Source organism: Methylocella sp. (genome assembly GCA_037200525.1).
Classification (GTDB): Bacteria; Pseudomonadota; Alphaproteobacteria; order Rhizobiales; family Beijerinckiaceae; genus Methylocapsa.
In genome coordinates this window covers 3,092,501-3,206,418 of record JBBCGG010000001.1, presented here as the reverse complement: position 1 = coordinate 3,206,418, position 113,918 = coordinate 3,092,501, and the positions used below count along the sequence as shown (strand labels likewise).

Below are 113,918 nucleotides of genomic sequence, written 5' to 3'. Positions count from 1 at the left end.
TCGACGACGAGGTCCGGATTGGCGCAGATGAAATCGAGTCCGCGCTCGTAAATTCGCGCAAGTCTCTCGTCGTAGTCCTTGGGGGTCTCCTGCCAGAAGTCGATGAATCCCGTGCAGAGGACAAAGTCCGCAGTTTCGATCGGAGCCTGAATGAGTTCTTTTCCGCGCGCGGCCAAAACCTCTTCAAAGATCGCGGTGTCCTCCTTCGCGCCGATAAAAAACAAGGTTTGGTCAGCGCGCTCGAGGAGCAGGGAGACGGTGACGTCGCCTGACGAGACAATTGCGTCATAAGCCTCGCGAGAAACGCCAAGACCATCAAGGAGAGCGACGACGACTCGGCTTGGAGCAGGCGAATTGGTCAGCAGCACGACCCGGCCGCCCTTGGCGCGAAAGCGGCTCAGCGCCTCTACGGCGGGCCCGAAAGCAACCGAACCATTATGCAGCACGCCCCAGACGTCGCACAAGACGACATCATAGCCGTCGGCGATTTCGGCCAGTCCAGCAATAAGTTGAGGCAATCTCGCCACCGTTCTGTTGAGCGTCTAACTGCGGGCTAGGCCTGCGGCCGGCCACTGTCAAGCCCTCGGCAAGCGAAGGGAGCGTCAGAGCGAAAAGATAACTTTTAACGAGAGTTAGTTGCCTAGGGCATTTTCAGCTGGCTCTATGCAGTAAAAATGTGGCGTAATCGCTGATAATATGTTTCAATCATAAGGAGACGATCGCTATCGCCTCAGCGGAGCGTTTGGGGGCGTTTCGTTGCGTATCCCGCGTCTTTCCCGAGTATCCGTTTCCGGCTCATTGCTCACTGCCGGCTTGTCAGCATTTGCCGGATGCGCCCTTGCCAGCGCATGGCTTGAGCCGCCTGGCTCGGGTCAAGTCATTGCAAACGCAACTTTCTCTGGCTCCTGCCGCGCATTCAACGCAAACGGACGGATTATCCCGGTTTCGTCCTATGATAAGTTCGAACTCGGCGCCTATATCGAATATGGGCTGACCGACTGGATGACGCTTGTCGCATCGCCCGCATACGATAGCATTCGGCGGGGGGAGCAGCCCAATCCTACGACGGAAGCGGCGAGAGTGAAATCGGCGCAAGGTTTGGACTCTACCGCTCCGATGCCAGCGTCGCGTCGTTCGAGGTAGATTTGCAATCTCCCGGCGTGTCTTTAAACGATGGCTTTGGACGATTTAAGCCGCGCCGAGCTGGCGCAATCGGTGTGGGCCTGATGGCCGGCGAAAATATCTTTATCGCGGGAATTGCGGAGGCGGGCTACCGTTTTTATGGCCAAAACCAGCCCGGCGAGTGGCATGTCGATCTGACGCTTGGCCTTCGCCCTACGCCGCGGTTGCTTGCTCTCCTGCAAAGCTTTAGCACCATATCGAGCGGCGAGGGGAGGGGCTTTATCCAAAGCTCATGGCACAAACTGCAGACGAGCCTGGTCTATGAGCTATCGCCAGCCTGGTCGGCGCAACTTGGCGCCTTCCTGACCGTTGTGGGCGTCAACGCCGGACGTGAGTTCGGGCCCCTCGGCGCGCTCTGGTATCGGTTCTGAACCTTTGGATCTATGGCGGCGCTTGCATCAAGCTCGACGAGGCGCCAGCCCTAAACTATGACGGAATTCGAAGCGTCGGATCGCAACGGGAAGGCGCGAGCGGAGGCAAGGCTCGGGGATGACTGAGAGCTGTTTTGGCATTCTGCTTGCGGGAGGTCGCGCGCAGCGCATGGGGGGCGGCGACAAATCCTTGCGGCTGATCGGGGGGGCCTCCATTCTGGAGCGCGTAATCGCGAAAATGGCCTTGCAATGCGCCGGGCTCGTCTTGAACGCAAATGGCGATCCGGCAAAATTTGAGGCCTTTCATCTGCCAATCGTCGCCGATGATCTGCCCGGCTTCAAAGGCCCGCTCGCCGGGATTCTCGCCGGCCTCGATTGGGTCGCGGAGCGCCGGTCGGACCTTGCTTTTGCGGTGAGCGCGCCAACCGATACGCCGTTTTTACCAGACGATCTCGTCGCTCGCCTACAGGCGGCGCGCGAGGAAAATAGTGCCGATATCGCGTGCGCTGCTTCCGGCGGCGGAACGCATCCGGTGGTTGCGCTCTGGCCGGTATCGATCAGGACGGATCTTCGCCGCGCCCTCGTGGATGAGGATCTGCGCAAGGTCGATCGGTTCGCGCAACGCTACAAGATCGCCTATGCGGAATGGCCGACGGAGCCGTTCGATCCATTTTTCAACGCCAATGCGCCAGCCGACCTAGCTGCGGCGGAGACCATTGTCGCTGGCCAAGAAAAAACCCGGCATATAGGATTGTGAAATAACAGGAAACTACAGACTGCGACCGCATATCTTTTGCATCGCTCAGAATCCAGCCGGAAAAGACCAGGAGAAATTATGTCCGCCACGCTGAATAAAGTCGAAAACGTTGCGATCGACGAACTGAAACAAGGATTGGCCGATGGATCAATCCGGCTCATTGATGTGCGCGAGCCGCACGAATTTGCGGACGGCCACATTCCCGGCGCCGCGCTGAACCCCTTGCAGAGTTTCGACCCCAAAGCTTTGCCGGAGAGCGAGCCGGGCAAACGAATCGTTCTGGCGTGCCGCACCGGCCGACGATCCCTCGCGGCCTTGGCTCTCGCCCAGCAAGCCGGCCGCACCGATATTCAGGCCCACTATCCTGGCGGCTTTGTCGAATGGTCGAACCTTGGCGAAAAGGTCGAATATTAGGGCCACACGTTAGTGCGTCGCAATAGATGACCCCGGTACGCCGCGGAAATCGCAGCGCATTCTGGGCACAGAGAATTCAATTTCTTCGGGTCGGCGGCATTAAGCGCTTCGAGCTAGTGCGGCTTTCGGCCAGTTCGTCGCCCGGGGCGCGGGTTGATTCGTCGCGCCTCGGTTGCGCTGCCCCCTTGCCGCAACGCCTGCCGCTTGCTAGATAAGCGGGTCAACCCTGCTTCTTTCCGCCGTCCCAGCGCCGGCCCGCTTTCAAGCGGTGGTCTCTCACTTACCCGATGGACGCCGGCGGCAAGAAGCGCAACCAACTTAAACCACCGGCGCGGCCCGAATTCGGGCAACCAGGAGACCAAATGGCATCTACCTCCACCTACGCGCCCTCGCGCGAGGATTTTGCGGCGCTTCTCGATGAAAGCTATGGCCAGAACGAGGCTTTCGAGGGTTCCGTCATCAAGGGCATCGTCGTCGCGATTGAAAAAGACGTCGCGGTTATCGATCTCGGTCTGAAGACCGAGGGCCGCGTGCCCCTCAAAGAATTTCAAGGACCCGGCCGCGAAGGTCCCCTCAGCGTAGGCGACGAGGTCGAAGTCTATCTCGAGCGCATCGAGAACGCGCTCGGCGAAGCGGTGATTTCGCGCGACAAGGCCCGCCGCGAAGAGAGCTGGGTCAAGCTCGAAAAGGCGTTCGAGAAGCAGGAAAAGGTCGAAGGCGTGATCTTCAACCAGGTCAAGGGCGGCTTTACGGTCGATCTTGACGGCGCCGTCGCCTTCCTGCCGCGCAGCCAGGTCGATATTCGCCCGATCCGGGACGTCACCCCGCTGATGCAGGTGCCGCAGCCGTTCCAGATCCTCAAAATGGATCGCCGCCGTGGCAATATCGTCGTGTCGCGCCGCACCGTGCTCGAAGAATCCCGCGCCGAGCAGCGCCATGAAATCGTCGCCAACCTCGAAGAAGGTCAGGTGATTGAAGGCATGGTGAAGAACATCACTGATTACGGCGCCTTCGTCGATCTCGGCGGCATTGACGGCCTGTTGCATGTGACCGACATCGCCTGGCGCCGGGTCAATCACCCGACCGAGGTCCTGACCATCGGTCAGACGGTCCGCATCAAGATCATCAAGATCAACCACGAGACCCACCGCATTTCGCTCGGCATGAAACAATTGCTTGAGGACCCGTGGCAGGGCATCGAGGCCAAGTACCCCGTCGATGCGCGGTTCCAGGGCAGGGTGACGAACATCACCGATTATGGCGCTTTCGTCGAGCTAGAGCCCGGCATCGAAGGTCTGATCCACGTCTCGGAAATGTCTTGGACCAAAAAGAACGTGCATCCTGGCAAGATCGTCGCGACGAGCCAGGAGGTCGAAGTTCAGGTTCTCGAGGTCGATCCGGTCAAGCGCCGCATTTCGCTCGGCCTCAAGCAGACCCTCGCCAATCCGTGGCAGTCGTTCGCCGAGAAATTCCCGGTCGGTTCGGAAGTCGAGGGCGAGGTCAAGAACAAGACCGAATTTGGTCTTTTCATCGGACTCGACGGCGATGTCGACGGGATGGTTCATCTCTCCGACCTCGATTGGAACAAGCCCGGCGAACAGGTCATCGAGGATTACAAGAAGGGCGATATCGTCAAAGCCAAGGTGCTTGACGTCGATATCGAGAAAGAGCGCATTTCGCTCGGCGTGAAACAGCTTGCGACCGATCCGTTCGCGGCTAAGTCGAGCGACGCGGCGGCGAAGTCCGGCGAAGATCCGACCGAGCTGAAGAAGGGCTCCGTGGTCACCTGCGAAGTCCTCGAAGTGAAGGATGGCGGGCTGGACGTGAAAATCGTCGGCACCGATTTCACCGCCTTCATCAAGCGCAATGAACTTGCGCGGGATCGGGCGGATCAGCGGCCGGAGCGTTTCGCTATTGGCGAAAAGGTCGACGCCCGCATTACCTTGTTCGATCGCCGCGCGAGAAAAGTGTCGGTCTCGATCAAGGCGCTGGAAGTGGCTGAAGAGAAGGAAGCCATCGCGCAATACGGCTCCGCCGATTCGGGCGCCTCGCTGGGCGATATTCTCGGCGCTGCGCTGAAAGCTCGCGAAGAGGTGCCGAAGAAAGGCTCCAAGACCGCGGCTGACGAATAGACTGCAACGTCCGGCCGCGTTGCCGCGCGGCCTCTCTAAAAATAAGCCCGTGCGGAGATGTCCGTGCGGGCTTTTTTTCGGCATGGCTTCTTCATCACATGTAAGGATTTCTCGATGCGCGACAAGAATGCAGGCGCTCCGATCGGCGTTGGCGTCGATTTCGGCACGACCAATAGCGTCGTTGCGTTGGCTTTCGCCGGCGGCCATGTCGAAAGCCTGACTTGGCCTTCCGCCTTTGGCGCGACCGATACGTTCCGCACCGCGCTGATGTTCTGGCGCGACGGTCGCAGAATCGCCCATGCCGCCGGCCCGCAGGCGATCGCCCGCGCCATTGCGGAAGACGGCGAGCAGCGATTCATCCAGTCGATCAAGACCCATCTCGCCAGCCGCTTGTTTACGGAAACGCGGCTTTACGGCGAGCGCTTCACCATCGAGCGCCTCATCGCAACATTTCTTGGCTCTCTGTTTGACCAGGATGCGCTGCGTAATTCAAAGTCCGCTGTGCGGTCTTTGCCCGTCATGGCCGGGCGCCCGGTGGTTTTCGCAGGCGAACGGCCCGACGAGGAACTCGCCGTCCAGCGGCTCAAGAGCGCTTACGCCCTTGCGGGAATGGATCAGATCGAGCTCGTCTTCGAGCCGTTGGGGGCCGCCTATTGGTATGCGCGAAAGCTCGAACGCAATGAGACCGTTCTCGTCGCCGACTTCGGCGGCGGCACGAGCGATTTCTCGGTTCTGCGCTTTTCCCGTAAAGGCGCGACCTTGGAGGCGCAACCGCTCGCCCATAGCGGCGTCGGCGTCGCCGGCGACACTTTTGACTATCGCATCATCGACAATGTGGTGGCCCCAAGGCTGGGCAAGGGGAGTTTCTATCGCTCCTTCGGGAAGCGGCTGCCGATCCCGGCCTATTTCCATGCGGCCTTCGCCCAGTGGCATCAATTGTCCTGGCTAAAGACAACGCAAACCCTCAATGAATTGCGCAAGCTGATTTTGAGCGCGGAAGAACCTCGGATGCTGGAGGATCTTCTGACCGTGATCGAGCATGATCTTGGCTTCGAGCTTTATCGCGCAATCGGAGACGTGAAGGCGAAATTATCGGCTGAGGAGGAGGCGCGCTTCACCTTCGCCCGCGAGGGGATCAAGATCGACGCGCTGGTCCGACGCAAGGATTTTGAGAGCTGGATTGAGGACGACCTTGCAAGAATCAGCGACGCCATGGACGAAGCTATCACTGGGGCGGAGCTAGACGCCGCCGAGATCGACGCCGTGTTCTTGACGGGCGGAACCTCGTTTGTGCCGGCGGTGCGCAAGATGTTCGTCGAGCGCTTTGGCGACGCGCGCGTGCATATCGGCGACGCGTTCCAGTCGGTGGCGTCGGGGCTGGCGCTGATTGCTGCGGATCGGGCGCGGGCGGCTTAAAAGAGTTCTGGCCCCCTCCTATCGGCGGCAATTATCCTCCCCCGCACCCAATCCCCAATAAGCGCGATCGCGGCGTCGGCCTCGGGAAAAACCCCGGCCCAGATCGGGTAGACGTGTTGCATTCCGGCGGTGATGACCGCGGTCGCATCGACGCCTTCTATTGCGGCCTTGCGTACGAGACGCAGCGCATCGTCGAGCAAAATTTCGTCGGCGCCGGCGATGCATAGGATCGGCGGCAGACCCGCAAGATCTGCGAACAGCGGCGAGGCGAGCGGATGGCGGGGATCGGCGCCGCCCATGTACAAGCGCGCCGTCTCAAGCAGCGACGCGCGGGTGAATTCGATGTCGACCGCCGCCCGGCTTGCATAACTCTCGCCGCTGCAGGTGAGATCGGTCCAGGGCGAGATTGCGACGATACCGGCGCACATCGGCAAGTCGCGATCCCGCGCGGCGAGGAGCGTCGCGAAGGCGAGGCCCCCTCCCGCCGAATCGCCTGCGACCACTGTCTTTGTCGGGTCCGCGCCTTGCGTCAGCAGCCATTCATAAGCGTTGACTGCGTCATCGACCCCGGCGGGGAAGGGGTTTTCCGGCGCAAGGCGATAGGCTGGGATCAACACGCGGGTTTTTGCCGCGATTGCAATGTGCCCGGCTGTCTTGCGGCGAGATTTTGGCGAGCCGAGCACATGGCCGCCGCCATAAAGATAGAGGATCGCAGCGCCGGGTTGCGGCTCGGGCGGCTCGGCCCAAAGGCCTGCGACCTCGGGGGCGGGGGAGAACGCAATCCCCCGCGGTTCGGCGGTCAGACCCTCGGCGCGCTCGCCGGATCTCCGCCGCAGATCGAGCGGCATCTCGCTCAGTTTGGGGCTATTGGCGGCGAACGTCCAGAATTGCTGCGCTTGCCGGCTGATCACGCGGCGCTCCCGCGTGGCGCTTTGCTACTCGGCGCGCGAGCCGAGCGCGAAAATAGCGTGCTCATCTTAGCTCTCTGGAGAGGGGACGGAGCCGATTGGCGAGCGCGCCGACGCCGCGTTGGTTATCAACGCCGGCTTATCTTGGAGCACGTTATATTGATCGTCGACCGCCCGCCGGGCTTCGTCAATGGCGAGCCGCAGCGCGGCCAACCCCGCTTCGTCGAAGTTATGGTCCCGCGCAAAGCGCAGGCCTTTTGTCGAAAGATCTTCGATCCCGCTCTCCAATTCGGAAAGACGCGCCGGCGAAGTCGTTGTATGGGCCATCTGCTTCAGATCAATCAATTGATCGATCAGCGCCAAGGCCGATCTGCGCGCCCGGGCGCGAGTTACGCTGAACATCGCCGCGAGTCCCGACCCGAGCCCGCTGAAACCCATCGCGGCGATATAGATCCAGTCGCCATAGAGGTCCATAAAGCTCTTTTCATTATCGCCGTAATAGGCCGCTGCGCCGGGATGCACTGCATCTTGCGACCCCTTATCGGTATCGGGCTTGTCGATGGCGATGGCGATCGGCGCTTCCTGCTGCAAGGAGCGCCGCATGGCAAAGAGCCGTTTGGTCAGATTAGTGACGACCTCTTCCGAAAGACTTTGCCGCGCTTCGAGGCGGTATGCGACCGCGAGCGTCGCAAGATCGTCCTTTGGAAGCGGAGGCGAACCGGGAAAGAAGCCTTGCGGCACATCGACCTTTTGATAAGCGGGGCTTCTCGCCGCCATGCCCGCGGCGGCGTCGATTGCGATCAAGACCGGATCATGCTTTCGCGATACGAGGGCGGCTATTGCGGCTTCAATCGGCGGGCTCCGCATCGCCCCGACGGCGAATATCGCGTCGGCTCGCTTGTCAGAAATGAGGGTTGGCAAATCTTCCGCCGATAGCATGACATGCTGCACCGTCGCCGGGACTATGTCGTATTCGGCGAGAAGAGCGTCAAGGAGCGCAGCGTTTGCGGCTGTGGCTGGAAAAATGCCGACCCGCTTGCCGCTTAGTTCGCCCACCTTGGCGAGGGCGGACGTTCGCGGCGCAGCGAGCGCCACAATGTCGGTATGCAGGACGACGACGGTTGCGCCATTGGGCGGAATGGCGACGTCGGTGCGAATCACGGCGAGATCCGCGCTCGCGTCTTCGAGCGCTTTCGCGCTTTCCTCCGGGCCAGCGACAGCGCGAATGGAAAATCTCACTTTAGCGCCGTCGCGCTCGAGGCGCCGCGAAATGGCCGCAATCAGCTGCGCGTCCTCGCCATCGGCGGGCCCAACGGCGATGGCGAGCATTTGCGGCTTCTCGGCGAAGCGCAACATCAGGATGACGATGGCGACCAAGGCCAGCACTACCGCCAGAATAGGGAACGCCGACCCAAACACCACCTGGGAGAAAGCCATCGAACGGCGCAGCATCATGGCTTTTCCGTCTCCGCCTAGTCAGCGTTTTTGTCTCCTCGCCAGCCGAGGCAAGAAGCCGTTATGTGTGACATCAAATGCGCGGGACTTGAAGCGCATCTTGCAACAAGCGAAATCTTGAGGCGAAATCTTGAGGCGGAACTTGGCCGATAGCCCGGCTGACCTTGCCGAAAATAATCTCGTTTGCAATCGACAGAAATCTACGCCATCTTCACCATGCGGCCGGTCGTTCGACCGGCGCCCAAAGAGGATCGAACACTGATACCCACGACTTCAGGACGGGCGGCGACACAGCCGCTTCATCCGGTTCACGGTCTTTCAGGACCGCAGGCCGGCGCACTCGTGCGGACCATCTTGACGAGTCTCGATGATTTGAAGGCCGAGGATCTCGTCTCCATCGATCTGCACGGCAAAACCACTCTCGCTGACGTCATGATTATCGCGACAGGCCGCTCCAACGTTCACGTCGGGGCGCTGGCTGATCGCGTCATCAAGGCGTTCAAAGAATTCTACCATGCGGCGCCGCGCGCCGAGGGGTTGCAGACCTGCGATTGGGTTCTGATCGATGCGGGCGATGTTATCGTCCATGTCTTCCGGCCCGAGGTGAGGCAGTTTTACAATCTCGAAAAAATGTGGGGCGTCGACAGGCCGGGCGAATTGCGCGTCGGTTGAGTTCAGCGCCATGCGTCTTCTCTTGGCTTGCGTTGGCCGTTCAAAGGCCGGCGCCGAGCGCGAACTTGCTGACCGCTACATCGAGCGCGCCCGCGCGGCAGGGCGACCCATCGGCTTTACGAACGTAGAGCTGCGCGAGCTTGAGGAGAGCCGCGCGCGCCGGGCGGACGATCGCAAAGTCGAGGAGGCCAAGGCGCTGACGGCGGCGCTGATCTCAGGGACCGAGGCGATTGCGCTCGATGAGGGCGGCAAATCCTTGTCCAGCCGCGAATTCGCTCTTCAGCTTGGCAGACGGCGCGATCAAGGCGTTCCTGCGCTGGCGCTGGTAGTCGGCGGCCCCGACGGTCTTGACCCTCGTTTTCGGGATTCGGCCTCGCTAGTTCTATCCTTCGGAGCCATGACTTTTCCGCATCAATTGGCGAGAATCATGGCGGCCGAACAGATCTATCGGGCCGTGACGATTCTTTCAGGCCACCCCTATCACCGCGATTGATCAATATCTTCGTCGCGCTTCGGCCATGTTCGACTGTTTTCATGGAATTCTTCAAGGTTAGAACGAGTGGCGGCGATTCCGGCTGAATCTGGCGACCTAGGCGCAACAAAAGCGACAAGCCTTACGCTTGCGCTGACTGTGCTTTTCGCGCTGTGTTCGCCGCAGTTAGCCGCAGTTGCGCAGACTGGACCGCAAAAGAGCGCCGACAAGACCGAGCTGCTGAGCGGCCACAAGCTCGAACTGCGCGGCATGCAGGATACGCTCGAGGCCTCGCAAGAACAGCGAGCCAAGATCGAAGCCGAAGTCGCTTCAATCCGCACGGATCGGGCCAAGCTCTCCGCCGCCCTCGTCGATCTCGTCCAAACTATCGATGAGCGCGAGCGCAAGATCAGCGAGGCGGAGAGCCGGCTGGATACGCTGACAGGAAGCGAGGAGGCGATCCGGCGTTCGCTGGCCAGCCGGCGCGCGGTGATCGCCGAGGTTCTCGCCGCATTGCAGAGAATGGGCCGCAAGCCGCCGCCAGCTCTGCTGGTCGCGCCGGAAGATATGCTGGCCGCAATTCGCACATCGATGATGCTGGGAGCTGTGTTGCCGGAAATGCGCGCGGAAACTGAAGCGCTCGCCTCCGATCTGTCTGACCTTCTGCGATTGCGCCGCTCAATCGCCGCCGAACGCGACTCTCTTGCCGACGACGTAACGAGGCTTGACGTCGATCGTCAGCGCCTGGCCGCTCTCATAGACGCCCGCCAATCAGCGCTCGCCTCAGCCGAACAAGCGCTTGGGGCCGAGCGCGATCGCGCCGCCGATCTCGCCAAACAGGCGGCCAATCTCAAAGATCTCGTCACCCGAATGGAATCGGAGGTCGCCGCATCGGCCCACGGCGCGGAGGCCGCTCGCCTGGCCGATGCGGCGCAAAAGGCCGCCGCAGCCGCAAGCCCGCCCGAAGCGAGACGCAAACTGGCTATGGCCCCGTTTCAGGATCCGGCGCGATTAGCGCCGGCGACCGCTTTCGTCGATACCAAAGGCCTGTTGCCGATGCCGGTCGCCGGTTCGCTTCAGCGCGGCTTTGGCGCGTCAGACGGCTTCGGCGGCGCCGAAAAAGGCATGCTAGTCGCCACCCGGACCGGCGCTATCGTCTCCTCTCCCTGCGATGGCTGGGCGGCTTATGCTGGGCCATATCGCACCTATGGCCAACTTTTGATCATCAATGCGGGGCAAGGCTATTATATTGTCCTTGCGGGGATGGATCGGATCAACGTAAACCTAGGGCAGTTCATTCTGGCCGGGGAGCCGGTGGCCGTCATGGGCGACGGTTCGGCTAAGACGGCTGCGGCCATCGCGATTGGCGCGGCGCAGCCCATCCTCTATATAGAGTTTCGGAAAGACGGGGCGGCGATCGATCCGGGCCCATGGTGGGCGAAGCCGGAGTTGCAAAAGGTTCGCGGATGATGCGCAGGGTCTCATTTGTATTGCTTGGCGCCGTGTTGGGCGCCTCAGTTGTTACGCTCGGAACTCAAACCCGGGTGTTTTCGGGTGGAATGGCGCGCGCCGCCGCCTCCGATACCTATCGCAACCTCAATCTGTTCGGCGATGTCTTTGAGAAGATACGTTCGGACTACGTCGAGAAGCCGGACGAGCAAAAACTCGTCGAAGCGGCGATAAACGGCATGCTGAGTTCGCTCGATCCGCATTCAAGCTATATGGACGCCAAGAGCTTCCGCGACATGCAGGTCCAGACCCGCGGCGAATTCGGCGGCCTCGGCATAGAGGTGACGCAAGAAGACGGCATCATCAAGGTCGTAACTCCGATCGACGACACTCCTGCTTCCCGCGCGGGCATTCTGTCGGGCGATATCATCGCAGCGATCGACGATGAAAATGTGCAGGGGCTGACCCTCAACCAAGCCGTCGACAAGATGCGCGGCGCTCCCAATACCACCGTCACCCTGAAAATTCTGCGCGGACCCGACAAAACGGCGCAGGACGTCAAGCTCACTCGCGCCGTGATTCAGATCAAATCCGTCCGCGAGCACCAGGAAGGCGACGATATCGGCTATATCCGCATCACCCAGTTCAACGAACAGACGGGTGAAGGCGTCCAGGAAGCGATCCAGAAGTTCCAGGCCGACATACCGGCCGATAAGTTCAAGGGCTATATTCTGGACCTGCGCAACAACCCCGGCGGTCTGCTCGACCAGTCGATCGCGGTCTCCAACGCTTTCCTCGATCGGGGCGAGATCGTCTCGACGCGCGGCCGCAACGCCGATGAATCGATGCGATACAACGCTCATCCCGGAGATATTTCAAAGGGCAAGCCACTCGTGGTTCTGATCAATGGCGGCTCTGCGTCGGCCTCGGAAATCGTCGCTGGAGCCCTGCAGGATCACAAGCGCGCGACAATCCTTGGCACCCGCTCCTTCGGCAAAGGGTCGGTGCAAACGATTATCCCGCTCGGCCAGAATAATGGAGCCGTGCGGCTGACGACGGCGCGCTATTACACGCCTTCCGGACGTTCGATCCAGGCCAAGGGCATCGATCCAGATATTGTCGTGTTGCAGGACGTGCCGGATGACCTTAAGGGCAAGGACGACACCAAAGGCGAAGCTGCGCTCAAGGGTCATCTGAAGAATGGCGACGACGAAAAGGGCGGATCGCAGGCCTATGTCCCGCCGAATCCGAAAGATGACAAGCAACTGATTGCCGCGGAAGACCTCCTGCGAGGCATCACCAAGACGTCGAACAACAAGGCCCCGGCTTCGACGCCGGACGGAGAACCGGTCAAAGTTCCGAATTAAGGATGATGGCCGGTCGATAGAATCTCCCCCGGAGCGCGCGGTTCCTCTGGAAAATCGCGCTCTGGAGGTGTCTGTTAGATAATTTATGAGCCCTTGTCGCAGGCCTAATGCCTCGAGGCGACATGGAGCTTCGCGGATGGCTGGGCTGCATCTCGCGACGGCCAAATCAAATCAGCGGGGCGCGGGGCTGTAGTCGCTCCGGTCGTCGGTCAGGGCAAGCGGCGGGGTTGTGAGGTGATGCAAGCCGGAAATTATCGTCCGTGCGTCGGCATTATGCTGCTCAATCGCGATGGGCTGGTATTTGTCGGGCGCAGGCGCAAAAAAAATCTACCGGAGCATTTGCGCCAGGGACATGAATGGCAAATGCCTCAAGGCGGAATCGACGTCGGCGAAGATCCCTTGCAGGCGGCATTGCGCGAGTTGAGGGAGGAAACCAACGTCCTGTCCGCAACGCTCCTCGCCGAATCCCCCGGTTGGTATACCTACGATCTGCCCGACGAGTTTTCCAGAAAGTCGTGGAAAGGGCGGTTCCAGGGCCAGCGTCAGAAATGGTTCGCGCTGCGTTTCGACGGCGACGAAAGCGAGATCAACATCGAGACGCCCGCCGGCGGACAAAAACCGGAATTCGACGCATGGCGGTGGGAGCCGATCGACCATCTCGTCGACCTGATCATTCCCTTCAAACGCGCGGTCTATGAGAAGGTGGTACAAACCTTCGGCCATCTCACCGCGCCCGCTGTGAGAAACCGATAGGGCAGGGCGGACGCCTGGGGAGAAAAGCGACCAAGTTGAAGGCCGCCTCCTCAGTCCGTCTGGCGTGCCCGCAGCGCAGACCTCTAGGGTCGTCGCGGCTAGCGGTTATTTCGGGGCCAGAACCATCACCATCTGACGCCCTTCCATTGAGGGCTCAGCTTCGACTTTGGCGATCGTCGTCGTCTCGGTCTTAACCCGCTCGAGCAAGCGATAGCCGAGATCCTGGTGCGCCATTTCGCGACCGCGAAACCGCAAGGTGACCTTCACCTTGTCGCCCTCTTCAAAAAACCGGCGCACGGCCTTCATCTTGGTATCGTAGTCATGTTCGTCGATACCGGGGCGGAGCTTGATCTCCTTGATTTCAACGATCTTCTGTTTCTTCCGCGCTTCAGCGGATTTCTTCTGCTCAAGGAAGCGAAACTTGCCGTAATCCAAAATCTTGCAGACCGGCGGGTTGGCGGTCGGAACGATCTCGACGAGATCAAGTCCCGCGTCGTCGGCGATTTGCTGCGCTTCAAGGGTGTCTATAACGCCGCGGTTCTGGCCTTCTGCATCGATTAACTGGATTTCGCGAGCGCGGATATCTCGGTTGATGCGTGGCCCGTCCTTCTGCGGAACCGGGGGAGCTTTCATCGGACGGCGAATGGCATTGTCTCCTTTACATTGGTTGATCAAATCCGGCAGGGCGACGAATCGCGCAATTTAGGATCGCAATCCATACCGGACTCAGATAAAACATCGGTTTATTATCCTCCGAAGTCAATGAGATTGACTTCCAGGAGCGCTCTTGCTTTTCCAAATTAGCCCAACTGGGTGAAAGCAGCGGTCATTGTCCGCCGCCGCGCGCGGCGAGATAGACCTCGAGCGTCTGCGCCCAAATCTGCTCGATCGAAAAATTCGCCTCGACATGCGCCCGCGCTCGCAACGAAAACCGATCTCCTGCGGCGGCCCCGAGGCTGAGAACATCCATCAAGGCGTTAGCGAGAGCCTCCGCTTCGCCCGCCGGGACGGCCCAGCCGGTGCGCGAGGACGGATCTACGTCGGGCGGCGCGAGAATGGTTTCGCGCGCGGCCCCAGCATCGGCGACGATCACCGGCGTGCCCAGCGCCTGCGCTTCGAGGGCTAATCCAGCGAAACTCTCTGACCGCATCGAAAGAGCGACGACGACCGAGGCTGCGAGAAGCGCCGCCGGCCGATCCGCGCCAAGGCCGCCTCGGCGCATGACGTCATGCAGCCCGACCCTGGCGATCGCGGCGTCAATCTCTTTGGCGAACGCGAGGCCGCCATGCTCATCGCTGCCGAGGATGAATTTCAATCCGCCGAGGCCTGCGTCCTGCGCTGTCAGCAGGCGCACGGCCTCAATGAGGACCTTGTGGCCGCTCGACGCGCGCGCTCCCGCCGCAAGGAAGACGACCCGTTCGTCCGGGGCCGAGCCCCAAGCCCGCCGCAGAGCCTGGACCCGCGCCGGCGCCACCGCTTTGGGCGCGAATAGCCTGCAATCGACGCCGCCGCGAATGATGTGGATTTTCTCTTTTGTTGCGGGGTAAAATTTGGCCACAAACGCGGCCGCGAAGGCCGAATCGACGATAATGGCGTCTCCCCGCGCCATGATCGAATTATAGCGCGCCGCGAGCGCGCCCCCGCCCGCATAGGCTCCTTGAAAATTGGTCACGAAAGGCGTCTTGGTCAGACGCGTCGCGCCGTAGGCGACCCAGGCCGGGGCGCGCGAGCGGGCATGCACGACGTCGACCCGCTCGCTCTTGATCAATTGCGCCAGCCGGCGCGCATTCAAAACCATCGCGAAAGGGTTTTTGGTTTTGGCGGGAAACGGCGTAAAGACGCCTCCCTTGGCTTGCAGTTCGCTCACCATGCGACCGCCTTGACAGGCGACAAGAGCCGTGGCTCCGATGCGGCTCAAGGCCGCCGCCATGTCAATCGTCGCGCGCGCCGCCGAGCTTGGCTGCAAATCCGGAATGATCTGAAGCACGGTGACGCCAGCGAGAGGATGCGCGGCTCTGTCGCGGAAAGGCGCGCCGGACGCTGGCGACATCAGGCGAGGCTGCGTTCAAAGAACGAGGGCTGCAAGGCGGAACCACATTCTCGAGAAAACCCAGGATCGAGCGAGCATAGACGCGCGTACGGAACGGTGGAAGAGCAGCCTCTACAAATCGATGGCGCCTTAGCGGACGGCCCACCAAAATTCCTCACGGTGGGGGAGGCCGCGCTGGCGCGCAGCATCGCCTATTTGCGTCGCGTTTCGCATGGAGATGGCGCAGCGCTGCCGGGCATCGTCTGGCTTGGCGGATTCAACTCAACTATGCGCGGGGAAAAGGCGAGCCATCTTGATTGCGCGGCGGCGGCAAACGGGCGGGCATATCTGCGCTTCGATTATTCCGGGCACGGCGAATCGGAGGGTCGATTTGAGGCGGGCGCGATCGGCATATGGCTTGAGGAAGCTCTTGCTGGCCTTCGAGCGCTGACCAAGGGCCCGCAAATCCTTGTTGGGTCGTCTATGGGCGGATGGCTGGCGCTGCTCGCCGCGCGGGCGTTATTCGCCAGCGGTGAAGCGGGGAGATTGCGCGGCCTTGTGCTGATCGCGCCGGCCGTCGACTTCACCGAGGCGCTGCTCTGGGCATCCATGACTGATGAGGCTCGCGTCAAAATTGAAAATGAAGGACTTTGGTTGCGGCCATCGCGTTATGGCATTGCCTCATATCCGATCACGCGCAATTTGATCGAGGAGGGCCGCTCCCATCTCCTGTTCGAGTCGACGATCCGCAGCCATTGCCCCGTCCACATTCTGCAAGGGATGCAAGACGAAGATGTACCCTGGCGTCATGCTTTGACCTTGATTGAGCATCTGCACGGCGATCCGGCGACGCTAACGCTTATCAAGGATGGCGATCACCGCCTGTCGCGGCAGGAAGATCTGGCGAGAATATGGGCTGCCGTTGAGGGGATCGGATAAGATCCTGAGATCGAGGCGCGTTATCGTTCCAAGGCGGCGGCAAAGCCTGCGTCACGAGGGCAAGCACATGTCAAAACGGCTTCTCGGCAGCCTCGACAAGCTCAATTGTCTCGTGTAGATACTTTCTTTCCAATTGAAAACAGCGTGTCGAAACGCTCGCCGGAAAAATCTGGCGGAACGACAAGGTTTGAACTTATGGACATTATCGCTCAACTCGAGGCCGAGCAGATCGCTAAGATTTCGGCCGGAAAAACGATCCCGGACTTTCAAGCGGGCGACACAGTGATCGTCAACGTTAAGGTGAAGGAAGGCGACCGCACGCGCGTGCAGGCCTATGAGGGCGTCTGCATCGCCCGCACCGGCGGCGGCCTCAACGAGAGCTTCACGGTTCGCAAAATTTCCTACGGCGAAGGCGTCGAGCGCGTATTCCCGATTTTCTCGCCCAATATCGATTCGATCAAAGTGATCCGCCGCGGCAAGGTTCGTCGCGCAAAGCTGTATTATCTGCGCGATCGTCGCGGCAAGTCGGCCCGCATCGCCGAGAAGATGGAGGCCCCCGCCGCCAAGGCTGCGCGCGAGGCCGTCAAGAAAGAGGCCAAGGCTGCGGCAAGGCTCGCCAAGGAAACTCCGCCTGCGGCAGAATAGACGCCGGCTCGCGGGTTGCCTTTCAACTAACGCGAATTATATCGCCTGTATGCGTTGACCGGCTCGCTTAATTCATTTCAGCGGGCCGTTTAATATCCAGCGGTGGCCGAACGGATCGCGAAAGGTCGCGACCCTGGTTCCCCAAAACGATTGGGTTGGGCTCGTTTCGCCCTTGGCGCCTAACCCTGTCGCCTTGGCGAAGACGTCATCGACGTCTTTGGCCTTTGGATATTCGAGACTGACGGAAGTGGTCACAAGTTCGCCTGGGACGGACATCCGCGTCTGGCCGAACTCTGGGAAGGCGTCGGCCAACATGATCGAGCCGCCATTGATCGACAGCTCGCAATGCATGATTCGCAACCCGTCGAAAGACGGCATGATGGTTTTCTGTGTGGCGCCGAAGACAGTTGTGTAATAGGCGATTGCCGCCAGGGCGGGGGAGACAGTCAGGTAGGGCGCAACCGGCGGGCGCATGGGTTTCTCCGAACTTAGAACTTATATGTCCTGCAGCAGATCAGCGAAGGTACTTCTCCGCATGAAATGTTGCGAGTAAGAACTGTCGCTTCCATCTTTTTTTAGAAAACGCGCGTCCGGCGCATCATAGGTTCGTCAAATGGCAACTTTCCGCACGCTCTATGACAAGATTTGGGACGATCACCTGGTTCATCAGTCGCCGGATGGCGCGTGCCTCATTTACGTCGATCGCCATCTCGTTCATGAAGTGACGAGCCCGCAGGCGTTTGAGGGGTTGCGTGTTGCCGGCCGTTCCGTTCGCGCTCCGGAAAAGACGCTCGCCGTAGTCGATCACAATGTTCCGACGACCGATCGGTCGCAAGGCATCCACGACCCCGAAAGCCGCATTCAGGTCGAGCAGCTGGCGACCAATGCAAAAGACTTCGGCATCGAATATTTCAACGAACTCGACCAGCGTCAGGGCGTCGTTCATATCATTGGTCCGGAACAGGGCTTTACGCTGCCAGGCGCAACCATCGTGTGCGGCGATAGCCATACATCGACGCATGGGGCCTTCGGCGCGCTGGCGCATGGCATCGGCACGTCCGAGGTAGAGCATGTGCTGGCTACCCAGACCTTGATCCAATCCAAGGCCAAAAATATGCGCGTCACCGTCGATGGCGTTCTGCCCGATGGCGTGAGCGCCAAGGATATCGTGCTGGCGATCATCGGCGAGATCGGCACGGCGGGCGGCACCGGCCATGTCATCGAATATGCCGGCGAGGCGATCCGCGCGCTGTCCATGGAAGGCCGGATGACGATCTGCAATATGTCGATCGAGGGCGGCGCTCGAGCCGGGATGATCGCGCCCGACGCCAAAACCTTTGCTTATCTCGAGGGTCGGCCCAAGGCGCCGAAGGGCAAAGCCTGGGACGATGCCGTGGCTCATTGGGAGACTTTGCATTCCGATGAGGGCGCGCATTTCGATAAGGAAATCCGCCTCGACGCCACAAGCCTGCCGCCGCTCGTCACTTGGGGCACCAGCCCGGAAGATGTTGCGACGATCAACGGCGTGGTGCCAAAACCAGACGCTTGCGATAGCGAGAGCAAACGCGCCTCCATTGCTCGCTCGCTCGCCTATATGGGACTGAAGGGCGGCGAGAAGATCACCGATATCGCAATCGATCGCGTGTTCATCGGCTCATGCACCAACGGCAGGCTCGAGGATTTGCGCGCCGCCGCCAAAATGGTCGAGGGCAAGCATATCTCGGCCCGTGTCAACGGCATGGTCGTGCCGGGCTCTGGCCTCGTCAAGCATCTGGCTGAAGCCGAAGGTCTCGACGTCATCTTCAAGGCCGCTGGTTTCGAGTGGCGCGAGCCTGGCTGCTCGATGTGTCTTGCGATGAACCCGGACCGTCTCGCGCCGGGCGAACGCTGCGCTTCGACTTCGAATCGCAACTTCGAGGGGCGGCAGGGTTTTCGCGGCAGGACCCATCTCGTCTCCCCGGCGATGGCGGCGGCGGCGGCGATCGCCGGTCACTTTGTCGATATCCGGGACTGGCGCTAAGCGGTTGCGCGGCCAGGCGCAGTCGCAAAAATTGCGCTCGATCTAGCGCGCCAGGTTGCGGGGCGGATCACAATCCGATAACGGAAGAGCGTGCGAAACGCGTTGAACCTTTTTGAGTCGATCGAAAAGGTTTAGCGAGCGGGCGTGGTGGAACTGGTAGACGCGCCGGACTCAAAATCCGGTTCTGGAGACAGAGTGTCGGTTCGATTCCGACCGCCCGCACCACCTTGGACATTGCAATGCAAACGCCTGACGCGATTCGCTCGAAGGCCTCAGCCAAGCCCTGGGCCGTCGCGCCAAAGGCGGGCGCCTCCGACTCCAACCAATAAAATGCCCATGCCCTCGATCAAAGCAGCGCCCGAGCCGGCGGGATCGATCGGGCCTGGCCCCATCGTCATTTCGATCCAAAGCCAGGTTGTCCACGGCCATGTCGGCAATAGCGCCGCGGCGCCGCCGATGCAGATGCTCGGGCTAACCGTCGCCGCCGTTCCGACGACATTGCTGTCGAATCAGCCGGGTTATCCCACCATGCGCGGTCGCGTGCTCGATGCCGATCTCGTGGCTGACCTGCTGCTCGGCGTCGAGGAGCGCGGCCTGGTCGAGGCGGCTCAAGTTTTGGTGACCGGCTATCTCGGCTCTCATGAGATTGGGGTCGCTGTGGCTGAATTCGTCGACCGCGCGCGGGTCCGAAATCCTGATCTTATTTACGTCTGCGATCCCGTCATCGGCGATGACGATCTTGGCGTCTTCGTTTCAGCCGGACTGCCAGACTTGTTCCGCGACCGACTTGTCCCGGAAGCTTCGATCATCACCCCAAATCAATTCGAGCTGGAGCTTTTGGCTGGAATGCCCGCACGAGATGTGGGCGCGTTGCAGATGGCCGTAGCGCTGCTGCGCCGCCGAACTGGGCGGGCGGTTGTGACGGGATGCGCGCTCAACGACACGCCAGCGGGGCACGTCGAGACCATCGTCTGTGATGGGGCCCTCGTTCACCGCATTGCGACGCCGCGTCTCCCTATCAGACCGTCGGGCACCGGCGATCTTTTCACTGGCCTGCTCGTCGCGCATCTTTGTAATGGAGGCGATTTGATCAGCGCTAGCGACAAAGCCGTGGCGGGAGTCTTCGCGGTTTTGCAAAGGACCGAAGCCGATCGTTCCTATGAGATGCGGATTCTGAGCTCTGATCTTAAGATAAGCGGCTGAGAGGGCGTCCCGCCGATTGCGGATCATCGCCGCCCCGATCAAGGTCAGGAACATTCGCCCCATGGTAGGCGCTGGAACAAATCATACAAAAACTAATCTCGAAGGCGGCCCAACGATCATCTTGGTGCGGCCGCAACTCGCCGTGAACATCGGAATGTGCGCCCGGGCCATGGCCAATTTCGGCCTGTCCGATTTTCGTCTCGTGTCGCCGCGCGAGGGCTGGCCCCGGACCGGAGCCTTGAAGAAGGGAGCCAACGCCGCCGCGGCCGGAGCTGTGCATCTCCTCGAGGCTGCCAAGCTTTTTGACACGCTGGAAGAGGCGGTCGCGGACCTCAATTTCGTCTATGCGACGACGGCGCGCGAACGCGGCCAGCATAAGCCAATTCTGACCCCCGTGGAGGCCATGCCGGAAACGGCGCGCGGGATCGCGCGGGGAGAAAAACACGGCGTTCTGTTCGGCCCCGAGCGCACCGGCCTCTCCAACGACGAAGTGGCGGTTGCGGATGCGATCATCACCTTTCCCGTCAATCCGGCCTATGCTTCGCTCAATCTGGCGCAGGCGGTGCTGTTGACGGGCTATGAATGGATGCGAGCCTCGACGGCGGCGGAGGCCCCTTTCAAGATGGACGAGCGCTCTCCCGCCGCGCCGCGCGAAATGGTGCTTTCGTTTTTTCAATATCTCGAAGACGAACTCGATCGCGCAGACTTCTTTCGGCCGGCGGGAAAGGGGCCGGTCATGCGGCGAAATCTACGCAATATTTTCCATCGCTTCAGCCTCAGCGAGCAAGACGTGCGCACCTTGCGCGGCATGATCGTGCGGCTGGTGGAAGGACCGCGCGTTAAGGGCAAGCGCGGCACGCGGGACATAACCGAAGCCGCGGATCGCTTAGTCGCCGATGAGGAAGGCTGAGTAGCAGCCTCCAGCAGCCCCGATCGAACCTCAGCGCGTTGTTTTGGCGACATTCGCCATCTTTGCGTCTTGTTTCATTCCGATCAAAGGTCCTTTAACCATTCGTGCGCTTGCATGTTCAGCTCGCGGTTGGCCCTGCGAGTCGATCCTGTCGCCGGAACAGGTTAAGGAAAGCGCTGAAAAATGGATTCGGTTGCCGGCATGGCTCACTCGCCCAAAATTCTCGTGTTCGATTCCGGCCTTGGCGGCCTGACCGTGTTCGCTGAAATCGCGCTGTTGCGGCCTGATGCGAAATTCATCTACGCCGCCGACGATGCCGGCTTCCCCTATGGCGCCTTGCCGGAAGCGGCTTTGGCGCCGCGGGTTATAGCGGTGATGCAGAGGTTGATTGCGAACTATGCGCCCGATGTCGCGGTCATCGCCTGCAACACGGCCTCGACCCTCGTGCTGCCGCATTTGCGGGCGCGCTTTCCGCAATTGCCCTTTATCGGCACGGTGCCCGCAATTAAGCCGGCGGCGATCCAATCGCGCTCAAAGCTGATTTCGGTTCTGGCGACGCCCGGCACCGTCGCGCGCGACTACACTCGCGACCTCGTGCGCAGCTATGCCGCCGATTGCAGCGTGACGCTGGTCGGCTCTTCCGCCCTCGCCAGCCTCGCGGAGGCATTTATGCAGGGAGACGCGCCTTCGGACGCAGCGATCTTGAGGGAAATCGTCCCGGCCTTTGTCGAGGCCGAAGGACGCCGAACCGACGCCATCGCGCTCGCCTGCACCCATTATCCCCTATTAATCGGGCAGTTGGAGCGGCTGGCTCCCTGGCCCGTGACCTGGATCGACCCGGCGCCGGCAATCGCCCGCCGCACCGACCATGTCCTTTCCGAGGACCTCGGCCTTCGTTCAAATTCCGCCCGTTCGCCGACGGAGGCGCCTAATTGCGCCCTTTTCACCGGCGAGACGCCGCCGGGACCGCAACTCGTCGAGGCGCTGCGCCGTCGCGGGATCGGGAAGATCCACATGGAGCCGATGCCGCTGGTTTTTGCGTAACGCACGCGCAAGGCTAACGGCCGCATAATTGAGGAGTTTGCAAGATATGGCTGCAGCCGCCAAGAACATCGTCTGCGTCCACTGTCAAAGCGTCAATCGCGTTCCAGCGGATCGGGATGCGAAGCAGGCCATTTGCGGCCATTTTCGACAAACAAATTAACCGCAGCGACATCCCTGTGGTGGTGGATTTCTGGGCGGATTGGTGCGGACCCTGCAAAATGATGGCCCCGGCCTACGAGCAAGTCGCCGCAGAGCTTGAGCCGAGCTTTCGTTTCCTGAAGGTTGACACGGAGGCGGAACAGCATCTCGCCGCGCGCTACAACATCCGCAGCATTCCGACACTGATGGTATTTCGCCACGGATCCATCGTCGCTCAGCGCGCGGGCGCGGTCGACCGAAATTCCCTGCGCGCTTGGCTTAAGCAGATTCCATCGGCGTAACAATGCGGATTGCCGCGGCGCAACGCCTAAAACAACGATCCTTGCTCACGTTTTTTCGTCTCGGTTCCGCCATTCGAGACTTTGCCTCTACCGCGTCCCGGCGCGCCTGCCGCTGGCCCGGCGACCGCCGCCTTGTGACCATCTGAGAACTCAATATCGAGAACCGCGCCGTCGGCTATTTCGGCGGCCATCCGCAAAGGCCGCTGATCCGCGTCTCGAACTAGAGCAAACCCCCGCGCGAGAACCTGTCGATAGCCGAGGCTGCCAAGCAATTGATCGAGAGTTCTGATTTCAGCCCGCCGCGCCGCAATCTGCGTGCGAAAACTATGCGCCAGGCGCTGCGCCAGGCCATTCAGACGATGGCGCGCCGCTGCGATTCTTTCGCGCGCGATTTTGGCTCCTGCAAAACGCGCATTGGCCAGTCTCAATCCGGTTTGCCGTACAGCCTGCGCTCGCCGGTCGTTGCCGATTTCGAGACAGCGGCGCATTCTTTGTTCGAGCGCGATGAGCCGTTCGCTGGCGCGGCCCATTTTGGCTTGCGGCGACTGTTGGGCGAGGCGATGCGAGAGTCGCGCGAGGCCAATGCGCTGGCGATCATGCCCGCGCAGAATCGCGCCTGAAAAGCGATTGGCCGTATTGTCGAGACGTTGGCGGGGCAGGGCGAGAATAGCCTCGCTTTGCGGCAGCGCGCGCACGAGAGCGCGGAATTCGCCGCGGCGGCGATCGAGGAGACGGAACGTCGCCCCATTATGGCGGCGGCTGAGATCTGCGAGCGCCGCCGCCAACTCCATGCGCACGGGAACGGCCTTTTCCGCCGCTCCCGTCGGCGTCGGCGCGCGCAGATCGGCGGCGTGATCAATCAAGGTCCAATCCGTCTCGTGTCCAATCGCCGAAATGATTGGAAGAAGGCTTTGCGCAACCGCGCGCACCACAATTTCCTCGTTGAAGCTCCAGAGGTCCTCCAGCGAGCCGCCGCCCCGCGCGACGATGATAACATCGGGCCGCGCCAACGGGCCGTGGTCCGGCAGCGCATTGAAGCCTTCAATCGCCGCCGTGACTTCGGCAGCCGACGTCTCGCCCTGAACGCGCACAGGCCAGACCAGAACCGGACGCGGAAAGCGATCCGCGATCCGGTGCAGAATGTCGCGGATGACGGAGCCCGTCGGCGAAGTCACGACGCCGATCCGCCGGGGCAGAAACGGCAGCAATTGCTTGCGCGCTTCATCGAAGAGACCTTCGGCGGCGAGTTTGCGGCGACGCTCCTCGAAAAGCGCCATAAGAGCGCCGATGCCAGCCGGTTCAATCGCCTCGATTACGATCTGGTACGTCGACTTACCGGGAAAGGTCGTGATTTTTCCGGTGGCGATAACCTCGAGGCCCTCTTGCGGCTTCACGCGCAATCGACCGAGGACGCCCTTCCAGACCACGGCGTCGATACGTGCGGTCTGATCCTTGAGGCAGAAATATGCGTGACCGGAGGAATGCGGCCCGCGATAGTTGGAGATCTCGCCGCGCACCCGCACGAAGCCAAAACGATCCTCGATGGTTCGCTTCAGGGCGTTGGATAATTCGCTGACGGTCAGTTCCGGCGCATTGGTCGCCGCAGGTTCAGGCATGGCGCGACGATGCAGGATTTTTGCGGCGGAGAAAAGCCTTCGCCTGATGTCAAAATTCGATCCCGATCGTGAGCTCCGCCTTGTTCCGCGAGAAATTAGTGAGATCGAGATGATTTGGATCGCCCGCGGCGTTGCCTGCGATCTGCGTCGAGATGGCCGCCCCGACGAAAACTGTTTTATTAACCCGAACATATAAGGTCGGGCCGAAATAAAGGGCATTGCCGGCGAAAGTCCCGAACGTCAATCCATTATAGGCGCGGAAATATTCGAGTTCGGCGCCAAGCAGGACGTTGGTTTCGAGAGCGTAGGCCAAAGCGCCGCTGACGCCAAGATCGGCGCTTCTCGTCCAGCCCGGCGCGCCGAAATCGTGTGAGATTTGCGGCGCGTAGATGAGGTTGAGCGCCGCGAACAGTCGATCCGGGACGAGTTCGGTATCGAGAATAATCCGCGTCTCGGCCGAAAAACCCTTATTCAGTTTGCCGGCGTCATCGATGCGCGTCCAGGCTGGCTCGATCCAAACTGTTAGACCTATGGGAGAGCTTGGGCTGCGTTGAACGAAAACATAATTGAATTTCGTCGCCAAGCCGTCGAAATTGGCCTCGGTGCGATTAGCTAGTCCATCGACGCGGGAGATCTGATCATAGGCGCCAAGAAGCGTGGCGTCGATTTCGAACGCGTCGCTAGGACTGAACTCGAAGATGACGTTCTGCTCGACGGCGTTATACGACCCGGCGCGTTTTTGGAACGCTAAATCGGTCTCTAATTCGAGCTCACGTTCGCCCGCGAGCCCCACATCCGTGCCAGATGTGAACCCGAACATGTTTTTGGTGTCGATGCCCCTCTCGGACTGGCTTTCCGGCTCCTGCGCTTTGGCCCCGGCGGACGAAACGATCACGAGAACTGCGGCGATGCTCGCGGCAATCAACCGGCGAGATAGGTCGGCGAGGCGGCTCGTTTGACGATCGGCGATGACAGGGTTTGCAAGGCATGGCTTTTCAATGCTGTGCAAAACGACTTTCCTCCCCCTGCGCATTGCGCATATTGAGGGAAAAAATCTAACAAGAAAGGGATTTTGTTCCAGATAAAGCGCAAACAATCACGCTATGTGATGAATTTATCTAGGCAATAGAGGGGGTAAATCGCGAGGGGGCGTGACGCGCCTTATCGGCCGTAAGCAAACCTCGCCAAAACACGATTCAAGACAAGCGGGGAGGAATGGGCATTTGCCGTGTGAACCGCCGGTCAGACGGCTCACTCTTTGATGAGCTGTCCGGAATAAATGACTGGGCCCGTCGGATCGCCCGTGGGGGAGCCGCCTTCGGGCTCAACTGTCACGGCGAACGTCGCCTTCTCCAGCGACAGTCCGGCAGGCAACGGCATTTTGATCGCGTCGCCGGCCACGACGCCCATTGATTTTGGTGCCTTGCCTTGGTCGATATACCAAAGCTCCAGGCTTTTGCCGGACGGGGCTTCGACAGCAACAGGGCGCACGAACACATTGCCGGAGCCAAGATCTACGCGAACGATAAGCGCTGGGTGATCGCCGCCGCGATTGACCACCGCCACGTATGAAGGCAACACGCTTTTGTGGTGGAATAATTCACGGTCGGCGACGAAAATCGCCAGCAAGGCCGCCACCGCGCCGACGCTCAGCGCCGCTCCGCGCCACCGATTGAGCGAGCGGCGCAGCGCCGCCATTGTCGGACGCTCGGTCAGGCCGCCTTCGATCGCGGCAAAAGACGGCGCGAGGAACGCGCGGCTTTGCGAAGGCGGAAGGGCATTTTCGATCCGCTCCCAGATCACTGGCGGCGGCGCTACGTCGGCAATAGCGACGCTGAGCGGCGCAAGGCGCTTTTCCCATTCGGCGACGGCCGCGCGCGCCGCTTCATCATGCGCGAGCACGCTTGCAAAAAGCGTTCGCTCATCCACGTGCAAGGTGCCGAGCACATATTCCGCCGCCAGAATTTCGCGTTCCTCGCTCATTGGGCCGTTTGCAGGCATGCTTTCAAAGCAATAAGGCTTCGATGCAGCCATGTCTTGACCGTATTCACGGGCTTATCGAAGCGGACGGCAAGTTCATCCCGAGAATAACCTTCGTAATAAGCCAACAGAACGCAGCTTCGGGCCGGCTCTTCTATTTCTCCGAGACAATGGCGCAAAGCCGCGATGTCCATGATGTCCGCCTCGCGATCGCGCGGCTCGGCGATTTTGTCGCCCCAGTCGCCATCTTCCAAGTGATCGGGGAGAGATGTCAGATTCTTCTGGCGCAGCACATCGATTGTACGATTGCGGGTAATGGAGTTGAGCCAGGCTTGGGGCGGCCCCGCCTCAATAGAAAAAGCGCCAGCGTTGCGCCAAATTCTAAGAAAAACATCTTGGAGAATATCTTCCGCCAGAGATCTGTTGCGAATGATACGTAATATTATCGCGAAAAGTTTCGGCGATGTTTGATCGTAGAGCTGGCGGAAAGCAGCGCGATCCCCGCTCCCCACAGCGACGAGGAGCTTTGCGAGGCCGGCTTGTTGCTCAACGCTTTGCAAAAATGCTTCCCCCGGCCCATCTCGGACTATCGCAACCTTAAATTCAGGGGACTCTAGCAAAAAAAGCCCCCTCACGTCAGGAAAACCGCAAGACTCTCGGCATTTAGTGAAGTTATCTAAACCTTAGCGCGACCTAGGCGCTCAAGGACATGGCGCGCCATGCCGACGGCGAGTTCGCGCTCGCCCAGAAATACAGTCCCCGCGTTCTCTTGCTCCAGCAGGGCCGCCTCGTCTTCATTATGGCTGCGGACAACCGTCTCAATGCCCGGATTGACCCTGCGGGCTGTGCTGATCATCTGACGGGCGTTCAAGGTATCCGGCGTCGCGACGACGAGCATGCTCGCTTTGGCGATATGAGCCTGGATCAAGACAGGCATATCGGCCGCATCGCCCCATACTGCCGGGATCCCTTTTTGCCTGCATTTTTCGACGATTTCGCGATTTTGGTCGACGACCACATAAGGGATGTTTTTTTTCGCTCAAGGCCGCGCCGATGCGCCGCCCAACCCGGCCATAGCCCACGAGCACGATCTGTTTGGCCAGGTATTTGTCTTCGGTCGACATCGGAAGCTCAGCCAATGGATCATCGGTACGCTCGGCCATCCGCGCCAGCGCCGATCCCGATTTGATCCAATCCTGGAGCGGCTCCAATGCGCTGAAAACCAGCGAGTTCAGGGTTATGGAGATCAAGGCGCCCGCCAGGATCAGGTTCTGACCCTCGCGGGATAGCAGTCCGAGGCTGACGCCCAGTCCCGCTAAAATGAACGAAAATTCGCCGATCTGCGCAAGGCTCGCCGAAACAGTAAGAGCGGTATTCCAGGGATAGCGGAATGCCGCGACCAAAAGTGCGGCTGCGAGCGATTTGCCGACTATGATGATTAGGAGGACGCCCAGCACGCGCCAAGGATGCTCGACAATAATGCTGGGATCGAACAACATGCCGACCGAGACGAAGAACAGCACGGCGAAGGCGTCGCGCAGCGGCAGAGATTCTTCGGCGGCGCGGTGGCTGAATTCGGATTCCCGGATCACCATGCCCGCGAAAAATGCGCCGAGGGCGAAAGACACTCCAAATAGCTCGGCGGCGCCATAGGCCAGACTGACGGCGGCCGCCACCACGCAAAGGGTAAAAAGCTCGCGCGAGCCCGTGCCGGCGATCTGCCAAAGCAGCCAGGGAAACACCCGGCGCCCAACCACGAACATGACCGCGACAAAACCCGCGATCTTCACGAATGTGAGGCCGAGCGTCCACCAAAGGTTAGCCTCGGCCCCTTCGGGAGCCCTGCCGCCGAGGGCTCCCGCCAGAGGCGGCAGCAGCACCAGCACCAGCACCATGGCGAGGTCCTCGACGATCAGCCAGCCGACGGCGATCCGCCCATTCGTCGTATCAAGCAAATTGCGCGTCTCGAGAGCCTTGAGCAACACGACGGTGCTGGCGACCGACAGAGCCAAACCAAACACCAGGGCGGCGCCAAGTCCCCAGCCCCAGGCAGAGGCAAGACCAGCGCCGAGGGCGGTTGCGACAGAGATCTGCAAAATCGCGCCCGGCAAGGCGACTTTCCGAACCTCCCAGAGATCTTCGAGCGAGAAGTGCAGGCCGACGCCGAACATCAGCAGCATGACGCCGATTTCGGCGAGTTCGGCCGCGATCTCGCCATTGGCGACAAAACCGGGAGAGAAAGGTCCGATCAAGATTCCCGCGAGAAGGTAACCGACCAAAGCCGGAATCTTCACCTTCGCTGCGAAGAAGCCCAACACAAGCGCAAAGCCGAAAGCTGCGGCGATGGTGGTAATCAGCGGGACGGCGTGATGCATCGACGCTTCCTCTTCGATTTCCGCCCGAATCGCGCGCGATTCATAGGTACCGGCCGGGGACGCTTATCAATATCCCGGTTTCCGCAAAGCGGCCCGCCCGAAATTAGGGCAACTCGATGCAATCGAAAAAGACCTTACGCCGTCTCAGGCAACGCATCCGAAAAGCCTATGGTTTTTCGCGATGATGCTCTAGCCGGGCGCGACAAAACTCAGCACGCGGTCTTGCGGAAAGTCATACAGCTTGCCGGTCTGCGTCCAGTTTGGCCCGCAAAGGGCGACGATTTTGGGCGCAAGATCTTCCGGCGTCCGCAAGCTCATCGGATCTTCGCCTGGCATCGCCGAGGCGCGCATGCGCGTGCGTAGCGGACCGGGATTGACGGCCATCACTCTGACCGCCGTGATGTTCTTCGTCTCCGCCGCATAGGTGCGCACCAAAGCGTCGAGCGCCGCCTTCGATGCCACGTAAGGTCCCCAGTAAGGGGCGAAATCAGCCGCATAGCCTGCGCCGGCTGAGATGAATACCGCGCGCCCCGCCTCAGAAGCGCGGAGGAGGGGATCGAGAGAACGAATGAGGCGCCAATTGGCGGTGACATTCACCGCGAATGTATCCTCCCATTGGCGCGGCTCGACATGGCCGAGCGGCGTGACTGGCCCTAAAACGCCGGCGTTGCCAATGAGGATGTCGAGCTTTCCCCAACGCTCATAAATGGCCCTACCGAGACGATCGAGCGCGTCGAAATCCTTAATATCGCAGGGCGTTAGAGTGGCTTCCCCGCCCAAGGCGCGGATCGCGTCATCGAGTTCCTCGAGCGCGCCCTGAGTGCGGGCGAGAGCGATAATATGCGCGCCAGCCCTCGCGAGCTCCAGAGCAACGGCGCGGCCAATGCCGCGTGAAGCGCCGGTCACAAGAGCGATGCGGCCGCCAAGAGAATCAGACATGAAAAGGATTGCTCAAAAGGAACGCGACGGATGGCGAATCTTATCCGCTTCGAAGAAAAGCGGAAGCGGGCGCGCCGCGACTTTGGAGCTGGAACAGGCCTAGCTTGCCTCGGCTAGGAGCGAAAGCTGGCTTTTCGTTTCACCGCTAACATCGGTCAGATGGGTTGGATAATCGCCGGTGAAACAGTGATCGGTGAACTGCGGACGCATCGGATCCCGGCCGTTCTCGCCCATTGCGCGATAGGTGCCGTCAACCGACAGAAACGCCAGCGAATCGCAGCCAATATATTCGCGCATTTCCTCGAGCGTATGCGTTGCGGCGAGCAGATTTTCGCGCACCGGCGTATCGATGCCGTAATAATCTGGATGAGTGATCGGCGGCGAAGAAATCCTGAAATGCACTTCGCGCGCGCCTGCGTCGCGCATCATCTGGACGATTTTGACCGAGGTCGTGCCGCGTACGATGGAATCATCAATCAGCACGATGCGTTTGCCGGCGACTACGGCGCGATTGGCGCTGTGCTTCAGACGAACGCCCAGTTCGCGGACGGATTGGGTCGGCTGAATGAAGGTGCGGCCGATGTAGTGATTACGGATGATGCCAAGTTCAAACGGAATGCCAGATTGCTGCGCATAGCCGATAGCGGCAGGCACGCCCGAGTCCGGCACGGGCACCACGACATCCGCCTCAACGCCCGACTCGCGCGCAAGCTGCGCGCCCATCGCCTTCCGCACATCATAGACAGGGCGTCCATGGACAACGGAATCCGGCCGCGCGAAATAAATATATTCGAAAATGCATGAGCGCATTTGTCGCGGCGGAAATGGGTGCAGGCTCTCGATGCCGCTTTCAGAAATGACGACGATTTCGCCGTTTTCGATATCGCGTACGAAACGCGCGCCAATTATGTCGAGCGCGCAGGTTTCAGAGGCAAGAATGTAATGTCCGTCGAGTTCGCCAAGCACAAGCGGCCGGATGCCGAGAGGATCGCGGGCGCCGATCAGTTTCTTGTTCGAGAGCGCGACGAGCGCATATGCCCCTTCGATGGCGCGCAAGGCCTCAATGAAGCGCTCGACCACGCGCGGGCGCCGGCTCCGCGCCATGAGATGAAGGATCACTTCGGTATCGGAGGTCGACTGATAGATCGCGCCGCTCTGCACAAGTTCGCGTCGAAGCGAAAGCCCATTGGTGAGATTGCCGTTATGAGCGACCGCAAAACCGCCGGAGTTCAATTCCGCGAACAGCGGCTGCACATTGCGCAGAATGGTTTCGCCCATCGTCGAATAGCGCACGTGGCCGATCGCCGATTCGCCGGGAAGCCGCTGTATGGTTGAAGCTTTGGAAAAATGATCGCCGACAAGACCCAGCCGGCGCTCCGAATTGTATCGCCGACCATCGAAAGAGACGATGCCCGCCGCCTCCTGACCGCGATGCTGCAAGGCGTGCAGACCAAGCGCTGTAATCGCTGCGGCGTCCGGGTGGCCGAATATGCCGAACACCCCGCACTCTTCGCGCAATCGATCGCCGTCGAGATCGAAATCCATCGAATCCTGGTCGGAATTCCCAGCATCGGCCATGAACTGTCTCCCGAAAATGCCCGATCGAACGACGCAGCGCCGAAAACATTTCGCCCGAAGGTAGAAACCCAGCGTCGGCGGTTATCTAAATCAGAAAGCCATTGGCTTTAGCGGGCGCCACAAAACCTACATAGTCTACCCTGGACGATTCGTCGACCCGGCCTTGGTAGGATTTTTTGCGACTTTAGGTCGCCATCGCGGTGCGGATGGTCAGGTCTTTTTGCCGCCGCCGGTCTTGTCCGCCGGAGCCGGCGACGCCGGCTTCTGCTCGATATCGCTGTCCGGCGCAGGCTCTTCGCTGGGCCCCGCTTTGGGTTTCTTGAGCTTGGCGAGAAGGCCTTCCGGATCATCGGGAAGAAAGGCCATGAGCTGGTCGCCGGTCGCTCGCAAAAGCGGCCGCATGCGCGCCGACTTCACCCATTCGGGCTGGGTTTTTTCGGGAACGAGCCAGCTGAAAAAGACGAAGGCGATAACGCAGAGGAGCAGGCCTCGCGCCGCGCCGAAGACAAATCCGAGAGAGCGATCGAGCGCGCCAACCTTGGAATCGAGAATTGCATCAGACAATTTGATGGTGATCAGCGAGACGATGATCAGGGTCGCGAAAAACACGGCGGCGGCTGAAACGGCGAGCGCGACCGGCTCCTTGCTGATGTAGGGTTTGACGTAAGGAAGAAGCAGCGGATGAAGATAAATCGCCGCGACCGCCGCCGCGCCCCAGGAGGCGATGGCGAGAACCTCGCGGGTCAACCCGCGCAGCATTGCGAGAAAAGCTGAAATCAATACGACGACGATCAAGCCTAGATCGAGATAGGATGGCATTATCTTCCGGCCCCTCGCTCGCAAATCCACGTTTCATGCTGGCCGGCGCGCCCCAAAGCCGCGATGATCGCCTGGGCCGCCGGAGGCGGGCCGCAAGTTGCGGATTTTGCTGCCCGACTCTGCAAAGCCTTATAGCGAGGCGGCAAGCTACAGTCACCCCGCAAAGAGAAAGCTTGCGAAGCGCCGCGCCACATCTTCTTGAGAGGCGCGCAGCTCACGCGTTCAACCCCGCTTTTGCCGTGCGTCCGACCTCGGCTTGTTTGCGCCGATTTCCGCGACCAAACCTGAAATATGCTTGCAGCTGCTCACAATGAGATCTTTGGAAGACCCGTTTCCGCGCTCCGGCGGCCCTTGAGGTATCGTCGCGCGGCAAAATCCGAGCTTGGTCGCCTCCTTGAGCCGCGCGAGGCCATGCGCCACCGGACGGATCGCGCCCGATAGCGCGATTTCGCCAAAGAATACCGAATCGGCGGCAAGGCTGATGCCGCTCAAAGACGAGACCAGAGCCGCCGCGGCGGCAAGGTCAGCCGCCGGCTCGCCAACTCGCAAGCCGCCCGCGACGCTGAGATAAATGTCATATTGACCGAGCTTCAGCCCTGCGTGCGCTTCGAGAACGGCGACGACCATCGCGAGGCGCGAGGCGTCCCACCCAACCACGGCGCGGCGCGGCGTCCCGAGCGAGCTTTGCGCGACAAGGACCTGAAACTCCACAAGAAGCGGACGTGAGCCTTCCATCCCGGCGAAGACTGCGGCTCCGGGGGCCACGGCGTCTCGCGCCGATAGAAAGAGCGCTGACGGATTGGCGACTTCGGCAAGCCCGCGGCCGGTCATCTCGAAGACGCCAATTTCATCGGTCGGGCCGAAGCGGTTTTTGACCGCGCGGAGTAACCGAAGATCGCGGCCGCCTTCGCCTTCGAAAGAAATCACTGCATCGACCATATGTTCGACTACGCGCGGTCCGGCGATCTGACCGTCTTTCGTGACGTGGCCGACGAGAATTACCGCTGCGCCCGTCGTCTTCGCAAAACGAATCAGGGCCTGCGCCGCGCCGCGTACCTGACTGACAGTGCCGGGCGTCGATTCGATGAGGCTCGTCCACATGGTCTGGATCGAATCGATCACCACGAGGGTCGGGCGCTTGCCGTGGCTGAGCGTTGCTATGATGTCTTCGACGCTGGTCTCGGCGGCGAGCTCTACGGGACTTGCACCGAGGCCAAGGCGCTGGGCGCGGAGGCGAACCTGATCCACCGCCTCCTCGCCTGAAATATAGACAACGCGTTTGTCCGTTCCGGCGAGAGTGGCGCATGCCTGAATGAGTAAGGTTGACTTGCCGATGCCCGGTTCTCCGCCGAGCAGCAGCACGGAGCCGGGGACGAAGCCGCCGCCGGTCACGCGATCAAGCTCGCCTATGCCCGTCATGATGCGCGGCGGCGCCGGACGGTCGGTCTCGATCAGGTTAGAGAGGTTGAAAATCCGGCCTTTGCGGGAACCGAGCGCCGCCTGCGCGCCGATCCCCGACGCAGCGTTCTCCTCAATAATGGTGTTCCATTCGCCGCAGGCCTCGCAGCGTCCTTGCCAGCGATTGGTGACCGCTCCGCAATTCTGGCAGACGAATGAGGGGCGCTGCTTAACCATCGGTCGGCTGGCCTGCGTCGTAAATCCAATATTCTATATAGGTATCATATAGATGAGAGATTTTCCTCAGATAACTCATCATCTCGTCGCTCCGCGGCGACAATGACGCCGCCCCTTGTTGAGGACCGAGCCTCGCGCGGAGACTTTGGAGAGAAGAGCGTGATTCATCGATGCTCCGGCAGGGCTTCCTCGCGAGCGAGGTTGGAAAATCGCGTCACTTCCGCCTCGAAAGCGAGTTCGACGGAGCCAGTCGGGCCGTGGCGCTGCTTGCCGATGATGACTTCGGCTCGACCATAGGCGCGCTCCATTTCGGTCTGCCACGCGACAAATTCTTCGGTCCCTTCGCGCGGCTGCTTGTTCTTTAAATAATATTCCTCGCGATAAACGAACATGACGACGTCGGCGTCCTGTTCGATCGAACCCGACTCGCGCAAATCCGACAATTGCGGGCGCTTATCGTCGCGGCTTTCGACCTGCCGCGACAATTGCGAGAGGGCGATTACCGGAACATTCATCTCTTTCGCCAAAGCTTTCAGCCCGGTCGTGATTTCCGTCACTTCCTGGACGCGGCTGTCGCCCCGGCTTTTTGAACCGCCGAGCAATTGCAAATAATCGACGACGAGCAAATCAAGTCCGCGCTGGCGCTTGAGGCGGCGCGCGCGTGCGGTCAATTGCGCAATAGAGAGACCGCCGGTCTGATCGATATAAAACGGGATGGACTGCATTTCCCGCGCGGCCTCGGCGATGCGATGAAATTCGATCTCCGTTATATCGCCCCGGCGGATTTTATAGGACGCGACGCCTGATTGTTCGGCGATGACGCGGGTCGCCAATTGTTCGGCGGACATTTCGAGCGAGAAGAACCCGACGATCCCGCCATTGGTGGTTTCGGGAACGCCATCGGGACGCATCCTGAACTCATAGGCCTTGGCGATATTGAAGGCGATATTGGTGGCGAGCGCGGTCTTGCCCATGCCCGGTCGGCCAGCCACGATGACAAGATCGGAGGCCTGCAATCCGCCCATGTAGCGATCGAGATCAGTAAGGCCGGTGGCGATGCCCGAAAGGCGTCCGTCGCGCTCAAAAGCCTTCGCCGCCATGTCGACCGCTATGGTCAGCGCGTCGGAAAAGCGCTGGAACCCTCCCTCATAGCGGCCAAGTTCGGCGATCGAGTAGAGCTTGCGCTCAGCTTCCTCGATTTGCTCGCGCGGCGAATCGGCGACCGGCGCATCATAGGCCGCGTTGACGATATCCTCGCCAATTAGGATCAGATCGCGGCGCACCGCGAGATCATGGATGGTGCGGCCATATTGCTCCGCGTTGATAACGGTCGTCGCCTCAGCGGCGAGGCGGGCGAGATATTGCGGCACGGTGACGCCGCCAAGGTCGTGCTCGCCGAGAAACGTCTTTAACGTGATTGGCGAGGCGAGCTTGCCGGCGCGGATCAATTGCGCCGCAATATCAAAGATGCGCCGGTGCACATCTTCGGAAAAATGCTCGTGTTTCAGAAAATCCGAGACGCGATCGAAGGCGTCATTATTGACAAGGATCGCGCCAAGAAGGGCCTGCTCGGCCTCGATATTATGCGGGGCGAGGCGAAAGGCCGGCTCCGCCGTCGTTTGGCGCATGAGCCTTTGAGCGAGATTTTCGGTTGGCGGCATAGGGCTATCTCACTGCGTCGCGCCGCTGCGACGGCGGCACCGAATCAGGATTTTAAGCGAACTGCCCTTGTTGCACGCCGGAGGAAAGAATCGGAAAGAATCTTTGCTGGGGCCGCCCAGGGTCCCACTATTCACATAGGGTAGCCAATGAGACGCTTGTTTGCGCCGGCGCCGTCGAATAGAGCTTGACAGCTGGGAGAGCGGCTCCCCTGGCCGAGCCAGCGCCTTTGCTTATGGCGGCCCCATGATCGATCTTCTCGGTTGCAACGCGGTTAACCCGAGGACCGTCCGCACTCAATGGGCTTACTCGCGCCCGATGACGGACGGGATTTCCGAACTCGGCATTTTGCGCGGGCGCGGCTGCGGGCTCGCCATGCATTTCCACGAAGAATTTCAGATCACCTTCGTTCTTGCCGGCCGCCGCGCGCTGCAATTGGGGGACGACGTCATCGAACTGACGTCCCGTCAGTGCGCCTGCATCCCCGCCTGGACGCCGCATCGCTCCCTCGAGGGATCTTCCGATCTTGTCAGCGTCAACGCCTATCTTCCAGCCGGCCACTATGCTGCGACGGCAATGCTGGCCGAGATCGAACGCGAATGGCGCATGGTCGAAGGATTTGAGTGGCGCGAGCTTGCAGCTCTCATCCGCGCCCACCGCGCGGACGAGAGCGCCGCCGACCGATCGATCGCGGTCCTTTCTCGCGGCTGCGAATCCGTAAGCCGCCGCGCCTCGCGGACAGGACAGAGCCGCGAAGGGTTTTCGCGCGCCTTCGCCAAGCGCTACGGCATGCCGCCGCACGCTTTCGAAATTGTCTGCCGGCTCAATCGCGCGCGGGACTTGCTGCGGGCCGGAGAAGCAGTTGCGGCCACGGCGGCGGAGACCGGCTTCGCCGATCAAAGTCATCTTGGCCGATGGTTTCGGCGCGCTTTCGGCGTAACTCCGGGCCGCTATCGCCTCGGCTGAGGCACGATCACAAATGTTCCAGACCTGCCCTGTCCGGCTCTGCTTAAATGCTAGTGGATGGGAGAACAGGCATGGATTTCGGACTTTATTTGCTGGTTGTCGGGGCCGGGGTGAGCCTTGTCCTGCAGCAGGCGCTCAACTCCAATTTGCGCCTCGAGCTGGGGTCGCCGTGGTGGGCTGGATTGGTCAGCTATCTTGGCGGCGGTTTGGCCATGCTGGCGATGGTCATCGCGCGGGGCGAACCGTTATCGGCGAGCGCAGCGGCGCAAACATCCTGGCATTCATGGACCGGCGGCCTGTTTGGGGCGATCTTCATCGGCGTCGCGATATTCATGGTTCCACGGCTTGGCGCCGCGACTGTCGTCGCTCTGATCGTCGTCGGCCAGATGCTCGGATCGCTGACTTTCGATCATCTCGGTTTACTTGGCGTGCCACAGCATGACGCCAACCCCATCCGGCTAGCCGGCGCGGCCTTTTTGATTCTCGGCGTGGTATTGATCCGCTATTGATTGGGGCGCCGCAGGCATTGTCGCGCGCGAGCGCAGCCTACCATTCCTCATCCTGCTTGCCGCCGCACGCCTTTCTTTCGAGACATTGGCAGCGGCCGGTGTTTTGCTGGCAATAGGGTTTACGGGTCGGCGCGCAGCCATAGCTGGCGCGGTCCTGACCAGCGTAAGAGCCGCCGCACGCGCCTTCGGAATCCTGCGCCCTAGCGACGTCAAGCACAGCGAGGCTCAGAAGAGCGCAAGCGAAAATGAAAAAAACTCTGTAGATCATTCCGGGTCCTGCCGTCGTATTTTCTAAATATTTCGCGCCTTGAGGAGGGCTTGGCGCTGGTCGGCCCTCACCCGTTCTGCAAAAGCCGCGCCGCGCGCGGCGCGAAATAGGTCAGCACGGCGTCGGCGCCGGCACGCTTAAAGGCCATCAGGCTTTCGAGCATCGCTTTGTCGCCGTCGAGCCAACCATTATTCACGGCGGCCATGATCATCGCGTATTCCCCGGACACCTGATAGGCGAAGGTCGGAAGGCCGAAGCCATCCTTCACCCGGAAAATAATGTCGAGATAGGGTAGGCCGGGCTTCACCATCACGATATCGGCGCCTTCGCTGATGTCTTGCGCGACTTCGCGCATCGCCTCATTCGAATTGGCCGGGTCCATTTGATAGGTGCGCTTATCGCCAATGAGCGTCGCCCCGGTTCCGACGGCATCGCGAAACGGGCCATAGAACGCCGAGGCATATTTCGCCGCATAGGCCAGGATCTGCACCGATTGAAAACCTTCCGCGTCAAGCGCGGCGCGGATCGCTTTGACGCGCCCGTCCATCATGTCCGAAGGCGCAATCATGTCGGCCCCGGCGCGGGCCTGATTGAGAGCTTGTTTGACCAGAACCGCGACGGTCTCGTCGTTCAGGATTTCGTCGCCGCGCAGAAGGCCATCATGGCCGTGGCTCGTATAGGGATCCAGCGCCACATCGGTGATGACGCCGAGCTGCGGCGCTTTCTCTTTGATTGCAGTCACTGCGCGGCAAATCAGATTATCGGGATTGAGCGCCTCGCTGCCGGTTTCATCGCGCAGAGTTGGGTCGACATAAGGAAACAGCGCGATCGCCGGAATGCCGAGTTCGATCGCCTCACGCGCGGCGTCGACGACCCCGTCGATCGAAAGCCGCTCGACCAGCGGCATGGAGGCGATCGGCTCGCGCAGATTAGCGCCCTCGATCACGAAGATCGGCCAGATCAGGTCAGCGGAGGTCAGCGTATTTTCGCGCACAAGGCGGCGCGTCCAATCCGATTTCCGATTGCGGCGCAGGCGCAAGGTCACGCTAGGCGGTTGCGCGGGCGATCGCTGCTCGGCGGGGGACGCCTCCAGCGTCGATGGCCTTGCGAGGGCTAGAACCTCCCGCAGGGGGGGGCGCTTTGGTTTTGGCTTGAGTGGCCAAATCATGCAAAACTCTTTCGCGTCAATATGCCTTAAGACCAGCCCGATCTGTAAGCCGCGCCATGATTCCAAGCAAGTTGGAGACCCTGCGGCAAAGCCGACTTTCGCGCTAAATTAAGTAAAACAGAGGTGAAGAATGGGATTGCTCGTCGATGGCGTATGGCGCGACCAATGGTATGATACCGACGCCGCGGGCGGCCGCTTCGAACGCGACGCCGCCAGATTCCGTAATTGGGTGACGCCCGACGGCGCGCCGGGGCCGACAGGGCAGGGCGGCTTCAAGGCGGAGCCTGGGCGCTATCACCTTTATGCGGCCTATTTCTGCCCTTGGGCGCATAGAACTTTAATCTTTCGCGAACTCAAAGGCCTTGCGCCTCTTATCGGCGTTTCAATCACGCATTGGCTGATGCGGGAGAATGGCCTCACCTTCGCGCCGGGCGATGGCGTCATCAAAGACCCTATTCATCACGCGCGTTTTCTCTACGAGATCTATCGCGCCGCCGCGCCGGACTATTCCGGCCGGGTCACCGTGCCGGTCCTGTGGGACAAAGAGCGCGGAACGATCGTCTCGAACGAATCCTCCGAAATCATTCGCATGTTCAATTCCGCTTTTGGCGACGTCGGGGCCAACTCCATTGACCTCTATCCGGAAGATCTGCGCCCGGAAATCGACCCCCTCAATGCGCGCGTCTACGCCACCCTCAACAATGGGGTTTACCGGGCCGGTTTCGCCACGACGCAAACGGCCTATGAAGAGGCTATCGGCCCGCTGTTCGCGACCTTGGATTTCCTCGAGGAGCGGCTGGCGGACCGCCGCTATCTCTGCGGCGATCGCGTGACCGAAGCCGATATCCGGCTGCTGACGACCCTGCTACGGTTCGACATTGTTTATGTCGGCCATTTCAAGTGCAATATCAAACGCATAGCCGACTATCCAAATCTATCCGGCTATGTCCGCGATCTCTATCAAATCGACGCCGTCGCGGCCACGTTCCGCCCCGATCATATCAAAAATCATTATTATCAGAGCCATTTGAACATCAATCCGACTGGCGTGACGCCGGTTGGGCCGCAGATCGATTTCTCGGCGCCTCACGAGCGGAGCCGGATCGGCTCTTTGACGGGATAGACGCGCTCAGAACGTCGGTTCCGGCGGCTCCAGACTTTGCCTCGCCTTCACGACGACTGAGGGATCGCGTCCAGCATTTGCCGCGAACGCGAGCAAGAGCGCTTCATCGGAAGCGATAAAATCAAGGACGCCCGAGAAAAACCCGGGCTCCGCCGCGGCGGCGCGCAAATCATCGACCGACAGACCGGACAGCGCCATGAACCGTTCGAGTTGAACCGGATCGGCGGCGATAAAGGTCAGTGCGTCGATCGCGAGACCTTCTGCCATTTCCGTCGATTGGGCGGATTTGCCCCGAAATGGCCGATTCTCCCCGCTTTGCATATTGGCGGTTTCCCTTTCGTCAATTTCTATCCGTTAAAGCTTACGCGTATGATTAGGCGGCTCCGGGGGTGAGAGTCGTCCACCGCCCGCGACGGCGGGACAGGTCTTCAATGAAAAAAACGATTCTGATCGTAGAGGACAATGAGTTGAACATGAAGCTGTTCAACGACCTTCTCGAGGCGCATGGCTTCAAAACCGTGCAGACCCGCAATGGATTCGATGTCGTCGAGCTGGCGCGGTCGCACAGGCCCGATCTCATATTAATGGATATCCAATTGCCCGAGGTCTCGGGACTCGACGTCACCAAATGGCTCAAAAGCGATGAGGACCTGCGCCATATTCCAGTGATCGCGATTACCGCTTTTGCGATGAAGGGCGACGAGGAAAAGATCAGGCAGGGAGGCTGCGAAGCCTATCTGTCAAAACCGATCTCGATCGTAAAGTTTCTGGAAACCGTGCGCAATTATTTACATGAACAATGAACCACGCACGAACAATGAATTCCGCATGACGCAAGGCCCCTGCGCCAGTGGTGCGCGTCAATCTTCCGGAAGGGGGCGAGCATGACCGCTCGGATTCTGGTCGTCGATGACATCCTCCCCAACGTCAAGCTGCTCGAAGCGCGGCTGACCGCCGAATATTTTGAAGTCATCACCGCCACCAATGGACCCGACGCATTGAAAATCTGCGGCAAGGGCGATTGCGATATCGTTTTGCTCGATGTGATGATGCCGGGAATGAATGGATTTGAAGTCTGCCGCCGGCTGAAACTTGATCCGACGACAGCCCACATTCCAGTCGTCATGGTGACGGCGCTCGATCAAGCCGCCGATCGTCTGAGGGGCCTTGAGGCGGGGGCGGATGATTTCCTCACCAAGCCGATCGACGAAATTGCGCTTCTTGCGCGGGTGCGTTCGCTGTCTCGAATGAGGCTTACCCTCGACGAACTCAGAACAAGAGCCAAACGCACGGCAAAACTCGGGATCATCGATCCGCTCCCCGACGCGATGGCGGAAAGCGGCGCAAACGGCCGCGTCATGGTCATTGACGACCGTCGCTCCTCTGTCGAGAGGATCGCGCAAGCATTGAGCGCGATCCATGACGTCGAACTCCAAACGGACGCAAAAGAGGCGCTGGCGAGGAGCTCCAACGAAAACTACGACCTATTCATCGTGAGCCTCAGCCTGACAGGCTATGACGGTCTGCGCCTTTGCGGCCAGATCCGTTCGTTCGAGGCGACCCGTCAAATCCCGGTGCTCGCCGTCGCGGAGCCGGAGGATCGCGATAGAATCCTCCACTGTCTCGAGCTCGGCGCGAACGATTATCTTTTGCGGCCAATTGATCGCAATGAACTTCTCGCACGGGTGCGCACGCAAGTGCGCCGCAAACGCTATGCTGATTGTCTGCGTCAGAATGTAGAAGCTTCCATCGAAATGGCTGTCGTGGACCCACTGACAGGGTTGAACAATCGCCGCTATCTGGATGCCGCTCTCGCCACGCTCGTCGATCAGGCGGGGCGCAGAGCCAGGCCGCTTTCGCTGATGATGCTCGACATCGACCGCTTCAAGACGGTGAATGATATTTACGGCCATGAGGCCGGCGACCATATCCTGCAAGCGTTTGCGGCCCGGGTCAAACAGCTGATAAGGAGCGCCGATATTTTTTGCCGGCTCAGCGGCGACGAATTCGTCGTCGCAATGCCAGGCGCCGATCTTGATATCGCCATCAAAATCGCCGAGCGCGTCCGCGCCGGAGTGGCCAGCGACGGTTTCGCCGTTTCAGCCGATAAACGGGCGCTTTCCGTTACGGTCTCAATCGGGCTCGCCGAAAGCGCCAGTGACGCTTCCGAGCTTCTGCGCCGGGCGGACAAGGCCCTCTACCGCTCCAAACAAGCCGGTCGGAATCGCGTTTTTGTCGACGCTGGGCCGGTCCGCGCTCAAAGCTTCGCCGGACCGCAAGCCAGCAAAGCGATCTGAGCATCCAAACCGTTAACGAAAGACTCGAACGCTCCCAACAAGTCATTGCATTCTGGCGCCAGCGCGCGGTAACGTTCCATCGCCGAGCCTTTAGATCTGGCGCGGCGCGGGGACGGGTTCGTTTAAGAAAGACCTAGCCGCGCCTCTGCGCATATGATGCGCATTCGGCGACTTGACTGATAGTTACCCTACGGAGTGCTCAGGTCCGCCGCATCTCCTGGGTCCGTAGGGTCGGCCGGCGCGCAAGTAGATTTGGAGTGGCCTCCTCGAAACGGCTACTTGCCGCCGGCCACCTTCGCTGGGAAGGCGTCTCTTGTGCGGAGCCGCGCCTTGCGGCGCCGCCTAGACCACGACAAGTTCGGATGCGTTGGCGAAGGCTGCCCTCTCCTGAATGAAGGCGAAGCGAGCTTCAGGCCGGTTGCCCATCAGCCGCTCGACTGAGTCCGAGGTATCTTCCTTGTCTTCCGCGAGCACCACCACCCGCAGCAGGTTGCGCTTCTTCGGGTCCATAGTAGTCTCTTTGAGCTGGGCCGGAAGCATTTCCCCTAAGCCTTTGAAACGGCTTATTTCTATCTTACCCTGTCCAGTCAAAGTACTGGCGATTAATTCGTCGCGATGCGCCTCGTCGCGGGCATAGACTTGGCGCGACCCCTGAGTCAGCCGGTACAAGGGCGGGACCGCCAGATAGAGATGCCCGGCCTCGATCAGTTTTGGCGTTTGCCGGTAAAAGAAGGTGATTAGCAGCGACGCGATATGAGCTCCATCGACGTCGGCGTCGGTCATGATGATGACCTTCTCGTATCGAAGCTCCTCCTCCTTGTAGTGCGAACTGACGCCGCAACCCAGAGCCTGAACGAGATCGCTCAACTGCTGATTGGCGGCGAGCTTGTCCCGCGTGGCGTTGGCGACATTCAAGATTTTGCCGCGCAACGGTAGAATTGCCTGATTGGCGCGATCCCGCGCCTGCTTCGCGGAGCCGCCTGCGGAATCGCCCTCAACGATAAAGATTTCAGATCCTTGGGCTGAATTGTTCGAGCAGTCAGCGAGCTTTCCGGGCAGCCGCAACTTTCGGCTTGCGGTCTTGCGGGCCACATCTTTTTCGGCGCGGCGACGGAGTCTTTCCTCGGACCGTTCGACGGTCCAATCAAGGAGTTTCAAGGCGTGCGAGGGCGCGGCTGCAAGCCAATGATCGAACGCATCCCGCAAAGTGGCTTCGACGATGCGCGAGGCTTCCGTCGTCATCAGGCGCCCTTTATTTTGGCCCTGAAATTCCGGCTCGCGAATGAAAACGGAGACGAGAGCGGCGCAAGACGTCATAATGTCTTCGCTGCTGATCGCTGCGGCGCGTTTGGCTTGGCCGATCCGCTCTGCGTGATCCTTAAGGCCGCGCAGCAAAGCCGCCCTCAGGCCGGCCTCGTGAGTCCCGCCGTCCGGAGTTGGAATGGTATTGCAATAAGAATGAACGAAACCATCGTCGAGACTGAGCCACGCCAGCGCCCATTCGAGCGATCCGTGACCGCCGGGCTTCTCCACCTTGCCAGCAAAAATGGGCTCTATGACAAGGTTTTTGCCTTCTATATCTTGGATCAAATAGTCTTTGAGCCCGCCGGGAAAACGAAAAACCGCTTCCGAAGGGATATTTGAATTCGGTTCAAGCAATTCGGGCGCGCAATGCCATCTTATTTCGACGCCGCCAAACAAATAGGCTTTGGCGCGCGCCATCTTGAAAAGCCGCGCCGGCTTGAAATGCGCGCTCTTACCGAAAATCAGCTCATCGGGTTTGAAGCGCACGCGCGTGCCGCGCCGATTCGGCGCTTTGCCAACCTGTTCGAGCTTGCTAACCGGCTTGCCGCATTGAAATGCCTGCCGGTAGAGCAGCTGTCCCCGCGCGACCTCGACCTCAAGGTCGGCTGAAAGCGCGTTGACGACAGAGACGCCGACGCCGTGCAAGCCGCCCGATGTCTGATAGGCGCCCGAGTCGAATTTTCCGCCCGAGTGCAGCGTGGTCATGATGACTTCGAGGGCGGATATCTTCGGAAATTTGGGATGCGGATCAACCGGGATCCCGCGCCCGTTGTCGGCGACGGCGAGAAAGCCCGAGGCCTCGTAATTGACGTCGATGAAAGTGGCGTGGCCCGCCACCGCCTCGTCCATGGCGTTATCGATGACTTCCGCAAAAAGATGGTGCAGCGCCGCCTCATCCGTGCCGCCTATGTACATGCCGGGGCGACGCCGGACCGGCTCCAGCCCTTCCAGAACTTCGATCGAGGCTGCGGTATAGCCGGATTCGCCAGGCGTTCCGAAGCTTGGCGTCCGGAGCGAGGCCGACGCCCCGTCCTTCGAGGCAACCGCAGTAGCGCGGCGCGCCGGAGGCTGCTTGCGCGCAGCGCCGCCGAAAAGATCACCATTATTGGTCATGAATCCGACAATCCTCTCATTAGCCCCTTATGCCACGATCAAGGCGGGAACGGAACAGAACGGAAACATTTTCAGGGGATAAGTCAAGAGATCAAAAAGCCGCTCGTTCAAATGCAAAGGGGGCAGCCGATGGCCGCCCCCGTTTCCTCCTGAACGGTAAGGTTCAGTAAGAGTAATACATATCGAATTCGACCGGATGGGGGGTCATCTCGAAACGCATCACGTCGATCATTTTCAGCTCGATATAGCTGTCGATGAAATCATCATCAAACACGCCGCCAGACTTCAGGAAACTACGATCCTTGTCGAGATTGGCGAGCGCTTCGCGGAGAGAGCCGCAAACAGTCGGAATCTTCTTCAGTTCTTTCGGCGGCAGATCATAGAGATCCTTGTCCATCGCCGGACCTGGATCGATCTTGTTGATAATGCCGTCAAGGCCAGCCATCAGCATCGCCGCGAAGGCGAGATAGGGATTGGCCATCGGATCCGGGAAGCGGACTTCGACGCGCTTGGCTTTCGGGTTCGAAGCCGTGGGAATCCGGCACGAGGCGGAGCGATTGCGCGCCGAATACGCGAGCAGAACCGGAGCCTCATAACCAGGCACCAGGCGCTTGTAGGAATTTGTAGAAGGATTGGTGAAGGCGTTCAGCGCGCGGGCGTGCCGGATGATGCCCCCGATGTAATACAAACATTCCTGGCTGAGATCGGCGTATTTATTGCCGGCGAACAGCGGCTTGCCGCCCTTCCATATCGATTGATGGACGTGCATGCCCGAGCCATTGTCGCCAAAAATCGGCTTCGGCATGAAGGTCGCGGTCTTGCCATAGCTCTGCGCAACCTGATGGATGCAATATTTGTAGACCTGCAAGTCGTCCGCCATCTTCGTCAGCGGTCCGAACTTAAGGCCGAGCTCATGCTGCGCCGAGGCCACTTCGTGATGGTGCTTCTCGACCTTGGCCCCCATGGCCGCCATGGCGGCGAGCATTTCGCCGCGCATATCCTGCGCCGAATCCTGTGGCGGCACGGGAAAATAGCCGCCTTTGGTGCGGATACGGTGACCAAGATTGCCGCCTTCATAGGGCGTGTCGGAGTTCGACGGCAATTCGGATGAATCGATAACGAATCCGGTGTTGTAAGGGTCGGCCCTGAAGCGGATGTCGTCGAACACGAAAAACTCGGCTTCGGGACCGACGAACACGGCGTCGCCGACTCCGGAGGAGGTGACGAAGGCTTCCGCCTTCTTGGCGATGCCTCGCGGGTCGCGGCTATAGGGCTCGTTGCTGTTGGGCTCCAGCACGTCGCAAATGATCACCATCGTCGGCGCGGCGAAAAAAGGATCGATGACCGCCGTCGCCGGATCGGGCATCAGCAGCATGTCGGATTCGTTGATCGCCTTCCAACCGGCGATCGACGATCCGTCGAACATGGTTCCTTCGGAAAAGATGTCCTCATCGATCATCGTGATGTCGAAAGTGACATGCTGCCACTTGCCGCGCGGATCCGTGAAACGGAAATCGACGTATTTTACGTCTTGGTCCTTGATCGCCTTGAGCACGTCATGGGCCGTCTTCATTTCTAACCCTCTATGATTATTGATTGAAAGCGTAGTGGATGCGGGGATTCGCCGAAGCCGCGAACCATTATCCCGCATTTGCGAAGTCAGATAGCGTCCGGCCCGGTTTCTCCGGTGCGGATGCGTATCGCGCCCTCTATATCCGAGATGAAAATCTTGCCGTCGCCAATGCGTCCGGTCTGCGCGGCCTTGCGAATAGCCTCGACAGCGCTGTCGACTATGCCATCGGGAACGACGACTTCAATCTTAACCTTGGGGAGAAAATCAACGATATATTCGGCTCCCCGATAGAGTTCGGTATGGCCTTTCTGCCGCCCGAAGCCTTTGGCTTCGGTCACGGTGATGCCGGCTACCCCAGCCTCGTGAAGCGCTTCTTTTACTTCATCGAGTTTGAAAGGCTTGATGATGGCCTCGATTTTTTTCATTGCGTTTGTTGCGTCGCTTTTTGGTGAAACGAAGGAGATTTAACCCGCGTTTAGCACCTGCCAGCCAAAATCGCCACGCAAATCGAACGAATCTGACGTCAAAAACGTCATTCACGCGGAACGAAGCAGGTTTTGTCGATAAAGCAATAGACGGGCCAGACAGGCCCCCATCGGCCAAAATCTGAGCCGGGGCGAGTTTGCGAACGCCGGATTTCTTGTGTCGGTTTGTCACCGCAAGCGCCGCAACAAGCTTCGAGCATCCCGGATGAAGCAATTCCGAACCAATTAGATTGAAAAAAGCCCTTTTTGCACAAAAAATGGTCTGCTGATTTGAAAGAGGTCCTTTTTCACATTGATGGGGACAAAAAAACGCCCCGCGGATAAAAACACCCGCGGGGCGGTCATTGAGTTTATGAGGCTCGGTTATTCAGCCGGTTCAAAAACATCTTGCTTTGCGGGCGAGACTTCCGGCGTCGCGCGGAGGTCAACCAGCGTCACGCCGACGCCTGACCCAAGAAGTTGCAGCGAGATTTCCTTGCCATTTCCGAATTTGACGCCATCGCGATAAGCGCCATGTTCGAGCCTTGCGAAGACGACGCGTTCGCCGGCCTTCACGCCAAGACGCGTCTGCAGATCACTCGAAATTCCTTCGAGGTTCAGTTGCGTGTCATATTGAACGCAGACTGCTGTCGTGCAATCGCCGGGCGCCGCGAGGCCGATGCTTCCCGAGGGAAAGCGGGTAGTTACATATTTCTCGGACTCGCGTGCAGGCCGGGAGGCATACATTTCAAGCGAATAGTCACACATCTGTGCCACTCCTATATGTCTCGAGACGAATGTTCCCCTTCCATGCGGACGCCCACCCGCCAATAGATGATGACGCGGGTTTAAGCCTTCGAGCTATGAAGTTGGATAGCCCCCCAAGAAGGGAGGGGAAACGTGGAAGCCACTCAGGGCCAGCTGGTCCCACCCGGAAAAACGCTGGCGCGTGCCTGCGTCGGACGAGACCACATCCGGCGGTCGCCGGACGCTCCACTTAGGCTGCGAACGCGAGAAACCTCATAAGGTTTCAAGACGATCGCGCTTGACTTTATGGTAGCTCAGCCGTTTACGGCGTCAAGCGAATTTGCTGCCCGGCACGCAATTTGCTGTGACATCCTCGCAATAAAAGCAAGCGCTTACCAGCGCGGCGGCTGCGCGCTCCTAATGCAGCGGCGCGTCAGGATGATTCGCCCGCGACGACCGGCAGATCCGCTCGCGCGCCCCATTCGCTCCAGGACCCGTCATAGAGCACGACCCCTTTTTTTCCTATCGTCTCCAGCGCCAAGAGAAGAATCGCCGCAGTGACGCCCGAGCCGCAGCTGGTGATGATCGGTCGGTCAAGGTCGACGCCAGCTCCGAGGAAGGCGGCCTTGATTTCGGCCTGGCTTTTCAGTCTGTCGCCAGCGACCACGCGCGACGGCACGCTGCGGCTGTTTGGGATATGGCCTGAGCGCAACCCCGGTCGGGGCTCCGCCGCATCGCCGGTGAATCGCCCGGCTGGCCGCGCATCGACGATTTGCGCCGTTCCCGTCTCGCTGGCGTTTTTTACGCGCGCGGCGTCAGCAACGGCCGCGCCGTCGAATCGCGGCGTAAAAACGCGCGGCGGACGTAGGCGCGCCCCGGTTTCTAATCCGCGACCCTCAGTGCGCCATTGCGGCAGGCCGCCTTCGAGAATCTTGACGTCACGCGCGCCGAAAACGCGCAAGGTCCACCAGACTCGCGCCGCGCCCATCAATCCTGTGGCGTCATAGACCACAAAACGCATGTCCTCGCTGAGTCCAAGCTTCCCCATTTCATCCGCAAAGAACTCTGGCGTCGGCAGCATGTGGGGCAGGCTGGTGGAATGATCGGAGATCGCGTCGATGTCGAAAAACACCGCGCCCGGAATATGTCCGGCGAGATATTCTTGTCTAGCGTCGCGCTTTTCAGCCGGCATAAAGAAACTACCGTCGATGATGGCGAGATCGGGCGCTCCCAAATTCTCCTCAAGCCAAGCCGTCGAAACGAAAAAAGGTGAAAGGGAGGTTGCGGTCATGTCGTCGCCTTCGGTTATGGGGCATTTGTTTCGAGCCATTTTCTCAGGGTCGCGCGGACAGAGTTTCGCGGCGGAAATGCGCTCGACACGGTTGGTTTTTCCATATTTGGTCGAAAGGTGTAAAGCGTTCGCGCCCGGTTCGCGATGGCGACCCGAGGGGGCGACGGTGAGTTTTCACCCCGGGCCAAGCGGGGCGTGGGCGGGGTTTCGCGGCGAGGCGTGGGCGAGACGGGCGGGCAGGACGATGGCTGGAAAAACGGCGCAAGGCGGGGGGCCATTCATCCTGCATTCAGGGACGTCGCTCCAGCTTCGACCTATGAATATTTGCCTGCTGGTCATTTTCTTTACGTGCATTGCCTGCAGCGCCGCCTCCAGAGCGCAGCCGGTGGCTGACCGGCAATGCTACTCCATGGTCGACACTCGCGAGAAAATCGTTTCAGGCGGACTTCTGGAGCCTTTCCACGCCATGAGGAAAGCGGCGACGCGCGCGCAAGGCGAGGCGATCGCCGCCAAACTTTGTCGCTGGAGCGACGACCTCGTCTATGAAATCAGTCTGTTGCGCCATGATGGCCGCGTCATTCGGACCTTCGTCAACGCCAAGACCGGTCAGGTCATCAGCTCGAAGAACGAAGATTGAGGACCGTGCATGCGTCTGCTCGTTGTCGAGGATGACAGGGATCTCAACCGGCAGATCGTCGCGGCGCTAAGCGAGGCGGCTTATGTCGTCGATCGCGCCTACGACGGCGAGGAAGGCTGGTTTCTCGGCGACACCGAGCCTTATGACGCAGTCGTCTTGGATCTCGGCCTGCCTAAAAAAGATGGCCTTTCGGTCCTCTCCGCATGGCGTAAGGCGGGGCGCACCATGCCGGTGCTCATTCTAACCGCGCGCGACCGCTGGGGCGACAAGGTTGAGGGCTTCGACGCCGGAGCGGACGACTATGTCGGGAAGCCTTTCCATATGGAGGAAATTCTTGCGCGCATTCGCGCATTGCTGCGGCGCGCCGCCGGCCACGCGTCAAGCGAATTTTCGTGCGGGCCGGTCAGGCTCGATGCGCGCACAGGCCGCGTTTTCGTCGAGGAGACTTCCGTGAAGCTTACCTCGCACGAATATAGGTTGTTGTCCTATCTGATGCATCACGCGGGAAGGGTCGTCTCACGCGCCGAAATCGTCGAACATCTCTACGATCAGGACTTTGATCGCGATTCCAACACCATCGAGGTTTTCGTCGGCAGATTGCGGAAAAAACTCGGCGTCGACGTCATCCAGACCATACGCGGCCTTGGTTATCTTCTCGCCCCGCCGGCCGGCAAGGACGAGGCGGCGGTTCTGAGCCGCTCCGATCCTGCCGCCGGCCGCTGACGCATCGCGCCTCGGGACGAGCGCAAGTGGACAAGACGCCGATGCCGCCCGCCAAGACCAAAGTCGACTCGATCGCGAAGCGGCTTTTCCTGTCCGCGGCGATTTTGAGCTTCGCCATTCTGTTCATCGCGGGGCTGGTTCTATCCGCGATCTATCAACGCTCGGCCGAGATGAATTTCGACGAGCGTCTTGGCGTCTATTTGCGCGCGCTTGTCGCCGACATAGCAACATCTGGCGACAGCCGCGCAGAACCGGATGAGCTGAGCGATCCGCAATTCGTGTTGCCATCGTCCGGCTGGTATTGGCAGGTGACGCGCCTCGACGGCGGCAAACCAGAGATCAAGAGTTCGCGCTCGCTATTCGCGGCGCGCCTGCCGCGTTTGGCGGACCTTGGCGTCGTCCCGGAGATGGGCGGCGCGCGCAGAGGCTATGCAAATGGGCCCGATGACCGCCGGCTGCGGATTCTCGAACGCACCATCGACGCCGGTGATCAAGGCATCTATCTCGTGCAGGTTGCGGCGACGACGGACGAGATCCAAGCGGCGATCAACCGGTTCCGACTCGATCTCGTCATCACCTTCGCGCTGCTCGCCATGGCTCTGATTGCGTCATCAGCATTGCAGCTTCGTTATGGTCTGGCCCCGCTGCGACAATTGCGGGAAGGGGTAGCCGCAATCCGGCGCGGCGAGAGCGAGACGATCGCGGGGGATTTTTCGCAAGATATTGCGCCGCTCGCCAGCGAACTCAATCTGCTTATCGGCGCCAATCGCGCCGTCGTCGAACGCGCCCGCACTCAGGTCGGCAATCTCGCCCATGCGCTTAAAACGCCGCTTAGCGTCATCATCAACGAAGCTTCGAGCGATTCGGGTCCGCTCTCCAGCAAGGTGCGGGAGCAAGCTGCGATCATGCGCGATCAGGTCGCCTACTATCTTGATCGGGCGCGCGCCGCAGTCCATTCAGGCGCCATCGCCAGCGCGATAGATGTCGCTCCCGTGGTCGAAGCCCTGGTTCGCACCTTTGAAAAAATCTATGTCGAGAGACAGATCCGTTTCAGCTTCGAGATGCCGCAGCCGCTGCGTTTCCTCGGCGAACGGCAGGATCTCGAAGAAATGATCGCCAATCTAATCGATAACGCCGGCAAATGGGCGCGCAGCGCGGTTTTGATCCGAATCGCGCCGGAATTGACCATCGGCGAGGCCGATCGCTCATTTTTCACGATCACCGTCGACGATGATGGACCCGGCCTCGCCGCCGACCTGCGCGAAGCGGCGCCGCGCCGCGGCCAGCGGCTCGACGAAACAAAGCCAGGATCTGGCCTCGGGCTTTCGATTGTCGCGGATCTTGCGTCGATGTACGGTGGCGCTTTGGCTCTGGACGCGAGCCCAAATGGGGGGCTTCGCGCGCAACTGAAGCTGCCTTCGACAGCAAACAATCCTTCGGCCACGCGTTCGTGAGCCGAAAGATCCTTTGCAAGCGGCGCTCCGATGACTATTAGGTTGCCGCATGCTTTGGCTGATTTTTGCACTTTTGACCGGCGCTGCGGTGCTGAGCATTCTCTGGCCGCTGGCCAGGGCGCCGCGTGGGCTGTCTCGCGGCGCTATCGACGTCGCTTTCTATAAAGCGCAACTCGCCGAGATTGACAGGGACGCCGCCCAAGGGCTTGTGGCCGAGAGCGATGCGGAAGGTGCCAAGGCCGAGGCCGGCCGCCGCTTGCTCGCGGTTGCTGACGCTCCCTCCCAGCAGGCCGCCGCAGCGACGCCGCGCAAGGCGCGTTTCGCGTCCGTCGCAGCCCTTGTTTTTGTGCCTGCGCTCGCGCTAGGGCTTTATGGCCTAGTCGGCCACCCCGGTCTGCCCGATTTACCGCTATCCGCGCGGCTTCAGGCGTCGCCCGGACGGATGGATTTGATGGCGGCGGTGGCGAAAATCGAGGCGCACCTCGCCCAAAATCCCGACGATGGACGAGGCTACGAAATTTTGGCGCCGGTCTATTTGCGCATCGGGCGCGCCGACGACGCCGTGCGCGCCTATGCAGCCGCGCTTCGCCTGCTTGGCGAGACGCCCAAACGACTCACCTCTTACGGTGAAGCTCTAGTTGCGGCGGCCGGCGGCCTCGTCACTCCAGACGCAAAACGCGCATTCGAAACCGCCGCCGCGAATGATGCCTCGGCGGCGACGCCCCGCTTTTTTCTTGGCTTGTCCGCCGAGCAAAACGGCGACGCGGCGCACGCCAGGGAGATCTGGGAGAAGCTTTTGATCACTGCCCCCGCCGACGCGGCCTGGGCGCCCGGCTTGCGTCAACATCTCGCAGCCATGGCCGGATCGCCTGACGCGGCAGCGCCAAGCGGCGGTCCCCCCGAAGGCCCAGCGGCAAATCCTGCATTAGCGGCAAAGCTTGAGGCTATGCCGGACGCCGATCGGTCAAGCGCCATTCACGGCATGGTCGAAGGATTGGCGACGCGCCTTGCGCAAAATGGACAAGACGTTGAAGGCTGGCTTCGTCTTGTTCGCGCTTATGCGGTCCTGCACGAAGGGGACAAGGCCCGCTCGGCCTTGATCGACGCAAAACGCAATCTCGCGAGCGATCCAACGGCGATCGCTCGCATCGACGCGCTGGCCCGCGAACTCGGCCTTGAAGGTTGACCCCGAAATGACGCGCAAACAACGCCGCCTCACTTTGATCTGCTCCTCGCTTTTTGCCCTTAGCCTCGCTGTCGGGCTCGTGATGTTTGCGCTGCGCGACAATATCGTGTTCTTCTATGGTCCGAGCGAGCTTGCCCAAAAGGCGCCGTCGCCCGGATCGCGGCTGCGTCTTGGCGGCCTCGTAAAGCAGGGCTCTTTGCAACGCGAGGGCAATCAAACCGTCCGCTTTGCGGTGACCGATATGAAACAAGAGGTCGAGGTCACCTATACTGGCCTGTTGCCCGACCTTTTCCGCGAAGGGCAGGGCGTCGTGGCGGAGGGTACGCTCGGCCAGGATAATCTGTTCCGGGCTGACAGCGTTCTAGCCAAGCACGATGAACGCTACATGCCGCGCGAGGTCGCCGACGCATTGAAAAAACAAGGCGTCTGGCAAGGCGGCGGAACGCAAGAAAGCGGACAAGAGCCGGGCGCGCAAGCCGCCGCGGTCACGACCGTCAGATGAGGCTGATATGATCGTTGAAACCGGCCATTACGCGCTCGTCCTGGCTCTCGCGCTCGCACTGGTCAATTCAGTCCTGCCTATATGGGGGAGCGTCACCGGCGATCGGCGGCTGATGGCGGTTGCTCCCTCTGTGACCCTGATGGGGTTCGGGCTGATCGCTTACGCATTTTTCGCGTTGACCTACGCCCATGTGACGTCCGATTTTTCGCTCATCAATGTCGTGGAGAATTCGCACTCCGCAAAGCCTCTGATTTATAAGATCAGCGGCGTCTGGGGCAATCATGAGGGCTCGATGCTTTTGTGGGTGCTGGTGCTCGCCATTTTTGCGGCGGCGGTCGCTCTGTTTTCCTCGACGATGCCGGAAGACCTGCGCGCCAATGTGCTCGCCGTGCAATCCTGGATCAGCGCAGCTTTTCTTCTGTTCATTCTATTGACCTCCAATCCTTTTGCGCGGCTCCTCGATCCGCCTTCAGAGGGCAATGACCTCAATCCGCTGCTGCAGGACCCCGGCCTCGCCATCCATCCGCCGCTGCTTTATCTCGGCTATGTCGGGCTCTCGATCACTTATTCTTTCGCGGCGGCGGCGCTGATTTCCGGCCGGATCGACGCGGTCTTCGCGCGCTTCGTCCGCCCCTGGACATTGCTCGCCTGGATCTGCCTGACGCTAGGAATAGCGATGGGCTCATATTGGGCTTATTACACCCTTGGGTGGGGCGGCTTCTGGTTCTGGGATCCGGTTGAGAACGCCTCGCTGATGCCCTGGCTCGCGGCGACGGCGCTGCTGCATTGCACCGCTGTCATGGAAAAGCGCGAGGCTTTGAAGATCTGGACGATCTTCCTCGCCATTTTGGCCTTTTCGCTGTCCCTCATCGGAACTTTTCTGGTCCGCTCGGGCGTCTTGACGTCGGTCCATGCCTTCGCCAGCGATCCTAGGCGCGGAGTCTTCATTCTCCTTATTCTCATCGTCTTTATCGGCGGGTCGCTGGCGCTATTCGCCGCGCGGGCGGGCGGTTTAAAGCAAGGCGGCCTTTTTGCCCCGATTTCCCGCGAAGGGGCGCTGGTCGTCAACAATCTGCTGCTGACAACCTGTTGCGCCACCGTTTTCGTCGGCACGCTCTATCCGCTGGCGCTCGAAGCTCTGACGGGAGAAAAAATCTCCGTCGGCGCGCCTTTCTTCAATCTGACATTTGGGCCACTCTTCATTCCGTTGTTCGTTCTGATGCCGATTGGCCAGTCCCTCGCCTGGAAACGCGGCGACCTTTTGGCCGCAGCGCAAAGATTGACATATGCGGTTGGCGCAGGACTGATCTTCATGCTGGTCTTGGCCGCATGGCGCGGCGGTCCCGCCCTCAGCGTCATCCTGTCCGGCCTCGCGATCTATGTCATCGTCGGCTCTTTCGCTGATGTCGGCCGCCGGCTTTTCGGCGGGGGGGCTTCGCTCAGCTCGGCCGGGCAGAGAGCGCTCGGCCTGCCGCGCCAGGCCTTCGGCACGGCATTCGCCCATGCCGGCATAGGCGTGACCTTGCTCGGCCTCGCGGCGACTGGCTGGGGCGCGGAAAGAATCACTGCCCTGACGCCGGGTGAAACGGTAGAGATCGGTCCCTATCAGCTGACGTTCGAGGCCATTGCGCCTCGCAAAGGTCCAAACTATTCCGAGCTTGTCGCGCGCACCACAATCCGCTCCGGCGGCGTCGTCCAAGCCGCCATCGAACCGGCGACGAGGTCTTATCCATCCCGGCGCACCACCCGGTCGGAGGCAGGGATCGCAACGCTCGGCCTTGGCCAAGTCTATATGAGCATCGCCGATGTCGCGCCGGACGGGAAAGTCAATGCGCGGATCTTTTGGAAGCCGCTCGTCGCCTTCATCTGGATCGGCGCCCTGGTCATGGCGTTTGGCGGCGGCCTGTCGCTGATCGATCGAAGCTTTCGCATCGGCATCGCCCGCCGCGCCCGCAAAGCGGCGGCGCCCAGCCCGCAACCGGCGGAATGACAATGAGATTTTGTCTACGCAGCTTGTTGATTGTCGGATTCGCGCTGCTGGGACCGGTGGCGGCGCGAGCGGTGCAGCCCGATGAAATTCTGCCGGACGCCAAGCTCGAAGCGAGAGCGCGCGCCTTATCGGCGCAATTGCGTTGCATGGTCTGTCAGAACGAATCGATCGACGATTCCAACGCCGATCTTGCCCGCGATCTGCGCATTCTCGTCCGCGAGCGTCTTCAGGCCGGCGACAGCGATGATCAGATTCGCGCCTTTCTGGTGCAGCGCTACGGCGATTTCGTCCTGCTGAAACCGCCCTTCAAGACCGAGACCCTGCTGCTTTGGGGCGCGCCGCTGCTCGTGCTTCTGCTTGGCGCGGGAGTCATCGTGGTTGTTTCGCTCAGGCGGCGAACCAGCCCCGCCGCGCCCCAGGCCTTGAGCGAAACCGAAGCGGCTCAACTCAAGACGTTTCTTGGTCGCGACGGCTCGTAGAGCCCATGTGTTGCGCCCCGCCTACGGCTCTCGCAGAGCGGCCAGCGCTTCGTCTCCGAAAACGCGCTGTTGTTTCGGCCAGGACCAGAAGTTAGCCGTCTTCGCCATGGCCTCCGCAAGCTGGCGCCGATAGGCTTCTTTCGGGACCTCGATCGCGCCAAGCGAGGCGAGATGCGGGGTGACGAATTGAGCGTCAAGGAGGTCGAAGCCGCCACGCACGAGGCGGGCGGCAAGATGGACGAGCGCTACCTTCGAAGCATCGGTCTTGCGATGGAACATGCTTTCGCCAAAGAACGCGCCGGCGATGTGGACGCCATAAAGGCCGCCGACAAGCTCGCCGTCTTGCCACGTCTCTACTGTGTGGACGCGGCCCGCGTCGAACAGTTGACGGTACAGGCGTCGGATGCGGCTATTGATCCAGGTCTTTTCGCGATCCTCGTAAGCAGCGGCGCAGCGATCGATCACCGCGTCAAAATCATGATCGACCTTAACCTCGAACGCATCGGAGCGAACCGTCTTCCGGAGGCTTTTCGATACGATGACGCCATCGAGCGGGAAAACGCCGCGCACTTCGGGATCGACCCAAAATAGATTTGGATCATCAGCGCTCTCGGCCATAGGAAACAATCCTATGGAATAAGCGCGCAGCAAAATATCGCTGGTGATTTCGAATTGGTCGCGGGCGCGGCTCATGTCAAAACCTCTATTCTGCGTGGCGCTTCATCAAACTTAACAATCCGGCAGAGATCGATTCATTTCGAGCTGAAGCCTTGCGCGCGCCTCGCATGCCGCCGATTGCAGTCATCGCGCGGCGCTGCCAGGTTTACTTCCACGGCGAATTTATTTCCAAAGCAAGATTGCTACCAATGATGCCTGGCCGTCAGGCGCGAAGAGAAATCGCTCGAACGGATGCTATCCGAAAACTCTGCGAGTTTTTGCTATGATGCTTTATTAGGCTATCTGGAACCTGTCGCGCGGCGCGGAAGAACATCCTCCGAGACGCCGGCCCCTTGAGACGCGCCGTGACTTTCCGAACCGATTCCGGCAATTAGGCGGGAGCCGCGAAAAGCGCAAGACCGCCCGGACAGGATCATGCTTTCAACGATCGTCTTTTGCCAATCGTCGCCGAACTCCCTTCAACCCAGCCTCGATCTGGCGCCGATTTTGGTGAGAACCCTCAGTTCGCTGGTCACCGCCAATATCGAGGGGCTGCTCCGCGACGTCGCGATTGCGGGACCGGCGGGGCAGGGCCTCGCCGCCATTGCTCACCACGCCGGCTGTAGTCTGGTCGAGGCGGACAACGAAGCGGACTGGCTTGCCCGCGCGATCGAGGTCGCCCGCGGACCAGACCTTTTGCTCCTGTGCTGCGGTCGCGCGCCGGAGGCGGGGTTCATTGAAGAAGCCGGCGATTTTTTGAAAACGCGCGCCTTCGCCAAAGATGCGGACGACCTGCGGCTTCGCGCGGCGGCGCTCAAAGCAGCGCCAGAAAACTTCGCCGAGCGACTCTTTCCTCGTCTCGCGCCGCTGGTGGGCTTGATTGCGCCGCGTGACCTATGTCTCCGAGCCCCTTCCGGCCGCTTCGGCGCGCTCGCACGCTTCGTCAATCCGGCGGCGACATTGCGAACCCGCGCCCGCCGCATAGGGTAGGTCTGCGCCTATCTCGCAAATGTGTTGCAGGAATCGATTTCCCCGGACTTGAGGCCCGTGTTCAGCCATTGCTGGCGCTGAGCTGAGGAGCCGTGCGTAAACGAATCCGGCACTGCATAGCCTTGGCTCGCCTTCTGCAAACGGTCATCGCCGATCGCTTGCGCGGTGGAAATCGCCTTCTCGACATCGCCTGGCTCGAGAATCTGATATTTTTTCTGCGCGTTCGCGGCCCATACGCCGGCGAGGCAATCGGCCATGAGTTCGGTTCGCACGGACAGAGCGTTCGCCTGCGACTGACTCGTCGCCCGCTGCTGCGCCGCCTGTACCTTCGGCAGAATGCCGAGCAGGTTCTGAATATGATGGCCGATCTCGTGGGCGATGACATAGGCGTAGGCGAAGTCGCCGCCGCCGCCCAGGCGCTGTTTCATATCGCTGAAGAACGATGTGTCGAGATAGACCTTTTGGTCGTTGGGGCAATAGAACGGACCCATGGACGCCCGCGCGCCGCCGCAGCCGGAGCGCGTCGAGCCGCTGTACAGCACCAGCTTGGGCTTGACGTAATCAATTCCTTTTTGCGAGGGCAGGATATCGGTCCAGACATCCTCGTTCTCGGCCAGGACCGCGGCGACGAACTGCCCCATTTGATCGGAGGGGGCGCCGGTTTGCCGAGACTGCGCGCTTGGCGCAACGGTTTGGCTGACTTGGCCGCTATTGCGGCCGCCGTTGAGCAATTCAGCGCCGCCGATCAAGACGCGCGGATCAATGCCAAGCGCCCAGCCAATCAGGCCAAGGACGATAATTGCGCCAATCCCGAGGTTGCCCGTGCCGCCGAGATTGAAACCGCCGCCGCCGCTATCGGCTTCGCCGCGCCGGTCTTCGACATTGTCGGAACGGCGAAAATCATCCCATCTCATGGTCGGCTCCCGACTGCTGGCTTGCCTGATCTAATGCGCGAATGGAGCTTTCTTGCAAGGCGGCGCCGGCATGTTCTCTCGTCTTCAAGCTGAATCTCGAGGCGAGGCCGCATGAAGGCGAGCAATTTCTTTGGCGAGCAGCCGAAGATCATGCCAGGCCAGCTTCTTGTGTCCCGGCTGGCGCAAAAGATAGGCCGGATGCAGCATGGCGATTGCCTTGATTGTCTGATCCCCCACGACAAAATCAAACCAGCGTCCGCGCAGACGCATGATGCCCTCCTTCGAGCCAAGCAGGGTCTGCGCCGACGGAGCGCCAAGGCAAACGACAATTTTTGGTCCAACGAGCTCGATCTGCCGACGTATGAAGGGCAGGCACATCGCGGTCTCCAGCGGCGTTGGCGTGCGATTGCCGGGCGGGCGCCACGGCACGACGTTGGCGATATAGACTTTGCTGCGTTCTAGCCCGATCGACTCGATCATTTTATTGAGCAATTGACCCGCCCGGCCGACAAAAGGGATGCCTTGCCGGTCTTCGTCGGCGCCTGGCGCCTCGCCGACGAACATGACTTCAGCATTGGGATCGCCATCGCCAAAGACGAGCTGGGTCGCCGTCGCTTTGAGGCCGCATCCTTCGAATTTCAGCAGTTTTTCGCGCAAATCCTCCAGGCTCTGGGCGCTCGCCGCGTCGTCCCGCGCGCTCTGCTCCAAGGCGAGAGCCGGAGCCGGGGTTGTCACGGCTTTGTCGCGCGAGACCGGCGTCGGAGTTGGCGTCTCGCTTGGCGCGCGAGGGGCCTGCGCGACGCTGGGCGGAGAAGGCGGCGCCTCACTCCGCTGAACAATCGCCTGCGCTTCGGCCAATCGGTCATGCGGCTCCGCATCGAGCGCGATATCGACGCCCATATCCGCATACCAGCGCAAAAGTCCGATTAAACTGTCCGCCACGATGCGAGCCCTTTTTGCGCGCCGAGGAGTAGGGTCTCGGAAGAAGCCGCGAGTTTGAAAAGCGAAACCTATCATATAGGTCTAGTCTGCGTCGAAGCGTCCGAAACTGATCGCGAGGATGATAACTTGCCATGGCGGAGTCAGGGGTAAAATCGCAGCCGCGCGAGAGCATGGCTTTTGACGTGGTTATCGTCGGAGCGGGGCCTGCCGGACTCGCCGCCGCGATCCGGATGAAACAGCTGGCGCCCGAGCTTTCGGTCGCGGTGCTTGAAAAAGGCTCAGAACTCGGCGCGCATGTTCTGTCCGGCGCGGTTATCGATCCAGTCGCGCTCGACCGCCTACTGCCGGACTGGAGGGAGGACAAGGTGCCGCCTTTGAAAACGAAGGTGAGCGACGACCGATTCTACTTCCTCAGCGCCAAGGGCGGCGTTCGGCTGCCCAATTTCATCATGCCGAAATTGATGAGCAATGAGGGCAATTTCATCGGCTCGCTTGGCAATGTGGCGCGTTGGATGGGCGCCCGGGCGGAGGCTTTGGGCGTCGACATTTTTCCGGGTTTCGCCGGCGCCGAGATTCTCCATGGCGATGCCGACGAAGTTTTGGGAGTCGCCACCGGCGATATGGGCCTGGGGCGAGACGGACGTCCGAAAGATGGATTTTCGCGCGGCATGGAGCTGCGCGCTAAATATACCTTGATCGCCGAAGGGGCGCATGGGTCGCTCGCCAAGAAGCTTATCGCTCATTACGGGCTTTCCAGAGACCGCGAGCCGCAAAAATACGGGCTGGGGCTGAAAGAGCTATGGCAAGTCGATCCGGCGCTGCATCGGCCTGGCCTCGTGCAGCATTCCTTCGGCTGGCCGCTCGACAACGCCACCGGCGGCGGTTCATTTCTCTATCATTTCGAAGACGGACTCGTGGCGGTCGGCTTCGTGGTGCATCTGAATTACTCGAACCCGACTTTATCGCCTTTCGAGGAGTTTCAGCGCTTCAAGACCCACCCGATGATCGCTCCGGTTTTCAAGGGCGCCCGGCGAGTCTCTTATGGCGCAAGGGCGATCACGGAAGGCGGTTGGCAGTCCGCGCCAAAACTCGCTTTTCCGGGCGGCGCATTGATCGGCTGCTCTGCCGGCTTCGTCAATCTGCCCCGTGTAAAAGGATCGCATAATGCGATCTTCTCGGGGATGCTCGCGGCCGAGCATGTCGTTGCGGCGCTCAGAGAGGGGCGGGCTCATGACCAGCTGGCGTCTTACGAGGACGCCTGGCGCGGCTCGGACATTGGCCGCGACCTATACAAGGTTCGCAACGTCAAGCCGCTGTGGTCGAAGTTCGGCGTATTGGGAGGCATCGGCTTGGGCGGCCTCGATATGTGGGCCAACGAAATTTTCGGCCGCTCCCCGTTTGGCACCTTGCGCCATGGCAAACCGGATTATGCTTGTCTGAAACCGCTGGCGGAGGTCGAGCCCATTTCCTACCCAAAGCCCGACGGAAAACTGACCTTCGACAGACTTTCCTCAGTGTTCATCTCCAACACCAATCATGCGGAAGATCAGCCGGTCCATCTGCGTTTGAAGGACTCTTCGATCCCGATTGCTCAAAATCTCCCGATTTATGGCGAGCCGGCGCGGCTCTATTGTCCGGCCGCCGTCTATGAGGTCGTTTACGGCGACGAGGCGAACAAAACCGATCCGCGCTTTGTCATCAACGCGCAGAACTGCGTGCATTGCAAAACCTGCGATATCAAGGATCCGGCGCAGAACATAGATTGGGAGCCGCCCGAAGGTGGCGGCGGCCCGAACTATCCGAACATGTAGACCGGTCAGGAACGCGGCGCGGCGGCGCGCTTCAGCCTGTCGTTGATCGCCTCGCCCAAGCCGCTTTCCGGAATCGGCGCTACTGCGATAGCGGCCAGACCAAGCCCATCGAGCTCGCGCAAGAGGGCAAAAACATTCGCCGCCGCCTCGTCGAGATTGCCGCTGTGCGAGAGGTCGCGCACGTGGCTCCCCACAGGAAAGCGTGCGCCGAAATCAAGTCCAGCTTCGCCAGCCTTAAGGCTTGTCGCATTGAGCCTGAGGCTGGCCCGCGGCGCGTAATGCGAGGCGAGCGCGCCCGGCGCAATGATCGCCCCAGATTGCGCCGGAGCGGCGAGTTTTGCTCCAAGCGCAGCTTCAATATCTTCGCGGGAAATTCCGCCGGGCCGCAGCAAACGCGGGGAGCCGTCGAGGCAGGCGATGATCGTCGATTCAAGTCCGACGGAGCAGGGGCCGCCGTCGAGAATGAGGTCTATGGCGCCGCCAAAATCCTGCGCAACATGGGCAGCGATCACCGGACTGACCCGTCCTGAAAGATTGGCGGAAGGCGCGGCGAGAGGGCGCCCTGCGGCGGCGATCAGGCTCAGCGCGACCGGATGCGATGGGATGCGCAAAGCGACGGTGTTTTGATTTGCGCGGGCCGCAGCGCAGACAGCAGCGGAACGCGCCAAGGGCAAAACCAGCGTCAAAGGCCCAGGCCAGAACAATTTGGCGAGCCGCGAAGCCTCAGGCGTGAAGCGGCCTTGCATCTCTGCGTCGGCGAGATTTGCGACATGGGCGATGAGCGGATTGAATGAGGGTCGCCCCTTCGCCGCATAGATGCGGGCGACCGCCGCCTCGGAGGTTGCATCGGCGCCAAGGCCGTAGACTGTCTCGGTCGGGAAAGCGACGAGACCGCCGCCCCGGATGATCGCGGCAGCCTCGGTGATTCCCTCCGCATCCGCTGCGATCTTGCGCGCCGAGGGCATCGAGGCAGGGGCAAAATCTCTTTTCATTCGACTAGAGTTATGCGGGCGGCTGGCTCTGCGGAGCCTGCCGCTTGATCGAAGCGACGCTGCGCCTCTTCGATCAAGGATATGTTTTGCAAAGTCCAAATTCCAAGCTGCTGAACGGGCATTTGCAGCGAACGCCCAAGCGCCGTCAACTCATAATCGACGCGCGGCGGGATGGTGAGGAACACCGTACGCGTGACGAAACCATCGCGCTCCGGCGCGCGCACGGTCAAGGTCAGCATGCGTTGAGATATGCCTCCAACGCGTCGGCGCAACTCATTGAATCGCATGGGGCCGTCACCCAAAAGCATCACAACCAAAATGGTCCATTTGTCGCCGATTCGCGACAAAACTGGCGCGACGCGGGCGCAATTACTGGGGACATGCGTGTGACCGGGTTCCAAAAATGTGCCTCCTTGCGCAGATTTTTGATAGGCGCGAATAGTGCCTCGGTTACAAACCTATACCGCGAAAAGGCTTTGGTCCATGAAACTTCTGCACATCGACTCCAGCATTTTGGGCGATTATTCGGTCAGCCGTCAGCTTTCCGCCGAAATCGTCGCCAAGCTTCGTCAAGCTATCCCGAACCTGGCAATAACCTACCGCGACCTCGCGGCCGAGCCGACCCCGCATCTCTCAGGCTCATACCTTGCCGCGCAGCAGCCGGCAGCTGGCCAGCACAGCGCCGAGCTTCAGCACGATCTTGCGCAAAGCGCCAAGGTTATGGATGAATTTCTTGCCGCCGACATCGTGGTCATTGGCGCGCCAATGTATAATTTCACGGTTTCAAGCCTCCTCAAGGCCTGGATCGACCGCATTCTCGTTGCGGGCAAGACCTTCAGCTATTCGGAAAAAGGGGTCGAGGGGCTAGCTGCCGGCAAAAGGGTGATCATCGCCTCCTCGCGCGGCGGCGTCTATTCCGAGGGCGCGCCCGCAGCGCCAGCCGAACACCATGAAACATATCTCAGGTCCGTACTCGCTTTCATCGGCATTCAGAGCATTGAGATTGTACGGGCCGAGGGCCTCGCCATCGGCCCGGAGTCAAAGGCGAAGTCCATTGCAGCCGCCCAACGAGAGATCGCCAATTTGAAGGCCGCGTAGAGCCGAAACTTCGATCGGGAATATCCTGACGGCTTTGATATAAGATGGATTGATCCGCTAAGGTCGTACATTCCGCGGCCGTTTCGGATCAACGCCAAACAAAGCTATCCGCGGAGACGTCCGATGAGTTATCGCGCGCCGATTGCCGATCTCCTTTTTTCCATGACCTATGAGGCAGGCGCGGCTCAAGGGCTTGAAGATGGCGTCTATGCTGATCTTGCGGATGGTGTCGCTAAAGCGACCCTGACGGAGGCGGCGAAATTCGCCGAGAATATCCTCGCGCCCCTGAACCGCATCGGCGACAAAGAAGGCGCGCGGCTACGTGAGGGCGAGGTCGTCACCGCGCCCGGCTGGGCCCCCGCTTACAAGCAATGGGCGGCCGCCGGATGGAACGCCATCGCCGCGCCTCAAGCCTATGGCGGCATGGGCTTGCCAACGCTTCTCGACACAGCCTGCACCGAAATCTGGAACGCCGCCAATATGGCGTTCAGCCTCTGCCCCTTGCTTACGCATGGCGCGATCGAGGCGCTCCATTCGCACGGCAGCGAGGAGCTTAAAGCGCTTTACCTCGAGAAGCTTGCGTCAGGCGAATGGACCGGCACGATGAACCTCACCGAGCCCCAGGCGGGGTCGGATCTCAGCGGATTGCGCACAAGAGTGGAGCGGCAAAGCGACGGAACTTATAAAATTTTCGGCTCAAAAATTTTCATCACCTACGGCGAGCACGATATGACCGACAATATCGTGCATTTCGTGCTGGCGCGCCTGCCGGATGCGCCGCCAGGGACGCGCGGCATTTCGCTGTTTCTCGTCCCGAAATTCTTGGTCGAGAATGATGGCTCGCAGGGCGCGCGCAATGATGTCGTTTGCGTCTCGCTCGAGCATAAACTCGGCATTCATGCCTCGCCGACCTGCACGATGATCTATGGCGAACGGAGCGGTGCAATCGGCTGGCTGGTCGGCGAGGAGAATAAGGGCCTTGCCTGCATGTTCACGATGATGAGCAATGCAAGGCTCAGCGTCGGCGTGCAGGGCGTCGCCATCGCTGAAAGGGCGTTCCAACAGGCCAAGGCCTATGCTCGCGAACGGCGCCAGGGCCGCGCTCTTGGCGACCACGCGGAGCCGTTGAGCCCAATCATCGCGCATCCCGACGTCGCCCGCATGCTCATGTCGATGAAGGCGATGACGGCGGCGGCGCGAGCGATTTGCTGCATGACGGCGCATGCGATCGATCTATCGCTTAGGGCGGGGGACGCGGAGCAACGCCGGATCGCGAGCGCGCGGGCGTCTTTGCTGACGCCGGTCGCCAAGGCTTTTTCCACCGATATCGGCAATGAGGTCGCCTCGCTCGGCGTCCAGGTCCATGGCGGCGTGGGCTTCATCGAAGAGACGGGCGCGGCGCAATTCATGCGCGACGCGCGGATCGCCGCCATTTACGAGGGAACCAACGGGATTCAGGCGATCGACCTCGCGCAACGTAAATTGCCTCTTCAAGGCGGCGAGGCGGCAAGCCGCGAGATTGCTGACATGCGCGCCGTGATCGCCGATATCGAAGCGACCAAGGCCGAGGCATTTGGAGCGATGGGGCGACGCCTTGAAGAAGCCGTCGACGCCTTGGAGCGCGCCACTGCTTTCATGCTCGCGGCGGGGAAAACCGCGCCGAACGACGCGCTCGCCGGAGCGACTCCTTACCTGCGTTTGTTTGGCCTTGCGCGTGGAGGCGCGGCGCTGGCGCGGGGTGCGCTCTCGGCGCATCGGCTCGCAGCGGAAAACAGCGATCCTGCGCTGGCGGCGCGGATAGCGACCGCGCGTTTCTTTGCGGAACATATTGCGAGTGGCGCGAGGGGGCTTGAACTTGCGGTGACGGAAGGGGCAGCTTCCGTTCACGCGGGGGCCTTCGCGCTCATGTGAACGACGCTATTTGGCGAGAACTTCGACATCCTTGTCGATTGTCGATTCGACGTTGAAATTCGTCTGATAGACTTTGTTGTCGTGCCTTGCGATGGCGACATATTCGCCTTCGGCGAGAACCAACGAGGGGAATGCGCCGATCATTTCGCGGATGACGTCGCCGCCCGGGGTCAGAATCGTAAAGGCGGTATTGGCGAGCGCTTCGCCGCCGGGTCCGCTGACCAGCTTCAGGGTCATCATCGCGGCGCGATGGCGCAAGGTTGCGTCCGTCAATTTGCCCGCCTGAACCCGCAAGTCGGCGCTGATCACCGAATTGGTCGGATTGGCCGCGCCATTGCTGGCGGTGTCCAGCAACGTCGACACCACATGATAATTGCCTTCGGGCAGGCCAATCGTGTCGCCGGCCTTGGCGTTAGAGACGACGAGTTTGGCCTCGGAATTGTTGCGTTCCGGAACAAAGATCGAGATCTGCGACTTGGAAGCATTAATTGGCGAATCGCCGAGCATGCCGACGACCCGCAAGGCGCCGGCGTTGAGCACCAGCCTTTCGCTGACTCCCTTGCCGTTCATCGTCACGCGCTTCGTCGCGCCGGCCAGCCCGAACGCCGCATGGACGATGAAATCGCCGTCGGGAAGTACGAGCGCCGGAGTCGCCTCCGAGGACTGCGCGACGAGAACATGAGATCCGTCGAGTTGCGTCCTTTCCTCGAAAACCCGCCAATGGACGCCGGCATGCAACGCTTGCGCATCCGCCGCGCCGAGCGTCGCCATAAGATGCAATATGCCGCTGGGCGCGGGCTCGACGGGGCTAGCCTCATGGCCCGGAGGCAGGCGCAATGGAGGGATGCTAGAGCTTCCAATTGGAGCGGGCGAGGGGACGGTTTGCGCCAACGTAACTGTCGACAAAAACGCGCCGGCGAGCAACGCAGCCAAACGAGTTAAACAGCTCGCGACGGGTCGTCGGATGCCGGAGGACGCATGCTCGAGCCTCAACGGGCGCTCACTCCCGATTCCTATTTAAGACGGTTGAAACCGCAGCGGAGAGATTTGCAAATGAAAGCGGGTGAAACTCGAATTCAACCCGGTGCCTGCCTGCGGGGACTTCGACGCCGCGAAACAGAATATTGGCGTGGAGCACGGGCTGCTGTTTGCCGTCGACCTTAACTTGCCAGCCCGGATAAAAAAGATCGTGCAGCACGACGATCCCGGCTTGATCAGCGTCAACATCAATCGCGACAGAATTGTCGGCATATGCAGCAATTGAGGCATGCGATTGGTCGGGCGCTTCGGCCACAGTCGCGCCGAACCCTTCGTCCGCAACGCGATCCCGCACGGCGCGCAGATCAGCCACGCTCGACTGATCGATCAAAACCGCACGGGTTCGATCGAAATCGGGGAGGACGTGTTCGTCAAGAACCTGCTCGCTGTCCACCGTTTTGATTTTCGTAGCGAAATAGACGCGCGGCGCAGCCTTGCCGAGCTTATAGATATACATCGCATCGCTTGAAAAGATGAGGGTCGCCACCGGGCGCGGAACGTGGCGCGGCAACCGCGTCAAAGGTCGGTCGAGAACCAGGTACTCAAGGCCAAGCAACGCCGCCAGACGGCATTTATAGCCGCGAAACGTGCCCGGAAAGTGACGCAGATTCGGATCGCCGGCGTTATCGCCAGGGCCCACCGCGCGCTCATAACCGTCAATGCGCAAAGGATTATAGCCGATGGTATTCTCGAATTTGAGCGCCATCGAGGCGTTCTGCCAGGGACCGCCGAGGCCCAAAATCTCGACGCGGGGATGTTCGCCATCGCGGGTCTTTGCTGCGATCTCTTTCCGCAAAATCTCTATGCCGGCCGCCTCGCTCGGCTTCATTTTCGCGTAGACGCTATAGCGATCAATCGGCTCGGCATTAAGCGAGGAGGCGGCGTTGCGCCAGAGAATTTCACCGCCGCTCAAGACAACGAATAAACTGGCCGCCAGCGCTCGATGCTTGGCTGATCTCAGCCCGATCAGGAGGCCGACTCCTGCACAGCAAAATACCGCGGCGACCCCAAGCTGAACGAGCGAAGTCATCACCCGGCTTTCACGGAGGGAGAAGGCGAGGCCAGAGCCGATCAGAACAGCGATCCCAAGCGCCGTGATCGCGGCGAACGCGAAGGCGAGCCACTTCGGCAAGGTCGCGAAGGGCGTCGGGATCCCTTCGACGACGTAACGATGCAGCAGATAGCCGGCGCCGAAAGCCAGAGCGATGTTGAGGATGAACGTCGCATCTGCTGGCCGACGGTAAAGCGATACGCCCGGAACCCAGTCAAACGCCAGACCAAAAAACGGGGTGTAGCGGCCAAGCGCGTACAGCATGGCCGCGCCAAAAATAATCAGGAAAAAACGGATCCCGCACGCAAACAAACGACCCGCCCCAAAACCGTGCCAGACAATGAGCAGGATCGGCAGCGTGCCAATGAAAAGATAATCGACGGCGCGATCCGTCCAATCGGCCCGGGGCATGGTGTCGTAGTCTGGACCCCAGTAATCATAGAGGTGGTCGAGCGAGCCGAAAAAGTTCGGGACGAATAGGGTGATCAGGTTGACTGGCGCGAGCGAACCCGCCGCCGCGACGCCAAAGGCAATGCCTGGCCGGTTCGAGTCTCCCAGAAACTGCATGGTCAGCAGCGCTGGAACAACGAGAATGCAGCCAATGACGATGACCCCCACCGCCAGCACGCCGAGCCGACCGTGCAAATAGGCCAACGCCCGCCCCGATTGGACCACCGCGAAAATGACGCGTCCGACGAGAACCATGCATAGCAGAAAGGCGACTTGATCGCGGCCGAGCGCCATCAGCGCGGCGCATACGCCAAACAGCAGCGCAAAACGATAGGATCGACGCTCCAGCGCGATCTCGAAACTCCATAGCGCTGCGGGAAAGAAGGAATAGGAAATGATCATGCCGGTATGCTGCAACCGCGAGGAGGCGGCGCCCCCCAGCATGAAGATCAGCGCCGCGAGAACGGCGCCCGCCGGATGCCAGCGCCAGCGCCGGAACAGGCCGAGAACGCAAAGGCCGCCAGCGGCGAGATGAGCGAAGATCACCGCGTCGAAGAGTTGCATCGAGGCGTTTGGCGCAATGAGTGCGAATAGCGCCATGCTTGGCGTGAAGAGCAGGGATTGCGGATCGGCGACGGCCGGATGGCCGGCAAAATGATAGGGGTTCCAGAGCGGGATCTCGCCGCGCTGCAAGGCGTCGCCGAGAAAACGAAACATTGGATAGAAGTGGTTTTTGGAGTCCCACGGCACGACGGTTTCGCTGAGCAGCCAGCAGGCCAGCGCCAGAGCGTAAAACCCGATAAGGCTGGCAACGGCAAAGAGGCTCGCCTCCCTGGTCCAGGCTTGAGCCCTAAATCGTTCCGTCGCCTCGGAAAATCCCTGGCGCAAGTGAGTTGCGCTGGCTGAAGCTGCGAGATTGCCAGTTGTATCGAAAAACGACATCGTGGGTTGGATCCGGCGCCAGCGAACTTGGGGTGGGCGTTACAAAGTTAAGGCGGCATCTTTAAGGAAATCATGTGTCGCGCCGCACGCTTTGGTGCGATTCGCCGACATTTGACGAATTATTTGGCCTTTTGATGAAGATCTTCGAACTGTCGGCTATGCTGCAGCCTGGGGGCGAATATTGAGCAGGCGAGGGCGACTCCAGTGCGCATTTGTGCGATCGGAATGCCGTTTCTAGTATAAAACCAATCGCGAAGCTAGGGTTTCACAGGGGCGGAGTTTGATCGCCCGCTATGCGCTTACTTAAGCTGGGAATTATGAACCTGCCATGAATGATACGATTGAGCTTCTGAGGACAAGGCGCTCGGCGCCGCAGGCGACTTTGGCGGAGCCAGGTCCAAACGCCCGCGATATTGACACGTTGCTGGAGATCGCCGCTCGCGTTCCAGATCACGGCAAGCTGGCGCCCTGGCGGTTTATTGTTTTCGAGGGCGCGGGCCGTGACCGCGCCGGCGAAATCGTCGGTGAAGTCTACGCGAGAATGAATCCGGGGACCGACGCCAAAAGGCTCGATTACGAGAAAAAGCGCTTCTCCTTTGCGCCGCTGGTGATCGGCGTCATTTCCCGCGCGGGCCCGCGCGGGAAAATCCCCGAGTGGGAACAGATTTTATCAGGCGGCGCGGTCTGCATGAACTTGATCGTTGCAGCGAATGCGGAAGGCTTTGCTTCGGTCTGGGTGACGGAATGGTATGCCTACAACCGCGAGGTTTTAACCCGGCTGGGCATTGCGGAGCATGAAAAGGTGGCCGGGTTCATTCACATCGGACGCAACGCCGAGCCGCGCGAGGATCGTCCGCGTCCAGCGCTCAAAGAGATCGTCACAAGATTTTAGGCCGCAATTTCGAAAAGATGGCGCACTAGATCAGTGCGTTGCGGCAAATGCTACGAGAGGGCATGATCGATAAGGTCATGTCGAACCAAACTGACGGAAATCGCGATCAATTCGAACGAATCGATCATGCTTCGGGATAAGGTCTTGCGCTCATGAACATTCGGGCTGATTTCTCACAGCGCGTCGTGGTTCGGCCGGGCGACGCCGAATGGACGCCCTCGCCGCAAAAGGGCGTCGATCGGCTTATGCTTGACCGAATTGGCGGAGAGATAGCCCGCGCGACGAGTTTCGTGCGCTTTTCGCCGGACAGCGTCTTTCCGCACCATACGCATGGCGGCGGCGAGGAAATATTCGTCATGGACGGCGTGCTGGAGGATGAAAATGGCCGCTATCCGACGGGAACCTATATCAGGGATCCGATCGGCTCCTCCCATGCGCCTTTCAGCCGACAGGGCTGCACGCTTTTCGCCAAACTCTGGCAGTTCGCCAAAGACGATTGCGAACGCATTGTCATCGGTGACGCGTCCCGCGTTTGGCGTGATGCGGCGGAGGGATTTGCGCTGCAGCCGCTACACAAATTCGGCGAGGAAATAACCTATCTCGTCCGGCTCGCTCCGGGCCGTCCGGTCAATCGGCGCATTGATCCGCGCGGCGAGGAGATTCTTGTTCTTGGCGGCGCTTTCCACGACGAGCAGGGATCATATGCCGCGAATTGCTGGATTCGCGATCCAGGGGGACGAGAGCATAGCCTTGTTTCGGAAGGCGGATGCACATTATTCGTGAAAACGGGCTTACGGCGGCCCGACGTCGCCGACATGCATCATTTCAAAAATCGGAATGCCCAAGGATAAAGCGCGGGAAATCCCGGCTTACCTGCCAGCCGCGCTGCTTCTTGGTTTTTCTTCGGCGTCGTCGCTTGGGACCCGCAAAAGAGCGTCGCGGTTTTCCATGCCAACGATCTGGACTTTCATCGGGTCAGCCGCGGGCCCGTTGAAAAAGCCTTCCTCCGTGAACCGCTTGAATATAGCGAAGTGGAGATCGCTGCGGATTCGCGCCTGAGTCTCAACCTCGCCGACAAAAGCGGCGAGTTCAAACGTCAGCGCCGACCCAGACATGCTGGTGAACAAGATCTGCGGCGCTGGCATCTTCAGCACGCTTTGGTGCGCCTTGGCCACCGCGAATAGAACTTCGCGGACTTTTTCCGGATCGGCGGAGCCCGCGACAGTCACAGGGATGACGACCCGTCCCGTTCGATCATTGCGAACGAGGTTCTTGACCACCCCCGTGACGAGGCTCGAGTTCGGAATGATGACTTGAGCGCGGTCGATGGTCTCGATTTCGGTCGATCGAACATTGATGCGTCGAACGAAACCCTGGTCGCCGCCGACTATGATCCAGTCGCCGACGCGCACGGCGCGCTCCCACAACAAGATCAATCCCGAAACGAAATTATTGACGATCGACTGAAGGCCGAAGCCGATGCCGACCGAGAGGGCGCCGGCGACGATGGCGAGCTTTTCAAAATTCAGGCCGAGATAACCGAGCGATAGGCCCGCTGCAGCAAGGAACCCGATGTAACCGAGGCTAGTCTTGATGGAATTGCTCAGTCCGGCGTCGAGCCCGGTGTGTGGCAGCAGGCTAGCGTCGAGCCACCGCTGCAGCGCATGAATCACTGCTGAAGCAATGCCGAAAATGACGATTGCAATGACGATGCTGACAGGCGAAATCCAGGCATCGCCGACTTTGAACCCAAAAAAAGCCGCTCGAAGATCGAACGGAACATCGGTGGATTGCAAACCCCATGGCGCCAGCAACAGAATGACTGCGGCGCAAAATAGCGCCAGCCGCGTCACCCCAGAAAGCAACACCCCGAGCAGATCGAGAGAGGCGCGTTGCAGTCCGACGCGAGCTATCAGCCAACGGCCGAACCTGGTCTCGGGCTTGAATCCGGCGGAGATCGCTTCGTCGACAAGAGCGGCCGCCATGAAGGCGACGCAGATGACGGCGCCGTCCCAGATCATCTGATCGAGCAAGAAGCTGGCGAAAGTCGGGTAGCCGATCAGCACCGATACGGCGAACACAAAGGCGCCGATCCATGTCGCGATGCGCAGTATGCCGAACCAGTTCCATCCCTTCTCAGCCTGCGGACCAAGATCGTCCTCGTCCATCGCGGCGCCAATGCGCCATAACCCAACGACAAGCGCAATTGAGGCGATCATCGCGCCAAGCCCGCGCGTCGCGACCGAGAACGTCAAGGACGCGTCGACGACATCGTTCAAGGCTTCACAAAAACGCGTCGCCGAGATGATCCAAGCCACGCTGACGGCGACGCGAAGCACCCGGGACGCGGCCTCGTCGCTGATCCTTGGAAGGCGCCAGTTGGGGCGGGTCGGCGCAAGCAGGCCTCGCGCGATTCCGGAGACCACGGCGATTCTGATAACGCCGCCGCCGACGGATTGAAGGACCGTCTGCATTCGCAGACTTGTCAGGTTAGCTGCGTCAAGACCAAGAATAATTATATATGTCAAAGCGATGGGAGGAACCGCGATCACCAGAGCGACCCACCACGCTCCGAGAATTTTAAGCAGCCAACTCGGCTTCTCGATCTCCTTCTTCCGCGCGAAGACGCGCGTCGCCAGGCGGGCGAGCGGGATGTAGCTGAGAAGAAGCGCGCCCAGCGCGCCCCAAAACGCCAACTGCCGCCAGCCTTCCAGCTGAGAGTTGATTCTCGTCACCGAACTGCTGATCAGATTGCCGACATCGCTAATGTTTGCCGGCGCCTCCTTCCAGACATCGGACCAGAGCGATGAGCCGGCGATGCTCGTCGATCGTTGGAACAATGATCTCGTGAATAGGGCGCGTCGCCGCGCGGCTATGCTGGTTCGAAACTGGTCGACTCCAACGGACAGCAGCTTTGCGCGCTTCAACAGCTCATCGACATTGCTAAAGCTTTGTTGTTGAGCAGTGCGCTCCTCCGTTACCGCAGGATTTTCGGGCGGCGCTTTATCGTCGGGCGGCGGCCCCAACTGATCCAATCGCGCTTTGATTTCGGTGAGGCGCGGCGTCAACCGCTCAATCGCGTTGCCCAACGACTCCGAGATTGGTCCCGTCTGCTGGCGGAGAGCGGCCAATTCGCCATCGGAAACGTTTGGACGCTCAAGGCTGGTTTCGATGTCCTTGATGGCGGCGCCAGCCTTGTCGAGCGCCGCAGTCGCGGCGATGAGCGCTGGCGATAACGCCCCCGTTGACATTGGATCGGCTGCTTTGTCCGCGGGCGCGGGCGACGCCTTAACTGCCGGAGCCTGCGTCGGCTGCCCTTTTGCGGGCGCAGTTGCGGCGGCTTGCGGCGTTTGCGCCCAAGTTGGCGCGACGCCAAGCAGCGCTATGAGGCCTATGATGCAAGCAAAGCATCTCATCAGCGCCGCGCCTCGAAATGTCCCAGCCTCGCTTTTCGCGGATTTCGCGCAGCGAGGGGAATTATGTGACTCGCTCGCTCGGCTGGCCCTGCGGGGGGCTATCGTCGGAGCCAGCTCCTCAGCTTTCCGGAGGCGGGTAAAGATGTGATCGACCCTGATAATCGCTAACCTCAAAAGTCTCCTCGTCATTTATCTCGGTAAGGTAATTAGGACCGATCGGCGATTTTCCGTGGCCGCCCGGCAGATCAAGCATATAGGTCGGCTGGCAAAGCCCGGAGACTCGGCCACGCAATTCCCGCATCAAATTGCGGCCTTTTTCTATGCCGACGCGGAAATGCGCGGTTCCCGGGGCAAGATCGAGTTGATGCAGATAATAAGGCTTGATTCGCGCCTCAACGAAGCCGCGCATCAACGCGGTAAGGGTCAGGATATCATCGTTGACGCCGGCGAGCAGCACGCTCTGGCTCAGCATGGGGATGCCGGCGTCGATAATGCGAGCGCAGGCCGCACGCGTTTCGGGCGATAATTCGCGCGGATGGTTGGCGTGCAACGCGACATAGACGGTTTTGCCGGAGGCGCGCAGGCTCTCCACCAGCTGCGCGTCGATGGCGTCCGGATCGACGCTTGGCACCCGCGTATGCACGCGGACGACTTTCACATGATCGATCGCCTTTAGGCGCGACATGATGTCGCTTATCCGACGCGGCGATAGCGTGAGCGGATCGCCGCCGGTCAGAATCACCTCCCAGATCTCGGAATGGCCCGCGATATAGGCCAAAGCCGCGTCGAGCGCCTTGGGGGCGAGATGGGTCGGGCTGCCGGGTCCAACTGTTTCCCTGCGAAAGCAGAATCGGCAATAGACCGGACAAATATGCAGCAATTTCAGCAGCACGCGATCGGGATAGCGGTGGACGACCCCCTCGACTGGGCTGAAGGCGTCATCGCCTATTGGATCGCGCCGTTCTTCGGAACGATGGGCCAGCTCCGCAAGATCGGGGATGAACTGACGGCCGATCGGATCATGCGGATCGGCGGAGTCGATCAACCGGGCGATCGTCGGCGTGACGCCGATGGCGTAGGCCTTTGAGATTCTCTCGATCTCCTCGCGCCTTGTCTCGTGGGCAAGACCCGCGGAGATGAGATCGGCGGCGCTGCGCAGAGTCAAGGAAATGTCCGTCATCTAGCCCAGATGCCTCGCGCCACCGGCGTCCAGATGACCTGCTCAATATGCGACGCGCCGGAGGCGAGCATCACCAGCCTGTCAAAGCCGAGGGCGATTCCGCTCGCCGGCGGCATTATGCTCAACGCCTCCAGAAAATCCTCGTCGAGCGGGTAGGCGTCGCCATAAATTCGCATCCGCTCCGTCATTTCCAGCTCGAAACGGCGGCGCTGCTCCGCGGGGTCGGTCAATTCGCCAAATCCGTTGGCGAGTTCGACGCCGCAAGCATAGAGTTCGAATCTCTCGGCAAGCCTTTGATCCTCTTGCAGATTCGCCAATGCTGCTTCGCTGGCGGGATAATCCATGAGTATGGTCGCCCGACCATGGCCAAGATGAGGCTCGATTTTGTCCGTCAGCATCTTGCTGAAAAGATCCGACCAGCTGTCGTCGCCCGCGACGCGAATTCCGCTTTTGCGCGCCAGAGCCGCCAGCGCGTCCCGGTTCGGCGTCAAGCCATCGAGCGTCGCCAAAAGATCGACGCCGGCGTAACGATCGAAGGCTTCGGCGACGCTCAAAAGCTCAAATTCCTCAAATGGATCCGTCATGCACCCCGCGAAGGTCAAGATGTCTGCGCCAGCCGCTTGCGCGGTCGCCGCGAGCAGCCCCGCGCAATCCTCGATCAGACGCTGATAGGGCGCGTTGGTCCTATACCATTCGAGAAGAGTGAATTCGGGATGGTGCAGCTTCCCCCTCTCGCGGTTTCTGAACGCATGGGCGAAGGTGAAAATTCTCTCCTCTCCAGCGGCAAGCAGTTTTTTGGCCGCGAATTCAGGGGAGGAATGTAAATAAAGCTGCGTTCCGGCTCCTGTCTCATCCTGCATTTCCGTCGAAAAAGCGCTGATATGCGCCTCATTGCCGGGGGAAACTTGCAAAATGGCGGTGTCGACCTCCGTGAAGGAGCGCGCCGAAAAAAACGCCCGCGCCGCGGCGGTCATTTTGGTTCGCGCCTTAAGAAAAGGTCGCCGATCGCGATGGATATGGGGTCGCCACCAGGGCGAAGGTTCGTTCATTATGCTATTTCGCTTGATAATCGCCCCGGAACACGGCTAGCGATACGCGCATCAGGGCGCTCGTCTCTGCGCCGCATCGTATAGAGGAAAACCCGTGAAAGTCATCGCCAGTTCGATTCGTAAAGGCAATATCATTGAGAGGGACGACGGACAGCTTTATGTTGTCTTGACTGCGGAAAGTTTTCATCCCGGCAAGGGAACGCCAACGACACAGATCGATATGCGGCGTCTTTCCGACGGCGTCAAAACCACCGACCGCTACAAAACCACTGAGCAGGTCGAACGCGCCTATGTCGAGGACTCGAATTACAGCTTCCTTTTCCAGGCCGCAGATGGCTACACCTTTATGAGCGCGGAGAATTTCGATCAGATCATCGTGCCCGAGGAGGTGCTCGGTGAGCGCGCCGCCTATTTGCAGGAAGGCATGACTTGCATCCTGTCGATGTTCAATGACGTACCGGTCGGCATCCAGCTCCCGGCCCGCGTCACGCTCGAAGTCGTCGAGACCGAGCCCGCGATGAAAGGACAGACCGCGTCATCTTCTTATAAGCCGGCGAAGCTCTCGAACGGGGCGCGCGTCATGGTGCCTCCGCACATTACGCCTGGAGTGCGAGTCATCGTTCAGACTGAAGACGGTTCCTACGTCGAGCGCGCCAAGGACTAATCCGCGCTGCGGGGAAGCGATTTCGACGCCGGATTCAAAGCTCAGCTCGGCGACGGCCGGCGTCGATTATCTGGATGTAGTCGCCGCGACCCTCTGAATTCTCATTGAGCCTATCCCCGACGCTAGCTTTCAAACTGCGCCGCATCGAACTCCTTCGCCGCAAGGCTGAAGAAGGAGCCGCAGAGCCATTCAAGTGCGTCAATTCAGCTCCTATTTCAGGGAAACATGCTTTTGCCGAGGGCCAACTCATAAGCTAGGCATGTCGCCTCAATTTCCAGTGTGAGGAAGAATGCCTTCCTATCAGACTAGCCGCAGGGTTCGCCACAGCGCGGCCAAGATGTTTGATCTCGTGGCCGATGTGGAATCCTATCCGCAGTTTTTGCCGCTGTGTTTGGCTTTGCGCGTGCGCCGGCGCGAGGAAGAGCAGGGGCTGTCGATGCTTGTCGCCGATATGGAGGTCGGCTATCGGGCCATCCGCGAGACCTTCACCAGCCGCGTCACATGCGAACCGGTAAAGCGCGAAATTCTTGTCGAATATATCGACGGGCCTTTCCGATATCTCGAGAACCGCTGGAGCTTTCACGACCAGGGCGACGGCAGGGCTTCTCTTGTAGAGTTTCAGATTGCCTATGAATTCAAGAGCCGCGCGCTAAGTCTTCTCATGGGTCGCATGTTCGACGCGGCTTTCCGAAAATTCGCCGATGCTTTCGAACGGCGCGCCGACGCCATTTATGGCGCAAATGGAACAAGCATTTTGCCCGTCCGATAAAAATATTCTCCAATCTGTCGGAAAATTATTCGACCGCGCGGAAAAAAAGCTCAAGCGCCACGGCGACGGCGGCGGACCGCACCGCATCGCGACCAAGGTCGCCGAAGCGCTTCTCGAGCGTCGCTATGTCGCGACCGCGCCGCCGCCCCCAGCCGAAATAGACGAGGCCTACTGGTTTTTGCGGCGAGCCGCCGCCTGGACCGGCGATTCCAGTAACCGACACGATCGCGTCGGCATGCGATCTGGCGAGCGCGCCTGCCGCCATCGCCTCCGCAACCTCCGGACTTACAGCCCCAAAGCTATCAAGAAGAGCTGCGGCGACGCCAAGGCATTCGACTTTCGCCTCGTTGGAATAGGTCACAAGGCCGCGGTCGAAGACATCGGAGGAGCCTGGGATCGCCGTGATCAATCCCGCGATGAGTCCGCCGGTGCAGGATTCTGCGGTCGCCAAAGTCAGCCCCCGGTTGCGATAGAGCGCAACCAAATCCGCCGCCCGGTTTCTGACCTTGTCATCGAACATGCCGCCTCCCCAAAAGCATGATCTGTTTGAAAACTCTGCACTGATTCCCGATTGCGCGCCAGCGCATTAGAGCGGCAGCCGGATAGTTGCTATGGCGATCGAGGCTATTCCTTCTTCGCGGCCAGTGAATCCCAGCCGCTCGCTGGTGGTCGCTTTGACCGCCACGCGATCGAAGGGGATATCGGCAATCTCCGCGATGCTCGCGCGGATCACCTCGCGATGCGGGCCGACCTTGGGCCTTTCGCAGACAAGGGTCGCGTCAATGTGAGCGATCATGCCGCCACGCGCCCGCACTTTGGCGGCGGCGGCGGCGAGGAAAATCTTGGACGCGGCGCCGCGCCATTGCGGATCAGAGGGCGGAAAATGGCTGCCGATATCGCCGTCCGCCAGAGCGCCCAGCAAGGCGTCGGTAATCGCATGACTTAACACGTCAGCGTCAGAGTGGCCGACAAGCCCGTGATCATGCGGGATTTTAACCCCTCCAAGCCAGACATGATCGCCAGGGCCGAACGCATGGACGTCATAGCCTTGGCCGGTCCTGATATCTGCAAGATCGCGAATCAATCTTGCTTCCGCAACGCTTAGATCTTCTGCGCTGGTAACTTTCATATTGCCGATTTCCCCTTCAAAAACATGGACGCGATGTCCCGCCCATTCGGCTATCGCGGCATCATCGGTGAGTTCGCAGGCCCCTGCGGCCGCCGCTTTTCTGTGGGCCGCCAAGATCAGATCAAAATCAAACGCCTGCGGCGTCTGAACCGCCCGCAGCCGGGCGCGGAGCGGCGTTGAGGCGATCGAGCTGTCCTCATCTACTTCCTTGATGGTGTCGATGACGGCCAGTCCAGGAATGGCGGCGCCATGAGCCTTGGCGGCGAAAATCGCCCTCGAAATGAGGTCGCGGCTCGCAAAAGGTCTTGCAGCATCGTGAATTAAAACAATTTTCGGACGTTTTTCTGGATCTGCATGCAGAGCTTCAAGTCCCGCAAGAACGCTCTCTTGCCGCGTCGCGCCGCCGTAAACCGGCGTCTTGAGGCGGCTTAGCAATCCAGCTTCGAGATTGGCGATGACGCTCCGGTAGAGGTCGAGATCGTCTTTGTGGATGACCGGCGCGATGGTCGCCTGCGGCGCCGCGCGAAAAAGCGCGCATAAACTATGGGCCAGGACCGCTTGTCCGGCTACGGGCCGGTATTGCTTCGGAGTCCCGGCCCCGGCGCGCGAACCGCGTCCGGCTGCAACGACGAGAATCGCCAGTTCGGGACTGTGTTGGATGATGCCTGCATTCATAGGACGCTTCAGCTCGATAGGCGGAAAAGGGAAGCCCTCCTTGCCTTTGTTTCGGCCCCTGCGTCAATTTCGCATGGCCATGCTGCACCAATAATCATCTTATTTAATTTGCCGCGATGCACAAAGTGACTATGATCTAGGCATGAACACGCCTGATAAAAGTTTGGGCGGCACATATCGAGGCGCCAATCTCAAAGTCGGCGGCATTTGCTTGAGCGGCCGCGCTTTCCTCGCTCCCATGTCCGGGGTCACCGATCTTGGCATGCGCCGGCTGGCGCAGCGTTTTGGCGCGTCGCTCGTCGTGACAGAAATGGTCGCCGCCGATAGTTATGCGCGGGGCGATGCCGCCAATCGGCTGCGGGCTGAAGGCGCCGGCGTCGATCCGCATGTGGTGCAGATCGCGGGATGCGATCCGACCGCGATGGCGGAGGCCGCCGTTATGGCCGAAGAAAGCGGCGCCGCGATGATTGACATCAACATGGGCTGTCCAGCCAAAAAGGTCACGACCGGCTATGCGGGGTCGCATCTGATGCGAGACCTCGCTCTCGCGGTCGATTTGATTCGCGCGACGGTTCGGGCGGTGCGAATTCCCGTTACGCTCAAAATGAGGCTTGGCTGGGATGACGCATCGCGGAATGCGGCCGAGCTTGGCGCTATGGCGGAAGCCGAGGGCGTGGCGATGCTAACCGTCCATGGCCGCACGCGGTGCCAATTCTACGCAGGCAAGGCCGACTGGGCGGCCATCGGCGAAGTCAAGCGGGCCGTATCCATCCCTGTTGTCGCAAATGGCGATTGCGCGAGCCTTGCCGATGCAGCCAAGATGCTGGCAGATTCCGGGGCCGACGCCGTCATGGTCGGACGTTCGGCGATGGGGAGGCCCTGGTTTGTCGGGGACATCGCCCACTACCTTTCGCAGGGAGAGGTCCGCGCAAAACCTCCGCTGTCCGTGCGCAGGGATGCGGCGCTGGAGCATTACGACAGCCTGCTCGAAACATTCGGCGAAGAGCAGGGTCTGCGCCATGCGCGCAAGCATTTGGCGGCTTACGCCCAATGGTCCGGCGCTCACGATCCAACGTCGCTAAGGCGCCGCCTCGTCACAGCGGAGCGCGCGAGCGCAGTCAAGTCGATGCTGGCTGAAGTCTTCGAGTCTTCGTTGCAAGAGGAGGCGGCATGAGAACGTCGCCTTGGGCTTCTCGGGGCAAAGATGATGCCCCCCGAGTGGATGCGGCTAAGCTTCTCGACGCTCTTCCGCATCCGGTCATCGCCGTCCTGCCGGATGGGTCGATCGGCGACGCCAATGTCGCGGCGGAAGCGTTTTTCGGAACGAGCCGCGCGTCCTTATGGCAGCAGAAGCTGAGCCAGCTTCTCGCAGCCGGGTCTCCGCTGTTCGATCTCATCGAACAGGTCAAAGCCAGCGGCGCCGCGATCAGCGGTTATCGCGTCGATCTTGGGCTCGCCAAGGCCGTACCTGATCGGCTGGTGGATATTTCGGTGACGCCGTTGCCAGATCCCCGGGAGGGGGTCGTCGTCATGTTGAAAGAGCGCGCGCTGACCGACAAGATGGACCGCCAGCTCACTCACCGCGGCGGCGCGCGCTCCGTCGCCGCAATGGCCTCCATGCTTGCGCATGAAATCAAGAATCCATTGTCCGGCATAAGGGGCGCCGCACAATTGCTTGAGGCCGACGCCGATGATTCAGATCGCGCGCTGACCCGGCTTATCTGCGAGGAGACCGACCGGATTGTAAAACTCGTCGACCGGATGAGCGCCTTTTCCGATGGCCGACCGATCGAACGGGAAAGCGTCAATATTCACGCCGTCATAGACCACGTGAAGAAAGTATCGCAGGCTGGATTTGCGCGTCATATCCGGTTTCACGAAAACTACGATCCCTCGCTTCCGCCGGTGCTCGGCAACAGGGACCAACTCGTGCAAATGTTCCTCAATCTCGTCAAGAACGCCGCCGAGGCGATCGGCGAGGATAGGAACGATGGCGACATCGAATTGTCGACTGCGTTTCGGCCTGGCGTGCGGCTGCAGATTCCTGGCGTCAAGGCCCCGGTCAGTCTGCCTCTGGAATTTTGCGTTCGCGATAATGGTTCCGGCGTCACGGACGAAGTAATGCCCTACCTCTTTGATCCATTCATTACAACTAAAGCAACCGGAAGTGGCCTTGGACTTGCATTGGTCGCCAAGATCATTGGCGATCACGGCGGCACTATTGAATGCGAATCCCTACCGCGCCGCACCACGTTCCGGGTTCTTTTGCCAATGGCGCCCCGTAACGCTCAAGGGTCGGAGCGCGACTGAAGCAAAAGATCGTGGGCGGGACAGGTGAGCGCGCCGACCAGCATTGGCGCCAGCGCTCTTGGCCTGAAGGAGATGCTTTGTAATGGCTAGCGGAAATATTCTCATTGCTGATGATGACACAGCCATTCGCACTGTGCTCAGTCAGGCCTTGTCACGCGCAGGATATGACGTGCGAGCCACCGGGACTGCGGCGACTCTCTGGCGCTGGGTTCAATCGGGCGACGGCGATCTCGTCATTACGGATGTCGTGATGCCGGACGAAAACGCCTTCGAGCTTTTGCCGAAGATGAAAAGGTTGCGGCCGGATTTGCCGATAATCGTCATGAGCGCCCAGAACACGTTCATGACGGCGATCAAAGCCTCCGAGCGCGGCGCTTATGATTACCTGCCAAAGCCTTTCGATCTCAGGGAGCTGGTTTCGATCGTCGGACGCGCCATGAGCGAACCGAAGAACCGCGTCAAGGTGGAGCGCGATGAAGAGCTGGAGGGGATGCCTCTCGTCGGGCGCTCGCCCGCGATGCAAGAGATCTATCGGGCTTTGGCGCGGCTGATGCAAACCGATCTGACGGTGATGATCACCGGAGAGTCCGGCACCGGAAAGGAGCTTGTGGCGCGCGCTCTGCATGATTACGGCAAGCGCAAGAAAGGTCCTTTCGTCGCCATTAACATGGCCGCGATTCCGCGCGATCTCATCGAAAGCGAGTTGTTCGGGCACGAGAAAGGCGCCTTTACCGGAGCCAATCAGCGCTCGGCCGGACGTTTCGAACAGGCGGAGGGGGGCACGCTCTTCCTCGATGAAATCGGCGACATGCCCATGGAGGCGCAGACCCGGCTCCTGCGCGTGCTCCAGCAAGGCGAATACACGACGGTCGGCGGACGGATGCCGATCAAGACCAATGTCCGCATCATCGCTGCTACGAACAAGGATCTTTTGGCCTTGATCCAGCAGGGCTTGTTTCGCGAAGATCTGTTCTTCCGCTTGAACGTCGTGCCTTTGCGCTTGCCGCCTTTGCGTGAGCGCACCGAGGACATCGGCGATCTCGCGCAGCATTTTTTCGCCCTCGCCGCCAGCGAGGGCCTGCCGCTGAAACGCATCGAGCCGGATGCGCTCGACCGGTTGAAACGCTATCGCTGGCCAGGAAATATCCGGGAGCTGGAAAATCTCACGCGAAGACTCGCCGCGCTGTATCCGCAGGAGGCGGTTACCGTTCAGCTCGTCGATACGGAACTTCCAGTTGATGCGCCTGCACTGGCGTCCGGCTTTTCTCCGGTCGCGACCAACGCCGTCAGACCGCAAGAGCCCGAGCGGGCGATCACCTTAGCCGGCGCCATGGAGCGGCATCTTACTGAACTATTCCGGGGACACGGCGACAACCTGCCGCCTCCCGGCCTCTACCATCGCATTTTGCGCGAGTTGGAATATCCGTTGATTTCGGCGGCGCTTGCAGCGACGAGAGGCAATCAGATCAAAGCCGCCGAGCTTTTGGGGCTGAACCGGAATACTCTGCGCAAAAAAGTTCGCGATCTCGACATCAGGCTGATGCGCTCGCCGCGATAGGATTCGCGCAGGGGCCGCGTCTGATTTCATCGTTTGACTCGCGCCGATAAACGCGAGCGTCGCCGCCTCCAGATGGCGGCGACGAGCTTTTGGCCGTGGAAATGTCGCAATCATGCAACACCGTGGCAGAAAGGCAACTAGATTCGCTCATCTATTAAGCGCTAGCGCCCCGTTATTTATAATGTGACGGATCATGAGCGAAAAACAGAGAGAGAAAAATACAATTGGCGCTTCGAATGGCGAGCGTCGATTCACGATTCGCTTCGGCCCCGCCGTCGTCATCCTGGTGCTGCTTGTAGCCCTCGGCAGTTTTCTCGTTTTCGCCGGCTTTACGCCGATTATGGCGACTGACGCCGTTCTGCTTGGGCTTTTTATCGCCAATGTTCTCGGCATTTTTCTGGTCTTCTGCTTCGTGCTCGGCGAAGCCTATGCGTTGTATAAGGCAAGGCGCGCCGGCGTCGCCGCGTCGCAGCTTCATATCCAGATCGTCGGACTTTTCTCCATCATCGCTGCCGCTCCCGCTCTTCTCATGGCTTGGGTCGGCTCAGTTGCGCTGGAACGCAGTCTCAATCCATCCTTTATGCAGGACGGGCGGGGCTTCGTTCAAAACACGGTCGACGCCGCGCGCCTGTTCCGCGAAGCGCAATGCAAATCGCTGCTTCAGGAAGCAAGGCTCACGGCGTCCGATCTCGATCGCGCCAAGCTTATGTTCGAAGTCGATCGGCCCCTGTTCCGCGATTTTTTTACCTCGCGAGCGCGTTTTCTTGGCTTCACTGCAGCGGCGCTGCTGAAGTCCGACGGCTCGCTTCTCGAGAAAATCGATACCGGCTCGGCAATCGGCAATATAATCGCGCGGCCGGAAGCCAGCGATTTCGAAGACGCCCGGAAAAACGAACCTTTGTGCCTGATCCTCGATGAGGGACGAACCTTCGTCGCTTTGCGCGCGCTGACCTCTTTCCAGGACACTTTCCTTTACGTCGCACGGCCGGTCGATCCTTTCACGGTTGAGTTTCCCCGCCAGGCCGCAAAGCTTGTCGCGCTCTACGACGGCTTCGACGCCCACCGGCGCGTCATTCAAATCGTTTTCGCGACCATGTTCATTTTAATCGCCGTGATCATGCTTTTGTCGGCGACTTGGCTTGGTCTTTCCTTCGCTAACCGTCTCGTCGCGCCGATCCGGCGCCTCATCGCGGCGAGCGATCAAGTGTCGTCCGGCAACCTCCATGCGCAAGTCGTGGTGCACAAATCGGAAGGCGACCTTGCTCATCTTGGCGAAACCTTCAACAAAATGACCTCCGAGCTGCGCCTTCAGCAAAACCGGCTGATTGCGGCGAGCAGCCTCATCGACGAGCGGCGTTTATTCACCGAGGCGGTTCTCTCTGGCGTTCCGGTGGCTGTCGTCGGCGTTGGACCCAAAGGCGAAATCACCGTGCTCAATCCCTCGGCGGAACGGCTGATACCGCCAGCCGGGGAGGGGGCGACCGGCATCGTCGGCCAAGCGTTCGACGCCGTGCTGCCGGAAATCAAGAGGCTATTTGCGGAAGCGAGCGCGGGTCAAACCCGCATGCACCAGGGTCAAGTCTCGCTATCGCGCGGCGGCCTCGAGCGTCTGTTCAACGTCAGCATCACCAGCGCGCCGACGGGCCGCGCCGATAAGAGCTATATCGTCACCTTGGATGACATCACCGATCTCGTCACGGCGCAGCGGACGGCGGCCTGGGCCGACGTCGCCCGGCGCATCGCGCATGAAATCAGAAATCCGTTGACGCCGATCCAGCTCTCGGCTGAACGGCTGAAACGCAAATATGGGCGCCTCATCACCCAGGACCGCGATATTTTCGATCAATGCACCGATACAATCGTCCGGCAGGTCGATGACATCAAACGCATGGTGGACGAGTTCTCCGCTTTCGCGCGGATGCCCAATCCGCGCGTCGAAAGCGACGACCTCGGCGAATGCGTGCGGCGCGTTCTTTTCCTGATGCGCGTCGCACATCCGGATATCTTGTTTGAAGATCATTTGCCTGATCAGCCGGTGCTTGGACGATTCGATCGCAGATTGCTCTCTCAAGCCTTGACGAACATCGTCAAGAACGCGACTGAAGGCATCGAGGCGCAGGCTAGCGAATCGAGCTTCGAGGGTCATATTTCAGTGACCCTTTCGGTGGTCGGCGATTCCGCCATCATTGACGTTATCGACAATGGCAAAGGTTTTCCGAAGGACAACAGGCAAAGGTTGCTAGAACCCTATATGACGACTCGATCGGAAGGGACCGGGCTCGGGCTTCCGATCGTCGCCAAGATCCTGGCCGATCACGGCGGCGGCCTCGAACTACGCGACGCTCCGCATGGACGCGGCGCATGGGTTCGGTTGTTTTTCCCTTGGAGCGATGAAGCGCAGCGCTTTCAGGACGCTTCAGAACAAGCCGCCGACGCGGCCGCAACACAAGGATCGTGAGGGAACTCATGGCGAGCGATATCCTGATCGTCGACGATGAAGCGGACATTCGCGACATCGTGTCTGGAATCCTGTCGGACGAGGGTCATGGCGCCCGGACCGCCAAGAATTCCGACGACGCTCTCGCCGCAATCGAGGCGCGGCGCCCAAGTTTGATCTTTCTCGATATTTGGCTGCAGGGTTCGCGGCTCGACGGCCTGCAGCTGTTGCGCATCATCAAGGAGCAGAATCCGATGCTCCCGGTGGTGATGATCTCGGGCCACGGCAATATCGAGACGGCGGTCTCGGCGATCAAACTCGGCGCCTATGATTTCATCGAGAAACCATTCAAGGCCGATCGCCTTGTGCTCGTCGCGGAGCGGGCGCTCGAAGCTTCTCGCCTCAAACGCGAGGTCAGCGATCTCCGCGCCCGCGCCGGAGCGGCGAACGGGATCGTAGGCAAGTCGCCCGCGATCAATCAATTGCGTCTGGTGATCGAACGCGTCGGCCCGGCCAATTCACGAGTGCTCATCACCGGTTCGCCGGGTTCTGGAAAAGAGCTTGCGGCGCGCTCGATTCATGAAGCGTCCACGCGCGCAAGCGGTCCATTCATCGTCCTCAACGCGGCGACGATCGCGCCTGAAACGATGGAGATGGAGCTCTTCGGCATCGAAGGCAAACCAGGAGCCAGCCGCAAGGTTGGCGCGCTCGAGGAAGCGCACAATGGCACGCTTTATCTCGACGAGATCGCGGACATGCCGAAGGAGACGCAGGGCAAAATTCTGCGCGTGCTCGTCGAGCAGAATTTTCAACGCGTCGGCGGCGTCACCCGCGTCCACGTCGATGTCCGCATCATTTCGTCCAGCGCTCGCGACATCGCCGCGCTGATCGCCGATGGATCGTTTCGCGAGGATCTGTTCCATCGTCTCGCCGTCGTGCCGGTGCGCGTTCCTTCGCTCTCGGAGAGGCGGGAGGATATTTCGGAACTGATCTCTTTCTTCATGGATCAGGTCTCGATGACGACCGGAATGCCTCGCCGCGTGATCGCCGATGACGCAATGGCGGTGCTGCAATCGCATGACTGGCCGGGCAATATCAGACAGCTGCGCAATAATGTGGAGCGGCTGATGATTCTGGCGGCGGGCGATCCAGAGGCGGCCGTCACGGCGGACATGCTGCCGGCGGAGATCGGCGCGCTGGTTCCATCGACGCCGACCGGCGCAGGCGGTGAAAAGCTGATGAGTCTTCCTCTGCGCGACGCGCGCGAAGTTTTCGAGCGGGAATATCTCGTCGCCCAGATCAATCGCTTCGGCGGCAATATTTCGCGCACCGCCGAATTCATCGGCATGGAGCGCTCCGCCTTGCACCGCAAGCTGAAGTCGCTTCGGGTGGACTGAATAGCGTTTTCGCTCATCCGCAATGAATCATAAAATCGAGCGTTGCTTAAACGGCTAGGATGCCTGGTTGACTCTTGCGCTTCGGGGCCAAAAACTGCTCTAGGAATACGGTCAAGCTAACTCTAAAGAGCAGCCGCCGTCTGAAGCCGAAAGAGAAGGCTTGCCACTTGCCAATCAACCATCCTGCGTGATGCAGCGCGTCTCCCGCTACGCGCTCTTCTGCGCGTTTTTCAAAATAGGGATTTGCGGCTTTGGCGGAGTGACGGGTTGGGTGCGCCCGATCCTCGTTGATGAGCGCGGCTGGCTTGATGACCGCGAATTAGCCGAATTTCTCGGCGCCTCCAGCGTTCTGCCGGGCGCGAACACGGTCAATTTGGCTGTCATGTTCGGCGATCGCCACCAGGGCGTTGTCGGGGCTGCGATCGCGGTCGTTGGCCTCCTCGTCGGACCGCTGACCGTCCTCATCGGAATTGCCTCCCTTTATGATCGCTTCGCGACGCTTCCCGAGGTGAAGAGCGCGCTTATCGGCGCCGCGTCGACGACGGCCGGGCTAGTGATCGGCAACGCCTATAAAATGGTCCGCGCTATTCGCGCCGATGGTCTCGCGCTCCTCGTTGCGGGGCTGACTTTCGCGTCCAGCGCGGTTTTCCATTTTTCGTTGCTCACCACTCTGGCAATCCTCGTTCCGACAAGTCTCGTTCTCTTCACCCTGTCCGCGCGGCGCTGATGCGATCGGCGCTGGAACAGCTCGCAGCGACGTTTTCGCTACTCTCGCTGGGGGCGGTCGGCGGCGCGAACGCGACATTGCCGGAGATGCACCGTCAGATCGTCGATAATCTGCATTTGATGGATGATGCGACTTTCGCCAATCTCGTCGCGCTCGCGCAAACTGCGCCTGGTCCAAATGTTATTGTGATGAGCATGATGGGCTGGCATATCGCTGGCCTCGCCGGGCTTGGCGTTGCAACCGCGGCGATGGTTTTGCCATCCTCCTTCATCGCGCTCGCCGCCGAGCGCATCTTGCGGCGTTTTTCCGCCAGTCAAGCGACCTCCGTTTTGAAGAAGGCCTTGGCCCCAATCGCGGTCGGCCTCATGGGCGCCGGCGGTCTCGTGCTAGCGCGCGCCGCAGATAGCGGCGGCTTGACGATCGCGCTCACAGGCGGCATGACCCTTATCGTCGGTTTGACCAGAACGAACCCTTTGTACGGCATTGCGATGGGCGCGATCATCGGGGCGGCGTGCAGCCGCCTCGGCCTTTCCCTTTGAACCTCTCGGAGCGCAGATGGGCAGAATTGCGTATGTAAACGGGAGATACGTCGCGAGCCGGGACGCCATGGTCCATATCGAAGATCGCGGCTACCAACTCGCCGACGGCGTTTATGAGGTTTGTGAAGTTTTTGGCGGCGCCTTGATTGACGAGGAGCGCCATTTGTTGCGGCTCGCTCGCTCGCTCGATGAATTGCGCATAAAGGCGCCGGTGGGGCGGGGCGCGCTCAAAGTCGTCCTGCGCGAAGTCATGGCCAGGAACAAGGTTTCCAATGGATATATTTATGTCCAAGCAACGCGCGGCGTCGCCCCGCGGGATCATGTTTTTCCTCAGCCGCCGGTGCGCTCGAGCCTCATTGTCACGGCGCGGCAAATCGATCCGGAAAAGGGCGAGGCGGCCGCCCGCGTAGGCGTCAGCGTCATATCGATGCCTGATCTGCGCTGGAAGCGCGTTGACATCAAGTCTATTTCGCTTCTTCCGAATGTATTGGCGCGTCAGTCCGCGAGGGAGCGCGGGGCCTATGAAGCTTGGCTGATCGACGATGACGGCATGGTCAACGAAGGCGCGGCCTCCAACGCCTGGATCATCGATCAATATGGGGCGATCATCACCCGCCAGGTCGATCACTCCATCTTGCGCGGCGTCACTCGAACAACGCTTATCGATATTATCGCCGCGCAAGGTCTCCGGTTCGAGGAACGCAAATTCAGTCTGGAGGAAGCGTATCGCGCGCAGGAAGCCTTCATCACCGGGGCAACCACCCTCGTCATGCCGGTGATCGCCATCGACGGGCGCAAAATCGGCGACGGGGCGCCCGGCCCGCTGGCGCGAAAATTGCGCTCCATATTCCACGGCGGAGCAGCGCGATCGAGCTAGGCTCAGGACTCATTGATTGAGATAGAAGAGGACGGCGGCTGCGATGCAGATGGCGGAGAAGAAGGTGTGGGCGCATCGATCATAGCGGGTTGCGATGCGCCGCCAGTCCTTGAGCTTGGCGAACATGTTCTCGATTTTGTGACGCTGGCGGTAGAGCGTCTTGTCATAGGCAATGGGAAGCTTGCGGCTTCTGGTTGGCGGGATGCAGGGCTCGACGCCCCTGGCCTTCAGCGCGGCGCGGAACCAGTTGCTGTCGTAGCCCCTGTCGGCGATCAACATTGAAGCGGGCGGTAAAGCCTTGAGCATCAGCCGCGCGCCCTTGTGGTCGCTCATCTGGCCCTCCGAGAGCAACATGACGAGGGGCTTGCCGGCGCCGTCGCAAACGACGTGGAGCTTCGAGTTCAGTCCGCCTTTCGTGCGCCCGATACGGCGGGGAAGAGCCCCTTTTTGAGCAGGCTCGCCGCTGTGCGATGCGCCTTCAGATGCGTGGCGTCGATCATGATGCGCTCGGGCTTTGGACCTTCGCCAGCGAGCGCGGCGAATATGCGGTCGAAGACGCCGAGCCGGCTCCAGCGGATGAAGCGATTGTAAAGCGTCTTGTGCGGCCCGTAATCCTTGGGCGCATCTTTCCATTGCAGGCCGTTGCGGATCACATAGACGATTCCGCTGACCACCCGACGGTCGTCAACCCGCGGAACGCCATGCGACAGAGGAAAATGCGGCGCAAGCCGCGCCATCTGCCGCTCGCCCAACAAAAACAAATCACTCATCCCAGCCTCCCCATGCGGAGACCAGGAATCACATCTCAGGCAAATTTAATAGGTCCTGAGCCTAGTGCGCAAACGATCCGTTGCAAACCGGGCCAGCAATGGGTCTAATATCGACGGCCAACGGAAAAAGGGGCCGGCGCATCGATAGCGCCCCTTTGGCTACAACTTGAACGAAACAGCGCTTAAGCGCGTCAAACATTTGGGTCGCGCCGGCCGGGCGCCAAGAACATAATAGGATTTTAAGATGGCAGCGGAACGGCCACAAAACCTCCAGGACACTTTTCTCAATTTTGTCCGTAAAAATAAAGTTCCACTCACGATCTTTTTGGTCAATGGAGTGAAGCTACAGGGCGTCGTTACTTGGTTTGACAATTTTTGCGTCTTGCTTCGCCGCGACGGTCACTCGCAACTTGTCTATAAGCATGCGATTTCAACAATCATGCCCGGACAACCAATTCAGATGTTCGAAACCGGGGATGAAGGGGGAACGCCTACGGCGTGAAGTCTTTTCGACGAACGTTAGCGTACCCATATTGACTGTGGGCGGTTTCGATCGCCGAAGCCGCCCGGAAATCACATAGGAGATCGCCATCGAAGGTGTAGCCAACGGTGCAAATGCTCACTCGGAGCGCACGCGCGCGCTTGTCATAGGTCCGTACCTCAATGAGAGAGCGAGTAGGGCCAGCCAGAGATCTTCCCCCGGCCCTCAGGGGAAACGGTCGCAAGAGGCGCGCTTTGCCGAAGCCAATGGCTTGGCCGATGCTATTGATCTCGACATTGTGGCTGGGATAATCGTCAATCTTGCTGCAGTACGTCCAGCGACCTATCTCGGCAAAGGCAAAGTCGAGGAAATCGCCGACCTTATCAGCGCCAATGAAATCCAACTCGTCTTCATGGATTGCGCCTTAACGCCGGGGCAGCAGCGTAACCTCGAAAAAGCATTTTCGGTCAAAGTCATCGATCGCACCGGACTTATTCTCGAGATTTTCGGGCGAAGGGCCCGAACGCGTGAAGGCGCGCTCCAGGTTGAGTTGGCCCATCTCGCTTATCAGAAGGCGCGGCTGGTGCGCTCCTGGACCCACCTTGAGCGCCAGCGTGGTGGTTTCGGCTTCCTCGGCGGTCCCGGCGAAACTCAAATCGAGAGCGACCGGCGGTTGCTCCAGGAGCGCATGACGAAGATCGAGCTAGAGCTCGAAGGCGTGAAGCGCATGCGCGGCCTGCATCGCAAGAGCCGCAGCGCCGTGCCTTATCCAATTGTTGCGCTGGTCGGCTACACCAACGCGGGTAAATCCACGCTATTCAACCGACTAACGCAAGCTGACGTCCTGGCCGAGGATATGCTTTTCGCGACGCTCGATCCGACATTGCGCAAGGTTTCCCTTGCTCATGGCGGGGAGATCATTCTGTCGGACACAGTCGGTTTTATCTCCGATCTTCCGACGACGTTGGTCTCGGCCTTCCGCGCAACCTTGGAGGAGGTGCTCGAAGCTGACGTCATTTTGCATGTCCGCGATATTGCGCACGAAGATGCCGAGGCCCAGCTTGCCGACGTTGAGACCATCCTCAACGACCTCGGCGTCGATCCGGCGAACGACAACCGCCTGGTGGAAGTTTGGAACAAAGCGGACCTTCTCGGCGAGGAGGCTCTTGCGGAGGCGCAAAACAGCGCAAAGCGCAGGGCGACGAATGCGAAACCGATCATCGTTTCGGCGCTGACGGGGCAGGGTTGCGATGAACTGCGGACGATGATTGAGGCGCGCCTTGCGGTCGGCCGAATCACATTCGACATCGCTCTGAAGCCAGAAGACGGCCAAGGCCTCCACTGGCTCTATGAGAATACCGAGGTCATGCGCAAAGGCGCCGCTGCGGATGGCTCTCTGCATATGCGGGTCCGGGTTGCGCCGGAACGAGTTGAACCTTTGCGGCGGAAATTTTTCACGCCTGCAAGCGATCCCGCAGCTGAATAAATTCGCCCAATGGCGGAGTCGCAACTGATGTTAAAAGACAGCTATACGACGCAAGCAATTGAAATTGCATCTAGTTTTCTTCCGTCTTCATTTGACTTGAGCTGGCGGCCTCACGGCTTGCCTTAAATTTTCCTCTGCCTTGGCTTCGTTCCAAAGCGCGTCCATATCATCCAATGTCGCGCCCCCCGCAGGGACGCCCTGGCGCACAAGGGATTGTTCTATGAAGCCAAACCGTCGCTCGAACTTGGCGTTGGAGCGGCGAATGGCCGATTCGGGGTCAATTTGCGCGTGCCGGGCTAGATTGGCGACCGCAAACAACAGATCGCCGATTTCGTCTTCGAGAGCATCCTGAACCGCGTCTAGCTCGCCGAGGTCGAGCGCGGCTTCTATCTCGGCGGTTTCTTCGCGAATCTTATCCAAGACCAGACGGATATCGTTCCAGTCGAAACCGACGCTTGAGGCCTTGGTTTGTAGTTTGATCGCGCGCGTCAAACCGGGCAGGGCCAGTGGAACATCCTCGAGAATGCCGCTGTGCGAAGTCTCGCCGGCCGCCTGCGACGCGGCCCGCTTCGCTGATTTTTCTTCGGATTTGATCCGCGCCCAGATCGCCTGGACTTCGTCGGCGCTGAGCCCCTTGGCGTCGCCGAATACGTGTGGGTGGCGGCGGATCATCTTTTGCGTAATTGCCTCGACGACGCCGTCGAAATCGAAATCGCCTTTTTCTTCGGCGATTCGCGCGTGAAAGACGACCTGAAGCAGCAAATCGCCCAACTCGTCGCGCAAGTCCTGCATGTCGCGCCGCTCAATGGCGTCGGCGACCTCATAGGCTTCTTCGATCGTATAGGGAATGATCGTCTCAAAAGTCTGAGCGATATCCCAGCTGCAGCCGGTCTCCGGCGAACGAAGCGCCGCCATAATGTCTAAGAGGCTTTGGATATTGCGAGGCGATGACATGAAGGCCGCATTTGAACATGGAGCGCAGGGATCAACGTCCGGAAAGCACACATGAAAAGAGCATGAACGGTTCAAACGAAACGATCATGCTCAAGATCAAGTGAGATATATGGTGACCAGCGCGATCTCGCTCACTCGAGCGAAATCGACAAGGCCTCGCGCCCTTTTGGCGTATCGACGACGCGCATGCTCACCGGCTGTCCTTCAGCCAAGTTCTGCACGCCCGATGGCCCAAGGATCGAAATATGGACGAAGACGTCTTTGCCGCCGTCATTCGACTGGACGAAGCCAAAACCTTTGTTGTCGTCGAACCATTTCACCGTCCCGGTGATTGAAACGGCCGTTGACGGATCCGGAGCGCGACGGGCAGGCCGCGGCGAATCGCCGAACGCTCGCGGCTGCGGAGCTCTTTCAACCGCCCCAGCGGTGTCGACTTCGAGAACGCGCGTTACCTGCGCGCCCTTCATGCCGTTGCTCACATTAACCTTCAATTTCGCGCCCGGAGGCACCGTCTCGTAGCCGGCGGCCTGGAGCGCGCCTATATGCAAGAATGCATCGCCGCTTCCATTGCTCAGTTCGACGAAGCCGAAGCCCTTATCGCCTTTGAACCATTTAACTACGGCGTCAACGCTGGGGCCACTGGTCGGGGGCGGTAAATCAGGCGCGACGCCGCCAGGCCCGCCAAAACTTGAACGGGGAGTCCGGCTCTGCCGCGGCGGCTCGTAAGGAGAGGGCCCATCATCGTCAAAGCCACGCTTTTTTGGTCCCCGGAAATCTCTACCTTTGCTCATGATGTGCCTGCTCGTCTCCGCCTACAACCGCCGCCAATTCATCTAGTTCACGCCGCCAACCGACCCACGCCAAAAGGCCAGCAACCCGCGGGCGCCAGCCAACCGTCTCACCAATCGTATCCATTGTGAATGCCTAAGCCCCGCGTGCTAAAAAACATATCAATAGTTGAAGTCCTTGGCTACCTTAATTAGCCAAGTTTCACGCTCTTCTCGCGGAAAAACGCCGCAAGAAAACGCCCTGACGCGGTACAAAATGAGGACGGAAACAAAAAGGAAGCTTTGCTTCCAGATCGATGATTCGCATAATCAATATTATGGAACCATAACCAGTAGGCGAGGCGGCCGCTGGAAGTTAGAACGAAAACAACATTGTAGGTTTAGCCAGCGCTATCGAGCGAGCCTTTTGCATCGCCCGTGGTCTCGAAGCGATGCGGCGCGACGGAAACTCAAGCGTTGATGCGCATGCCATCGAAAGCCGGCTTGACGTTGGCCGGAAGCTCCGCTTTCAGGCGTTCAAAATCAAGATCGGTATGGAGATTGGTGAGAATTGCGCTCTTTGGCTGTAATTTGGCGATCCAGGCCAGGGTTTCGGGCAACGAAAAATGACTTGGGTGCGGTGTGTAGCGCAAGGCCCCGGTGATCCACAGATCGAGACCCTCTAGGCAATCAAGCGCCTCGGCGGGTATGGCGTTGAGATCGGGCGAATAGGCGATATTTCCGAAGCGAAACCCGAGCGCGTCGATTTCGCCATGCTTCAGCCGGAACGGCAGAGCTTCGATGACGCCGCCCGGACCTTCGATGCGCACGGCGACGCCAGCGCTGAGGCGGCGTTCGTTCAATAAAGCCGGATATTGGCTGTCGGCCGGAGTTGCGAAAAGATAGCTGAAGCTGGTGCGCACGACTGCAGCGGTCGCTTCGTCCATATAAAAATCGATTTTGCGCCGAGCCATGATGACAAGAGGCCGCACGTCGTCGATCCCGTGGGTATGGTCGGCGTGCGGGTGGGTAAGCAAAATTCCATCGAGGCGCTTGACGTCCTCCGCCAGCAATTGTTCGCGAAGATCGGGCGACGTATCGATCAGCACCTGCGTTTTGCCGCCCCCGGCTCCGGTTTGCTCGACAAGGATTGAACAGCGTCGCCTGCGGTTCTTGGGGTTGCTCGGGTCGCACGCGCCCCAGCCTTGCCCGACCCGCGGAACCCCGCCGGAGGATCCGCAGCCCAAAATCGTGATTGAAAGGCTCATGCAGCCTCGGCGTCAGATTGAGGCGGCGGCATTTTGTCGAAGAGACGCAACGCATTGGCGCTCGTTTGCGCGGCGAGGCCCTCGATCGAAAGGCCTTTCACCTCCGCCAGAGTTTTGGCCGTGGCGGCGACAAAGGCCGGTTCATTGCGTTTGCCCCGATGCGGGACCGGCGCCAGAAACGGAGCGTCGGTTTCGATCAGAAGCCGATCCAGCGGAACGATGCGGGCGATATCCCGCAAAGCTTCGGATTTCTTGAACGTTACAATGCCGGAAAATGAAATCGAGAGACCGAGCGCCAGGCCGGTCTCGGCGAGGGACAGAGACGAGGTGAAGCAATGAAGGATCGCCTTGAAAGGCCCCTTCCCCATCTCGTCCGTCAAAATGGCCGCCATGTCCGCGTCGGCCTCGCGCGCATGGATGACCAGCGGCAGACCGGTCTGGCGGGCAGCGGCGATATGAGTGCGAAAGACCTGTTCAGCGAGATCGCGCGGAGCATTGTCGTAGTGGTAGTCGAGCCCCGCCTCGCCGATTCCAACGCATTTTGGATGCTGCGCCAGCAGCAGCAATTGATCGAGGCTTGCTTCGGGACCCTCGTGGACATGATCGGGATGGTCGCCGACGGTGCAGAACACCTCCGGGTAAGCCTCCGCGAGAGCGCTGATTGAAGCGAATTTATCGACCCGTGTCGAAATGGTGATCATGCGCCGAACGCCGGCGCCGCGGGCGCGCTCCACCACTGCGTCGCGCTCAGCTGAAAAATCCGGAAAATCGAGATGGCAGTGACTGTCAATCAACATGGGCTTAAGCTGTATATCGGCTCGAAGATATCAATTCGCCAGCGTCTCCGCAGGCTCAATATAACGCGGAAAGATCGGCTGCGGCTCCGGCAATGAGACGCCGGGCGTCAGTCCCTCGACAACCTCGGCCGCCGCAAAATCGCGGGCCGTGGCCGCAACGCTCAACAAGTCGAGAAGCTTCGCCATTGAGGCCGGCATGAAAGGCTGGGCCATGATCGCGACTATGCGCAAAGTCTCGGTGGTCACATAGAGGATCGTCTCCATGCGCGCCGGATCCGTTTTGCGCTTGATCCAGGGTTCTTCACCGGCGAAATAGCGGTTGGTTTCCGCCACGACGCGCCAGATTTCAGTCAAAACCAGATGCAAGGCGTAATCCCGCATAGCCGCGCGGGCTTTGCCCGGAAGCGCCGCCGCTTGCGCCAGAATTGCCCGGTCGGCGTCGGTCAGGCTCCCAGGAAGAGGCGCCTTACCGCCGCAGTTCTTCGCCAACATAGACAAAGAGCGCTGAGCCAAATTGCCCAGATCATTGGCGAGATCAGCATTGATGCGATTGACGATCGCCTCATGCGAATAATTGCCGTCCTGCCCAAAAGGCACTTCGCGCAGCAGGAAATAGCGGAACGGATCGACGCCGTAATGCTCGGCGAGCACGAAAGGATCGATCACATTGCCGACCGACTTCGACATTTTCTCGCCGCGATTAAACAGAAAGCCATGCACGACGATTTGCTTGGGCGTCGCGAGGCCGGCCGACATTAGGAACGCCGGCCAATAGGTCGCGTGAAATCGCGTGATGTCCTTGCCGATCACATGCGCGTCGGCTGGCCAAAAATGGCTCCGCGCCGCCGTCGGATCAGGAAAGCCGGTCCCAGTGATGTAATTCGTTAGGGCGTCGACCCAGACATACATCACATGGCGCGGGTCGCCCGGAACCCCGATGCCCCAGTCAAAAGTTGAACGGCTGATCGAAAGGTCGTTTAAGCCCCGCTCGACGAAGGCGACAATTTCATTGCGATATTTCTCGGGGGTAATGAACTCGGGCTGGTCGCGATACAGCGCGAGCAGGCGGTCCTGGTACGCCGAGAGCCTAAAATAATAGCTTTCCTCCTCGATCCACTCGACCGGAGCGCCGGTCGGCGCGAGCCGCGCCCCGTTGGCGCCTTCGATTAATTCCGACTCGTCGAAAAAGGCTTCGTCCCGGACGGAATACCACCCAGGATATTTCGACAGATATATATCGCCGGCCGCCTCCATGCGCTTCCACATCTCTTGCGCTGCGGCGTGGTGGCGCGGCTCAGTCGTCCGGACGATATCATCAGCTGGAGCGTTGAGAGCCGCCCCCATCGCGGCGAATTGCGCCGCCGTGCGATCCGCCAATTGCTGTGGCGTTATGCCCTCCCGCGCGGCGGTCTGCTGCATTTTTTGACCATGTTCGTCCATGCCGGTGACGAACAGGACGTCATAACCGTCGAGCCGCTTGAACCTCGCGATCGCATCGGTCGCGATTCGCTCATAAGCGTGCCCGATATGCGGCGCGCCGTTCGCGTAGGGAATTGCGGTCGTTATATAAAAATACGGACGGGCGGACATGGATTTGCAATCTCAAAGTTCGCGGTCGGCGCGGCAAAACAAGGTTTCAGGTTGAGGAGGCCCGGGCGGCCGCGGCCAAATCGGCGAAAAGGGAGAGGACGAAAGGGCGTTTGTCGAGATTAAGAGCTTCGATCTGGCGCGCCGCCTCAGTCACTTTTTCCCATACCTCGGCGTAGGGCGCAAGCCGCCGGGCGCCGCCACCCTCCCCGTTGCGCACCCTCGCCTCGAGCCAGTCGAAAACAGAGTCCATCATCGCATCATAGTCATTGCCGCCGTCGCGCGGAGAGACCCGCTCGGCCAAGGAATGGACCGCGCGCCAGTCGATGCGCGGCAAATCTTCGAGCATTCGCCGCAAATGCGCGTCGAACTCGACGCCGCGTCCGTTGAGAAGCCGCAGCACGTCATGCATGGAGCCTTGCGAACGATTGATCGCCGCCGCCAGCTCCGCATCTCGAGCGGAAGACCAGGGCGGCCCGAGCGCGGCCACTGTTCGCGCCATGTCCGCAGCAGCGAGCGGTTTTAGACCGATAACGCGGCAGCGTGAACGAATCGTCGCAAGCACCCGGCCCGGCCGATGCGCAATGATCAGAAAAACCGAACGCGGCGGCGGCTCCTCGATGAGCTTCAAAAGCGCATTGGCGCCGGACAGATTGAGATCCTCGGCGCTATCGACGATGCAAACCCGGTAGCCGCCGCGTCCCGCCGACTGTTGGAACATGTGAATCGCGCGACGCACGTCATCGACGCGGATCTCGGTGAAATGCTTTTTGGTTTTCTCGTTCCACGCCCGCCGCAGCAGAAAAAGATCAGGGTGCGCCAAAGAGCTGAGTTGCCGCGCGGCCGGATGATCATGCGGCACAGAAAGATCTATCGCGTCTGGCGCGCCGGCGGGATCAGGGTGCGCGAGGAGAAACCGCGCAAGCCGCCATGCCAAGGTGGCCTTGCCTATGCCTGTGAGGCCGCCAATGAGGAACGCCTGCGGCAAATGACGCGAGCGATAGGCGGCAAGAAGCTCGTTTTCAGCTTCGGCATGACCAAACAACGCAAAAGTTTCGCGAGGATGCGGGGTCTCCTCGAAGCGGTCCGCCTCAGGGGGCGCGTCGCCCGATGCAGCCGGAGACGTTCTATCCGCCATGCGCTAAGTCCAAGGCTTGTGAGTCGAGAAGACGACGAGAAATCACCTCCCAAAGCGCCTCAGCGACCTCCGCCTCCCCCCGGCTCGCGTCGATCACGGCGCAGCGCTCGGCGTCGGACGCCGCGATCGCAAGGAAGGCGGCGCGAAGGGTTTGGTGGAATTGAAGATTTTCGCTTTCGAAGCGGTCGATCGCCTCTCCCGGCTTGCGCCGCCGCGCAGCGCGCAAAAGCCCCTCCTCGACCGGCAGGTCGAGAATAAGGGTCAAGTCTGGACGCAGGTCTCCTAAGGTCACTCTCTCAAGCGCACGCAAAAAGCGCGGATCGATTTGTCCAAGGCCGCCTTGATAGGCGCGCGTCGAATCGGCGAATCGGTCGGAGATGACCCATTTTCCCGCCGCCAAAGCGGGCTCGATCGTCTTGTCGATGTGATCAGTCCTCGCCGCCGCGAAAAGGATCGCTTCCGCCACGGGGCCAAGCGGCTTGACGACGCCGGACAGAAGCACGTTGCGGAGGATTTCGGCGCCCTCCGAACCGCCCGGCTCGCGAGTTGCGACGACCTCAATTCCCGCCTTCCGCAAGTTTTGTGAAAGATGGCTGATCTGGGTCGATTTGCCAGCGCCCTCCCCGCCCTCGAGGGTGATCAACATGCCCCGCGACCGCGGCGCATTATTCGGCGCCGGTTTCTCGTTCATTGCTTGGCGATATATTTATTCGAGACATATTTTCGAAACAGGTCGCCAGCATATTCAAGCCCGGCGTCCATTGCGCGGCGCGGCAAAGAGCCAACCTCCACCGCCGCCGCCGTCTTCAGAGGCAGGTCAAGCACTTCGGTCGCTCCGCGCGAAATTTTGAGATGGCCAACTTGCACGTTCGCCGCAACAGGGGCCATCAAAGGACCATCATACACTATGCGTCCGGTGAATTTTTCACCTCCCGCGCGCGGAGTGAGAATTTTGATCTCTCCATCTGCGACAAGCGGCACATCGGAGCTCTCGCCGCCATAGACTTTGGCGTAGCCGATTGTCTCCCCCGGACCGAAAATCATCTTGGTGTCGAAAGACCGAAATCCCCAAAGCAGCAGCTTCCGAGCTTCCTCGCTGCGTTCTTTGGCGCTCGCCGCGCCGTAAAGTGCAAGGATCAAACGTTGGCCGTTCTCCACGGCGGAGCCGACCAGACCATAGCCGCTGGCATCAATATTGCCTGTTTTCAGCCCGTCCGCGCCAATGTCCATGGTCAATAGCGGGTTGCGATTTGTCTGTTTGATTTTGTTCCAGGTGAATTCCTTCTCGCCGAAATATTTGTAAAAATCGGGGTAGGTCTGGATGATGTGATTGGCGAGAGCGGTCATCTCGCGCGGACTGACCTTTTGCTCGGGATCGTCCTTGCCCCATGAGTTGGTGAAGACGGAGCGCGTCAATCCGAGTTCGCGCCCGCGTTTCATCATCAGCGTAGCAAAAGCCCCCTCAGAACCCGCGACTCCCTCGGCGAGCGCAATGGCTGCGTCATTGCCGGAATCGATGACAAGACCACGGATCAAATCCTCCACCCTGACGCGGCTATTGACCACGGCGAACATGCTCGATGATCGCGCCGGGGCGCCGCCGACCCGCCAGGCGTTCTCGCTGACCAGGAAGAGATCATCGAGCTTCAACCTGCCTTCCGTGAGTTCATGAAACACCACTTCAGCGGTCATTGTCTTGACGGTCGAAGCCGGGATCACGAGGGCGTCGGCGTCCTTCTCGAACAGGACGCTTCGGGTATCTGCATCAATCAGAATGGCGTGGGGGGCGCTCGTCTGGATTGTCTGCGCGGCGGCGACAGTGAACCCGCCCGCCAAGCCCGCTAGGCCTGCGGCGAGCGCGACGAATGAGACAAGTCGCGGCAACCGGAATATCTGGAACTGGGCGAACAAGCTGGTCCTTTCCGCACGGCCACCCGCCGAACCGCCGCGCCGCCGATCAACCGAGCAGTCATGCAGTCGCCCGTGGGCGCGTGACCCGATCAGCAGAGTGTGGCCGTTCGAGACGCGGCGATCAAGGCCAACCGTTGGCCTTGAGCGGAATTTGGCTTAACTCCGCAATTCCTGGATGATGCTTTAGTTATTGGCCTGCCGGGTTGCGACGCGCACGCGGCCGGCTGGAGCCATCCCAAGATCAAACGGACGCGCCGGAGGGAGCGGCGCGACGCCCGCGAACGAGCGGCCTACGGCATTCCGCGCCGGAGGCTCGGGAATGCTTGCGGTTTCGCTTTCATCCACCTGCGCGACGCGGGCTATTTGGACAGGCTCAGCCGAGGCCGTGCGGAATGGTTCTCGCTCGGCGACCATAGTCGGGGGGCCGCCATCGCGGCCATCAAGTCTCGCCGGCCCATCGAGGCGCAAGGTGGCCAGCAATTTGGCGTCGTCCGAACCATCGATGCTGGCCGCTCCGATATATTCAACTTTGACCTTGGCTGTGCCGGTGCGCCGGAAGTCAAGCGCTTCGGCGGTTTTGCGCGATACGTCCATTATGCGGTTAGCTGCGAAAGGACCGCGATCGTTGACGCGCACGATCATCGAATAATTATTGCGCAGATTGGTGACGCGCGCGTAGCTCGGCAACGGCATGGTCGGGTGCGCGGCGGTGATGCCCTCGCGATCATAGACCTCGCCATTGGCTGTGCGCCGGCCATGGAAGGCGTCGCCATACCACGAGGCAAGGCCAGTCGCGGCATACTGCTTTTCGCTCGGATAATAAGTATGTCCCGCGACCGAATAGGGTTTGCCGACCATATAGGCGCCGCCGCCGCGCGGCACTGTTTCGCCATCGGCGACGACGCGCTCACTTGCTGCGCCGTAGATCGATGAGGGGAAATATTCCTTGGAATGGGCGACGCGCTGCAAAGGCGGCTGCTGCGCGCATCCCCCGAGAGTTAAAGCCGCGCCTCCGATAAGTCCGGCGACGAAGAGGCTGCGGGGCGCAAATGACGTCAGAGAGAACCACCAAAAAGCAGCAAAACGGCGCGGTAAAAAACACAGAAGCCGTTTCGCTAGCATACGTATGTCCTGTCTGCGTCCAACTCCGACCCCTGACGGGCCGTAGCCAAGATTGGCCAGGGATCCGAAACCAATTTCGCATCCCTCTCTTGCGGAAGGCTTAATGGCCACGGCGATGCTTAGCAATATGCACGAGCCGCCGGAGAAGCCGACTGGATTCTTGCGCAACCCGCGCCCTTCAAGCGATGCTATGGCTTGAAAAATCGACAAAAAGCATATGTAAACCAAACAGTTGTATATTTATGCAACAGCCAGACGAAATCGACGCCGGAATGGTGGCCGACCCTCTTGCGCAATGGAACGAAAACGTTCGTATGGTAAATAGCCGGGTTTGTTCGAGGCTTGCGCCGGGAGCTTAGGTCACAGAAAATCCAATATCCGTGCGCCGAGAGCTTCGGAATCTTTAGTCTCGCATTCCCAGACGATCATGACGCCCCAACCAGCCGCGGCGAGCGCCGCCTGCGTCTTGGCGTCGCGCGCCTTATTGCCCGCGATTTTTGAGCTCCAGTAATCAGCGTTCGCCTTCGGCATGCGGCTGCCCCGCTTGCAATCATGCCCATGCCAAAAGCACCCATGGACGAAAATCACTTTACGCCGTCCAACGAAGACGAGGTCGGGACTTCCGGGAAGCGCCTTGCGATGCAACCGAAAGCGAAAGCCCAGCCGATGCGCGAGCGAGCGGACGATCATTTCCGGCCGCGTGTTCGTCGATTTGACCGAGCGCATAATGGCGCTGCGCAGCCGGTTAGGCGCGTTGCATGAGGGCTCCAAGGCCCCTCCTCTCATGCGGCGACCACTGTCGCCGCGTCGTGATGCGCAAGGATTGGCTCAAGCAAATGTTCAGCAAGGTGCCGAACGACCGGAACGACGACGCCATCCCCCGTCAGATGATAGGCCTCGTTATAGTTTTGCGGCAGTAGATATGCATCGGGCAAGCCCATGAGCCGAGCAGTTTCGCGCGCGGAAATCAGGCGCGATTTCACGCTTAGCCCATCCACGATCAGGATCAGCTGGCGACTGGATCCGCCCGCAGGGGTGCGCAAGCATCCCGAAAGCCCATCAAACCGCACCTCCGCGCGTTGCAGCCGGACGCCCAGAGCGCCGGTGCGCGTGCGTCTGTAGACGCAGCCCGCGATGCGGCGCCCGGCACGTCTTGCTCGCTCGACCTTCAGAAGATTGTTTTCGCTCATCATCGCAAGCAAGCCCTGCGTTTCAGCCTGCGTTCGCCAGGCGACAAGCGAATCATCCTCCAGCAAATCGGCCAGAACGACTCGGCGCGATTCTGGCGGCGGCAGCGTCCACCAGACCCACGACTCTTGGATGTGCGAAGGCAATGACGCGTAGGCGTTTCGCAACGCGGGGGGATGCCAGATCGAGGCGGCGCCGCTTTCCAGATCCAACTGCGTCTCTGGCGGAGTTTCCCATCCGCTCCGAACGCCGACGACGAACAGGCGCGGGCGCGATTGCGGCAGGAAGTGAACGGCGTCGACGATCATCGCCCCGAAGCGATAGCCGCCGTTGTGCAAATGAGCGCAAAGGGCGGCGAAGTCGCTGCCGCCATGCGAGGTTAATGCGCCATTGACGTTTTCGAGCACGATAAGATCAGGCGCTCGACTTTGGCCGATCAAACCCTCGATCAATGCCCAAAAAGGGTAAAATGTCCCGCTTCGCGCGCCCTTAAGGCCGGCCCCCGCCCCCGCCAAGGACAGATCCTGGCAGGGAAAGGATGCCCAGGCCAGGTTGGCTCGCTGCTTTGGAAGATCCGACAGTTGCAGCGCCGCGACGTCGCCGGTCTTCAGTTCGCCGCCAACCCAATTCAGCCGGTAAGCGGCGCTTTTTCGGGCGTCGAAATCATTGGCGAATAGACAGGTCCAGCCCAGCCCAAGGCCCGCTCGCGCCATGCCGCCCCCCGCAAAGAATTCGTAGAATCCGCGCACTTTGGTCTCCGGGCCGTTCGACCTCTTTTGAGGTGGGCAAACCAGCAGGGTTCAAGCCTGAACGGTGGCCGCGCCATCTTCCCTCACGCTAAAGATATGCCGCGAGCTATGCAAAACCTATGTCGAAGTGGAGGCGATACGAGAGGGAGGCGGACCAATGCGCGTATGCCGCCAATAGGAGCCGCCAACGAATCTATGCGGACTGGCCGCCATGCTTACTTGACGCGCTGGAGCAGAACGGGGTTCTCCTCCAGCGAGCCGATGCTAATGGAGGCTGTTGGGATCGACCATCTCGAAAAGCTGAGGTTGTCGCCGTAGTCCACGTGGACCCCGACGATGACCGGTCCAGGGGTATCAAATGCTTTCTGCAAGACCGGAGCGATTTCGTCCGCTGTCCGTATCATGAGACCGGTTGCTCCGAATGCTTCGGCGTATTTCACTGGAACGACCGGCCCAAAATCGCAGCCTGACGGCCGGCCATATTTCATCACCTCCTGTTCAGCCACCATGTCGTATGTGCCGTCGATCCAGATCATATGCACAATGTGCGCTTTGATCCTCACCGCTGTCCCCAGCCCCATTGCAGAGAAGAGAAACCCGCCATCGCCCGATATGGAGAGCTTGAATCAAGCAGAGCGTTGAAAACGCCGTCAATCTTAGCGCCGGGTACGCCAAACACATACTCCACCCCGCGCGCTTCAAGCGTACGGACAACTACTTCAGCCCCGTTCTTTGGCTGTCCATCCGATTTCTTCGACATCCATATCCTCCAGTGATTCGATTCGGCTTGATTTAATTCCTGAGCTGCGTCCTTGCTTAGGTCCGCCATCAGGAACGCCTCGTTTTCCGGGAGCGCAAGATGGAAGTCGCTGAGCTTCTCAACGCACAATCTCACGTTGCCCCTGGATGCCTCGAGGAGATGGCCGCCTTCTAAGCGGCAGGTCGCAGGTTCGAACCCTGCCGGAGTCGCCATAAAATCAATGAGTTACGAGGTTTTCTAACGTTTACATTCCACTTTTTATTACTTTTTGCTCCCGTCGCGCAGCGCTATGCAGCCCACGATCCGCGCACCGTCGCCCCAAAACATTCATAAAAATCTACCGGCCGGAGGTTTTCTGAAGCTTGCTGGACGCGTTGATGCTGTTGCCCGGCATTCCCTTCTCCTACCAATGCAAATGGGAGCCGGTCGCCCGACTCCCGCGTCGCGTCAATGGGCAGAAGGCGCGATGTTCTCTTTAATTCGGAGGGTTTCCTGGGTTCGGTCCAGCCAGGAGAATAAGGGAATCGAGCGCCGAGCGAAGCGATTTCATGGCGTCTAGGCTTCCGACGAGATGGGCGACAATTACCCGATCGATGTACACCTCATTGCTGGACTGCGCCTTCGCGATGTGGCGAGTCGCTATGATCGTTACCTTGCCGATTCCGTCGAAGTGTCCAAAGAACGGAGCTCGTTCAAAATACAAAAATGGGGCGTTTGCGCTTGCGACCGCCGAAATACCTTGGGCAACACTGGGAATAATCTCCACGACGGGCGGTTTTTCGGTGGGGGGTTTACGGGCCATTGCAGTCTTTCCTAGGCTTCGGGAGCCAATCGGAATTGCTTAGCTCCCGGCCGAGGAGCTAGTCGCGCCGATATTACAAAATCGTGTCGCCGGAGTAACGTTGGCGTGAAAAAGCCCGGCGCAGGGCCGGGCTCTCCAGTGCGAATTAAGACAGGCGGCGGGTTGCGCCCGCGCGGCGGGAGTTACATGCCGCCGGTAAAAGACGAATCCACCTTGGCTCGGGGATTGTTTCCAGTGCATGTCTTGTCAACAAAGATATACAAACTCGCCCCATTGAGGAGCGCCAACTTAGGGGTTATGGGGTAATCGCTTAATTCCAATCTGGCGCCTCTCATGGTCAATTCTGCGGTTCCGATCTCAGTCCAAGTAGTCGGCCCTGTCTTAACGAATTGAGCGCAGTTAATGGACGACTCAGGTGTTCGCGCAGGCCGCGCTAGGGCCCAGACCCATAAAATGGTTGGCGTGACAGGCGGATTGTGATTCACAGCTTCCGAAAGGAAGCGACTATGAATCGGGATCAATTCTGGCTGACGGACGCGCAGTTCGCGAAGATCGCGCCGCATCTTCCCACGGACACGCGCGGCAAGGCGCGCGTCGATGATCGCCGGGTGATCAGCGGGATCATTCATGTGCTGAAATCTGGCGGACGCTGGATTGACGCGCCGCTGGAGTACGGGCCAAAGAAGACTCTCTACAATCGCTACGTTCGCTGGGCTGCTAAGGGCGTTTGGATCGATCTGTTCCACGCGCTTGCGCAAGCAGGCGGGCCGCCGGCGCAGGTCCTCATCGACTCCTCGGCGGTCAAGGCGCATCGCTCGGCCAGTGGCGGCAAAGGGGGGAGAAGAATCAGGCCATCGGCCGTTCGCGCGGCGGGCGCACAACCAAAATCCACGCATTGACCGATGCGGACTGCCGCCCGCTGTCTTTCATGCTCACCGGCGGCCAAATCGCCGATTGCTCGGCGGGCGCGGAGCTTATCGCGCGACTTCCTCCTTGCGAAATCCTCCATGGCGACAAGGGCTACGACGCAAATGCGATCCGTCGGCAGGTCGAGGAGCGCGGAGCTATGCCGAATATCCCGCCCAAGGCCAATCGCAGGTGGAAGAACTGCTTCTCGCCCTTCCTCTATCGAAACCGCAACGCCATCGAACGCATGTTCTGCCGCCTGAAAGACTTCAGGCGCGTGGCTACCCGCTACGACCGAAACGCCATAAACTTCCTCGCGACAGTCTGCATCGCCGCTACCGTTTGCTACTGGTTGTGAGTCTGGACCCTAGAGCGGGAAAAGCAACGCCGACTGACAAAACTGCCAACGCTGCTGGTTTAATCATAAAATCTCCTTGAGCAAATTGTGAGAGAGCGATGCAAATATACCAGTTTCCCAGGCCGCACGAAAAAGCCCGGCGCTGGCCGGGCTGAGTTATAGTTTCACGCCGTCGTCTGCACCCCGTCGACGGGACGCCGGTTAGTCACCTATTCCCGGCCTGCTGCTCCCCCTCATTCCCGCGCCCTTAAATGAAGCCCGGCGGAAGAAATCAGCGTTACGGGGTAAATAGATAAGCGCTGGTTTAACGCGGCGCGGGCCGTTTGGTTCGGAAACCGTAGTACGGCTGCGCTTCGGCTTTATCGAACGCGGCGCTGGTTTGAGCGCCAGTACCTGGTTTGCCGGCGTGCAACGATTCAGATGGGCCCCTTTGGAATTTGCTCCTCCGGCCCTGGCGAAAAACGCGATGCTTTTTAACGGAATTCGGAATCTACCAGATTGGCTTCTTCCTTGGGCCTTCGTCGACTTTTGGCGCGGCGCTCAGAGGACGTCTATATTTTGCCTATATTAATTCGCCATTCGACTCATTTGCACTGAGTTCGAAGGTTTATCGGAATCGTCCGAATAGAGAAGCTGCTCAAATTGCAGTAATATGCAGTGCAGCTGTTGCAGCGCGATTAAATCTGAATATTTTTCTGATCCTTTCGCGATTTGACCTGCATCGTACAGCTCCTCTAGCTCATCCATTTTTTGGAAAATTCTTTCGTAAGAAACTCGCCTTGATCTCATATACTCCCTCCACAATAGTGGTATTTCTAAAATATTAATTGTGGATAGCTTGCATGTGCTTAAGTACTATTCACACGGGGGCGTGTAATTTTACATAACGTTTAAATGAATTAATCCAATAGGTGTTGCTCAATCACAATTGTATCGTAATATAGATTACTTAACATAACCCATTTGGGTCGAAATTCCAGCGTTTGTTCCGCGTTTGAATCACGCCGCCGAATTCAATCAGCGATGCGCATCGATCTTAACGCGAGCAGAATTTATACTATTTTCTCTCGTCTTTTTGGCGGTCGCCAGCATTCGGGATCTTCGTCGCGATGGCCAAAACGGGCGCCTTCATATTCAGGCTCGACCTCAACGCGGTCTTCCGCCCTCGGCAGATCCAATGCTCGCGGCCGCGCCGCGCAATCGGCTGCAATAATATCAGCTCACCTTCGCGGCATCTCCGCCCGTCACCTCAAATTCCCCGCCAGTCGCCAGGGCGGCGGCATCTGACGCCAAAAATACCGCCATCGGCGAAACATCCTCTGGCTGCAGCCAGCCGACCTGAAGGGGCACTGTGGGCGCACGGGCGTCCCAAGCTCCTGCGCCGTCGGATTGGCTGTAGGGGGCCTGTTCGACTGAATTATCGCCGCGCGGAAACGCTGCTCATTATAGGTGAGGAGCGTGCCAATAAGCCCGGGAATGAGGACGTTGACGGTAATGGTGTACTGGCCAAGTTCAAGGGCCGCTGACTTCATCAAGCCGAGAATGCCCCACTTGGACGCCGAGTAACTGGCTCCGCCCTTTGTCCCCATCTTGCCCTGCATGGACGAGAGCAGGATGAAACGGCCATAGTTCCGCGAAACCATTTTTGGGGCCGGAGGCGCGGACCGTGTTCGCGGCGCCATTGAGATTATTCTCGATCTGGTCTCGCCAATCCATGTCGTCCATTTCCATCAAAAGCTTCCAACCCTGTATGGCGGCGTTGGCGACCACTATGTCGATCTTGCCGTGCTCATGTTCGACCTGATCGGCAATGCGGCGAAGGGCTGCGATGTCCCTGATGTCGGCCTTGACCGCTGTTCCGCGCCGACCGTAGGAAGGACAGCCTTTCGAACCTCGTAACCAAAGCATTGGCAAGCTATTTGTCCATGCCGCTTCATACCTTTTTTCAGGTATCGATGTCGGGCTCGCTTGTCGCTGGCGTGTACTCTGGCGCGGTCACCCGTGCGACTATACTGGATCATGGTGATTTCGGGCTTGGGACGTTCGCTGGCCTCGATGGAGAGATGGTCGTGCTCGAAGGGCGCGTCTATCGAGTCCGGGCGACGGGCAAGGTTTCCGAAGCTGCGTTGGCCGGCCAAGCGCCGTTTGCAATCGTGACGACGTTCGCGCCCAGCGTCGATGAGCAGATCGACGCTATGGACTCTTTTGACGCAATCAAGCGCCGGCTCGATGGGTATCGCAGGTCCGACAACCTTTTCTATCCGATCCGGATTGATGGCGCGTTCAAGCACGTTCGGACGCGCGCGGTTAGTCCGCCCAAAAACCACGGCCGGCTTCTGGACGCTGCGAAGGCGCAAAAGGAGTTCGATTTCAAGCACGCGGAGGGAACGCTCGTCGGCATTTATTCGCCCTCGTTTTCAGGGGCGTTTAGCGTTCTCGGCTACCATTTTCATTTCATTTCGACCAACCGCTTAGAAGGCAATTAAATTCTCTATACGTTTCAATGGCTTATCCCAAATTATCGCGTCTTTGTGGGTCTTAAAAATGCGGAATTTGGGAAAGGACTTAAAACGCAAAACCCCGCGCATTGGTATCGGGCCGTGCGCGTGGCTTTGCATCATTTTACAGATTGTGCTGCCGATCATCGGCGCAGGCGCGAGAGAAACAGCTCTTAGCGCTGCTGGTGTAAGCGCCGTCGCGGCTGCAAGCCTCCGAATGGCGTTGGGTTACAACGACCGCTTTACGCGGCGATCGACGCGGTTGTCTTTGTTGTTCGCGGACTTGATGTATCCGCCATCAACTTCGGCGACCTTACCTTCGCCGCAAGGGTTCGGCCTCTCATTTCTTCGGTCATGGCCTCGCGCGTTTGCGGCCAAGAACGAACGCGCTCTTGTAGCTGATCGCCGCGGCTTAGCGCCAATGCCGACTTGCCCTTGACCTCGTTGCAGAAAATCACGATGGCTGCGAGATATTGAAGCAACCGGAGCTTGTGAGAGGCGAACAGCGTACCGCTTGTCAGCGTGAAATCCGCGCGGCAGGCTTTGCAGCGAAAGCGAAGCGAACCATTGAGGCGGCAGCATTCGTAGGCATTCAGGCCGCCGCGATGGGGCATACCGGATCACAGTTGGTTTCATGCCAGCGCACTTTGCGAAACATCCCTTCCGCTTCCACATCCGACATACGGAAGACGCTGGCTAAGCCCAGCGTCTCGGCAGGTCTGGGAAGGAGAAAGTGCCGCACTTCGATTTCACATATGTGAGATAGCCTGCGTATGTGATAGCTTACAAAGCTCTCATTGTTGATGGCTATCTTTCATATATGATAGCCTGGACAAGGGACTTCCCATGGCGACAATTGCTGATACCGAGAGGGAATGGGCGGATCGCGTCCGCCGATATCTAAAAGCCGAACTGAAGCGGGCCGAGGTCGGCTATGCCGAGCTTGCGCGTCGATTATCCGACAAGGGAATGCAGGAGACAGAGGCTTCAATCACCAATAAGCTAGGCTCAGGACTCATTGATTGAGATAGAAGAGGACGGCGGCTGCGATGCAGATGGCGGAGAAGAAGGTGTGGGCGCATCGATCATAGCGGGTTGCGATGCGCCGCCAGTCCTTGAGCTTGGCGAACATGTTCTCGATTTTGTGACGCTGGCGGTAGAGCGTCTTGTCATAGGCAATGGGAAGCTTGCGGCTTCTGGTTGGCGGGATGCAGGGCTCGACGCCCCTGGCCTTCAGCGCGGCGCGGAACCAGTTGCTGTCGTAGCCCCTGTCGGCGATCAACATTGAAGCGGGCGGTAAAGCCTTGAGCATCAGCCGCGCGCCCTTGTGGTCGCTCATCTGGCCCTCCGAGAGCAACATGACGAGGGGCTTGCCGGCGCCGTCGCAAACGACGTGGAGCTTCGAGTTCAGTCCGCCTTTCGTGCGCCCGATACGGCGGGGAAGAGCCCCTTTTTGAGCAGGCTCGCCGCTGTGCGATGCGCCTTCAGATGCGTGGCGTCGATCATGATGCGCTCGGGCTTTGGACCTTCGCCAGCGAGCGCGGCGAATATGCGGTCGAAGACGCCGAGCCGGCTCCAGCGGATGAAGCGATTGTAAAGCGTCTTGTGCGGCCCGTAATCCTTGGGCGCATCTTTCCATTGCAGGCCGTTGCGGATCACATAGACGATTCCGCTGACCACCCGACGGTCGTCAACCCGCGGAACGCCATGCGACAGAGGAAAATGCGGCGCAAGCCGCGCCATCTGCCGCTCGCCCAACAAAAACAAATCACTCATCCCAGCCTCCCCATGCGGAGACCAGGAATCACATCTCAGGCAAATTTAATAGGTCCTGAGCCTAGGGCGGGGCACGTTCCCCGCCACGTTTTTTCTAGCTTCGTTGGTAGAGATCGGATGCAAAAATGTGCGCTTAGAAGATGTCTGATCATTTGCTTGTTGGTGATCTCAGGCGGCGCGGGACTATGTGAACCACAGCCCCCATTCCCAAATGGAACGATAATCGAAGGTAGCCAGCCACAGACACAAACCCCCAGTGGCAGACAAGATAGGCGTTATGAAGTACGCGGCACAGAGGAACATCCTCTTGTCATCAAGGCTCTTCCAGCCGAAAGAACTAAGGAGCAGGCCGCCCAAGACGCCCAAGAGCGCCAAGATAAATCGGCGGCCGACTGGTGGCTCGTGAAACTGACTGGGGCTGTAGCCATCGCCACCATTGCTCTCGTGGTGGTAACCGGTGGATTGGTTTTGCTGGGCCTCAAACAAATTAAGGACATAAGGGTTTCTGTTGACGCCGCTACCAAGGCTGCCAACGCTGCATTCATTTCCGCGACGGCTACGGTCGAGATTGAGCGCCCACGTATCGTTGCCTGGAGTAATGTCGTCATAAAGCCAAGTACCGAAGGCGGCCAGACGACTTACATCCGCGGCATTCCTAAAGACGCCATCTTGAGGGTAGCCGGGTCCAATATAGGTCGAACTCCCGCCGAAATGCGGGGATGGGGGCTGGGGTTCTCTATCTGCGATACACTTCCGGAAAAGCCAATTTATGACAAGACGTTTGATTATAAGCCTGGAATTTTGCTCATTCCAGGGAAAGACATCAACATCGAACAAAACATGACTTTCGGTGAGGGGGCCATAGATGCTTTGAAGGATCATAAATTTTTCGTATTCGGATATTTTGCATATTTGGATTTTATCGGATCCCGCCACATTGACCGCTTCTGTTTCCAAAGCGCGGCTCTCACCAGCGATGATGATCCTATAGAGTTCTCGGTCTCCTTTGACGCCCCAATCGCTTATATAAAGTACGATTGAGAGCAGTACCGCCAGGGATCGCGCAGCCGCACTCACTCAATGACTCCTTTCGGAATCAGATGGGCGACTAGGCGATTTACGCTTGTGGCAGTTGCGCCATAATACCGTTGTACTGCGCAACCCTGAACGTCGACAGTACTGGAATGTTCTCCGATAGGATTCCCGGCGCGTTTGGCCTGTTCTTATAGAGTGGCCAGGGCCATGGCGCTGATTTCGCGGACTTAGACGATCAAGCTCCCAAAACATTGAGCGCCTTCGCGGCAACGCAAAAGGACAGACCGAAGCCCTTCGGTCCCGCCGCGCCTCAATCTTAGATAGGACCTCCAATCGCATCGAGCGCTGCTTCAACAAGCTCAAGAACTCTTGAAGGCGAGCAACCCGCTCCGATAAAATCACAAGGAGCTGTCTCGGGTTCGTCCAAATCGCCGCTATCCGCATTTGGATCCGCGTATTTGTCGACAGGACCAGGCTCAGGGCCCTTGCGGAGGCAACAATTCAGATGGATGCTATGAGAATTGCAGTACCCGGCTAGCAGCCGATAGATTTTTTTAAGAAACTTTGCCGAGGTCTTGAAGGATGCCGCTCGCAATCTCCGCCCCACCGCCAAATACTGTGAGATTAAGATTTGTCACCACAAAGAGGAGTATCACGGGACGGTTGATCCGCCTTAGGGAAACTGAGGGGCCTGTCAGCCACGCTGAGGCCGTAATGGAAGATGGGTCGATCATCGGTGCTTATTCACCCGGTGGGGTCTTGCGGCAGCAGCCAAATGATTTCGACAAGGCCTCGACCCTACAAATCTTTGTTGATTTGCCTATGGAATCCGCGATGTATGAACACTGGAAGGCCGGACTTGAATATCGCGTAGCGCAAAAATGGCAGTATGATCAAAAAGCGATTCTGGGATTCATTTTCTTTGATGGAAAATTTCACGATGCGCACAAGGCGATCTGCTCGGCGCTACAGGTTGATATTCTGAGGCATTGCAAATGGTGGACCCGTCCTTTGGCGCAGAAATATCACTCGATAGATCCACTGACATTGCTGCTAATGTGTCAAGCTGATGAACGAACCATTATTCATCCGCCGGAAACTATTTCATGACGGCGGTGTAACGGGGCGTCCGGGAGCGAAGCTGACTCTAAACAGATATTTGAATTACTAGTTTGGTCCGTCCTAAGGCAATTCCTAGCTTCAGGTGCAGGAGGTTGGACTCCAAAACAAAACAGCTTTGCTATTCGCGAAAGCCGAGGGCAATTGCAAAATTTAGCTTTGGACGGGTTGCGGCCTCAAAGATCCGATCGATTCAAACGCCTTGACCCACCAATGTCGATGTTAAATGGTTTTTTCGTTCACACGATCGCCGCTGACACCCGATTTTCAGATGTCGTGGACACGCTGAGGAATCCAATTTGGCCGATAACGTCGAAAATCTTATACTTGAGCAACTCCGTCACATGCGCGGATCGCTCGACCGCATTGAAACTGGCCTTGAGGACGTGAAAAGCCGTCTTGGCCATGTTGAACGCTCCGTGGCCGAACACTCCGTACAGCTTGCCGAAACAAACATTAAGCTGGATCGCATGGATGCGAGAATCAATCGGATCGAAAAACGGCTTGATCTAGTGGACGCGCCACCAGCTTAGGCAGTTTAAGCTGAACAAACTTCGAATGCGTCGCCGCGGCATGGACCGCATAGAAAGATAAATTCAAGCCTTCCGGCCCCGCCGAGCCGCAATCTTAGGGAAGTCGAAGCCGAGCCGCAATCTTAGGGAAGTCGAAGAAGACAAGCCGCTAGGGATCAAGATCGAGTTGGCCATCGAACCTAGCTTGGCGCCGCATCACATGTCGGGGCGGTCCGAGGTTTTAAAAAGGATGGATTTGTGAAAGACTTAAAACACAAAAGGTTCTGCTTGCCCGAACATCCATCGACGCCGGTCGGACCGGCTGAACATAGCGAACAAGACGCTCAAGATCGACCATGAAAGCGGTACCGCCGCGCGCGTGCCGGCGCTAAGTGCCAGGTTGGCGCGTCCCCGTCAGCCAGCGGGTGAAAGATTCGTCAAACTCGCGCGCGTGGCCTTGATGTCCGCAGCGGCTTCCTGTTGAACATAGCGCCATCCCGGCTGCAATCGGCCGCTGATTCCTATGAGAGCGGGGCAAACCGAGAGTGGAGCTTGCGTTCGAAACTGGTCTGCCCCCTGAAAAGTGATCCTCCGTGAAGTATGGGCTTATGAGCCTGATGGAGGACTGCGCAATGCCGAGGAAAAGACAGAAGGCGGAAGAGATCGTCGCGAAGCTACGGCAAGTCGAAGTGCTTAGCGCGCAAGGGCGACCGGTCGCGGAGGCGATCCGCTCGATAGGGGTGACGGAAGTTACATACTATCGATGGCGGTCGGAATACGGCGGCCTGAAGGGCGATCAGGTGAAGCGGCTGAAGGAGCTGGAGGCGGAGAATACGCGGCTCCGTCGAGCGGTGTCCGATTTGACGCTTGAGAAGCTGATCCTGAAAGAGGCTGCCTCGGGAAACTTCTGAGCTCCGCGCGTCGTCGCGCCTGCGTGGAGCATGTGATCGCCGAACATGGCGTTTCCGAGCGGTTCGCTTGCCGGGTTCTCGGTCAGCATCGCTCCACGCAGCGCAAGGTTCCGACCAAGCCCGATGACGAAGCGGCATTGATCGCCGACATCACGGCGCTCGCCATCCAGTACGGCCGCTATGGCTACCGCCGCATCACGGCGATGTTGTGGGAGCGAGGCTGGAAGGTCAACGTCAAACGGGTCGAGCGGATCTGGCGACGCGAGGGGCTGAAAGTTCCGGCCAGACAACCCAAGCGCGGGCGTCTCTGGCTCAATGACGGCTCGTGCGTCCGGCTGCGCCCGCAATGCCCCAACCACGTCTGGTCCTATGACTTCGTCGAGGACCGCACTCATGATGGCAGGAAATATCGCATGCTGAATATCATCGACGAATTTACCCGCGAATGCATCGCGATCAGGATTAACCGGCAGCTGAAGGCAGCGGACGTCATCGACGTTCTCTCGGACCTCTTCATCTTGCGAGGGGTTCCGATCCACATTCGTTCCGACAACGGCCCGGAGTTCATCGCCAAGGCGTTGCGTGACTGGATTGCCGCCGTCGGCGCGAAGACCGCCTACATCATGCCGGGCAGTCCCTGGGAGAACGGCTATTGCGAGAGCTTCAACTCGAAGCTGCGCGACGAGCTTTTGAATGGTGAAATCTTCTACACTCTCAAGGAGGCGAAGGTCGTCATTGAGCGATGGCGACGCCACTACAACACCGTGCGCCCGCACTCATCGCTGGGCTACAAGCCGCCAGCCCCGGAGACCCTGCAATGGCCGGCTTCGCAATCCGGACCAGCTTCGCCCGCCACGCCAGCAATAGCGCCAGGGCCGACAATGCACTAACATTCAAACTGGATCACCCCATGGGGGCAGGCCACCCTGGCCTAGCGCCTTCAATGCCGCCGCTGACGGCACAAAACAAAACGTCGACCAGGAGCCTTTCTTCAGAGAAAGCCCACGTCGAATCCGATCAATCCCGTCCAATTAGGGCAACGGAGGCTGTTGAATAGAAGCGTCCAAGTTGGAAGACCGCGGATTGGAAGCGGCGGCGTCTTAGAGCCTTTGGGGGAAAGCCTTCCCCCTGGGACTGGCACCGCGGTCGTCAGCGCACCCCTTCGGTGCGGAGAGCCCCGCAACGCCCCCTGTGGAGTGAGAGTGCGGACGGCTGAGTTACGTCGTCAAAGCGAACGCTGGCGCGGACCAGTTCATGAACTGCGTGACGTATGCGACGCCTTGAAGGAATGCAACAATGGCCGACTCGCCGCAAATTCAGACAATGCAGTAGCCGAGGATCTCACTAATCTTGCGCCTCTAGATCAGCTAGGCGAGGCGGACAACTCCAATCGCAAAGCGCAAAGCAGGCCGCTCAGCCGCCGTGCAATCGACGATTTTGCGGCCGGTCAGAAGAAAGGCTAGGTCACGATCGCCATTTTTTTTTGGCGTGGCGACAGGGTGGCGACTCGGGCTGAAAGCGGCAAAGCCGCCCCTAAGGGCGGCTTCATGAAAAGAGCTGCGTATTCATATAGTTGGTTTTGGTTGCGGGGACAGGATTTGAACCTGTGACCTTCAGGTTATGAGCCTGACGAG

General features: G+C 59.8%; 107 protein-coding genes, 2 tRNA genes and 5 pseudogenes (2 of these 114 running past the window's edge). 56 read left to right on the top strand and 58 right to left on the bottom strand.

The window, feature by feature from the left end; translation table 11 throughout:
* Positions 1 to 527: the 5' portion of a TIGR01459 family HAD-type hydrolase gene (locus tag WDN46_15765; GenBank protein ID MEJ0094821.1), read on the bottom strand. 367 nt of this gene lie to the left of the window's left edge; the window shows 527 of its 894 coding nt (coding positions 1-527); its start codon is at positions 525 to 527; the stop codon falls past the left edge of the window.
* 699 nt (positions 528 to 1,226) lie between these two features.
* Between WDN46_15765 and WDN46_15760 the strand changes: the two genes are divergently transcribed.
* From WDN46_15760 to WDN46_15740, 5 genes are all read left to right on the top strand, one after another.
* Positions 1,227 to 1,553, top strand: coding sequence for a hypothetical protein (locus WDN46_15760; protein ID MEJ0094820.1), 327 nt, complete (start codon positions 1,227 to 1,229; stop codon positions 1,551 to 1,553).
* Positions 1,554 to 1,671: 118 nt separating this feature from the next.
* The gene (gene mobA / locus WDN46_15755) at positions 1,672 to 2,310 is read left to right on the top strand and encodes a molybdenum cofactor guanylyltransferase MobA (protein MEJ0094819.1); all 639 of its coding nucleotides are present in this window, start codon (positions 1,672 to 1,674) and stop codon (positions 2,308 to 2,310) included.
* A gap of 78 nt (positions 2,311 to 2,388) precedes the next feature.
* Positions 2,389 to 2,724 (top strand): rhodanese-like domain-containing protein, encoded by a 336-nt coding sequence (locus WDN46_15750; protein ID MEJ0094818.1) that lies wholly within the window; start codon positions 2,389 to 2,391, stop codon positions 2,722 to 2,724.
* Between the two features lie 362 nt (positions 2,725 to 3,086).
* Positions 3,087 to 4,856 (top strand): 30S ribosomal protein S1, encoded by a 1,770-nt coding sequence (rpsA, locus tag WDN46_15745; protein MEJ0094817.1) that lies wholly within the window; start codon positions 3,087 to 3,089, stop codon positions 4,854 to 4,856.
* Between the two features lie 63 nt (positions 4,857 to 4,919).
* Complete coding sequence (locus WDN46_15740; GenBank protein ID MEJ0094816.1) at positions 4,920 to 6,272, top strand: Hsp70 family protein; 1,353 nt, start codon at positions 4,920 to 4,922, stop codon at positions 6,270 to 6,272.
* Here WDN46_15740 and WDN46_15735 read toward each other — a convergent pair.
* Positions 6,269 to 7,183 carry an alpha/beta hydrolase gene (locus WDN46_15735; protein ID MEJ0094815.1) on the bottom strand — a complete coding sequence of 305 codons (915 nt, stop codon included), beginning with the start codon at positions 7,181 to 7,183 and terminating at the stop codon, positions 6,269 to 6,271. The genes WDN46_15740 and WDN46_15735 overlap by 4 nt on opposite strands.
* 66 nt (positions 7,184 to 7,249) lie before the next feature.
* Entirely contained in the window at positions 7,250 to 8,635 is a 1,386-nt protein-coding gene (locus WDN46_15730) for a TAXI family TRAP transporter solute-binding subunit (GenBank protein MEJ0094814.1), read from the bottom strand.
* Between the two features lie 183 nt (positions 8,636 to 8,818).
* Between WDN46_15730 and rsfS the strand changes: the two genes are divergently transcribed.
* The 5 genes from rsfS to WDN46_15705 all read left to right on the top strand — a co-directional run bounded on the left by rsfS (position 8,819) and on the right by WDN46_15705 (position 13,348).
* Entirely contained in the window at positions 8,819 to 9,307 is a 489-nt protein-coding gene (gene rsfS, locus WDN46_15725) for a ribosome silencing factor (protein ID MEJ0094813.1), read from the top strand.
* A gap of 10 nt (positions 9,308 to 9,317) precedes the next feature.
* On the top strand, positions 9,318 to 9,800 hold the full coding sequence (rlmH, locus tag WDN46_15720; protein ID MEJ0094812.1) for a 23S rRNA (pseudouridine(1915)-N(3))-methyltransferase RlmH: 483 nt from the start codon (positions 9,318 to 9,320) through the stop codon (positions 9,798 to 9,800).
* 66 nt (positions 9,801 to 9,866) lie between these two features.
* Positions 9,867 to 11,249, top strand: coding sequence for a peptidoglycan DD-metalloendopeptidase family protein (locus WDN46_15715; protein ID MEJ0094811.1), 1,383 nt, complete (start codon positions 9,867 to 9,869; stop codon positions 11,247 to 11,249).
* Positions 11,246 to 12,595 carry a S41 family peptidase gene (locus tag WDN46_15710; protein ID MEJ0094810.1) on the top strand — a complete coding sequence of 450 codons (1,350 nt, stop codon included), beginning with the start codon at positions 11,246 to 11,248 and terminating at the stop codon, positions 12,593 to 12,595. Before WDN46_15715 ends, WDN46_15710 begins: the two co-directional genes overlap by 4 nt.
* A gap of 237 nt (positions 12,596 to 12,832) precedes the next feature.
* Positions 12,833 to 13,348 (top strand): RNA pyrophosphohydrolase, encoded by a 516-nt coding sequence (locus tag WDN46_15705; protein MEJ0094809.1) that lies wholly within the window; start codon positions 12,833 to 12,835, stop codon positions 13,346 to 13,348.
* 105 nt (positions 13,349 to 13,453) lie between these two features.
* On the opposite strand, the gene infC is transcribed toward WDN46_15705, so the two are convergent.
* Entirely contained in the window at positions 13,454 to 13,981 is a 528-nt protein-coding gene (gene infC / locus WDN46_15700) for a translation initiation factor IF-3 (GenBank protein ID MEJ0094808.1), read from the bottom strand.
* Positions 13,982 to 14,174: 193 nt separating this feature from the next.
* Positions 14,175 to 15,398 (bottom strand): glycosyltransferase, encoded by a 1,224-nt coding sequence (locus WDN46_15695; GenBank protein ID MEJ0094807.1) that lies wholly within the window; start codon positions 15,396 to 15,398, stop codon positions 14,175 to 14,177.
* Between the two features lie 96 nt (positions 15,399 to 15,494).
* Here WDN46_15695 and WDN46_15690 point away from each other — a divergent pair, with 96 nt between their 5' ends.
* Together WDN46_15690 and rplS are read left to right on the top strand one after the other, a co-directional pair.
* Complete coding sequence (locus WDN46_15690) at positions 15,495 to 16,316, top strand: alpha/beta hydrolase (GenBank protein MEJ0094806.1); 822 nt, start codon at positions 15,495 to 15,497, stop codon at positions 16,314 to 16,316.
* Positions 16,317 to 16,511: 195 nt separating this feature from the next.
* Positions 16,512 to 16,961: a 50S ribosomal protein L19 gene (gene rplS, locus WDN46_15685; protein MEJ0094805.1), complete on the top strand. Its 450-nt coding sequence runs from the start codon at positions 16,512 to 16,514 to the stop codon at positions 16,959 to 16,961.
* 72 nt (positions 16,962 to 17,033) lie between these two features.
* Here the strand turns inward: rplS and WDN46_15680 are convergent, their stop codons facing one another.
* Positions 17,034 to 17,435: a VOC family protein gene (locus WDN46_15680; GenBank protein MEJ0094804.1), complete on the bottom strand. Its 402-nt coding sequence runs from the start codon at positions 17,433 to 17,435 to the stop codon at positions 17,034 to 17,036.
* Positions 17,436 to 17,574: 139 nt separating this feature from the next.
* Between WDN46_15680 and leuC the strand changes: the two genes are divergently transcribed.
* The 6 genes and pseudogenes from leuC to trxC all read left to right on the top strand — a co-directional run bounded on the left by leuC (position 17,575) and on the right by trxC (position 22,578).
* Complete coding sequence (leuC, locus tag WDN46_15675) at positions 17,575 to 18,981, top strand: 3-isopropylmalate dehydratase large subunit (GenBank protein ID MEJ0094803.1); 1,407 nt, start codon at positions 17,575 to 17,577, stop codon at positions 18,979 to 18,981.
* A 138-nt stretch (positions 18,982 to 19,119) separates the two neighbouring features.
* Positions 19,120 to 19,206 (top strand) — tRNA-Leu (locus WDN46_15670).
* A gap of 111 nt (positions 19,207 to 19,317) precedes the next feature.
* Positions 19,318 to 20,184, top strand: coding sequence for a pyridoxal kinase (gene pdxY, locus WDN46_15665; GenBank protein ID MEJ0094802.1), 867 nt, complete (start codon positions 19,318 to 19,320; stop codon positions 20,182 to 20,184).
* 61 nt (positions 20,185 to 20,245) lie between these two features.
* Positions 20,246 to 21,094, top strand: a complete 849-nt coding sequence (locus WDN46_15660; GenBank protein MEJ0094801.1) for an RNA methyltransferase — start codon at positions 20,246 to 20,248, stop codon at positions 21,092 to 21,094.
* Between the two features lie 183 nt (positions 21,095 to 21,277).
* The gene (gene murI, locus WDN46_15655; protein MEJ0094800.1) at positions 21,278 to 22,138 is read left to right on the top strand and encodes a glutamate racemase; all 861 of its coding nucleotides are present in this window, start codon (positions 21,278 to 21,280) and stop codon (positions 22,136 to 22,138) included.
* Between the two features lie 46 nt (positions 22,139 to 22,184).
* Positions 22,185 to 22,578 (top strand): annotated as a pseudogene (gene trxC / locus WDN46_15650) (thioredoxin TrxC).
* Positions 22,579 to 22,604: 26 nt separating this feature from the next.
* Here the strand turns inward: trxC and xseA are convergent.
* The 10 genes and pseudogenes from xseA to WDN46_15600 all read right to left on the bottom strand — a co-directional run bounded on the left by xseA (position 22,605) and on the right by WDN46_15600 (position 35,181).
* Positions 22,605 to 24,194, bottom strand: coding sequence for an exodeoxyribonuclease VII large subunit (xseA, locus tag WDN46_15645; protein MEJ0094799.1), 1,590 nt, complete (start codon positions 24,192 to 24,194; stop codon positions 22,605 to 22,607).
* A gap of 49 nt (positions 24,195 to 24,243) precedes the next feature.
* Positions 24,244 to 25,203, bottom strand: coding sequence for a hypothetical protein (locus WDN46_15640; GenBank protein ID MEJ0094798.1), 960 nt, complete (start codon positions 25,201 to 25,203; stop codon positions 24,244 to 24,246).
* Positions 25,204 to 25,445: 242 nt separating this feature from the next.
* The gene (locus tag WDN46_15635) at positions 25,446 to 26,177 is read right to left on the bottom strand and encodes an anti-sigma factor (protein MEJ0094797.1); all 732 of its coding nucleotides are present in this window, start codon (positions 26,175 to 26,177) and stop codon (positions 25,446 to 25,448) included.
* Positions 26,174 to 26,734 carry a sigma-70 family RNA polymerase sigma factor gene (locus tag WDN46_15630; GenBank protein ID MEJ0094796.1) on the bottom strand — a complete coding sequence of 187 codons (561 nt, stop codon included), beginning with the start codon at positions 26,732 to 26,734 and terminating at the stop codon, positions 26,174 to 26,176. Before WDN46_15630 ends, WDN46_15635 begins: the two co-directional genes overlap by 4 nt.
* Positions 26,735 to 26,850: 116 nt before the next feature.
* A pseudogene (gene ybaL, locus WDN46_15625) lies at positions 26,851 to 28,549 on the bottom strand (YbaL family putative K(+) efflux transporter).
* A gap of 189 nt (positions 28,550 to 28,738) precedes the next feature.
* The gene (locus WDN46_15620; GenBank protein MEJ0094795.1) at positions 28,739 to 29,488 is read right to left on the bottom strand and encodes an SDR family NAD(P)-dependent oxidoreductase; all 750 of its coding nucleotides are present in this window, start codon (positions 29,486 to 29,488) and stop codon (positions 28,739 to 28,741) included.
* 99 nt (positions 29,489 to 29,587) lie between these two features.
* Positions 29,588 to 31,066 (bottom strand): amidophosphoribosyltransferase, encoded by a 1,479-nt coding sequence (gene purF, locus WDN46_15615; GenBank protein ID MEJ0094794.1) that lies wholly within the window; start codon positions 31,064 to 31,066, stop codon positions 29,588 to 29,590.
* A gap of 210 nt (positions 31,067 to 31,276) precedes the next feature.
* The gene (locus tag WDN46_15610) at positions 31,277 to 31,885 is read right to left on the bottom strand and encodes a CvpA family protein (protein ID MEJ0094793.1); all 609 of its coding nucleotides are present in this window, start codon (positions 31,883 to 31,885) and stop codon (positions 31,277 to 31,279) included.
* 222 nt (positions 31,886 to 32,107) lie between these two features.
* Entirely contained in the window at positions 32,108 to 33,520 is a 1,413-nt protein-coding gene (radA, locus tag WDN46_15605) for a DNA repair protein RadA (GenBank protein ID MEJ0094792.1), read from the bottom strand.
* A gap of 164 nt (positions 33,521 to 33,684) precedes the next feature.
* Complete coding sequence (locus WDN46_15600; GenBank protein MEJ0094791.1) at positions 33,685 to 35,181, bottom strand: replicative DNA helicase; 1,497 nt, start codon at positions 35,179 to 35,181, stop codon at positions 33,685 to 33,687.
* A 244-nt stretch (positions 35,182 to 35,425) separates the two neighbouring features.
* Here WDN46_15600 and WDN46_15595 point away from each other — a divergent pair, with 244 nt between their 5' ends.
* Both WDN46_15595 and WDN46_15590 read left to right on the top strand, forming a co-directional pair.
* Positions 35,426 to 36,145 carry an AraC family transcriptional regulator gene (locus tag WDN46_15595; GenBank protein ID MEJ0094790.1) on the top strand — a complete coding sequence of 240 codons (720 nt, stop codon included), beginning with the start codon at positions 35,426 to 35,428 and terminating at the stop codon, positions 36,143 to 36,145.
* Between the two features lie 71 nt (positions 36,146 to 36,216).
* A complete protein-coding gene (locus WDN46_15590; protein MEJ0094789.1) occupies positions 36,217 to 36,654 on the top strand; it encodes a DMT family transporter in 438 nt (145 codons plus the stop codon).
* A 37-nt stretch (positions 36,655 to 36,691) separates the two neighbouring features.
* Here the strand turns inward: WDN46_15590 and WDN46_15585 are convergent, their stop codons facing one another.
* Entirely contained in the window at positions 36,692 to 36,871 is a 180-nt protein-coding gene (locus WDN46_15585; GenBank protein ID MEJ0094788.1) for a hypothetical protein, read from the bottom strand.
* A gap of 118 nt (positions 36,872 to 36,989) precedes the next feature.
* Entirely contained in the window at positions 36,990 to 38,090 is a 1,101-nt protein-coding gene (gene hemB, locus WDN46_15580) for a porphobilinogen synthase (GenBank protein MEJ0094787.1), read from the bottom strand.
* 130 nt (positions 38,091 to 38,220) lie between these two features.
* On the opposite strand from hemB, the gene WDN46_15575 reads away from it, so the two are divergent.
* Positions 38,221 to 39,213, top strand: coding sequence for a glutathione S-transferase family protein (locus WDN46_15575; protein ID MEJ0094786.1), 993 nt, complete (start codon positions 38,221 to 38,223; stop codon positions 39,211 to 39,213).
* Positions 39,214 to 39,219: 6 nt separating this feature from the next.
* Here the strand turns inward: WDN46_15575 and WDN46_15570 are convergent, their stop codons facing one another.
* On the bottom strand, positions 39,220 to 39,480 hold the full coding sequence (locus WDN46_15570) for a DUF3572 domain-containing protein (GenBank protein MEJ0094785.1): 261 nt from the start codon (positions 39,478 to 39,480) through the stop codon (positions 39,220 to 39,222).
* A gap of 164 nt (positions 39,481 to 39,644) precedes the next feature.
* Here WDN46_15570 and WDN46_15565 point away from each other — a divergent pair, with 164 nt between their 5' ends.
* Both WDN46_15565 and WDN46_15560 read left to right on the top strand, forming a co-directional pair.
* Positions 39,645 to 40,016 carry a response regulator gene (locus WDN46_15565; GenBank protein ID MEJ0094784.1) on the top strand — a complete coding sequence of 124 codons (372 nt, stop codon included), beginning with the start codon at positions 39,645 to 39,647 and terminating at the stop codon, positions 40,014 to 40,016.
* Positions 40,017 to 40,097: 81 nt separating this feature from the next.
* The gene (locus WDN46_15560; protein MEJ0094783.1) at positions 40,098 to 41,510 is read left to right on the top strand and encodes a PleD family two-component system response regulator; all 1,413 of its coding nucleotides are present in this window, start codon (positions 40,098 to 40,100) and stop codon (positions 41,508 to 41,510) included.
* A 342-nt stretch (positions 41,511 to 41,852) separates the two neighbouring features.
* On the opposite strand, the gene parE is transcribed toward WDN46_15560, so the two are convergent.
* The 5 genes from parE to sseA form a co-directional block, all read right to left on the bottom strand.
* A complete protein-coding gene (parE, locus tag WDN46_15555; protein ID MEJ0094782.1) occupies positions 41,853 to 43,928 on the bottom strand; it encodes a DNA topoisomerase IV subunit B in 2,076 nt (691 codons plus the stop codon).
* 163 nt (positions 43,929 to 44,091) lie between these two features.
* A complete protein-coding gene (gene glnA, locus WDN46_15550; GenBank protein MEJ0094781.1) occupies positions 44,092 to 45,501 on the bottom strand; it encodes a type I glutamate--ammonia ligase in 1,410 nt (469 codons plus the stop codon).
* Positions 45,502 to 45,587: 86 nt separating this feature from the next.
* Entirely contained in the window at positions 45,588 to 45,926 is a 339-nt protein-coding gene (locus WDN46_15545; protein MEJ0094780.1) for a P-II family nitrogen regulator, read from the bottom strand.
* Positions 45,927 to 46,349: 423 nt separating this feature from the next.
* On the bottom strand, positions 46,350 to 46,733 hold the full coding sequence (locus WDN46_15540) for a hypothetical protein (GenBank protein ID MEJ0094779.1): 384 nt from the start codon (positions 46,731 to 46,733) through the stop codon (positions 46,350 to 46,352).
* Between the two features lie 412 nt (positions 46,734 to 47,145).
* A complete protein-coding gene (gene sseA, locus WDN46_15535; GenBank protein MEJ0094778.1) occupies positions 47,146 to 48,003 on the bottom strand; it encodes a 3-mercaptopyruvate sulfurtransferase in 858 nt (285 codons plus the stop codon).
* A 166-nt stretch (positions 48,004 to 48,169) separates the two neighbouring features.
* Here sseA and WDN46_15530 point away from each other — a divergent pair, with 166 nt between their 5' ends.
* From WDN46_15530 to WDN46_15500, 7 genes are read left to right on the top strand one after another with little or no spacing between them, the layout of a single operon-like run.
* Entirely contained in the window at positions 48,170 to 48,640 is a 471-nt protein-coding gene (locus tag WDN46_15530) for a PepSY domain-containing protein (GenBank protein ID MEJ0094777.1), read from the top strand.
* A gap of 9 nt (positions 48,641 to 48,649) precedes the next feature.
* Positions 48,650 to 49,363, top strand: coding sequence for a response regulator transcription factor (locus WDN46_15525; protein MEJ0094776.1), 714 nt, complete (start codon positions 48,650 to 48,652; stop codon positions 49,361 to 49,363).
* Between the two features lie 41 nt (positions 49,364 to 49,404).
* Positions 49,405 to 50,817 (top strand): sensor histidine kinase, encoded by a 1,413-nt coding sequence (locus tag WDN46_15520; GenBank protein ID MEJ0094775.1) that lies wholly within the window; start codon positions 49,405 to 49,407, stop codon positions 50,815 to 50,817.
* Between the two features lie 49 nt (positions 50,818 to 50,866).
* Positions 50,867 to 52,003 carry a c-type cytochrome biogenesis protein CcmI gene (gene ccmI / locus WDN46_15515; GenBank protein ID MEJ0094774.1) on the top strand — a complete coding sequence of 379 codons (1,137 nt, stop codon included), beginning with the start codon at positions 50,867 to 50,869 and terminating at the stop codon, positions 52,001 to 52,003.
* Positions 52,004 to 52,010: 7 nt separating this feature from the next.
* Positions 52,011 to 52,505, top strand: coding sequence for a cytochrome c maturation protein CcmE (ccmE, locus tag WDN46_15510; protein MEJ0094773.1), 495 nt, complete (start codon positions 52,011 to 52,013; stop codon positions 52,503 to 52,505).
* Between the two features lie 7 nt (positions 52,506 to 52,512).
* The gene (locus tag WDN46_15505) at positions 52,513 to 54,495 is read left to right on the top strand and encodes a heme lyase CcmF/NrfE family subunit (protein ID MEJ0094772.1); all 1,983 of its coding nucleotides are present in this window, start codon (positions 52,513 to 52,515) and stop codon (positions 54,493 to 54,495) included.
* A gap of 2 nt (positions 54,496 to 54,497) precedes the next feature.
* A complete protein-coding gene (locus WDN46_15500; protein ID MEJ0094771.1) occupies positions 54,498 to 54,974 on the top strand; it encodes a cytochrome c-type biogenesis protein in 477 nt (158 codons plus the stop codon).
* 21 nt (positions 54,975 to 54,995) lie between these two features.
* Here WDN46_15500 and aat read toward each other — a convergent pair whose 3' ends face one another.
* Positions 54,996 to 55,667: a leucyl/phenylalanyl-tRNA--protein transferase gene (gene aat, locus WDN46_15495; GenBank protein ID MEJ0094770.1), complete on the bottom strand. Its 672-nt coding sequence runs from the start codon at positions 55,665 to 55,667 to the stop codon at positions 54,996 to 54,998.
* Positions 55,668 to 56,141: 474 nt separating this feature from the next.
* On the opposite strand from aat, the gene WDN46_15490 reads away from it, so the two are divergent.
* A complete protein-coding gene (locus WDN46_15490) occupies positions 56,142 to 56,621 on the top strand; it encodes a transposase (GenBank protein ID MEJ0094769.1) in 480 nt (159 codons plus the stop codon).
* Between the two features lie 8 nt (positions 56,622 to 56,629).
* Here WDN46_15490 and WDN46_15485 read toward each other — a convergent pair whose 3' ends face one another.
* Together WDN46_15485 and WDN46_15480 are read right to left on the bottom strand one after the other, a co-directional pair.
* The gene (locus tag WDN46_15485; protein ID MEJ0094768.1) at positions 56,630 to 57,535 is read right to left on the bottom strand and encodes a neutral zinc metallopeptidase; all 906 of its coding nucleotides are present in this window, start codon (positions 57,533 to 57,535) and stop codon (positions 56,630 to 56,632) included.
* A gap of 84 nt (positions 57,536 to 57,619) precedes the next feature.
* Positions 57,620 to 58,477, bottom strand: a complete 858-nt coding sequence (locus WDN46_15480) for a uracil-DNA glycosylase family protein (GenBank protein ID MEJ0094767.1) — start codon at positions 58,475 to 58,477, stop codon at positions 57,620 to 57,622.
* A 131-nt stretch (positions 58,478 to 58,608) separates the two neighbouring features.
* On the opposite strand from WDN46_15480, the gene WDN46_15475 reads away from it, so the two are divergent.
* A complete protein-coding gene (locus WDN46_15475) occupies positions 58,609 to 60,288 on the top strand; it encodes an electron transfer flavoprotein-ubiquinone oxidoreductase (GenBank protein MEJ0094766.1) in 1,680 nt (559 codons plus the stop codon).
* Between the two features lie 5 nt (positions 60,289 to 60,293).
* Here the strand turns inward: WDN46_15475 and WDN46_15470 are convergent, their stop codons facing one another.
* Together WDN46_15470 and WDN46_15465 are read right to left on the bottom strand one after the other, a co-directional pair.
* Positions 60,294 to 61,280 carry an L-threonylcarbamoyladenylate synthase gene (locus WDN46_15470; protein MEJ0094765.1) on the bottom strand — a complete coding sequence of 329 codons (987 nt, stop codon included), beginning with the start codon at positions 61,278 to 61,280 and terminating at the stop codon, positions 60,294 to 60,296.
* A complete protein-coding gene (locus tag WDN46_15465; GenBank protein MEJ0094764.1) occupies positions 61,277 to 61,681 on the bottom strand; it encodes a helix-turn-helix domain-containing protein in 405 nt (134 codons plus the stop codon). The genes WDN46_15470 and WDN46_15465 overlap by 4 nt, the downstream gene beginning before the upstream one ends.
* Positions 61,682 to 61,763: 82 nt before the next feature.
* Between WDN46_15465 and WDN46_15460 the strand changes: the two genes are divergently transcribed.
* Both WDN46_15460 and WDN46_15455 read left to right on the top strand, forming a co-directional pair.
* Positions 61,764 to 62,378, top strand: coding sequence for an FMN-dependent NADH-azoreductase (locus WDN46_15460; protein MEJ0094763.1), 615 nt, complete (start codon positions 61,764 to 61,766; stop codon positions 62,376 to 62,378).
* A gap of 123 nt (positions 62,379 to 62,501) precedes the next feature.
* Complete coding sequence (locus WDN46_15455) at positions 62,502 to 64,289, top strand: acyl-CoA dehydrogenase (GenBank protein ID MEJ0094762.1); 1,788 nt, start codon at positions 62,502 to 62,504, stop codon at positions 64,287 to 64,289.
* A 6-nt stretch (positions 64,290 to 64,295) separates the two neighbouring features.
* Here the strand turns inward: WDN46_15455 and WDN46_15450 are convergent, their stop codons facing one another.
* On the bottom strand, positions 64,296 to 65,180 hold the full coding sequence (locus tag WDN46_15450) for a hypothetical protein (GenBank protein ID MEJ0094761.1): 885 nt from the start codon (positions 65,178 to 65,180) through the stop codon (positions 64,296 to 64,298).
* Positions 65,181 to 65,289: 109 nt separating this feature from the next.
* Positions 65,290 to 67,770, bottom strand: coding sequence for a YfhO family protein (locus WDN46_15445; GenBank protein MEJ0094760.1), 2,481 nt, complete (start codon positions 67,768 to 67,770; stop codon positions 65,290 to 65,292).
* A 328-nt stretch (positions 67,771 to 68,098) separates the two neighbouring features.
* Between WDN46_15445 and WDN46_15440 the strand changes: the two genes are divergently transcribed.
* Positions 68,099 to 68,662 (top strand): nitroreductase, encoded by a 564-nt coding sequence (locus WDN46_15440; protein ID MEJ0094759.1) that lies wholly within the window; start codon positions 68,099 to 68,101, stop codon positions 68,660 to 68,662.
* A gap of 152 nt (positions 68,663 to 68,814) precedes the next feature.
* Positions 68,815 to 69,513, top strand: a complete 699-nt coding sequence (locus tag WDN46_15435) for a cupin domain-containing protein (protein MEJ0094758.1) — start codon at positions 68,815 to 68,817, stop codon at positions 69,511 to 69,513.
* An 18-nt stretch (positions 69,514 to 69,531) separates the two neighbouring features.
* Here WDN46_15435 and WDN46_15430 read toward each other — a convergent pair whose 3' ends face one another.
* The 3 genes from WDN46_15430 to epmA form a co-directional block, all read right to left on the bottom strand.
* Entirely contained in the window at positions 69,532 to 72,078 is a 2,547-nt protein-coding gene (locus WDN46_15430; GenBank protein ID MEJ0094757.1) for a DUF3772 domain-containing protein, read from the bottom strand.
* Positions 72,079 to 72,196: 118 nt separating this feature from the next.
* Positions 72,197 to 73,258 carry a lysine-2,3-aminomutase-like protein gene (locus WDN46_15425; GenBank protein ID MEJ0094756.1) on the bottom strand — a complete coding sequence of 354 codons (1,062 nt, stop codon included), beginning with the start codon at positions 73,256 to 73,258 and terminating at the stop codon, positions 72,197 to 72,199.
* Positions 73,255 to 74,307, bottom strand: coding sequence for an EF-P lysine aminoacylase EpmA (epmA, locus tag WDN46_15420; protein MEJ0094755.1), 1,053 nt, complete (start codon positions 74,305 to 74,307; stop codon positions 73,255 to 73,257). Before epmA ends, WDN46_15425 begins: the two co-directional genes overlap by 4 nt.
* A gap of 94 nt (positions 74,308 to 74,401) precedes the next feature.
* Here epmA and efp point away from each other — a divergent pair, with 94 nt between their 5' ends.
* The gene (gene efp, locus WDN46_15415; protein ID MEJ0094754.1) at positions 74,402 to 74,971 is read left to right on the top strand and encodes an elongation factor P; all 570 of its coding nucleotides are present in this window, start codon (positions 74,402 to 74,404) and stop codon (positions 74,969 to 74,971) included.
* Positions 74,972 to 75,260: 289 nt separating this feature from the next.
* The gene (locus WDN46_15410) at positions 75,261 to 75,740 is read left to right on the top strand and encodes a type II toxin-antitoxin system RatA family toxin (protein MEJ0094753.1); all 480 of its coding nucleotides are present in this window, start codon (positions 75,261 to 75,263) and stop codon (positions 75,738 to 75,740) included.
* A gap of 25 nt (positions 75,741 to 75,765) precedes the next feature.
* On the opposite strand, the gene WDN46_15405 is transcribed toward WDN46_15410, so the two are convergent.
* Positions 75,766 to 76,260 carry a CinA family protein gene (locus tag WDN46_15405; GenBank protein ID MEJ0094752.1) on the bottom strand — a complete coding sequence of 165 codons (495 nt, stop codon included), beginning with the start codon at positions 76,258 to 76,260 and terminating at the stop codon, positions 75,766 to 75,768.
* 66 nt (positions 76,261 to 76,326) lie between these two features.
* Positions 76,327 to 77,529: a bifunctional 2-C-methyl-D-erythritol 4-phosphate cytidylyltransferase/2-C-methyl-D-erythritol 2,4-cyclodiphosphate synthase gene (locus WDN46_15400; GenBank protein MEJ0094751.1), complete on the bottom strand. Its 1,203-nt coding sequence runs from the start codon at positions 77,527 to 77,529 to the stop codon at positions 76,327 to 76,329.
* A 157-nt stretch (positions 77,530 to 77,686) separates the two neighbouring features.
* Between WDN46_15400 and dusB the strand changes: the two genes are divergently transcribed.
* From dusB to WDN46_15360, 8 genes are all read left to right on the top strand, one after another.
* The gene (dusB, locus tag WDN46_15395; GenBank protein ID MEJ0094750.1) at positions 77,687 to 78,718 is read left to right on the top strand and encodes a tRNA dihydrouridine synthase DusB; all 1,032 of its coding nucleotides are present in this window, start codon (positions 77,687 to 77,689) and stop codon (positions 78,716 to 78,718) included.
* Positions 78,715 to 79,854, top strand: a complete 1,140-nt coding sequence (locus tag WDN46_15390) for an ATP-binding protein (GenBank protein ID MEJ0094749.1) — start codon at positions 78,715 to 78,717, stop codon at positions 79,852 to 79,854. The genes dusB and WDN46_15390 overlap by 4 nt, the downstream gene beginning before the upstream one ends.
* Positions 79,855 to 79,936: 82 nt before the next feature.
* The gene (gene ntrC / locus WDN46_15385; protein ID MEJ0094748.1) at positions 79,937 to 81,412 is read left to right on the top strand and encodes a nitrogen regulation protein NR(I); all 1,476 of its coding nucleotides are present in this window, start codon (positions 79,937 to 79,939) and stop codon (positions 81,410 to 81,412) included.
* Positions 81,413 to 81,605: 193 nt separating this feature from the next.
* Positions 81,606 to 83,870 carry a PAS domain-containing sensor histidine kinase gene (locus WDN46_15380; GenBank protein MEJ0094747.1) on the top strand — a complete coding sequence of 755 codons (2,265 nt, stop codon included), beginning with the start codon at positions 81,606 to 81,608 and terminating at the stop codon, positions 83,868 to 83,870.
* A gap of 8 nt (positions 83,871 to 83,878) precedes the next feature.
* Entirely contained in the window at positions 83,879 to 85,246 is a 1,368-nt protein-coding gene (locus WDN46_15375; GenBank protein ID MEJ0094746.1) for a sigma-54 dependent transcriptional regulator, read from the top strand.
* 160 nt (positions 85,247 to 85,406) lie between these two features.
* Positions 85,407 to 85,973 (top strand): chromate transporter, encoded by a 567-nt coding sequence (locus WDN46_15370; protein ID MEJ0094745.1) that lies wholly within the window; start codon positions 85,407 to 85,409, stop codon positions 85,971 to 85,973.
* Positions 85,973 to 86,512, top strand: a complete 540-nt coding sequence (locus WDN46_15365; GenBank protein ID MEJ0094744.1) for a chromate transporter — start codon at positions 85,973 to 85,975, stop codon at positions 86,510 to 86,512. Before WDN46_15370 ends, WDN46_15365 begins: the two co-directional genes overlap by 1 nt.
* Before the next feature lie 16 nt (positions 86,513 to 86,528).
* Positions 86,529 to 87,389: a D-amino-acid transaminase gene (locus tag WDN46_15360; GenBank protein ID MEJ0094743.1), complete on the top strand. Its 861-nt coding sequence runs from the start codon at positions 86,529 to 86,531 to the stop codon at positions 87,387 to 87,389.
* A 9-nt stretch (positions 87,390 to 87,398) separates the two neighbouring features.
* Here the strand turns inward: WDN46_15360 and WDN46_15355 are convergent, their stop codons facing one another.
* Complete coding sequence (locus WDN46_15355; GenBank protein MEJ0094742.1) at positions 87,399 to 88,022, bottom strand: IS5 family transposase; 624 nt, start codon at positions 88,020 to 88,022, stop codon at positions 87,399 to 87,401.
* Positions 87,989 to 88,126 (bottom strand): annotated as a pseudogene (locus WDN46_15350) (transposase). Before WDN46_15350 ends, WDN46_15355 begins: the two are co-directional and overlap by 34 nt.
* A gap of 277 nt (positions 88,127 to 88,403) precedes the next feature.
* Between WDN46_15350 and hfq the strand changes: the two are divergent.
* Together hfq and hflX are read left to right on the top strand one after the other, a co-directional pair.
* A complete protein-coding gene (gene hfq, locus WDN46_15345) occupies positions 88,404 to 88,661 on the top strand; it encodes an RNA chaperone Hfq (GenBank protein MEJ0094741.1) in 258 nt (85 codons plus the stop codon).
* Positions 88,662 to 88,743: 82 nt separating this feature from the next.
* Positions 88,744 to 90,126, top strand: a complete 1,383-nt coding sequence (hflX, locus tag WDN46_15340; GenBank protein ID MEJ0094740.1) for a GTPase HflX — start codon at positions 88,744 to 88,746, stop codon at positions 90,124 to 90,126.
* A gap of 87 nt (positions 90,127 to 90,213) precedes the next feature.
* Here hflX and mazG read toward each other — a convergent pair whose 3' ends face one another.
* From mazG to WDN46_15270, 14 genes are all read right to left on the bottom strand, one after another.
* Positions 90,214 to 91,080, bottom strand: coding sequence for a nucleoside triphosphate pyrophosphohydrolase (gene mazG / locus WDN46_15335; GenBank protein ID MEJ0094739.1), 867 nt, complete (start codon positions 91,078 to 91,080; stop codon positions 90,214 to 90,216).
* A 131-nt stretch (positions 91,081 to 91,211) separates the two neighbouring features.
* Positions 91,212 to 91,871: a cold shock domain-containing protein gene (locus tag WDN46_15330; protein ID MEJ0094738.1), complete on the bottom strand. Its 660-nt coding sequence runs from the start codon at positions 91,869 to 91,871 to the stop codon at positions 91,212 to 91,214.
* A gap of 446 nt (positions 91,872 to 92,317) precedes the next feature.
* Complete coding sequence (locus WDN46_15325; GenBank protein MEJ0094737.1) at positions 92,318 to 93,115, bottom strand: MBL fold metallo-hydrolase; 798 nt, start codon at positions 93,113 to 93,115, stop codon at positions 92,318 to 92,320.
* On the bottom strand, positions 93,112 to 93,912 hold the full coding sequence (locus tag WDN46_15320; GenBank protein ID MEJ0094736.1) for a TatD family hydrolase: 801 nt from the start codon (positions 93,910 to 93,912) through the stop codon (positions 93,112 to 93,114). Before WDN46_15320 ends, WDN46_15325 begins: the two co-directional genes overlap by 4 nt.
* A 30-nt stretch (positions 93,913 to 93,942) precedes the next feature.
* Positions 93,943 to 95,502, bottom strand: coding sequence for a methionine--tRNA ligase (gene metG / locus WDN46_15315; GenBank protein MEJ0094735.1), 1,560 nt, complete (start codon positions 95,500 to 95,502; stop codon positions 93,943 to 93,945).
* Between the two features lie 46 nt (positions 95,503 to 95,548).
* Positions 95,549 to 96,637, bottom strand: a complete 1,089-nt coding sequence (locus tag WDN46_15310) for a DNA polymerase III subunit delta' (protein MEJ0094734.1) — start codon at positions 96,635 to 96,637, stop codon at positions 95,549 to 95,551.
* Positions 96,627 to 97,328 (bottom strand): dTMP kinase, encoded by a 702-nt coding sequence (tmk, locus tag WDN46_15305; protein ID MEJ0094733.1) that lies wholly within the window; start codon positions 97,326 to 97,328, stop codon positions 96,627 to 96,629. The genes WDN46_15310 and tmk overlap by 11 nt, the downstream gene beginning before the upstream one ends.
* Positions 97,325 to 98,473, bottom strand: coding sequence for a D-alanyl-D-alanine carboxypeptidase family protein (locus WDN46_15300; GenBank protein ID MEJ0094732.1), 1,149 nt, complete (start codon positions 98,471 to 98,473; stop codon positions 97,325 to 97,327). The genes tmk and WDN46_15300 overlap by 4 nt, the downstream gene beginning before the upstream one ends.
* A 258-nt stretch (positions 98,474 to 98,731) precedes the next feature.
* Positions 98,732 to 99,670, bottom strand: a complete 939-nt coding sequence (locus WDN46_15295) for a septal ring lytic transglycosylase RlpA family protein (protein MEJ0094731.1) — start codon at positions 99,668 to 99,670, stop codon at positions 98,732 to 98,734.
* A 360-nt stretch (positions 99,671 to 100,030) separates the two neighbouring features.
* Complete coding sequence (locus WDN46_15290) at positions 100,031 to 100,441, bottom strand: very short patch repair endonuclease (protein ID MEJ0094730.1); 411 nt, start codon at positions 100,439 to 100,441, stop codon at positions 100,031 to 100,033.
* Between the two features lie 11 nt (positions 100,442 to 100,452).
* A complete protein-coding gene (gene dcm, locus WDN46_15285; protein MEJ0094729.1) occupies positions 100,453 to 101,607 on the bottom strand; it encodes a DNA (cytosine-5-)-methyltransferase in 1,155 nt (384 codons plus the stop codon).
* Positions 101,608 to 101,822: 215 nt separating this feature from the next.
* Positions 101,823 to 102,188, bottom strand: coding sequence for a thiamine pyrophosphate-dependent enzyme (locus tag WDN46_15280; GenBank protein MEJ0094728.1), 366 nt, complete (start codon positions 102,186 to 102,188; stop codon positions 101,823 to 101,825).
* Complete coding sequence (locus WDN46_15275; protein MEJ0094727.1) at positions 102,167 to 102,367, bottom strand: thiamine pyrophosphate-binding protein; 201 nt, start codon at positions 102,365 to 102,367, stop codon at positions 102,167 to 102,169. The genes WDN46_15280 and WDN46_15275 overlap by 22 nt, the downstream gene beginning before the upstream one ends.
* Positions 102,368 to 102,842: 475 nt before the next feature.
* Entirely contained in the window at positions 102,843 to 103,169 is a 327-nt protein-coding gene (locus tag WDN46_15270; protein MEJ0094726.1) for a hypothetical protein, read from the bottom strand.
* Between the two features lie 506 nt (positions 103,170 to 103,675).
* Here WDN46_15270 and WDN46_15265 point away from each other — a divergent pair.
* Positions 103,676 to 104,433 (top strand): IS5 family transposase gene (locus tag WDN46_15265; protein MEJ0094725.1). Its coding sequence is split into 2 segments (ribosomal slippage): positions 103,676 to 104,015 and positions 104,015 to 104,433, totalling 759 coding nucleotides; the frame shifts between segments, so codons are not numbered across the junction.
* Positions 104,434 to 105,000: 567 nt separating this feature from the next.
* Here the strand turns inward: WDN46_15265 and WDN46_15260 are convergent.
* From WDN46_15260 to WDN46_15250, 3 genes are all read right to left on the bottom strand, one after another.
* Positions 105,001 to 105,180 (bottom strand): hypothetical protein, encoded by a 180-nt coding sequence (locus tag WDN46_15260; protein MEJ0094724.1) that lies wholly within the window; start codon positions 105,178 to 105,180, stop codon positions 105,001 to 105,003.
* A gap of 497 nt (positions 105,181 to 105,677) precedes the next feature.
* Complete coding sequence (locus WDN46_15255; GenBank protein MEJ0094723.1) at positions 105,678 to 106,034, bottom strand: SDR family NAD(P)-dependent oxidoreductase; 357 nt, start codon at positions 106,032 to 106,034, stop codon at positions 105,678 to 105,680.
* Positions 105,946 to 106,341: an SDR family NAD(P)-dependent oxidoreductase gene (locus WDN46_15250; GenBank protein MEJ0094722.1), complete on the bottom strand. Its 396-nt coding sequence runs from the start codon at positions 106,339 to 106,341 to the stop codon at positions 105,946 to 105,948. Before WDN46_15250 ends, WDN46_15255 begins: the two co-directional genes overlap by 89 nt.
* 17 nt (positions 106,342 to 106,358) lie before the next feature.
* On the opposite strand from WDN46_15250, the gene WDN46_15245 reads away from it, so the two are divergent.
* Together WDN46_15245 and WDN46_15240 are read left to right on the top strand one after the other, a co-directional pair.
* Positions 106,359 to 106,919 carry an acetolactate decarboxylase gene (locus WDN46_15245; GenBank protein MEJ0094721.1) on the top strand — a complete coding sequence of 187 codons (561 nt, stop codon included), beginning with the start codon at positions 106,359 to 106,361 and terminating at the stop codon, positions 106,917 to 106,919.
* Between the two features lie 858 nt (positions 106,920 to 107,777).
* On the top strand, positions 107,778 to 107,957 hold the full coding sequence (locus WDN46_15240; GenBank protein ID MEJ0094720.1) for a DUF6471 domain-containing protein: 180 nt from the start codon (positions 107,778 to 107,780) through the stop codon (positions 107,955 to 107,957).
* Here WDN46_15240 and WDN46_15235 read toward each other — a convergent pair.
* On the bottom strand, positions 107,947 to 108,570 hold the full coding sequence (locus WDN46_15235; protein ID MEJ0094719.1) for an IS5 family transposase: 624 nt from the start codon (positions 108,568 to 108,570) through the stop codon (positions 107,947 to 107,949). The genes WDN46_15240 and WDN46_15235 overlap by 11 nt on opposite strands.
* Positions 108,537 to 108,674, bottom strand: a pseudogene (locus WDN46_15230) (transposase). Before WDN46_15230 ends, WDN46_15235 begins: the two are co-directional and overlap by 34 nt.
* A 189-nt stretch (positions 108,675 to 108,863) precedes the next feature.
* Between WDN46_15230 and WDN46_15225 the strand changes: the two are divergent.
* The 5 genes and pseudogenes from WDN46_15225 to WDN46_15205 all read left to right on the top strand — a co-directional run bounded on the left by WDN46_15225 (position 108,864) and on the right by WDN46_15205 (position 113,174).
* Positions 108,864 to 109,748, top strand: a complete 885-nt coding sequence (locus WDN46_15225; protein ID MEJ0094718.1) for a hypothetical protein — start codon at positions 108,864 to 108,866, stop codon at positions 109,746 to 109,748.
* Positions 109,749 to 110,073: 325 nt separating this feature from the next.
* Positions 110,074 to 110,196: pseudogene (locus tag WDN46_15220) on the top strand (IS5/IS1182 family transposase).
* 128 nt (positions 110,197 to 110,324) lie between these two features.
* The gene (locus WDN46_15215; GenBank protein MEJ0094717.1) at positions 110,325 to 110,852 is read left to right on the top strand and encodes a hypothetical protein; all 528 of its coding nucleotides are present in this window, start codon (positions 110,325 to 110,327) and stop codon (positions 110,850 to 110,852) included.
* Between the two features lie 308 nt (positions 110,853 to 111,160).
* Complete coding sequence (locus WDN46_15210; GenBank protein MEJ0094716.1) at positions 111,161 to 111,394, top strand: hypothetical protein; 234 nt, start codon at positions 111,161 to 111,163, stop codon at positions 111,392 to 111,394.
* A gap of 611 nt (positions 111,395 to 112,005) precedes the next feature.
* Positions 112,006 to 113,174 (top strand): IS3 family transposase gene (locus tag WDN46_15205; protein ID MEJ0094715.1). Its coding sequence is split into 2 segments (ribosomal slippage): positions 112,006 to 112,270 and positions 112,270 to 113,174, totalling 1,170 coding nucleotides; the frame shifts between segments, so codons are not numbered across the junction.
* A 690-nt stretch (positions 113,175 to 113,864) separates the two neighbouring features.
* On the opposite strand, the gene WDN46_15200 is transcribed toward WDN46_15205, so the two are convergent.
* A tRNA-Met gene (locus WDN46_15200) sits at positions 113,865 to 113,918 on the bottom strand; it runs 23 nt beyond the window's last position.

Bases quoted from the DNA above. Each gene is read 5' to 3' on its own strand.
- hemB (MEJ0094787.1), bottom strand. From the start codon at position 38,090: ATGATTTGGCCACTCAAGCCAAAACCAAAGCGCCCCCCCCTGCGGGAG.
- WDN46_15295 (MEJ0094731.1), bottom strand. From the start codon at position 99,670: ATGCTAGCGAAACGGCTTCTGTGTTTTTTACCGCGCCGTTTTGCTGCT.
- purF (MEJ0094794.1), bottom strand. From the start codon at position 31,066: ATGGCCGATGCTGGGAATTCCGACCAGGATTCGATGGATTTCGATCTC.
- WDN46_15760 (MEJ0094820.1), top strand. From the start codon at position 1,227: ATGGCCGGCGAAAATATCTTTATCGCGGGAATTGCGGAGGCGGGCTAC.
- WDN46_15500 (MEJ0094771.1), top strand. From the start codon at position 54,498: ATGAGATTTTGTCTACGCAGCTTGTTGATTGTCGGATTCGCGCTGCTG.
- mobA (MEJ0094819.1), top strand. From the start codon at position 1,672: ATGACTGAGAGCTGTTTTGGCATTCTGCTTGCGGGAGGTCGCGCGCAG.
- WDN46_15610 (MEJ0094793.1), bottom strand. From the start codon at position 31,885: ATGCCATCCTATCTCGATCTAGGCTTGATCGTCGTCGTATTGATTTCA.
- WDN46_15475 (MEJ0094766.1), top strand. From the start codon at position 58,609: ATGGCGGAGTCAGGGGTAAAATCGCAGCCGCGCGAGAGCATGGCTTTT.
- WDN46_15330 (MEJ0094738.1), bottom strand. From the start codon at position 91,871: ATGAGCAAAGGTAGAGATTTCCGGGGACCAAAAAAGCGTGGCTTTGAC.
- WDN46_15455 (MEJ0094762.1), top strand. From the start codon at position 62,502: ATGAGTTATCGCGCGCCGATTGCCGATCTCCTTTTTTCCATGACCTAT.
- WDN46_15425 (MEJ0094756.1), bottom strand. From the start codon at position 73,258: ATGACGGACATTTCCTTGACTCTGCGCAGCGCCGCCGATCTCATCTCC.
- epmA (MEJ0094755.1), bottom strand. From the start codon at position 74,307: ATGAACGAACCTTCGCCCTGGTGGCGACCCCATATCCATCGCGATCGG.
- WDN46_15320 (MEJ0094736.1), bottom strand. From the start codon at position 93,912: ATGTTGATTGACAGTCACTGCCATCTCGATTTTCCGGATTTTTCAGCT.
- WDN46_15375 (MEJ0094746.1), top strand. From the start codon at position 83,879: ATGGCGAGCGATATCCTGATCGTCGACGATGAAGCGGACATTCGCGAC.
- WDN46_15520 (MEJ0094775.1), top strand. From the start codon at position 49,405: ATGCCGCCCGCCAAGACCAAAGTCGACTCGATCGCGAAGCGGCTTTTC.
- WDN46_15365 (MEJ0094744.1), top strand. From the start codon at position 85,973: ATGCGATCGGCGCTGGAACAGCTCGCAGCGACGTTTTCGCTACTCTCG.
- WDN46_15250 (MEJ0094722.1), bottom strand. From the start codon at position 106,341: ATGCTTTGGTTACGAGGTTCGAAAGGCTGTCCTTCCTACGGTCGGCGC.
- radA (MEJ0094792.1), bottom strand. From the start codon at position 33,520: ATGGTTAAGCAGCGCCCCTCATTCGTCTGCCAGAATTGCGGAGCGGTC.
- WDN46_15695 (MEJ0094807.1), bottom strand. From the start codon at position 15,398: ATGTCGCCAGCGTCCGGCGCGCCTTTCCGCGACAGAGCCGCGCATCCT.
- WDN46_15565 (MEJ0094784.1), top strand. From the start codon at position 39,645: ATGAAAAAAACGATTCTGATCGTAGAGGACAATGAGTTGAACATGAAG.
- WDN46_15620 (MEJ0094795.1), bottom strand. From the start codon at position 29,488: ATGTCTGATTCTCTTGGCGGCCGCATCGCTCTTGTGACCGGCGCTTCA.
- rlmH (MEJ0094812.1), top strand. From the start codon at position 9,318: ATGCGTCTTCTCTTGGCTTGCGTTGGCCGTTCAAAGGCCGGCGCCGAG.
- WDN46_15355 (MEJ0094742.1), bottom strand. From the start codon at position 88,022: ATGGAAAGATGCGCCCAAGGATTACGGGCCGCACAAGACGCTTTACAA.
- WDN46_15445 (MEJ0094760.1), bottom strand. From the start codon at position 67,770: ATGTCGTTTTTCGATACAACTGGCAATCTCGCAGCTTCAGCCAGCGCA.
- WDN46_15435 (MEJ0094758.1), top strand. From the start codon at position 68,815: ATGAACATTCGGGCTGATTTCTCACAGCGCGTCGTGGTTCGGCCGGGC.
- leuC (MEJ0094803.1), top strand. From the start codon at position 17,575: ATGGCAACTTTCCGCACGCTCTATGACAAGATTTGGGACGATCACCTG.
- tmk (MEJ0094733.1), bottom strand. From the start codon at position 97,328: ATGAACGAGAAACCGGCGCCGAATAATGCGCCGCGGTCGCGGGGCATG.
- WDN46_15485 (MEJ0094768.1), bottom strand. From the start codon at position 57,535: ATGAGATGGGATGATTTTCGCCGTTCCGACAATGTCGAAGACCGGCGC.
- rpsA (MEJ0094817.1), top strand. From the start codon at position 3,087: ATGGCATCTACCTCCACCTACGCGCCCTCGCGCGAGGATTTTGCGGCG.
- WDN46_15405 (MEJ0094752.1), bottom strand. From the start codon at position 76,260: ATGTTCGATGACAAGGTCAGAAACCGGGCGGCGGATTTGGTTGCGCTC.
- WDN46_15360 (MEJ0094743.1), top strand. From the start codon at position 86,529: ATGGGCAGAATTGCGTATGTAAACGGGAGATACGTCGCGAGCCGGGAC.
- WDN46_15255 (MEJ0094723.1), bottom strand. From the start codon at position 106,034: ATGCAGGGCAAGATGGGGACAAAGGGCGGAGCCAGTTACTCGGCGTCC.
- WDN46_15730 (MEJ0094814.1), bottom strand. From the start codon at position 8,635: ATGATGCTGCGCCGTTCGATGGCTTTCTCCCAGGTGGTGTTTGGGTCG.
- xseA (MEJ0094799.1), bottom strand. From the start codon at position 24,194: ATGCCTGAACCTGCGGCGACCAATGCGCCGGAACTGACCGTCAGCGAA.
- WDN46_15460 (MEJ0094763.1), top strand. From the start codon at position 61,764: ATGAAACTTCTGCACATCGACTCCAGCATTTTGGGCGATTATTCGGTC.
- WDN46_15545 (MEJ0094780.1), bottom strand. From the start codon at position 45,926: ATGAAAAAAATCGAGGCCATCATCAAGCCTTTCAAACTCGATGAAGTA.
- WDN46_15705 (MEJ0094809.1), top strand. From the start codon at position 12,833: ATGCAAGCCGGAAATTATCGTCCGTGCGTCGGCATTATGCTGCTCAAT.
- rplS (MEJ0094805.1), top strand. From the start codon at position 16,512: ATGGACATTATCGCTCAACTCGAGGCCGAGCAGATCGCTAAGATTTCG.
- WDN46_15215 (MEJ0094717.1), top strand. From the start codon at position 110,325: ATGCCGCTCGCAATCTCCGCCCCACCGCCAAATACTGTGAGATTAAGA.
- WDN46_15470 (MEJ0094765.1), bottom strand. From the start codon at position 61,280: ATGAAAAGAGATTTTGCCCCTGCCTCGATGCCCTCGGCGCGCAAGATC.
- WDN46_15660 (MEJ0094801.1), top strand. From the start codon at position 20,246: ATGGTAGGCGCTGGAACAAATCATACAAAAACTAATCTCGAAGGCGGC.
- WDN46_15680 (MEJ0094804.1), bottom strand. From the start codon at position 17,435: ATGCGCCCGCCGGTTGCGCCCTACCTGACTGTCTCCCCCGCCCTGGCG.
- WDN46_15275 (MEJ0094727.1), bottom strand. From the start codon at position 102,367: ATGTCGAAGAAATCGGATGGACAGCCAAAGAACGGGGCTGAAGTAGTT.
- WDN46_15410 (MEJ0094753.1), top strand. From the start codon at position 75,261: ATGCCTTCCTATCAGACTAGCCGCAGGGTTCGCCACAGCGCGGCCAAG.
- WDN46_15505 (MEJ0094772.1), top strand. From the start codon at position 52,513: ATGATCGTTGAAACCGGCCATTACGCGCTCGTCCTGGCTCTCGCGCTC.
- metG (MEJ0094735.1), bottom strand. From the start codon at position 95,502: ATGTCCGCCCGTCCGTATTTTTATATAACGACCGCAATTCCCTACGCG.
- WDN46_15380 (MEJ0094747.1), top strand. From the start codon at position 81,606: ATGAGCGAAAAACAGAGAGAGAAAAATACAATTGGCGCTTCGAATGGC.
- parE (MEJ0094782.1), bottom strand. From the start codon at position 43,928: ATGACCAATAATGGTGATCTTTTCGGCGGCGCTGCGCGCAAGCAGCCT.
- WDN46_15235 (MEJ0094719.1), bottom strand. From the start codon at position 108,570: ATGGAAAGATGCGCCCAAGGATTACGGGCCGCACAAGACGCTTTACAA.
- WDN46_15525 (MEJ0094776.1), top strand. From the start codon at position 48,650: ATGCGTCTGCTCGTTGTCGAGGATGACAGGGATCTCAACCGGCAGATC.
- WDN46_15245 (MEJ0094721.1), top strand. From the start codon at position 106,359: ATGCCGCTTCATACCTTTTTTCAGGTATCGATGTCGGGCTCGCTTGTC.
- aat (MEJ0094770.1), bottom strand. From the start codon at position 55,667: ATGAGCCGCGCCCGCGACCAATTCGAAATCACCAGCGATATTTTGCTG.
- WDN46_15710 (MEJ0094810.1), top strand. From the start codon at position 11,246: ATGATGCGCAGGGTCTCATTTGTATTGCTTGGCGCCGTGTTGGGCGCC.
- WDN46_15260 (MEJ0094724.1), bottom strand. From the start codon at position 105,180: ATGGATGAGCTAGAGGAGCTGTACGATGCAGGTCAAATCGCGAAAGGA.
- WDN46_15440 (MEJ0094759.1), top strand. From the start codon at position 68,099: ATGAATGATACGATTGAGCTTCTGAGGACAAGGCGCTCGGCGCCGCAG.
- WDN46_15600 (MEJ0094791.1), bottom strand. From the start codon at position 35,181: ATGCCGCCAACCGAAAATCTCGCTCAAAGGCTCATGCGCCAAACGACG.
- WDN46_15575 (MEJ0094786.1), top strand. From the start codon at position 38,221: ATGGGATTGCTCGTCGATGGCGTATGGCGCGACCAATGGTATGATACC.
- WDN46_15560 (MEJ0094783.1), top strand. From the start codon at position 40,098: ATGACCGCTCGGATTCTGGTCGTCGATGACATCCTCCCCAACGTCAAG.
- pdxY (MEJ0094802.1), top strand. From the start codon at position 19,318: ATGCCCTCGATCAAAGCAGCGCCCGAGCCGGCGGGATCGATCGGGCCT.
- ntrC (MEJ0094748.1), top strand. From the start codon at position 79,937: ATGGCTAGCGGAAATATTCTCATTGCTGATGATGACACAGCCATTCGC.
- WDN46_15325 (MEJ0094737.1), bottom strand. From the start codon at position 93,115: ATGAGCCTTTCAATCACGATTTTGGGCTGCGGATCCTCCGGCGGGGTT.
- WDN46_15750 (MEJ0094818.1), top strand. From the start codon at position 2,389: ATGTCCGCCACGCTGAATAAAGTCGAAAACGTTGCGATCGACGAACTG.
- ccmI (MEJ0094774.1), top strand. From the start codon at position 50,867: ATGCTTTGGCTGATTTTTGCACTTTTGACCGGCGCTGCGGTGCTGAGC.
- WDN46_15570 (MEJ0094785.1), bottom strand. From the start codon at position 39,480: ATGGCAGAAGGTCTCGCGATCGACGCACTGACCTTTATCGCCGCCGAT.
- WDN46_15540 (MEJ0094779.1), bottom strand. From the start codon at position 46,733: ATGTGTGACTATTCGCTTGAAATGTATGCCTCCCGGCCTGCACGCGAG.
- WDN46_15310 (MEJ0094734.1), bottom strand. From the start codon at position 96,637: ATGGCGGATAGAACGTCTCCGGCTGCATCGGGCGACGCGCCCCCTGAG.
- dusB (MEJ0094750.1), top strand. From the start codon at position 77,687: ATGAACACGCCTGATAAAAGTTTGGGCGGCACATATCGAGGCGCCAAT.
- glnA (MEJ0094781.1), bottom strand. From the start codon at position 45,501: ATGAAGACGGCCCATGACGTGCTCAAGGCGATCAAGGACCAAGACGTA.
- WDN46_15595 (MEJ0094790.1), top strand. From the start codon at position 35,426: ATGATCGATCTTCTCGGTTGCAACGCGGTTAACCCGAGGACCGTCCGC.
- mazG (MEJ0094739.1), bottom strand. From the start codon at position 91,080: ATGTCATCGCCTCGCAATATCCAAAGCCTCTTAGACATTATGGCGGCG.
- WDN46_15280 (MEJ0094728.1), bottom strand. From the start codon at position 102,188: ATGGGGCTGGGGACAGCGGTGAGGATCAAAGCGCACATTGTGCATATG.
- hfq (MEJ0094741.1), top strand. From the start codon at position 88,404: ATGGCAGCGGAACGGCCACAAAACCTCCAGGACACTTTTCTCAATTTT.
- ccmE (MEJ0094773.1), top strand. From the start codon at position 52,011: ATGACGCGCAAACAACGCCGCCTCACTTTGATCTGCTCCTCGCTTTTT.
- WDN46_15590 (MEJ0094789.1), top strand. From the start codon at position 36,217: ATGGATTTCGGACTTTATTTGCTGGTTGTCGGGGCCGGGGTGAGCCTT.
- sseA (MEJ0094778.1), bottom strand. From the start codon at position 48,003: ATGACCGCAACCTCCCTTTCACCTTTTTTCGTTTCGACGGCTTGGCTT.
- WDN46_15390 (MEJ0094749.1), top strand. From the start codon at position 78,715: ATGAGAACGTCGCCTTGGGCTTCTCGGGGCAAAGATGATGCCCCCCGA.
- WDN46_15240 (MEJ0094720.1), top strand. From the start codon at position 107,778: ATGGCGACAATTGCTGATACCGAGAGGGAATGGGCGGATCGCGTCCGC.
- murI (MEJ0094800.1), top strand. From the start codon at position 21,278: ATGGATTCGGTTGCCGGCATGGCTCACTCGCCCAAAATTCTCGTGTTC.
- WDN46_15635 (MEJ0094797.1), bottom strand. From the start codon at position 26,177: ATGAGCGAGGAACGCGAAATTCTGGCGGCGGAATATGTGCTCGGCACC.
- infC (MEJ0094808.1), bottom strand. From the start codon at position 13,981: ATGAAAGCTCCCCCGGTTCCGCAGAAGGACGGGCCACGCATCAACCGA.
- WDN46_15430 (MEJ0094757.1), bottom strand. From the start codon at position 72,078: ATGAGATGCTTTGCTTGCATCATAGGCCTCATAGCGCTGCTTGGCGTC.
- WDN46_15270 (MEJ0094726.1), bottom strand. From the start codon at position 103,169: ATGGCCCGTAAACCCCCCACCGAAAAACCGCCCGTCGTGGAGATTATT.